The 115,343-nt window shown below is 54.3% G+C and carries 84 protein-coding genes, 1 tRNA gene and 1 pseudogene (1 of these 86 running past the window's edge); 42 read left to right on the top strand and 44 right to left on the bottom strand.

Going from position 1 to position 115,343, the window contains the following annotated elements:
• From AC23NW_RS21180 to AC23NW_RS21105, 16 genes are all read right to left on the bottom strand, one after another.
• On the bottom strand, positions 1–2,740 hold the 5' portion of the coding sequence (locus AC23NW_RS21180) for a family 78 glycoside hydrolase catalytic domain (protein WP_487451840.1). It extends 20 nt beyond the left edge of the window; the window shows 2,740 of its 2,760 coding nt (coding positions 1–2,740); its start codon is at positions 2,738–2,740; the stop codon falls past the left edge of the window.
• A 47-nt stretch (positions 2,741–2,787) separates the two neighbouring features.
• Entirely contained in the window at positions 2,788–4,953 is a 2,166-nt protein-coding gene (locus AC23NW_RS21175) for an alpha-L-rhamnosidase-related protein (protein ID WP_487451839.1), read from the bottom strand.
• 174 nt (positions 4,954–5,127) lie between these two features.
• On the bottom strand, positions 5,128–6,015 hold the full coding sequence (locus tag AC23NW_RS21170) for a sugar phosphate isomerase/epimerase family protein (protein WP_487451837.1): 888 nt from the start codon (positions 6,013–6,015) through the stop codon (positions 5,128–5,130).
• Between the two features lie 104 nt (positions 6,016–6,119).
• On the bottom strand, positions 6,120–9,071 hold the full coding sequence (locus tag AC23NW_RS21165; RefSeq protein WP_487451835.1) for a sodium:solute symporter family transporter: 2,952 nt from the start codon (positions 9,069–9,071) through the stop codon (positions 6,120–6,122).
• A 15-nt stretch (positions 9,072–9,086) separates the two neighbouring features.
• A complete protein-coding gene (locus tag AC23NW_RS21160) occupies positions 9,087–10,232 on the bottom strand; it encodes a four-carbon acid sugar kinase family protein (protein WP_487451833.1) in 1,146 nt (381 codons plus the stop codon).
• Positions 10,233–10,312: 80 nt separating this feature from the next.
• Positions 10,313–11,341, bottom strand: coding sequence for a 4-hydroxythreonine-4-phosphate dehydrogenase PdxA (gene pdxA, locus AC23NW_RS21155; protein ID WP_487451832.1), 1,029 nt, complete (start codon positions 11,339–11,341; stop codon positions 10,313–10,315).
• Positions 11,342–11,478: 137 nt separating this feature from the next.
• Positions 11,479–12,387, bottom strand: coding sequence for a dihydrodipicolinate synthase family protein (locus AC23NW_RS21150; protein WP_487451831.1), 909 nt, complete (start codon positions 12,385–12,387; stop codon positions 11,479–11,481).
• Between the two features lie 8 nt (positions 12,388–12,395).
• Positions 12,396–13,544: an iron-containing alcohol dehydrogenase gene (locus tag AC23NW_RS21145; RefSeq protein ID WP_487451829.1), complete on the bottom strand. Its 1,149-nt coding sequence runs from the start codon at positions 13,542–13,544 to the stop codon at positions 12,396–12,398.
• A gap of 3 nt (positions 13,545–13,547) precedes the next feature.
• The gene (locus AC23NW_RS21140; RefSeq protein WP_487451828.1) at positions 13,548–14,687 is read right to left on the bottom strand and encodes a sialidase family protein; all 1,140 of its coding nucleotides are present in this window, start codon (positions 14,685–14,687) and stop codon (positions 13,548–13,550) included.
• Between the two features lie 13 nt (positions 14,688–14,700).
• Complete coding sequence (locus tag AC23NW_RS21135) at positions 14,701–17,460, bottom strand: glycoside hydrolase family 78 protein (RefSeq protein ID WP_487451826.1); 2,760 nt, start codon at positions 17,458–17,460, stop codon at positions 14,701–14,703.
• 5 nt (positions 17,461–17,465) lie between these two features.
• The gene (locus tag AC23NW_RS21130) at positions 17,466–18,899 is read right to left on the bottom strand and encodes a sialate O-acetylesterase (protein WP_487451824.1); all 1,434 of its coding nucleotides are present in this window, start codon (positions 18,897–18,899) and stop codon (positions 17,466–17,468) included.
• 75 nt (positions 18,900–18,974) lie between these two features.
• The gene (locus AC23NW_RS21125) at positions 18,975–20,813 is read right to left on the bottom strand and encodes a six-hairpin glycosidase (RefSeq protein WP_487451823.1); all 1,839 of its coding nucleotides are present in this window, start codon (positions 20,811–20,813) and stop codon (positions 18,975–18,977) included.
• A 162-nt stretch (positions 20,814–20,975) separates the two neighbouring features.
• Entirely contained in the window at positions 20,976–21,887 is a 912-nt protein-coding gene (locus AC23NW_RS21120) for a glycoside hydrolase family 43 protein (RefSeq protein WP_487451821.1), read from the bottom strand.
• Positions 21,884–23,272, bottom strand: a complete 1,389-nt coding sequence (locus AC23NW_RS21115; protein WP_487451820.1) for a glycoside hydrolase family 140 protein — start codon at positions 23,270–23,272, stop codon at positions 21,884–21,886. Before AC23NW_RS21115 ends, AC23NW_RS21120 begins: the two co-directional genes overlap by 4 nt.
• 6 nt (positions 23,273–23,278) lie before the next feature.
• Positions 23,279–26,407, bottom strand: coding sequence for a DUF6298 domain-containing protein (locus AC23NW_RS21110; RefSeq protein WP_487451818.1), 3,129 nt, complete (start codon positions 26,405–26,407; stop codon positions 23,279–23,281).
• A 153-nt stretch (positions 26,408–26,560) separates the two neighbouring features.
• The gene (locus AC23NW_RS21105) at positions 26,561–28,204 is read right to left on the bottom strand and encodes a pectate lyase family protein (RefSeq protein WP_487451817.1); all 1,644 of its coding nucleotides are present in this window, start codon (positions 28,202–28,204) and stop codon (positions 26,561–26,563) included.
• A 264-nt stretch (positions 28,205–28,468) separates the two neighbouring features.
• Between AC23NW_RS21105 and AC23NW_RS21100 the strand changes: the two genes are divergently transcribed.
• The 3 genes from AC23NW_RS21100 to AC23NW_RS21090 all read left to right on the top strand — a co-directional run bounded on the left by AC23NW_RS21100 (position 28,469) and on the right by AC23NW_RS21090 (position 34,331).
• Positions 28,469–29,899 (top strand): alpha-L-fucosidase, encoded by a 1,431-nt coding sequence (locus AC23NW_RS21100; RefSeq protein WP_487451815.1) that lies wholly within the window; start codon positions 28,469–28,471, stop codon positions 29,897–29,899.
• Positions 29,874–31,535: a hypothetical protein gene (locus AC23NW_RS21095; protein WP_487451814.1), complete on the top strand. Its 1,662-nt coding sequence runs from the start codon at positions 29,874–29,876 to the stop codon at positions 31,533–31,535. Before AC23NW_RS21100 ends, AC23NW_RS21095 begins: the two co-directional genes overlap by 26 nt.
• Positions 31,536–31,619: 84 nt before the next feature.
• The gene (locus tag AC23NW_RS21090) at positions 31,620–34,331 is read left to right on the top strand and encodes an alpha-d-galacturonidase (RefSeq protein WP_487451813.1); all 2,712 of its coding nucleotides are present in this window, start codon (positions 31,620–31,622) and stop codon (positions 34,329–34,331) included.
• 94 nt (positions 34,332–34,425) lie between these two features.
• Here AC23NW_RS21090 and AC23NW_RS21085 read toward each other — a convergent pair whose 3' ends face one another.
• From AC23NW_RS21085 to AC23NW_RS21075, 3 genes are all read right to left on the bottom strand, one after another.
• On the bottom strand, positions 34,426–36,537 hold the full coding sequence (locus tag AC23NW_RS21085) for a VWA domain-containing protein (protein WP_487451811.1): 2,112 nt from the start codon (positions 36,535–36,537) through the stop codon (positions 34,426–34,428).
• Positions 36,538–36,674: 137 nt separating this feature from the next.
• On the bottom strand, positions 36,675–37,421 hold the full coding sequence (fabG, locus tag AC23NW_RS21080; protein ID WP_293833453.1) for a 3-oxoacyl-[acyl-carrier-protein] reductase: 747 nt from the start codon (positions 37,419–37,421) through the stop codon (positions 36,675–36,677).
• A 127-nt stretch (positions 37,422–37,548) separates the two neighbouring features.
• Positions 37,549–38,631, bottom strand: a complete 1,083-nt coding sequence (locus tag AC23NW_RS21075) for a hypothetical protein (protein WP_487451810.1) — start codon at positions 38,629–38,631, stop codon at positions 37,549–37,551.
• Positions 38,632–38,927: 296 nt separating this feature from the next.
• Between AC23NW_RS21075 and AC23NW_RS21070 the strand changes: the two genes are divergently transcribed.
• Positions 38,928–39,851, top strand: a complete 924-nt coding sequence (locus AC23NW_RS21070; protein ID WP_071503781.1) for an aspartate carbamoyltransferase catalytic subunit — start codon at positions 38,928–38,930, stop codon at positions 39,849–39,851.
• A 24-nt stretch (positions 39,852–39,875) separates the two neighbouring features.
• The gene (locus AC23NW_RS21065) at positions 39,876–40,343 is read left to right on the top strand and encodes a DinB family protein (RefSeq protein ID WP_487451808.1); all 468 of its coding nucleotides are present in this window, start codon (positions 39,876–39,878) and stop codon (positions 40,341–40,343) included.
• 164 nt (positions 40,344–40,507) lie between these two features.
• Here AC23NW_RS21065 and AC23NW_RS21060 read toward each other — a convergent pair whose 3' ends face one another.
• Entirely contained in the window at positions 40,508–42,289 is a 1,782-nt protein-coding gene (locus tag AC23NW_RS21060; RefSeq protein ID WP_487451807.1) for an ABC transporter ATP-binding protein, read from the bottom strand.
• A gap of 176 nt (positions 42,290–42,465) precedes the next feature.
• Positions 42,466–43,110: a hypothetical protein gene (locus tag AC23NW_RS21055; protein WP_487451806.1), complete on the bottom strand. Its 645-nt coding sequence runs from the start codon at positions 43,108–43,110 to the stop codon at positions 42,466–42,468.
• 165 nt (positions 43,111–43,275) lie between these two features.
• On the opposite strand from AC23NW_RS21055, the gene nusB reads away from it, so the two are divergent.
• The 11 genes and pseudogenes from nusB (at position 43,276) to AC23NW_RS21000 (ending at position 52,195) form a co-directional block, all read left to right on the top strand.
• Entirely contained in the window at positions 43,276–44,412 is a 1,137-nt protein-coding gene (gene nusB / locus AC23NW_RS21050; protein ID WP_293833515.1) for a transcription antitermination factor NusB, read from the top strand.
• 77 nt (positions 44,413–44,489) lie between these two features.
• Entirely contained in the window at positions 44,490–44,792 is a 303-nt protein-coding gene (locus tag AC23NW_RS21045; RefSeq protein WP_293833466.1) for a YtxH domain-containing protein, read from the top strand.
• Positions 44,793–44,879: 87 nt separating this feature from the next.
• Complete coding sequence (locus AC23NW_RS21040; RefSeq protein WP_487451805.1) at positions 44,880–45,338, top strand: DUF1573 domain-containing protein; 459 nt, start codon at positions 44,880–44,882, stop codon at positions 45,336–45,338.
• 46 nt (positions 45,339–45,384) lie between these two features.
• The gene (gene yajC, locus AC23NW_RS21035) at positions 45,385–45,693 is read left to right on the top strand and encodes a preprotein translocase subunit YajC (RefSeq protein WP_293833469.1); all 309 of its coding nucleotides are present in this window, start codon (positions 45,385–45,387) and stop codon (positions 45,691–45,693) included.
• 99 nt (positions 45,694–45,792) lie between these two features.
• Entirely contained in the window at positions 45,793–46,485 is a 693-nt protein-coding gene (locus tag AC23NW_RS21030) for a YbbR-like domain-containing protein (RefSeq protein WP_293833471.1), read from the top strand.
• Between the two features lie 6 nt (positions 46,486–46,491).
• Positions 46,492–47,103, top strand: coding sequence for a dephospho-CoA kinase (coaE, locus tag AC23NW_RS21025; RefSeq protein ID WP_487451802.1), 612 nt, complete (start codon positions 46,492–46,494; stop codon positions 47,101–47,103).
• A gap of 93 nt (positions 47,104–47,196) precedes the next feature.
• A pseudogene (locus tag AC23NW_RS21020) lies at positions 47,197–48,857 on the top strand (amidase).
• A 151-nt stretch (positions 48,858–49,008) separates the two neighbouring features.
• On the top strand, positions 49,009–49,416 hold the full coding sequence (yiaA, locus tag AC23NW_RS21015) for an inner membrane protein YiaA (RefSeq protein WP_293833477.1): 408 nt from the start codon (positions 49,009–49,011) through the stop codon (positions 49,414–49,416).
• An 8-nt stretch (positions 49,417–49,424) separates the two neighbouring features.
• The gene (locus AC23NW_RS21010; protein WP_487451800.1) at positions 49,425–49,925 is read left to right on the top strand and encodes a DUF1648 domain-containing protein; all 501 of its coding nucleotides are present in this window, start codon (positions 49,425–49,427) and stop codon (positions 49,923–49,925) included.
• A gap of 38 nt (positions 49,926–49,963) precedes the next feature.
• The gene (locus AC23NW_RS21005) at positions 49,964–50,815 is read left to right on the top strand and encodes an alpha/beta hydrolase (RefSeq protein ID WP_487451799.1); all 852 of its coding nucleotides are present in this window, start codon (positions 49,964–49,966) and stop codon (positions 50,813–50,815) included.
• Between the two features lie 6 nt (positions 50,816–50,821).
• A complete protein-coding gene (locus tag AC23NW_RS21000) occupies positions 50,822–52,195 on the top strand; it encodes an alpha-L-fucosidase (RefSeq protein ID WP_487451798.1) in 1,374 nt (457 codons plus the stop codon).
• 66 nt (positions 52,196–52,261) lie between these two features.
• On the opposite strand, the gene AC23NW_RS20995 is transcribed toward AC23NW_RS21000, so the two are convergent.
• The 8 genes from AC23NW_RS20995 to AC23NW_RS20960 form a co-directional block, all read right to left on the bottom strand.
• Entirely contained in the window at positions 52,262–54,211 is a 1,950-nt protein-coding gene (locus AC23NW_RS20995; protein ID WP_487451797.1) for a heparinase II/III domain-containing protein, read from the bottom strand.
• A 13-nt stretch (positions 54,212–54,224) separates the two neighbouring features.
• Positions 54,225–56,939, bottom strand: coding sequence for an endo-acting ulvan lysase-like protein (locus AC23NW_RS20990; protein ID WP_487451796.1), 2,715 nt, complete (start codon positions 56,937–56,939; stop codon positions 54,225–54,227).
• Between the two features lie 104 nt (positions 56,940–57,043).
• Positions 57,044–58,030, bottom strand: coding sequence for a DUF4466 family protein (locus AC23NW_RS20985; protein ID WP_487451795.1), 987 nt, complete (start codon positions 58,028–58,030; stop codon positions 57,044–57,046).
• A gap of 11 nt (positions 58,031–58,041) precedes the next feature.
• Positions 58,042–58,437 (bottom strand): hypothetical protein, encoded by a 396-nt coding sequence (locus tag AC23NW_RS20980; RefSeq protein ID WP_293833490.1) that lies wholly within the window; start codon positions 58,435–58,437, stop codon positions 58,042–58,044.
• A 32-nt stretch (positions 58,438–58,469) separates the two neighbouring features.
• Entirely contained in the window at positions 58,470–60,221 is a 1,752-nt protein-coding gene (locus AC23NW_RS20975; RefSeq protein ID WP_487451794.1) for a RagB/SusD family nutrient uptake outer membrane protein, read from the bottom strand.
• A gap of 13 nt (positions 60,222–60,234) precedes the next feature.
• The gene (locus AC23NW_RS20970) at positions 60,235–63,702 is read right to left on the bottom strand and encodes a SusC/RagA family TonB-linked outer membrane protein (RefSeq protein ID WP_487451793.1); all 3,468 of its coding nucleotides are present in this window, start codon (positions 63,700–63,702) and stop codon (positions 60,235–60,237) included.
• Positions 63,703–63,713: 11 nt separating this feature from the next.
• The gene (locus AC23NW_RS20965) at positions 63,714–64,757 is read right to left on the bottom strand and encodes a FecR family protein (protein ID WP_487451792.1); all 1,044 of its coding nucleotides are present in this window, start codon (positions 64,755–64,757) and stop codon (positions 63,714–63,716) included.
• Positions 64,758–64,945: 188 nt separating this feature from the next.
• The gene (locus AC23NW_RS20960) at positions 64,946–65,419 is read right to left on the bottom strand and encodes a hypothetical protein (RefSeq protein WP_487451791.1); all 474 of its coding nucleotides are present in this window, start codon (positions 65,417–65,419) and stop codon (positions 64,946–64,948) included.
• Between the two features lie 357 nt (positions 65,420–65,776).
• On the opposite strand from AC23NW_RS20960, the gene AC23NW_RS20955 reads away from it, so the two are divergent.
• Entirely contained in the window at positions 65,777–66,502 is a 726-nt protein-coding gene (locus tag AC23NW_RS20955; RefSeq protein WP_487451789.1) for a 3-keto-disaccharide hydrolase, read from the top strand.
• Positions 66,503–66,737: 235 nt separating this feature from the next.
• Entirely contained in the window at positions 66,738–68,231 is a 1,494-nt protein-coding gene (locus tag AC23NW_RS20950; RefSeq protein ID WP_487451787.1) for a helix-turn-helix domain-containing protein, read from the top strand.
• On the opposite strand, the gene AC23NW_RS20945 is transcribed toward AC23NW_RS20950, so the two are convergent.
• Positions 68,200–70,668 carry a hypothetical protein gene (locus AC23NW_RS20945; protein ID WP_487451786.1) on the bottom strand — a complete coding sequence of 823 codons (2,469 nt, stop codon included), beginning with the start codon at positions 70,666–70,668 and terminating at the stop codon, positions 68,200–68,202. The genes AC23NW_RS20950 and AC23NW_RS20945 overlap by 32 nt on opposite strands.
• 295 nt (positions 70,669–70,963) lie before the next feature.
• On the opposite strand from AC23NW_RS20945, the gene AC23NW_RS20940 reads away from it, so the two are divergent.
• From AC23NW_RS20940 to AC23NW_RS20915, 6 genes are all read left to right on the top strand, one after another.
• The gene (locus AC23NW_RS20940) at positions 70,964–71,098 is read left to right on the top strand and encodes a hypothetical protein (RefSeq protein WP_487451784.1); all 135 of its coding nucleotides are present in this window, start codon (positions 70,964–70,966) and stop codon (positions 71,096–71,098) included.
• A 45-nt stretch (positions 71,099–71,143) separates the two neighbouring features.
• Complete coding sequence (locus AC23NW_RS20935; RefSeq protein WP_293833506.1) at positions 71,144–71,281, top strand: hypothetical protein; 138 nt, start codon at positions 71,144–71,146, stop codon at positions 71,279–71,281.
• 47 nt (positions 71,282–71,328) lie between these two features.
• Positions 71,329–71,466 (top strand): hypothetical protein, encoded by a 138-nt coding sequence (locus AC23NW_RS20930; protein ID WP_293833507.1) that lies wholly within the window; start codon positions 71,329–71,331, stop codon positions 71,464–71,466.
• Between the two features lie 45 nt (positions 71,467–71,511).
• Positions 71,512–71,646: a hypothetical protein gene (locus AC23NW_RS20925; RefSeq protein ID WP_487451783.1), complete on the top strand. Its 135-nt coding sequence runs from the start codon at positions 71,512–71,514 to the stop codon at positions 71,644–71,646.
• A 47-nt stretch (positions 71,647–71,693) separates the two neighbouring features.
• A complete protein-coding gene (locus AC23NW_RS20920) occupies positions 71,694–71,828 on the top strand; it encodes a hypothetical protein (protein WP_487451781.1) in 135 nt (44 codons plus the stop codon).
• Positions 71,829–72,185: 357 nt separating this feature from the next.
• The gene (locus AC23NW_RS20915) at positions 72,186–74,765 is read left to right on the top strand and encodes a CHAT domain-containing protein (protein ID WP_487451779.1); all 2,580 of its coding nucleotides are present in this window, start codon (positions 72,186–72,188) and stop codon (positions 74,763–74,765) included.
• Here the strand turns inward: AC23NW_RS20915 and AC23NW_RS20910 are convergent.
• Positions 74,740–75,450: an anti-sigma factor gene (locus AC23NW_RS20910; protein WP_487451778.1), complete on the bottom strand. Its 711-nt coding sequence runs from the start codon at positions 75,448–75,450 to the stop codon at positions 74,740–74,742. The genes AC23NW_RS20915 and AC23NW_RS20910 overlap by 26 nt on opposite strands.
• Positions 75,434–76,030, bottom strand: a complete 597-nt coding sequence (locus AC23NW_RS20905) for an RNA polymerase sigma factor (protein WP_487451776.1) — start codon at positions 76,028–76,030, stop codon at positions 75,434–75,436. The genes AC23NW_RS20910 and AC23NW_RS20905 overlap by 17 nt, the downstream gene beginning before the upstream one ends.
• A gap of 138 nt (positions 76,031–76,168) precedes the next feature.
• On the opposite strand from AC23NW_RS20905, the gene AC23NW_RS20900 reads away from it, so the two are divergent.
• Complete coding sequence (locus AC23NW_RS20900; protein WP_487451775.1) at positions 76,169–77,128, top strand: helix-turn-helix transcriptional regulator; 960 nt, start codon at positions 76,169–76,171, stop codon at positions 77,126–77,128.
• Positions 77,129–77,180: 52 nt separating this feature from the next.
• Here the strand turns inward: AC23NW_RS20900 and AC23NW_RS20895 are convergent, their stop codons facing one another.
• The gene (locus AC23NW_RS20895; protein ID WP_487451774.1) at positions 77,181–78,407 is read right to left on the bottom strand and encodes an acyl-CoA dehydrogenase family protein; all 1,227 of its coding nucleotides are present in this window, start codon (positions 78,405–78,407) and stop codon (positions 77,181–77,183) included.
• Positions 78,408–78,532: 125 nt separating this feature from the next.
• On the opposite strand from AC23NW_RS20895, the gene AC23NW_RS20890 reads away from it, so the two are divergent.
• From AC23NW_RS20890 to AC23NW_RS20880, 3 genes are all read left to right on the top strand, one after another.
• Positions 78,533–80,140: an NAD(P)/FAD-dependent oxidoreductase gene (locus tag AC23NW_RS20890; RefSeq protein WP_487451773.1), complete on the top strand. Its 1,608-nt coding sequence runs from the start codon at positions 78,533–78,535 to the stop codon at positions 80,138–80,140.
• A 48-nt stretch (positions 80,141–80,188) separates the two neighbouring features.
• Positions 80,189–80,791 carry an RNA polymerase sigma factor gene (locus AC23NW_RS20885; protein WP_487451771.1) on the top strand — a complete coding sequence of 201 codons (603 nt, stop codon included), beginning with the start codon at positions 80,189–80,191 and terminating at the stop codon, positions 80,789–80,791.
• 127 nt (positions 80,792–80,918) lie between these two features.
• Complete coding sequence (locus AC23NW_RS20880; RefSeq protein WP_293843697.1) at positions 80,919–81,494, top strand: hypothetical protein; 576 nt, start codon at positions 80,919–80,921, stop codon at positions 81,492–81,494.
• Positions 81,495–81,579: 85 nt separating this feature from the next.
• Here the strand turns inward: AC23NW_RS20880 and AC23NW_RS20875 are convergent, their stop codons facing one another.
• The gene (locus tag AC23NW_RS20875; RefSeq protein WP_487451769.1) at positions 81,580–82,512 is read right to left on the bottom strand and encodes a M20/M25/M40 family metallo-hydrolase; all 933 of its coding nucleotides are present in this window, start codon (positions 82,510–82,512) and stop codon (positions 81,580–81,582) included.
• 166 nt (positions 82,513–82,678) lie between these two features.
• On the opposite strand from AC23NW_RS20875, the gene AC23NW_RS20870 reads away from it, so the two are divergent.
• Both AC23NW_RS20870 and AC23NW_RS20865 read left to right on the top strand, forming a co-directional pair.
• A complete protein-coding gene (locus tag AC23NW_RS20870) occupies positions 82,679–82,837 on the top strand; it encodes a chryseobasin-related MNIO class RiPP peptide (RefSeq protein ID WP_177225839.1) in 159 nt (52 codons plus the stop codon).
• A gap of 12 nt (positions 82,838–82,849) precedes the next feature.
• The gene (locus AC23NW_RS20865) at positions 82,850–83,992 is read left to right on the top strand and encodes a multinuclear nonheme iron-dependent oxidase (RefSeq protein WP_487451767.1); all 1,143 of its coding nucleotides are present in this window, start codon (positions 82,850–82,852) and stop codon (positions 83,990–83,992) included.
• A 115-nt stretch (positions 83,993–84,107) separates the two neighbouring features.
• Here AC23NW_RS20865 and AC23NW_RS20860 read toward each other — a convergent pair.
• Positions 84,108–84,194 (bottom strand) — tRNA-Ser (locus AC23NW_RS20860).
• 333 nt (positions 84,195–84,527) lie between these two features.
• Between AC23NW_RS20860 and AC23NW_RS20855 the strand changes: the two genes are divergently transcribed.
• From AC23NW_RS20855 to AC23NW_RS20805, 11 genes are all read left to right on the top strand, one after another.
• A complete protein-coding gene (locus AC23NW_RS20855) occupies positions 84,528–85,139 on the top strand; it encodes an RNA polymerase sigma factor (protein ID WP_487451765.1) in 612 nt (203 codons plus the stop codon).
• Positions 85,140–85,402: 263 nt separating this feature from the next.
• Positions 85,403–86,503, top strand: a complete 1,101-nt coding sequence (locus tag AC23NW_RS20850; protein ID WP_487451763.1) for a FecR domain-containing protein — start codon at positions 85,403–85,405, stop codon at positions 86,501–86,503.
• 158 nt (positions 86,504–86,661) lie between these two features.
• Complete coding sequence (locus AC23NW_RS20845) at positions 86,662–90,117, top strand: TonB-dependent receptor (protein ID WP_487451761.1); 3,456 nt, start codon at positions 86,662–86,664, stop codon at positions 90,115–90,117.
• A 6-nt stretch (positions 90,118–90,123) separates the two neighbouring features.
• The gene (locus AC23NW_RS20840; protein WP_487451759.1) at positions 90,124–91,626 is read left to right on the top strand and encodes a RagB/SusD family nutrient uptake outer membrane protein; all 1,503 of its coding nucleotides are present in this window, start codon (positions 90,124–90,126) and stop codon (positions 91,624–91,626) included.
• Between the two features lie 37 nt (positions 91,627–91,663).
• Positions 91,664–92,734, top strand: a complete 1,071-nt coding sequence (locus AC23NW_RS20835) for a LamG domain-containing protein (RefSeq protein ID WP_293841862.1) — start codon at positions 91,664–91,666, stop codon at positions 92,732–92,734.
• A 96-nt stretch (positions 92,735–92,830) separates the two neighbouring features.
• Positions 92,831–94,126 (top strand): extracellular solute-binding protein, encoded by a 1,296-nt coding sequence (locus AC23NW_RS20830; protein ID WP_487451757.1) that lies wholly within the window; start codon positions 92,831–92,833, stop codon positions 94,124–94,126.
• A gap of 71 nt (positions 94,127–94,197) precedes the next feature.
• A complete protein-coding gene (locus AC23NW_RS20825) occupies positions 94,198–95,049 on the top strand; it encodes a carbohydrate ABC transporter permease (protein ID WP_293841867.1) in 852 nt (283 codons plus the stop codon).
• Between the two features lie 6 nt (positions 95,050–95,055).
• The gene (locus AC23NW_RS20820) at positions 95,056–95,865 is read left to right on the top strand and encodes a carbohydrate ABC transporter permease (RefSeq protein WP_293841870.1); all 810 of its coding nucleotides are present in this window, start codon (positions 95,056–95,058) and stop codon (positions 95,863–95,865) included.
• Between the two features lie 4 nt (positions 95,866–95,869).
• On the top strand, positions 95,870–97,312 hold the full coding sequence (locus AC23NW_RS20815) for a glycoside hydrolase family 130 protein (protein ID WP_487451755.1): 1,443 nt from the start codon (positions 95,870–95,872) through the stop codon (positions 97,310–97,312).
• 138 nt (positions 97,313–97,450) lie between these two features.
• Complete coding sequence (locus tag AC23NW_RS20810; protein ID WP_487451754.1) at positions 97,451–98,620, top strand: hypothetical protein; 1,170 nt, start codon at positions 97,451–97,453, stop codon at positions 98,618–98,620.
• Positions 98,621–98,728: 108 nt separating this feature from the next.
• Positions 98,729–99,832, top strand: a complete 1,104-nt coding sequence (locus AC23NW_RS20805; RefSeq protein ID WP_487451753.1) for an ABC transporter ATP-binding protein — start codon at positions 98,729–98,731, stop codon at positions 99,830–99,832.
• 72 nt (positions 99,833–99,904) lie between these two features.
• Here AC23NW_RS20805 and AC23NW_RS20800 read toward each other — a convergent pair whose 3' ends face one another.
• The 4 genes from AC23NW_RS20800 to AC23NW_RS20785 all read right to left on the bottom strand — a co-directional run bounded on the left by AC23NW_RS20800 (position 99,905) and on the right by AC23NW_RS20785 (position 104,204).
• Entirely contained in the window at positions 99,905–100,312 is a 408-nt protein-coding gene (locus tag AC23NW_RS20800; protein ID WP_487451752.1) for an HNH endonuclease, read from the bottom strand.
• Complete coding sequence (locus AC23NW_RS20795; RefSeq protein ID WP_071503727.1) at positions 100,309–100,548, bottom strand: hypothetical protein; 240 nt, start codon at positions 100,546–100,548, stop codon at positions 100,309–100,311. The genes AC23NW_RS20800 and AC23NW_RS20795 overlap by 4 nt, the downstream gene beginning before the upstream one ends.
• A 114-nt stretch (positions 100,549–100,662) precedes the next feature.
• Positions 100,663–101,769, bottom strand: a complete 1,107-nt coding sequence (locus AC23NW_RS20790; RefSeq protein WP_487451910.1) for an asparaginase — start codon at positions 101,767–101,769, stop codon at positions 100,663–100,665.
• Positions 101,770–101,906: 137 nt separating this feature from the next.
• Positions 101,907–104,204, bottom strand: a complete 2,298-nt coding sequence (locus AC23NW_RS20785) for a DUF5703 domain-containing protein (RefSeq protein WP_487451750.1) — start codon at positions 104,202–104,204, stop codon at positions 101,907–101,909.
• Positions 104,205–104,284: 80 nt separating this feature from the next.
• On the opposite strand from AC23NW_RS20785, the gene AC23NW_RS20780 reads away from it, so the two are divergent.
• Positions 104,285–106,096: an SGNH/GDSL hydrolase family protein gene (locus AC23NW_RS20780; protein WP_487451748.1), complete on the top strand. Its 1,812-nt coding sequence runs from the start codon at positions 104,285–104,287 to the stop codon at positions 106,094–106,096.
• Positions 106,097–106,133: 37 nt separating this feature from the next.
• Here the strand turns inward: AC23NW_RS20780 and AC23NW_RS20775 are convergent, their stop codons facing one another.
• From AC23NW_RS20775 to AC23NW_RS20755, 5 genes are all read right to left on the bottom strand, one after another.
• Positions 106,134–107,861: a RagB/SusD family nutrient uptake outer membrane protein gene (locus AC23NW_RS20775; protein WP_293841556.1), complete on the bottom strand. Its 1,728-nt coding sequence runs from the start codon at positions 107,859–107,861 to the stop codon at positions 106,134–106,136.
• Positions 107,862–107,882: 21 nt separating this feature from the next.
• On the bottom strand, positions 107,883–111,164 hold the full coding sequence (locus AC23NW_RS20770) for a SusC/RagA family TonB-linked outer membrane protein (RefSeq protein ID WP_293841559.1): 3,282 nt from the start codon (positions 111,162–111,164) through the stop codon (positions 107,883–107,885).
• A gap of 203 nt (positions 111,165–111,367) precedes the next feature.
• Positions 111,368–112,462, bottom strand: a complete 1,095-nt coding sequence (locus AC23NW_RS20765) for a FecR family protein (protein ID WP_487451746.1) — start codon at positions 112,460–112,462, stop codon at positions 111,368–111,370.
• Between the two features lie 55 nt (positions 112,463–112,517).
• On the bottom strand, positions 112,518–113,090 hold the full coding sequence (locus AC23NW_RS20760) for an RNA polymerase sigma factor (protein WP_487451744.1): 573 nt from the start codon (positions 113,088–113,090) through the stop codon (positions 112,518–112,520).
• 280 nt (positions 113,091–113,370) lie between these two features.
• Positions 113,371–115,137: a S8 family peptidase gene (locus AC23NW_RS20755; RefSeq protein ID WP_487451743.1), complete on the bottom strand. Its 1,767-nt coding sequence runs from the start codon at positions 115,135–115,137 to the stop codon at positions 113,371–113,373.
• Positions 115,138–115,343 lie beyond the last annotated feature (206 nt).

The raw sequence follows: 115,343 nt of genomic DNA, 5'->3' as shown, positions 1-115,343 counted from the left end.
TCCGGAACCGGTACGTCCCTGACCCGATCCGGACCTGTGCACGGCCATTGGCGTGGCTGACCGGCTTGACGACCCGGCCACCCTCCCGTACCGGACTGCTGCCGTCGGCGGGCAGATAGACCGTGGCCGTCGTATTGGGCGGAATCTCAACCGTCAGGTCGAAGGTGGTGCCGGTGCGTTGCCAGGCGCACTGAATCCGGCCGTACGGTGATTCGTAGGACGCCTGCGCGTGCATCACATCGCCCACCGGCTGCGGATAAATCACCGTCCGCTTAAAGGCGACTGACGTTTCTTCCTGTTTGATCCCGACCAGTCCGGCGTAGAACCACTCCATCAGGTGGCCCAACATAAAGTGGTTGTTGGATACCGTCGGCAGGGCCTGCCACGATTCCGTCAGCGCGGTGGCGCCTTTCGCCAGCTGGTAGCCGTAGCCCGGCACATCCGAGCGGTTATTCATCGCATAGATCACGTCTGAACGGCCCGCGTTTTCGAGCGCCCGCAGCAGGTAGCGATACCCGATGTCTCCGGCCGTCAGGCTGTTGTTCCGGCTCCGGATGTCGGCAACCAGATTATCCACGACCGCCGCTTCGTACTGCGGCTCAACCAGCTTCATAAACAGTGCCATAGCGTTGGCTGTCTGGCTGTTGGTGGCGTATTGTTTGGTTTCCCGGTTAAAAAACGCGTTGTTGAATGCCTTGCGCACCTCCACCGCCAGTGACCGGTATTGCCGGGCATCGCCGGCTTTCCCCAAAAATGTCGCAATCTGCTCCATAATGGTCAGATCGTAGTAGTAGATGGCCGTACCGGTAACGCCCATCGGTGTCAGCTGTGAGACGCCCGGTGGTTTAGGCCCCAGATCATACCAGTCGCCCAGGCCCTGCGACAGGATGTGGTTGGTGGCCTTAGTTCCCAGGTAGGCGATGTAGCGCTGCATCATCGGGTAGCTGTCGGCCAGTTCTTTTGTCTCGCCGAACCACTGATACAGGTACCACGGCACGATGATGGCGCTGCTCCCCCACTCCGGCGAATCGCGGAAAATACCGCCTCCCCAATCAAATCTGACGTATTCCGGTGCAATTTCCGGAATCAGTCCGTCGGGCAGCTGCGATGTACGCATGTCGTGCACAGCCTTTTTGAGCAGACTGGCAATGTCGTACTGATACCGCACCGAAGCGCCGACCAGATGCAGTTCTTCCAGCCAGCCGAGTTTTTCGCGGTGCGGGCAATCGGTAAACACACTGACCATATTGCTCTTAATGGCCCAGTCAATCAGCGTATTTGTGCGGTTGAACAGGTCGTTTGAACTGGAGAAATCACCGATGCGGGCGGCGGCATTCCGGATGTGTAAACTCCTGATATTGATCAATTCGGGTTGACTCGCCGGATTGACGGGACTCATATGCACCTGCGCGTACCGGAACCCGTAGTACGTAAACTGCGGACGCCATGTCTCAACTCCCGCGCCTTTCAGCACGTAGGTAAAAATAAACGGACTGCCGCTTGCCTTCTGATTAACCGATCCGTCGGCTTTGCGTAATTCGGCCGGATAGATGCGCACCGTATCCCCGCGATGCCCCCGCACCGACAACTCGATAATCCCCGAGGCATTCTGCCCGAAATCAACCACCTGATCACCGGCAGGAAGTTTCTGACTGCTTTTCGGACTAAACGTTTCGGCCACCGTCAACGGCTCCTGACTCTGAGCAATAAGCGACGGCGGGCCATCGGTCAGCAGCACCGGCCGCCAGTGGGTGTCGGTAAAACCAGTCTGGTCCCAGCCAGGCTGCGCCCGCGTAGCGTCGTAATCTTCGCCGCCGTAAATGCTTGAAAAGGTGATTGGCGACGGAGCGGTTTTCCAGGAACCATCGCTCAGGACATCGGCCGTTGTACCGTCCTGGTACGTGATGGCCAGCCGGCAGATCATTTTCGGGTAACCGAACATCACCTTCAGCTTGCGGTAGCGGCCCTTGACCGGCGGCACGTAGTAAAAGCCGTTGCCCAACATCACACCCAGCACATTTTCGCCCGATTTCAGTTGATTTGTCAGGTCAAAGGCAACGTACTGGGCCTCTTTATCGTATTTGGTCCAGCCCGCATCCATGAAGTGGTCGCCCACTTTGCTGCCGTTCAGGTGCAGATCGAAATGCCCTAAACCGGCCATAAACAGAGTCGCCTGCCGGATGGGCTTATCAACGGCCACCACCTTACGGAACATCGGCAACACGTTCCCGCCCGTTACGATGTCCTTTTTGCCGTCGGTCGGCAACGGATTGACCAGCGAATCGGGCAGTTTTTCGTACGCAATCCAGCGTGCCTGCTGCCAGTCCGACGGCTGCAACAGGCCCATCTGCCAGCTGTTCACCGCACTCCAAACCGATTTATTGTGCCGGTTATCCCGGACGTTGACTTTCCAGTAGTAGCGTTTGGCCGCAACCAGCGTTTTTCCGCCATACGGGACCTGAATGGAGGCATCAGACCGTTGTTCGCCCGAGTCCCAGCAATTGCCGGTATTAGTCCGCAACGCTTCCGGCGAGTCGGCCACCAGAATCCGGTAGGTGGTTTGCGTCACGTTACGGCCATCGCTCCGGAGCTGCCAGCTCAGGGATGGTTTCTGCGTCTGCACACCCACCGGATTAATGCGGTATTCGCACCGCAACGCCGTGACCTGCACCGGCTGCGCTCCCGCCGTCAGCATGCCGAACGTACCTGCAATCAGCCAGAAAAATCGGTTAACCCACATTCGTTTTTATCCTTGTTCTATCGTTTCGGAGCTGCGAAACATCGCTTTTACAGCTGATACGTCACGACATAATGTTTGCCTTTTTCGACCGTCAGCTCGTACATGCCGCTGCCGGTAGCCCGTACCTCCCCCTGGCGGCAGACGGGTTTAGTTTTGCTACGGAACCGCAGCGTTCCTGTACCGGCATTTGTGCCGATTACGCTGATCTCTTTAGTACTGCATGTCAGCGTCACCTCGCCATCGGGCGTAGGCACCTTTCCTTCCATCCACTGCAAGCCGCCTAATGTTGGTTCAATCAGGTAGGTAGCATAAGCCGGTGCGGTTGGTTTCACACCCAGGTAATACTTGCCCAGCAGGTAAATCGGACTGGCACCCCACGCATGGCACAGGCTCTTGCCGAACTCTCGGCCATACATCGCATAGTGTTCCGCCCCTTTTTTGGTTGGGTTGTATTCTTCCCAGAATGTCGTCGCACCCAGTTTCAGCATGCCGCCCCAATAGGCTTTCATTTCGTTCAGTACATACGACTGCTCACCCATCGCACAGAGCGCTTCCAGTTCGTAAAAACGCATGTAAGGTGTCGTGATTTTCTGGATGTTATTGTTTAGCAACACGTTCTGCTTCACCCCCTGCTTCTGCGCTTCGGTAAAGTAGTTGAAGAAAATACCGAACATGTTGGCGTAGCGGGTCACGTTCTCCGTCGGTACGCCATCCACGCGGCTGTGCACCAGCGCCTGTTTCTGCTCATTCCAGTAATTGGCAAACAGTTTGGCTTTCACATCAGCGGCCAGCTTGCTGTACATGGCCGCGTTCGGGGCGTCGTTGGCAACCTGCGCACATAACGCCATCGTTTCCAGACTGCGGGCAAACAGCAGCTGCTCAAAACTCACCTCGCCTTTTTTGCTCAGCCCTTCGGCCCAGTCGATAAATACCCAGTCGCCGGCCAGGCCTTCGAGGAGGCCGTTTTTGTTGCGGCGGCCGAGGCAGTAATTCATCAGGCTCTGCATCCGGGGATAAAACTGTTTAATAAACGCCTTGTCGCCCGTGTGCTGGTAGTAGTCGTAAATGCCGATGAACCAGTAGAGCGTGTAGTCCATGATGGTGTTGATGTGGCTCGTCACCGGATCTTTGCCCCGCAGCGCCAGCAGCGTCCGCGTCACCGACGGCGAATCAAACATCAGGTAGTAGTTCATCAGGTAACTCTGGTTGGCATCGCCCGACCAGATCCAGCGGTCACGTTTGATGCCGTCGATGAAAAACTCGCGGGTGTTCAGGTGCAGGGTATACGTGGCGACGTCGTAGATTTTGTTGATTTCCTCATCGGAACACCGGAAGCTGCCCCGGTCCGCCACCGGCAGGTACTCGTACAGCATCGACACCGAGTCGATGGAGACGCTGCCGTCGACCTGCACATTCACATACCGAAAGGCCTTGGTCAGTTCCATCACCGAGTCCTGTTTCGCCGACTGACTGATTTCCAGATGATCCAGCGTTTCGCAGGTCGCTGTTGTGCGGGCTTCTTCGGCCGATTCGCCGTAATAAATATCGACATTGCCCTTTCCCGTCAGCCCGTGCAGTTTAACCTGACCAAAGGTCTCTTTACCGAAGTCCAGGAAAAACGACTTGCCTGTCCGGGTGGTTTTCACGGCCGGTTGCGGCTTCGTCGCCAGCCGGAATGTCGACGGCGGGGTATTGATGTCGTCAAAATTCCACGAGCCGGCCAGCAACCACGTTGTCCCCGACTGATCAGATGCCTTGCCGGTCTCGTCGATCCACTCCTTGTCCTCAAACGTCACCAGCCACGTATCGTCCGACACCACGTTTTTACCCTTCACGTAGATGGCCGGCACACGGTCCTGGCAGAACACTTTCAGGCTCACTTTATGCTTACCGGCGGGCACACGAATCCGCTTCGGAAAGCCCGGATACGCCTTACCGTCGATTTTGACATTGTATTTCCCCTCAACGGCAAGCGCCACGTCTTCGGCTTCGGCCAGGTCAAAATCCTTGTGAAAGTCGATGAGATTGTAGTGGCTGTCGAGTTTCCAAAACGGGGGCAGAAACGTGCCGCGTTCAGTCCGGCGATTCTGCATGTTGTTGCCGAGCCATACTTCGAAATCGCCGGGATACCAGATCCAGGTCGCCCGCTTCTGTGCCAACGCCGGAGCCAGCAGGTACAAGGCCATAAAGCCGGTCAGGAGGTATTTTTTCATATTAGGTTTTAGGATTAACTGAGGATATATATACCGGCTACTTTCCGGGCTTCCGGCCATCAGGCAAAAACACGTTGATTTTCAGTATTTTACCATACCACATAGCCACATAAGGAAACAAAGATTTTTTATTCTTATGTGCTCTATGTGTCTATGTGGTATGACAATGGCATTTCAGGATTGAAAAACCGATTTCATGTAGGCGGTATTAGCCCCGAAATTCTTTTTCACATTGCGGGGATCGCTGGCATCGCGGGACCGTTCGATGACCAGCCAGCCCTTCCAGCCCATGTCATCAAGCACTTGTTTCACCTTCGGCATGTCGAGGCGGGTGTTGTTCTGAAGCCAGACCCCGTCATCGTCGGTACAGTGAATCTGGCAAATCCGTTTACGGCCCAGAATCCGGAGTTCGTCGTACAGGTCCCGGCCCGATTTCAGCGGATTCGAGAAGTTGAAATAAATCTGAATGTGTTTCGAGCCGATTTCTTTCAGCAGTTCAACCTCGCCCCGGGCATCCAGCGCCGTTTCGATCCCGACAGTTACGCCCGCCTTCTTCGCCATTTTCCCGACCACTTTCAGCCGCTCGACAATGGCCGGCCGCAGTTCCGGATTTTTCACCAGATCGCCCTGCACCCCCAGCGGCAGAAACGCCACCTTGACGCCCATCGCCTGCATGGTGTCGAAGCAATCCTGAATCATCCGCTGGTACGTCGGGCGGGTTGCAAACGACTGGGCATAAAAACCCGTCATACCGATTGAGCAGATAGCCAGATTCAGTTCACGGGCCTTGTCCAGAAACTGCTGCCGGATTTCCGGCTTTGCCAGCTGGTTGTCAAAAGTATCCCGGTTGCCCAGCCCGCCCATGTCCAGTTCCAGCCCGTCGGCTCCGATTTCTGCCGTTAGCGGCAGCGCACCCAGCTTCTGCCGTTTCAGAATCATTACATCTACCACCGCAATCCGGTAGCGCGGCGACTTTTGGGCCCAAAGCGCAGTAGGGTTCAGCGACAGCACAGCAGCAAAAGCAGCGCTGCGGGATATAAATCCGCGACGGGTCAGGTTCATATATAATTGATTATCAAACTACTATACACAACACAGAAGTACAGAAAAAACAGATATTCAGCATCTTATGTGGTCTATGTGCCTATGTGGTAAACCTGTTTATGCTACTTCCCGACCTGCTTTTCAAGATCCGCAAACGAGTGAATGGCGTTGGCCGGCAACTGCCCGCCTTTCGGCCCGAAAACATACATGGCCGGAAACGGCTCAATGGTCACCGCCGACTCATCAATTTTCCCGTCCGGATGTTGGACCGCTTTCAGGTCAAGATGCAGGTGACGGGCCAGAAACGAATACATCGCTGCCCGCTTGTTGACGCCATAATCGTGGCCTTCCTGCGGGAAATGGGCGTTTTCGAGCGCGTTGGTCTGGCCGTAAAAGCCATAGGTCCGTTGCAGAAACGGGAATTCGGTGTCGGGTACATGCTGCGTCCAGTCTTTGCCGTCGCTGATGACCAGCTGCGGACGCGGGGCCGCCATGGCCGCAATCTCCGCGTTGTTGGTACCGCCCTCACACAGGTGCACACCCATCCCGCTCTCGCACGGACAGCCGCCGCTGTGGTACGACGACAGCATAGCCACCGGCACACTCACCGCAATCCGGTCTTCGATAGCTGTCATGAGCATCGTCTGACTGCCACCGCCCGAGGCCCCGCTGATGGCCACCCGCTTCGGATCGGCGTTTTTCTGCGTCAGCAACCAGTCCAGAATCCGCATGCCGTTCAGGATCTGCATTGTCTGGGCCAGGCTCCGGCGGTGGTCTTCGCCTTGAAACTGGAGGGCCGATTCGCCCCAGGCAAAGAGGTCGTAGCTGAACGCCATAGCGCCCATCCGCGCCAGCGTGGCGCACCGGTACTGGCAATCGGACCGGTAGCGGCCGTCGCCGAAATGCCCGTCGGGGCTCAGCACCACGGGCATCGGCCGGCTGGTATTCAGCGGCTTGTACAGCGACCCGCACACATAGACGCCCGGCACGGTTTCGATCGCTACGTTTTCGACCGTATACCCTGCATACTGCCGTTTATTCGTGATGATGGGCTGACTGTTTGGTTTGGCGGGCATCTGATCCAGCTTCAGCGATGCCCGCAGGCAGGTTTTCAGCGCCGCTTTACGGGCCTCCCAACCCGCCCGGTCGCGGTAAAGCGAAGCGAGGTAGTCGAGCTGGAGTTTACCCTCTTCGGGTGTTTTCAGGTGGTATTGGTAAGCCTGTAATTTGTATTTCCCTTCGCCTTCTTTAGCAACGGTAATGTCCTGGGATGCAAAGACCGCTTGCAGGGTTTTATCTACATCGGGCCGGAACCGCCAGCCCGCGTAGGTCACGTACCGGTCTTTCACCAGCTCTTCGGGGTAGCGGATTTTGATGGCATACCGCTTTTCCAGCTGCGTAATGACGGTCTTCATCGGTTGCCGGAAGGCATCATCGGCCGTTTGTGCGGAAGCAGACAGGCCCGTGCCGGCCACCAGCAGCACCACCATCGCCTTCACGCGGGTTGAAGCCGCATGTGCCGCTTCGGCTTTTTTTCCGTTCCGCCAGCCCCGATACAACAGGTTTTCGTCAAGGTCCGGTTTCGGGAAAAACAGACTGGCCACATAACCGACCCCTACGACAACCAGATGGCTATACACGCCCAGCATCAGCTTGTGGTGCGAAAAGTTATACGCACCCAGGTCGAGCAGCAGTTTTTTATTGTCTCCGTAGCCGATTTCGGTGGAGGTCAGAAAGGCATAGGACGTGAACAGGATACAGACCAGAATGGCGATGTTAACGCCCTGCCAGTTAGCGCGCGGGCTGAAAATGCCCAGCAGGAAAATACCGACGATACCACCCGAGAAAATGGCGTACAGCGTAAAGACAATGCCCAGAACACCTTCATTACCCGCATTCAGGTAGATGGCCCCGATGCCGATGGCAATCAGCCCCGACACCACCACAATCAGCTTACTGACCCTCAGATAGGTCTTGTCAGGCGCGTTAGGGCGCAGTTTTTTGTAGAAATCTTCGAGGCCCACGGCGGCCAGCGAGTTCAGATCGGCGCTGAGGCTACAGATGGCGGCCGAAATCATGGCGGCCAGAATAAACCCGATTACCCCTTTCGGGAAATGAGTCATGATGAAATACGGGAAGACGGCATCGGGACGCATGGCTTCCGGCAACGGGTGCTGACGGTAATAAACAAACAGCGCCGTGCCGATAAACATAAACAGGCTCCAGACCGGCACCGTCAGTGAGATACCGAGAATCGACGCACGGATGGCCGCTTTATCGGTCTTTGCCGTCAGATACCGCTGCACCACTGTCTGGTCGGTTCCGTATTTCTGAATGGCATAAAACGCCCCGTTGATGACCATGACAATGAACGTCAGCTGCGTAAAATCCATGTCATACGGGCCGAACCCTGCCCTGCCGTTGGCGGAGGCCACATCCAGAATTTCGGGCAACCCGCCGTCTACCGAAAAAATCAGCACGGCCACGCACAGGATGCCGCTGGCAAAGAGCATAAAGCCCTGAAAAACATCCAGCCAGATCACCGCCTCAATCCCTCCCAGCAGGTTTACGGCAATGATGATGAGTCCGACAATAACAATGACGTAGAACGTATCGGCTCCGGTCATGCGGGTCAGTGCCACGGCCAGCAGGAAAAAGACCGTTCCCATGCCCGAAAACTGCCGGAGCACAAAGGCGATGGAACTGTAATACCGTGCTACGGCCCCGAACCGCTTTTCAAAATATTCGTAGGTACTGAGGCCGATTACCTTACGGTAGAGCGGCACAATAAACCAGATCGTACCGAGCAGCACAACGGGCACCATCAGCCCCTGCACCAGCAGAATCCAGTTGTTGGCATACCCCTCGCTCGGGTAACCCAGAAACGTAACACTGCTGATCAGGGTAGCCAGCAGCGACATGCCGATGGCCCAGGCCGGCACACGCCCTTTGGCCGCGAAATAGTTCTCGGTCGTTTGCTGGTTACGGGCATATCGTAAGCCGAAAAACAGGTTAATCAGCAGCACAATGCCGATGATCAGGTAATCAAGTACGCTCAGGGTCTGGGTTGACATGCGTTCAGAAACAAATCAAAAAGTCCAAAGGGTTTCGGGCCATGCATAACTGCCCGGCTTCATGGTAATGTGTACGGCAGGCCGCTCAATGGCCTGCATCCGGATCACGCCCGGGCCAAGCTCCTGCACCGGTGTCAGCCGCTGAATGCCGAGTTGCCGGAGGATCGCCGAGGCCGTTGAGCCGCCTTCGATGACCAGTTCCGGCACCGGTGTTTTGGCAAGTACCTGTGCCACGGCCTTTGCCATGCATTCGCGGAGGTGCAGGGCGTCAAACGTCTCCTGCTCATCGGGACGGATGGCCATGATCACCGGCTTCTGCAACAGCATATCCGCCGCCACCAGCGATGTCCAGGCCTGCAGTTCCTCCTCACTGAAGCGGTCAGCCCGCATCAGCCCGACAGGCATGTAACGCACGGTATGGCCTTTGTCAGCAGCATCTTTCACCAGGGCGACACTCTTGCCAAAAGCCGTCCCTGATACATACAGGACCGTTTCCGGAAATATAAATGGCTCCGGTACAGCCTGTTTCTGCAAGCCGCGGGCGTCGAGCAGGGCGGTAAAGAAACCAGCCGCGCCACCAAGAAATGTTTCCGGCCCGACGGTCTGTGCCCAGACGGCCAGATCGCTGACCGACGCGGCTTCGCCGATGGCAATGCCCTGCTCCGGCAGCGGACTACCGGTCGGGCGGATAAACACCTTCGTACGGTCGGCCCGCAGGCGGGTCAGTACGTCGGAGTGCCAGACTGGAAACTCAGGGTCCTGCGCAAAATGCGTCCCGGCAATCGGGACACCGTTGACGTAATAGATACCGCCCGTCAGCGTTCGGCCAAGGGCCGGGTTAGCCGAAACCAGCAAGGCGTTCGGTGTGCCCACGACCTCCATCTGGGCAAACACCTCCGCCAGCACATGGCCCCGCATCACGGAATCCATTTTTTTATAGAGCAGGGACGGCTTCAGGGCCTTTACCGCCTGCGTTGCCGCGGTCATCTGCGCCACAGCCTCCGGTTCGGCCACCGACCGTGCATCGGTCGATACCACCAGCAAATCAGCGGTTGACGCCGGATCGGCAGTCATCGCCAGTTCGACCCGCAGGCCATAGGTCATACCGATACCCGCCAGCTCAGCCGCCCCCGTTAAGTCATCAGCAATTACGGATAGCATAGTTGTATTATGTAAAACGGAATGATATTCCGTTTGCAAACATATATCTCTCCGCGCCTTAAACGGAATATCATTCCGTTTTACCTGTTTTTCGCCAGCTTCACGGCGGATTCGATGGCCAGGAGCATGGCGTCGGGGCTGGCGACACCCTTGCCGGCAATTTCGAAGGCCGTTCCGTGATCGACCGAGGTACGGATAATCGGCAGCCCCATCGTGATGTTCACGCCCTTCACGCTGTCCATCTGCTGTTTGGCGGCATTCCACTTGAAGCCGGTCAGTTTGAACGGAATATGGCCCTGGTCGTGATACATCGCCACAATACCGCCGTAGTAGCCGGTAGCGGCTTTTGAGAACAGCGTGTCGGCCGGTACGGGGCCATCGACATCGTATCCACGGCGGCGGGCTTCTTCAACGGCGGGCAGTATTTCCTGATCGTCTTCGGTACCAAACAGGCCTGAGTCGCCCGCATGCGGGTTCAGACCGGCTACCCCGATTTTCAGATTTTCTTCGCCCAGCGAAATCAGCCCGTTCTGTAGCAGGTCGATTACTTCCAGAATCCGGTCTTTTTTTACCAGATCACACGCCTGCCGCAGCGAGACGTGGGTCGAAACGTGAATGACCTTCATCTGCTCCTCAACCAGCAGCATGCCATACTTTTTGGTGTTGGTATAGTGGGCATAAATCTCGGTATGACCCGCAAAATGATGGCCCGCCTCGTTGATTGATTTTTTGTTGATCGGGCCGGTTACGGTGGCATCTACCTCGTTGGCCAGTGCCAGTTCGATCACCGTTTTTACGGCCGCAAACGCTGCTTCACCGGCCATGGCCGAAATCTCGCCGAACCGTAGCTGACTCAGGTCAACATTGTTCAGGTCATAGACATCGACCGTTCCCGGCGTAAACAGGGCATCACGCACCTGCGTCACGGGATGAATGCGGACGGCAAGGCCCAGCCGCTGTGCAATGTCGGTAAACACACCGGCATCACCGACCAGAATCGGGTTGCAGCTGTCGTAAACCGCCGGATCAAGCAGGGCTTTTATCGCAATTTCGGGGCCGATGCTGGCAGGATCGCCCATCGTTATGCCCACGATTGGTTTTGTTGTCATATTTTTTTCGGACGACCACATGGGGTCAGGTTTGGGCGACCACACGGGATCAGGTTTGGGCGACCACACGGGGTCGCCCGTACGGGGTTGCCCCCCTCTCCTTATTTTAAGGGGAGGGGTCGGGGGTGGGGTTTATGTTAAACGTTCTCTTTAACCAATAATTCTTCCAGCCCTGCGATTAACGCGGCGGCTTCTTTGGTTGACATCGGCTGTAAGGGCGGCATAACGTGCGGCTGGCAGAGGTTGTGCTCCTGCATCAGTACTTTCAAGGACCACAATGATTCGCCCAGGGTCCGGCCGCTCTGGTACAGGCTGCCAAACAGATCCGACTGGTGCTGACACGAGTAGGCCCGTTCGTGATCACCCACGGCAATGGCTTTCTGCATTTCCTGATAAATCGATGGGAACAGGTTGCCGGTGCTTGGTACCAGCCCGTCGCTGCCGTTGATCAGCGCATAGGCCGACTTAGCGGCCCAGCCCAGAAAATGACTGAAATCAGGCCGGTTGGCCCATAGCTTCAGCGACCGGTCCAGCCGTTCCAGGCTACGCTCCGAGTCTTTGGTGCCCACAATATTCGGGTGGTAGCTCAGCTCATCCAGCACCTCCAGCGGAATCGACATGTGGGTAGTGGCGGTGATGTTGTAAATAATCATCGGCCCCTTCACCTTGTCGGCCAGCTGCTCGAAGTAACGCTGCATCTGGCTTTCCGGGAGTGTATAATACGACGGCAGTGTAGCGGCTACCACATCGACTCCGGCGTCAAAACTTTCATGCGCAAACGCCACGGACTCCTCCAGGCAATTGGACGAAATGCCGGCGTACAGCACCGTCCCGGCCGGTTTTACCCGCGCGGCCGTCCGGATGTATTCCCGCTTCAGGTCGTTCGGTAACGAGGCCGCTTCGCCCGTTGTACCCAGGATAAACGGCATGGCTTCGTGGCGGTACAGATTCGCCATAATTTTTTCGACGCCCGCCTTATCCAGCGTATGGGTTTCGGTCAGCGGGGTAACCATGGGAACAATGACGCCCCGGTATTTCTTTTTCATAGTCATCTTCAGTAGGCGGCCTCGTATATGGTTATGGCATCGGCGAGGGTAATCTCCCGCGGATTATTCTTCAGCAATCGGGTAATTTTCAGGGCATCTCCGGCCATGTCCGGGATCGCCTCATGCGGAATACCAACCTCACTCAGCCGCGCCGGAATGCCGCACGCCTGATTGAGTTCCCGTATTTTAGCAATCCCGCGCTGAGCGGTCTCCCCGTCAGTTTCTCCCTGCTCACAGCCGAGAGCCAGCGCGACCTGCGCGTAACGGGCCGGAGCCGCCGGGGCATTAAACGCCATGACATACGGCAGCAACAAGGCATTGGATAAGCCATGCGGCAGATGAAACAAGCTTCCCAGCGGATATGCCAGCGCGTGCACACCGGCCGTATTGACCGGTCCCAGACAGAAACCACCCAGCAGACTGCCCATCGCAACCTGCGAACGGGCTTCCTCGTCTGATCCGTTGGTCACCGCCTGCACCAGATGTGCGGCGATCAGGCGCATGCCCTCAAACGCATAGAGGTCGATCAGCGGCTGAGCGAACTTGTTAGTGTAGGCCTCCAGACAATGCGTCAGGGCATCCATACCGGTAGCTGCCGTGATGGCCGGGGGAACGCTCAGGGTCAGCAACGGATCGACATAGACCCGATCCGGCACCAGAAACGGGCTGATGATCCCTTTTTTCTGGTTGTCCGTCTCATCGACCAGAATCGCATTCGGCGACACCTCACTGCCCGTGCCCGAGGTGGCCGGCACGCAGATCAGCGTCCGGCTGCGGCCTGCCAACAAGCCGATACCTACGTACTCAGCCAGCGTTTGGGCATTGCCCAGCTGCGCCGCAACCAGCTTGGCCACGTCGAGTACACTGCCGCCCCCGATGCCCAGCACCACCTCCGGGTCGAAGGGTTCGGCTACGGCCATCAGCGCACGGAAATCGGCGAAGGTCGGCTCCTGCACAATGCTGGTATCGGTCTGCACCGTAATACCCGCTGCCGTAAGCTGCGCGATCAGTGGTGCCAGCTGGCCCAGCAACGGGCTGATGGTTACGATGAACACCTTTTTTTTGCCCAGACCGGCCAGATCACCGGCCAATTGGGAAAGCGTGCCGTTCCCGAAAACCAGCTTACCGGGAAAATGTATGTGTAATGCCTGCGTCATGCGTCAGTCTTTTGTAATTTCTCCGGCTACGGGTGGCGAATAGCCGTCCAGTGCAGGCCAGATACCGTTTTCAATCGTTTTGGTTTTCAGCTTCTTTGGATTCACGACCGCGTGTTTGATCTTCTGCCGCCGCCAGGTATAAATGACATGCACCATCCCGTCTTTGGTCTGAATCACCGACGGATACGAATACTGACTGATCGGTGAATCTTCCAGAATCAGCGCCGCTTTCCACGTCTTGCCGTCGTCCGAGACGGAGAGGTTCAGCGGGGTACGCGGTCCTTTCGCCAGGGTGCCGGGGGGCAGCACGTGGTTATAGACCAGCACCTGCCGCCCGTCGCGGAGCGTCACTGCGTCCGTACCCGAATTGTTGTTCGGCAGGTTGGTTTTAGCCAGGGCCGACCAGGTTTCGCCGTTATCCGACGACCATGCTTCGAGCAACGCCCGGTCGCGGCTGCGGGCCAGTATCTGTAGTTTGCCGTTTTTATGTACCAGGACACTTGGCTGGATACCATTCAGGGTTTTGCCGTCGTTAATCGGCCCGACCTTGCGCCACGTCTTGCCGAAATCCGGCGTTATCTCAAAGTGAATCTTCCAGCCATCGCCTTCCGTGCTTGTCGGGCAAATCAGGTTACCGTTTGCCAGCAGAACCGGCTTATTTTTGACGGGCCCGATAAAGCCATCCGGCAAGGGGTTGGCCGCCGACCAGGTTTTCCCGCCGTCTGCCGACGTTTTCAGCCAGCCTTTCCACTTCGACGGACTCGGGCCGATTTTGTAAAACAGCATCAGCTCGCCCCCCGGAATCTGGTACAGTACCGGATTCCAGCACGCATACCGTAGTGTGTCGTTGACAATGCCGTTGGCTACGTTTTGCGGCGCACCCCACGCCCCGTTTTCGTACCGGCTGACCCAGATACAGACATCCGGATTGCGTTCTTTAGTACCGCCAAACCAGGCGGCTGCCAGGCCGTTGGGGGTTTCGGCAATCGTGGCCGCGTGGCTTTCCGGAAACGGCGGGTTCTCCACTACAAACTCGTCCTTTATCAGCCCCGTTTGCCATTTGGCCAGCTGTGCCTGACTCAGATGCCCGATACTCAGGCAAACCAACAGGGGCAGCAGTGCTTTTATTCCATTCAGTTTCATATGCATCATTCGTTTACAGGCTGCTCCTGAACGTATACGTTCCCGACCCCACCTCAAAAACAACCCGTCCGGCCTCGGTTTTTACCAGTTTTATCCCCGCTGCCGAAGCAGCCTTCTTACCGCCTTCCAGCACACGGCCCGCTTCCTGCGCCGGTATATGCACCAGGGCTTTGGTATTGGCCGGTATCGTTATGTTCCAGCTGAAAGTGTTTTTCTCCCGCTTCCAGTCCGACACAATCTGCCCGTATGGCGAGCGATACGACGCGTTGACGGCATTCAGCCCCGCCGGTAGTTCTGGCTTCATGACAATCGTTTTAAACGCCGGTGCATCCGGAGCCGACTGAATCCCTGCCAGGTGCTCGTAGTACCACACCAGCAGGTCGCCCAGGAGCATAATGTGATTACCGGAGTTCATTTCAGGATTGGCCGTGTCGCCGTTCCAGAGTTCCCAGATGGTGGTAGCCCCGTGATCGGCCATGTATCCCCAGCTCGGGTAGCCGCGGTTGGTGGCAATCCGGTAGGCAATATCCGTGCGGCCGTTATCGGTCAGGCCACGCATCAGCCATTGGGTACCGATGACGCCGGTGCTGATATGGCCTTTGTTTTCGTTCAGAATCTTATCGGTAATACACGCCATTACCTGCGGCTTTGCCGTTTCCGGCACAATACCGAATGCCAGCGGCAACAGGTTGGCCGTAACGGTATTGTTGCCGTACTGACCCGCTGTCTGGTTCAGAAAGCGCTGGTTGAACGCCGTTTTCATGGTGGCGGCGGTGCCGGAAAACGCTTCGGCATCGGCCGGTACATCCAGCAGCCGGGCAAACCGCTCCATCGTTTGCAGCAGGTGAATGTATGTCGCTGAAGCCAGCAGTGCCCCTTCGGTAATCCGGGCCGGATCCTTCGCATGAATCAGTTCCTTCGCTTCCGGCGGCACGCACCAGTCGCCGTATTTGTCTTTGGTCACCAGGCCATTTTCAGTATAGCGGTCGGCCATGTACAGCATCCACTTTTTCATCGACGGATAATGTTTCCTGACCGTTTCGAGGTCGCCAAACTGCCGGTAAAGCATGTCGGCTACGTTCAGGTAGGTGCCTGGCCAGGTCACGTTATCACCGTAATAACGCCAGAACGCCGGTGCCACATCGGGAATACTGCCATCGGCTTTCTGCGACTGCGCAATATCATCGAGCCACTTGGCATATAGCCGGCTGTTGTCGAACAGGAAGCTTTCGCCGTAAGCGCCGGTACTGCGGTCGCCCAGCCACGGCTGGCGTTCGTTCCGCTGCGGACAGTCAACGGGCATACCCTTGTAGTTGCTCAGGATACCCCAGTACGCATTCCGGTGAATCTGATCCAGCGTCGGGTCTGAACTGGTGAATGTGCCGATGGTAGCCATGTCGTCGTAGACCACCCGCCCGTCGAAGTCGTTCAGGGTCGGGGTGCCCGGATAACCGGTAATCTCAGCGTACCGGAAGCCGTGGTAGATGAACGTCGGCTCCCACGATTCGGCGCCCCCGCCTTTAAGGGTATACAGGTCTGTTACTTTGGCGTCGCGCAGGTTCCGGACGTAGAGTTCGCCGCCCGGTTGCAGGGTTTCCGCGAACCGCAGTTTCACCTGCGTGCCGCGCGGCCCCGTTACCCGCATCCGCAGCCAGCCCGCCATATTCTGGCCCATATCGAGGATGTAGCGTCCGTCGGGCAGGCGGGTCAGCCCCACCGGCCGGATGGTCTGCATCACCTTCATGTTGGGGTTCATCTGGGCTTCGTACTGTCCGCCCGGCTCCTGCACAAGTTCGGCCTTCAGCCAGTTTTTATCGTCGAAACCGGCGGTGGTCCAGCCCGTCAGCTCTTTGGTAGCATCGTATTCCTCACCGTCGTATTCGTTATTGGTCCGGATCGGGCCTTCGGCCGTAACTCTCCATGACTCGTCGGTCGTGACCACCTCCCGACTGCCGTCGGCATAGGTAATATCCAGATTCAGCAGCAGCTTCGGATAACCGAACGTCTTGATTTTGTAAGGTTTATAATTCTGCCGCATGGCATAATACCGCCCGTTACCCAGTACAGTTCCGATGGCATTTGCGCCGTTTCGCAGTAGTTTTGTTACGTCAAAGGCGTTGTACTTAACCCCCTGCGTGTAATCGGTCGGGCCGGGGGCCAGCACCTGATCGCCGACTTTCTGTCCGTTCAGATACAGTTCGTATAGCCCCAGCCCGATGATATAAGCCGTTGCCTGACTGATTTCTTTTTTCGCAGTAAACTCCTTGCGGAAATACCGGGCCGACAACCGGGCAAAGGTCTTTTCATCGTCCCACGCAAAGGCACGGTCCAGCCCGATCCAGCGGCCTTTCCATTCTACATAATGCAGGATACCCATACTCCAGTAAGCCGGTTCGCTCCAGCTGGTTTCGCCCTGGTTTGTCCAGACTTTTACCTTCCAGAAACAGCGCGTCCGGCTTTTCAGCGCCTTACCGGCATACCCCATATGCAGGCTCTGTGCGGTATTCAGTTTGCCCGAATCCCATAAATCGCCCTGATTGGCCGCCAGCTTTTCCGGACTCGACGCAACCAGCACCTGACAGGCCGTCTGCACAATCCCGCGGCCCGTGCCGGTAATGGTCCAGCTCAACCGTGGCCGCAGCGCATCAATGCCTTCCGGATTGGTCAGCAGTTCGCACCGCAGCTCCCCCGCCGATACGCCGGCATCCGACGCCCCGACGGTTGTCAGCCAGCACCCCATCAGGGTAATCAGAAAAAGACACGCTCGTTTCATGTTCGTTAGTTCAATGTCCTGGCCAAGGGATTATCTGTCCGGAACGGTCGGGCCGGTAAGCCTTCCTTATTGATTAAATTCGGTTGTGCCGCTTCGTCCCAGCCGAAGCGCACCGCGACCGGTTTACGCACTGCCTCAGCCCTGACCACCACCGTATTGCCGTCGATGGTTACCTGCGCCGGATGAAAGACGCCGTCTTTACCGGCCACTACAAACCCCGTCAGCGGTTGTCCGTCCCGGCTGACCAGGCCCGTGCCCTGGTTGTCAAACGTCAGCACGGCCGCCTGACCTTTGCGTTTCATCTGCCGGAAAGTTGGTCCCGAAGCAACTATCTCCGTGAGGCCGTAGGTTTTATTCAGCGCCACCAGCGCCAGCCGCCGGCCGATTTCCCACTTGTAGGACGGGTGAATGTCCGTCAGGTCGTCGGCCAGATCTGTCGTGACGATCATGCCCGTGTTGGGCAGTTGCAGCACCAGTTCCTGTGCCTCGCGGAAGGCAGGCAGCGTTTCTCTGGTCAGTACCACTTTATTCCCCTTCGACTCCGAGTACATAAACGGAGCGATTGAGACATAGTAGACCGGTAATCCGGTGTCCTGCCAGGCAGTTCGCCAGCTGGTAATCAGTGCTTTCATTTTTTTGGCATAGGTCGTTGTTTCGTTCAGGAAACAGTTCGACTCGCCTTGGTACCAGAGAAATCCCGCCACTCCGAACGGCACCAGCGGCCGGATCATGGGCTCATAAAACTTACCCGGTTCCCCTTCCAGCTTCTGGTTTGCGAAAAAAGGTTCGGCACGGAACCCCTCTTCCGGAATCCACGGCTCAATCCGGCTCCCCGGCACAGCCGACGAAATCACGCCGACGGGCACCTGCAACCGTTTTTGCAGTTCTTTGGCAAAGAAGTAGGCGGGTGCCGAAAACGACCGCAACGCCGAGTCGCGGGCAACGCTCCAGCCACGGTGCAGCGAGTCGGGTTTGATCAGCTCCTTGCGGTTCACCAGAAAAATGCGGATGTCCGGATTGCTGGCAACCTCCAGTTCATCGACCGGATTCGGGCCATCGACCACCGGCCGCTTCACCTTGCTGTTTTTCCGCATCGTAAACTCCATGTTCGACTGTCCCGAACACAGCCATACCTCTCCAACAAGAATGTTTTCCAGCCGGATGGTATTGGTCCCGCTGATCACCATGGCAGCCGGTACGTTCGACGCTCTCAGCGGCTGCAACACCACCTGCCAACGACCCTGTGCATCGGCCGTTGTTTCGGGCCGCTGACCGGCAAACTGCACCGACACCCGTTCACCGGCGGTGGCCTTGCCCCAGATCGTCAGCGGCTTGTTCCGTTGCAGAACCATGTTATGCCCCAGAATACGCGGCAACACCACAGCCCCTTCCACGCGGGCCGATGCTAACAGGTTCAGTATGAGGAGGAATCGGATCATATCATTTGTAACACGGAATGATATTCCGTGCTGCGTTTATTTTAAAACCGCTATGGAACGGAATACCATTCCGTTCTACATATTTGTCGAAAATCGTTTAATCACATACACCGCTTCGGGGTCCTGATCACCGGCATTGGGCAGATCGTAGGCCTGGTCGGTCGGCGTGTCGGCATCCGGGAAACGGCGCACACCGCCGGTCCGGAACACCACGCGGCGGAACGATGCTACCGGCGCAAAAAACAGCCGGGTACCTTTGGCCTGACCGTTCACCGAGATTGTAAACATGCGTTTAGCCCGGTCCAGCTCCACGCGGACATCGTAGGCCTTACCCGCTTCGTATTTCTGAATCCCCGAGTCACGGTAGCCAACTTTGGCCTTAAAGGTGCTGTCGGCATCGAACATCAGCCGGACGGCGGGGGTCCCTTTTTCGTCCTGAAACTCAATCTGTAATGTACCCTTGTCGGCTTGCTGCGGCACCACCGTAAACGCCACCGTCAGCTTTTTCGACTCCGGAATCACGCGTTCGGCCTTTGCATACTCGAACTTATCCTTGTCACGAAGTACGAGCGCTTTGCTGCCGTCGGACTGTTTTTCGATCTTTACCGTTGCCTGTAACGGGCTGTAAATATTCCAGTTAGTCAGTTCTTTGCCGGCAGGCAGCTGGTTGAAGTCTTCATTGGCGTGCGTCGTCACAACATCCGAAACGGGCACCGGAATTTTTGACACCCAGATATCTTCCTTGTTCATGCTGTAGGTCACCCACAGGTTGCCGTCGGGCGGCGTGCCGTTGCCTTCTTCAATGCCGCGCACGTATTGCGGGCCGTATGATTTGTACGCGCCTCCGTAGCGCATGGGCGAGATTTCGCCGTTTACGAGCAGCAGATTCGTGTAATTCAGACCGTCGGTGCTGGTCGATAACGCCAGTGGCCAGCGGAACTCCGACGGATTATAGACCGTCACATAGCGACCGTCGGCTGTGCGCTGCCCCCAGATTTTGGCATTGCTATTCACAAAGCCGGGCGCCCGCAGCGGACCATAGGCCCATGTTTTGCCGTTGTCGCTACTGATCGAGGTCAGGGCATGTTTCCACAAACCGACTACCCGGCCATCGGGCAAATGGTAGTAGCTGAATGCCTTTACTTCTTTTTTGAGCGGAATAAGCGGGTCGTTGCGGTCGGCTTCTTCTACCCACTGCTGCATCATCAGCGGGTTGGCCAGCAGTTCGTTGCAGGCCTCCACAAAGCCTTTATCCTTCGATGTTGTATAGAACGGGTACGCCGATTTGCCGGCATCCCAGGACGAATTGTGGCGGATGAAATAAATCGGGCCAATGCTGCCATCGGCGTAAATTTCGCGGACCACGCGGCCAATGCCGTTACCGTCGTTCGGGTCGTCTTTCGGGCCCATGACAATCCCGTAGAATGCCAGCGTCAGCAGGCGCTTATTTTTTGCCACGAAAAAGCCCATCCGCTGGTGCATGACCGCATCCAGTTTATTGGCCACTTCCGGCCGCCCCGCTTTTTTGAAGCCATCGGGCAGGCGGTAGACGGGGAAAATAATGGCCGGTTTGGTCCAGGTATAGCCGTCCTTCGAGGTCATCAGCAGGGTCTGCCCCGGCGGCACGTGCTCGCCTACCGGATTGCTCAGGTACTGGAGGTAATAGGTGTTATTCCAGTAGGCCAGCATGGGCGCGTGGTTGTAGGTCCAGTTGTTGCCCCCTGCCCACTCCGGATGTTCGCGGTTGGCGCGGAACACCTGTACGGTATGTACCCCGACAACCGGACTCAACTGGCCATGGTGGTAATCCACGTTTGACAGCGTGGTGCCGGTATACCGAACCGTATCCTGGGCCCAAAGCTGCGGACCGCAGAACAACAGGAACAGGCAGAGTATGTCTATGTATTTTTTCATGTTTTTATCTACTGTTAAGTAGTGCCTCAGGAACAACTGATTTCATACCACATAGGCACATAGGGCACATAAGCGATTGAAAATCTTTGTTTTTCTATGTGACTATATGGTATATGTATTTTGAGCAACAAGAATATAACCAACTAACCAACAGTCACTTAATTAACTATCCCCTTTTAACAACCTCGTCAGTAAACGTCTTTTTACCCGCAAAATGGTCCCGTGCTTGTGGCCTTCGGGAACACTGATACGGGCCGATGCATCGGTGAACGTTTTAAAATCGGTGGTGCTGACTGCACCGTATTTTTTGTCCTGATACGAATCGAAATAAATCAGCCATTCCTTACCGGTGTTGACCACCGACGGCCCTTCGGTGAACTTCTTCGTGAAGGCCTCCGAGACACCGGTATAGGGACCGGTCGCCTGCGTACTGAAAGCCACTTTGATGTTCCGGTTCGGGCGCGTGTTGTCTTTCAGCACCAGCACATAATCGTCTGCCTTCCGTTTGGTAATCACCGCATCAATCACGCTGAAGCCGGGATCGAGAAAGAGCTTTGCCGGCGAAAACGTCCTGAAATCAGTCGTCGTCGTGTAATACATCCGGTGGTTATTCAGCTCATCTTCAATGCCTTTTTCAAAGCGATACGGCACCGTTGAGGCCCAGATAATGATAAACTGACGGGTAACCTCGTCATAAAACAGTTCCGGAGCCCAGACATTGACCGTTGTGGCTTCATGCTCCATCACCGGCAGAAACCGCTGTTCCGACCAATGAATGAGATCAGTTGAGCTGGCATAGCCAAAGCCCTTGTCGCCCTTCCAGCTGCTGGTCCAGACAAGGTGGAACGTACCGTCCGGCCCCTGCACCATAGACGGATCCCGCATCACCTTCTGCTGTCCGACGGCCGGTTTCAGCAACGTGCGGTTCAGGTCTGTCCAGTGATACCCGTCGTTACTGTACAGCATCCGCAGCCCTTCATTGGCCGGTTCGTGAAACGACGTAAACAGGTACGCTTTCGGCGAACAGGCCCCGCAGAGCAACGCTCCGATCAGTATTACCGCGAGTCCTTTCATTTAGCTTCCAGAATAAGTACCCAGTCATTGCCGTTGGCCGGCTCACCAGGCGGATTAAACGATTGAACACCCGTGTTCGGCACGGCGCCGATGGCCGTGGTTTTACCGGTACGCGGATCAAACCACGACGCGGTCAGGGTTTTGCCGGGCAGTTTGCCCATGTTCAGTTCCATGTTCCGGCCGGTGTAGGTGTATACCAGCGCATACGTTGCACCACGGCTGGCCACCAGTCGGTTATACCGCTCACCTTGTTTTGCAATCAGCTCCTGCGCCGGTACGCGGTCGAAAAACGATTTCGACAGCAGCAGGTTTTTCAGGTAGATCATCTGACCGGCCCCTTCGGCATCCAGAGCGGGGCGCCAAAGGGTTTTGGCCCCGAAGTCGCCGATTTTGTCAGCGTCCTTATGCATCTGCATCACCGAGTTGTGGCCATAGGTGTAGCCAAACCCGCCGGCCAGCACCGACCAATACGCATACCGGCGTACATCAGCGGCTGTCCAGCGCGTTTGCCCGAAATCATGCAGCCCGTACGGAATATCTTCGTATGACGGCTCGGCGTCCACAGTCGGCTTTGTCGGTTTCAGCGACAGGTCATACTGCATATGCCGCCAGTTATCTTCGCCATAATGTACCTTATCGGTTGATACGGTGTCCTGCGCATAGCTCTTGTGGCCCGACTGCACCATGTTGAAATCCAGCCACGGCTCGTTGTGGAACCACTCGGTCGAGGAGGCGCGGCCGCGCGGGTGGAACGTAATCAGGTGATTCGGGTCTACACGGTTGATGGTTTCGCCGATCAGGTTCCAGGTCGCCAGCGAGTCGGCACCGCGTACATCGCCGCCGTTCAGCCAGATGATATTCGACCGGTTTTTATACCGGTTCGCAATAAACGCGGCATAGGTCTTTGCCTGTTGCCGGCTCACATGCCCCGACTTAACATTGGCCCCCCAAACCGGTACCAGCGCCATGTAAATGCCTTTTTGGGCAGCCTTGTCGATCACAAAATCCATGTGATCCCAGTAATCATACTCCGTTGCATTGGCAGGAGAACTACCTTTGGTCACTCGTGGTGTTGCCACGTTCTGATTGATCAGGGCCGAATCTCCGTACGCGTTCTGTACTTTCAGCGTGTGCAGCACCATGACCTGCACCACATTAAAGCCTTTTTGCCGGCGGTTTTCGAGATACGTCTCTGCCTCCTGCCGGTCTAATTTTGACAACAGCAACCAGCCGGTATCACCCAGCCAGAAAAAGGGTTTCCCGTCGGCCGTTTGCAGAAAACGGCCGTTTGCCGACACCTTCAGCGGCTTTAGCTGTGCCCGGCTCACGGACACGCAAAGGGCTGATAGCAGCAGGATAACCAGTATTTTTTTTGTTGTATGCATCACGTATTACAGCTCTTTTATCTTCTTCAGCCAGATCACCCCCTCGCCGGCCACCGTCACCGGACCGCCGCCTTTGACGGTTTCGGGCAATGTGGTTAGGGCTCCGGTTTTCGGATGAATGCGTTTGACGGCATAGGTACCTGGCATACCTGCTAAATTCAGGGTTACGGCCCCGGCCGTTTCGGTGTAAACCACCAGCCCGGTCTTTTCATGGCCCATCGCCCAAAGGTTCGCCGGTTGATCGGGAAGCGTCAGCGGCTTCATGGCAGCAACCTCAGCGGCAAACAACCCGTCGGCAACCGGAGGAATGTTCGGTAGCGACCCGCCCGCCAGTAACACCGCCCAGCCCATGCTGTCGAAACTATCACCCGAATAGGTCACGGCCTTGCCCGGAAACTGCATCCGGTAGTCGCGCACGGCACGGTATACCTGCTCAAATGAGGTCTTCTTCGGCGGGGTCAGCCGGGCGTGCTGCCGGGGTGCCAGGTTCTGCCCGCCGGCCGGTGCATAGGCGGTCCCATTGGCCTGATAATGCCAGTACCGGATGTCGATCAGGTCAATAACGGCGGCCCGTCTGGCGTCGGCCAGAATGGCATCCTGCACATCTTTGGTCGTGCTGAGACCGATGGTGACCTGCTTACCGGTTTCCCGCTCCCACTCCTGAATGGTATCCAGCCAGAACTGCACAAACGACAGCGGGCCCGTATACTCGGCACTAATCAGCTGAATGACACCGGTATTGCCGATAAAATTAGTCAGGCACTGCCGGATGTAGGCCTTGTGCAGAGCGCGACGTACGGGATGGGTAACGTCGTAAAACTGTTCCGCCATGAAAATGCGCTTGTCACCCGCATACGGCACCGGTTCCGGAAAACCGGTATTATTGATGTTGTTGGCGGGCCGCCACGGGAAATCGGCGTAGTGGGCACCAGCCTCAATGATGTTATGCTGGAAATAGTTTTCGTGCATCAGCACCAGCCCCTTCTGATCGGCCAGATCGGCGAACTGCTTCAGCCGTCCCCAATACCATTTATTGTAGCGCGTCAGGTCGTACTTGCTCAGGCCGTCCCAGGCGGTTTCGCGGCCGCTGCGGGCAAAGGGCAGTTCGTAGAACGGCGCCCAGACCTCGCCATCCATCCGCCGGATCCGCTCATGATCGTCGCGGCGGCGCTCATACCATAAGCCGTAATTATGGTCAATCACGGTTGTGTTCGTCAGCTTCATGGAATCGGTCATGGCTTCCAGATCGTCGGTGAGGCCGCGACCAGTCATGCCCGGCACAAAGCGGGTAATGTGCGGTTTGGCACCCGCCAGCCCGTGCGGACGGGCACTGCCATTCCACCACGGCACTTCCTGGCGGCGACCGGTCAGCAGGGCATTGCTCCGTACCAGTACCCCCTGCCGGATCTGCATACCACCCGCCAGCACCGGAGCCGGTGAGGCCGGTACGCCGATAGCATCAATCGTTTTGGCCGGCGATTCAACCGGAATCGGCTGACGCACCGAGGCTGCGTCGATAAAGGCGGCGAGTGTCGGAGCGGGGTTAACCGCCTGTCTGGTCAGCGCGGCGGCCACCTCAATTTTGGGACTGCTCGATGCTTCTGATTCGACCGGCAGCAGGATGGTGCGGGCCGCAACGCCCTCACCGAGCCGTTCCCGGAGCTGGGCATAATACAGGCTCCGCGGCTGAATGTGTTCGTTGGACATGTCCCAGTAGCCGTCGCCGCTGAACTGCGCCCAGGTGCCAAACGCCCAGTTTTGCGCGGTTGGCGGCCGGAAGCACTCCACCCGTGCCGCACTGCACTGCCAGAAGACACTGTTGGCCACGGCCCAGCCTGCCCCCTGCCCGTCCTGCCCGAGGTTGGCAAACCGCAGGGCATGGCCGTCGATGGTAACGATGTCGAACAGGACGCCCGATGCCCAGCTGTCGATACCGCCGCTGAAGCTGTATGGCAGATGCGATTCGCACTGCACAAAGGCATTCGGACCGGTGGCGCAGTAGCCCACCGCAAAATCATGGTAGCCCGATTCAGCATACAGACGCTGGCAGAGCACCTGCTGCCCTTTTACGTAAAACGTATTCCGGCGCTCATTGCCGATTTCCGACACCGGCGCCAGCGACTGACAGTCTTCTACCGTAATCCGGCGGGCTGTCTCCTGAATGTTCACCGCCGAACCGGCAAAGTGCGCAAAAACGACCTGCCGCACCCACGCATCCTGCACGTTTTCAAGCGTGATGGCCGTCCACCGGTGCTCTTCGTCTTTCGGCTGCATTTTATCAATGGTCGATTCCAGCCGGAGGTTTTCAATGCCCGCCTGCTGAATCCGGCCCTTCCAGTGATATTTTGCGATAGTCCCACCCCCATAGGCCGAGTCCAGGGCAGTTGTCAGGGGTGCGTCCAGTGTCAATTCAGTACCCTGCACAGCCACAACGGTACGGTCCCAGAACAGATCGCGCTGACCGGGTTTCCAGCCAAGGGCCGTTACGCCCCCGCCAAAATGGTCAGTACCAATCACCTGAATCCACTCTTTGGTGGATGGCCGCTGAATCCTGACCGGATCGCCGGCGGCAAACACCTGTCCGGCAGGCACCTGAACGGTACGGGCATTAACCGGCACATAGGCACTGGCTATCCGCACCGGCGGTTCGGTACGGCGGTCCGGTTTACCTGAAATGGACACCAGGCTTTCGCGCGAGATACCGGTGCCGAGCAGCGTTGTTGCCTTGATGCCTGACCCACGTAATACCACTCCCGAAGCGGTAATCCGCAGGCTACCGGCTACGTCGAACACGCCCTTACCGAGCAAAACTGCTCCCCGGAAGCCATCGGATCCGACGGGCAGCGTCGCTACGTAGTCCAGGGCCGCCTGAATCCGGCGCGTGGCATCACCTTTCTGAGCGGGTACCACGACGCGGATGGCCGCTGTCGGAATTGCCCGTTCACCGGCCTGATAACCGGCATACGAAAAGTCCGGAATGCGGTTTCCGCGTTCATCAGGTGCATAGGTCAACTGCCCGTCCCGCGCGGCGGCTACAGGTGGTACCGGCACGGGCTTCTTTCCCTGCGCCTCCACAGAAGCAGGCAACAGCAGCGAACCGGCAACAAGTCCTGTCAGGAATCTGACCTTATTCATAATAATGGTTAACTAAAAGGCACTAACACTGACAAACCAGGCTGAAGTCGTGTTTGAAAATTGACTTACCATATAGCGACACAGGATACATAAGCGATTATAAATCTTTGTTCTTCTATGTGGCTATGTGGTAATAAACCTGCTTACCTCCAGCTACTTCGCCGGTTTTACCTGAGCGACCGGCACTACGCTGTTCAGGTATACCTCGATATTGGTATAGCCGTCCTTGCCCCGCACCTTACCGGCATCCGACGCATCCTTCGGGTTCAGGCCGTTTTTCGATTCCCAGCTGTCGGGCATGCCGTCGCTGTCGGAATCCACGTGCGGGGTCCCTTTGTATTCAGGGTAACCGCCTACCTGGCTAATGTCAGTGATGATGCCGTTTTTGTACGAATCAATCGGCAGGCGACGGTGTTTGAACTGCGTTTCCGGCAGTTTTACGTTCGGGAGATAGGTGATTTTTCCCGTGCGCACCTGCTCGACAATCCGCGTATCTACCGGATCACGTTTCGGCAGGGTGGCACCGGCATTGGCCAGCACGTAGCCAAAAGCGTCTTTCGTCGGTAAAATGGTAATCGCCGGCATCGGCAGCGGCTCTTTCCAGTAAATCTGATCCTTGTACTTCCCTGCGTTGGCCAAGTCTTCTACCTGCACACCACCGTCCCAGTTATCTTTCGTCACGCGCTCATTGCCTTCCACAATGTTGCCGTTCACATAGGCGCGGCCGAAGGTCAGGTAACCCAGTTTGCTGCGTCCCGACTCAGGTTTCAGAATCCGGTAAGCAAGGGGGCTGGTCGTTGGCGTTTGCGGCCCCGGCTTGAAGTAGTTATTGATAATATTGTACATTGCCCGGTAGTCGCCGCCATCCACAGACCGGTGCACCCAGTTAAAGATGACGTTGTTGGCAAAGTTGAAAATACCGTTCCAGCCGATCGACGGATTCCGGCCTGCGTTGTCGGCCCAGAGGTTCCGCATGAACGTACAGTTCTCACCGCCCAGCGTACTGCCGAACGCGTGGTTCCAGGTATCAAGGGCTTCCGAGAAAATTGAGTTCTGAATGGTGATGTTTACCGTACCCAGCTTATCTTCCAGCGTCTTGCCGGTACTGTCATTGTACATATGGCGGTACATCGACATGTTCTCGTCGAGCCCCCAGCTGGCCGACACGTGATCGATCATGATGTTGCCGATCGGGTTACCGCCAATCGAGTCATCGCGGCGGCCGACAAACGTCTCGCCCCGGCGGAAGCGCATGAAGCGGATAATCACGTCGTGGGTATTGATCCAGACCGATTCACCCGCCACGCAGACACCGTCGCCGGGTGCCGTCTGACCGGCAATAGTAATGTATGGCGCCCTGATAATCAGCGGGCTTTTCAGGCGGATAATCCCCGCCACGTTGAATACGACAAACCGCGCACCGCCCTGTTCGCAGGCATCACGCAGGGTTCCCGGTCCGCTGTCTTCGAGGCTGGTAACCACGTATACTTTACCCCCGCGGCCACCGAACGAATAGGCTCCGCCGCCTTCAGCGCCCGGAAACGCCGGGATAGGAGCCTGCGGTAAATCGACCGGACGAGCCGCCCAGGGAATATATGGTTTGCCTTCCCGGGCCTCCTTCTGAATAACCGGCCATGCCTTTTGCCAGGCAAGGTCCGACTGGCGGCGGGCTTCGTCCAGCAGCGCGTCACTCGCCTTCTGAACATCAGGCGGAATGGTCGGATACTGTGCCTTCGCAAGCTGCGGAAGGGTACCCGTCAGAACGGCCAGGAGAATAGGGACCAAACGTTTTTTCATGTCAGTTTTGTAGTAAGATTGGCTATCGGTTTATCGCTCGAACCAGGTCACGTCAGCCAATGATAGTTGTTGTTTTTTCTGCGTTATTGTACAACGGCCGAAAAGGGCAAACGATCAGAACGTATAATGAACTCAAAATAAGGCTAAAAAAAAGGGTAATATCTATATCATTTTTTCGACAGATTGTATGATATTATCAATCCCCTCCCGGGCTATTTTAATCCACCCTACCTTTAATGCATAATCGCTTTTTTCAGATCAATTATGCGCGTAAAACCCATCGTTGCGGCTATCCTTTCCGTCTTTGTTTGTCAGGTTACGCACGGGCAAACGGTACCAAAACCGTATGAGCCGACCTGGCAATCGCTCGGAAAACATACCGGTGTCCCTGAATGGATACGGGACGCTAAATTCGGAATTTATTGTCATTGGGGTGTCTATGCGGTGCCTGCCTATAATAATGAACACTACATCCAGCACATGCACAATGAAGCCGATTATGCCAAGCTGGGTACGCACAAACGCCACGTGGCCATCTATGGCCCGCTGACCAAATTCGGCTACCACGACTTTATCCCGATGTTTAAAGGCGAACGCTTCAACGCCGACGAATGGGCCGAACTGTTTCAGAAAGGCGGGGCACGTTTTGCCGGACCGGTCGCCGAACACCACGACGGTTTCTCGATGTGGGCCAGTAAACTGACGCCGTTCAACGCCAAAGACATGGGGCCGCACCGCGATGTGGTCGGTGAACTGGCCGTTGCGATCCGCAAGCGTAACATGAAGTTTTTCACCTCGCTGCACCACGAGCTGAACTATACCAACGTCAAGCTCAAACCGGGCTGGGCGGGGGCCGATCCGAAGTACGCCAAACTGTATGGTTCACCCATGAAAAAAGAGGCGTGGGACAAAATGTGGCTAGATAAATGCAACGAGCTGGTCGATAAGTACCACCCTGATATTATTTACCACGATGCCTGGCTGGAACAGGTGCCGGTCAAAAACATACAGACCTACCTCGCCCATTATTTTAACGAAGCCGCCGCCCGCAAACAGGATGTGATCGTGACCTACAAAGGCGAGGATATTCCGAAAGGCATCGGCATGGAAGACCACGAAAACACCAATCCCGACCGCATCATCGAAACGCCTTGGCTCTGCGATTACTCAATCGGCACCGGTTTTTCGTTCTCATGGGGCTATACCGACGGCATGGAAATCCGCACGGCCGAAGACATTGTCCGGAAAATCGTGGAGGTGGTCAGCAAAAACGGGCAGTTGCTGCTGAACCTGTCCCCGAAAGCCGACGGCACGTTCCCCGAAGACCAGAAGCAGGTTGTCTACAAAATCGGGCGGTGGATGTGGTCGTTCGGCGAATCGGTCTACGAGACGCGGCCGTTCAGCGTTTACGGCGAAAAAACGGCCGGGGGCCAGCAGATTTACTATACCCGCAAGGGCAAAACCGTTTACGCCATCGCCATGGAATGGCCGGGCGCCGGTCAGTCGCTGTCGCTGAAAGCGATTACGCCCGCCAGTCTGGGCGGTCGCCTGAAAGCGGTGAACGTTCTGGGCCTCAAAAACCTGGAACCCTGCACCACCAGCCTGACCGATACCGGCCTCACGATTACCATTCCTCCGAAAACCCGAACCCCTTCTGATATTGCTGCGTATGTTTTCCGTATTGAAACCGAATAGCTGCCGGATCCTGTTGGCAGGGCTGCTGCTGTGGTCGGTGCAGGTGATCGGCCAGGAAACGCCTGTCCGCTGGCAGGAAGCGCCGTTTACGGTCGTTTCGCCAACGGCCAAAACGTTTAAAACTGCCGAAATGGGCCACGTTTTCCGTGGTCAGCGAAACTGTCTGGTCCGTATTCCGGCCGAACTTACGGGGCTGACCGGTGTGCAGATGTCCAAAACCGGCGACACCCAACCGCTTACGATTCAGGTATCCCAACCGGTTCAGGTGCTGATTGGTCTGTTCCGCGACTCGACGCGGCAGACGCAACCCGCCACCTTACTGAACCGGCAACCGGTGCTGACCAACGGGGTGACCGTTACGGGCATGCCGCGCGTCGATGTGTATGCCCTCCCCTACGGCCGCGGCAGGCAGGTCATTCAGCCAACGGGCGAGCCGTTTCTTGTGCTGGGCGTTATCAAAGGCAACCAGACGCTGAGCCCCCGCGACGCCGGGTATCCCGACGGCCGGTTGTGGGAGCCTTATATTGTCGAAGGCTTTTCGGACGAAGAGCCCCTGTTTGAGATCATTGGCGGCCCCGACACACCGGTCGTCGCCAACGGAATGCCCGGCACCGAAGGCATTCAGGGCGGGTTTGAGGGCGGGGCCTGCGTTAAACTCGGCAATACCTACCACATGTTCCCGACCGAGCGGGCCGGTGAGCAAGGCATGCCGGCGTACTATGACCGGATCAAAACCCGCATCGGCCACTGGACCAGCACCGACGCCATTCACTGGACCCGCCAATCGACCATTTACCAGGCAAGCGGCGTGTATGCCATTACCGACGACGATAACCCGATCAATGACCGCCGTGGTGCCATCTGGTCGTATATGCCGGTATTCAACGAAAAAACAAACCGCTGGAATGGCTTCTATCTGGCCTATACCTGCCACAAAACCATTCACCCGAACCACTCGTTCGGCCGCATCTGGCGGTGTGAGTCGGTGAAGGAGGGCATGGACGGCATCGGTGGCCCCTACCGCGATCTGGGCATTGTGATGGAGCCCGGCCTCGACTCCCAGCTGTGGGAAGGCCGTCAGGGCGTTGATTCGTTTTTCCCGTATAAAGTCGGCGATAAATGGCTGTGTCTCTACGGCGGGGCGTTTCCGTGGGCGAAATGGGCGGATTACCCCGACAAGCCGAAACAGGGCTGGCTCATCGGTCTGGCGCAGTCGAACACGCTCGAAGGCCCGTGGGTCCGGATGGATACCACCATCAACCCGGTCCGGTCGATGCACCCGTGGTTTATCGAAAACCCGCTCATCAGCCGCTTGCCCAACGGCCTGTACATTGCCATGTTCGACGGTGGTCCCGACGACTGGGGGCTTCATCTGCCCAACATGTTCGGCTATTCGCTGTCACAGGATGGCATCCACTGGACCGAAGCGCATTACTTTCCGATTCATACGAAGGTGAAGAAATGGTGGGACATCATGCGGACACCGCTCTGCCTGATCCCCGAAGGCAACGACGAGTTCACGGTTGTGTATGCCGCCATCGACAAAAAACAGCGGTACCACCCGATGGGCATGGTCCGCGTCAAACTCAACACCCGCATAGCCGACGCGAAACTGAAGCAGCTGAGTAAAAAGTAGCACGGAATGCTATTCCGTGCCTGCGCCGATTATACGGGTGGTAATTAATAACACGGAATAGCATTCCGTGCTACATGTAGACATATGCGATACAACATACAACACTGGTTATCAGCATGGGTGATTACCATGCTCTTCGGGGCGGCGGCCCTTGCCGAAAACGTGCGGATTGTGCTGCCGGCTAATCCGCATGCACGGATCCGGTTCGGGGCCGAACGCCTCCGGAAAGCACTCGAACAAACCGGCTACACGGTCAGTACCGGTACGGGACCCGCCAATGGCAAAACCATTCTGTTGGGGCTGCTTTCCGACAAACCGGTCGCGCAGGCCTTCCCTGCCCCCGCCCCGACGCCGGGCAAGGAAGGGTTTGTGGTGCAGCCGACTCCGCAAGGCTTCGTCATCGGCGGGGCCGACCCGTCGGGAACGCTGTACGGCTGTCTGGCCCTGGCCGGTGAGATTACCGCGCGAAAGGCCTGGCCGACCAACTGGCGGAAGGCCGATCAGCCCGAAATGGTCCTGCGCGGGGCCTGCATCGGCGTCCAGAAAACGACCTATCTGCCGGGACGGAATGTATACGAATACCCGTATACCCCCGAAAACTTTCCGTGGTTCTACGACAAGGCCCTCTGGCTCCGCTACCTGGATATGCTGGCCGACAACCGGATGAATTCGCTGTATCTCTGGAATGGTCACCCCTTTGCATCGCTGGTGCGGCTCAATGACTATCCCTACGCCGTGGAGGTCGACGATGCCACGTTCAAAAAAAATGAGGAGATGTTCCGTTTCCTGACCGAAGAGGCCGACAAGCGGGGTATCTGGGTAATTCAGATGTTTTACAACATCATCGTCTCGAAGCCGTTTGCCGAAAAACACAACCTGAAAACCCAGGATCGCAAACGCCCGATTATTCCGGTCATCGCCGATTATACCCGCAAGTCGATTGCGGCGTTTGTCGAAAAATACCCGAATGTGGGCCTGCTGATTGCCCTCGGCGAAGCCATGGAAGGCGATGAGATGGACGTGGAGTGGTTTACCAAAACCATTATTCCGGGCGTAAAAGACGGCTTGAAAGCGCTCGGCAAAACCGACGAGCCACCGATTGTACTGCGCGGCCACGACACCAACCCGCAGCTGGTGATGAAAGCCGCCCTGCCGCTCTACAAAAACCTGTACACCGAAAACAAATACAACGGCGAGGCCCTGACCACCTACACGCCGCGCGGGCCGTGGGCAGAAATGCACCGCGACCTCAGCCGCCTCGGCTCAACCCACATCGACAATGTGCATATTCTGGCCAATCTGGAGCCATTTCGCTACGGGTCGGCCGATTTTATCCAGAAAAGTGTGCAGGCGATGCATGCCATTCACGGGGCAAACGGGCTGCACCTCTACCCCGAAGCCTCGTACTGGGACTGGCCTTATACGGCCGACAAAGTAACGCCCCGGCAACTGCAAATCGACCGCGACTGGGTCTGGTACGAAGCATGGGGCCGCTACGCATGGAACTGCCACCGCAACCGTACCGACGAAGTGGCCTACTGGTCGGCCAGGCTGGACGGGATGTATGGTACCCGGAATCACGGTCAGGACATTCTGGAGGCCTATGAGCAGGCGGGGGAAATTGCGCCCAAGCTGCTGCGCCGCTTCGGCATTACGAACGGCAACCGGCAGACGCTCACGCTGGGTATGTTTGTGAGTCAGCTGGTGAATCCCTACAAATACCGCGTCTGGTCCGACCTCTATACCTCCGACGGCCCCGAGGGCGAAATGCTCATTGAATGGGCCGAAAAAGAATGGAAGAAACAGCCGCATACCGGCGAAACTCCGCCGCAGATTGTCGATGAGGTAGTGCGGCACGGCAAACTGGCCGTCGAAGCGATTGACCGCGCCGCGCCGTTTGTCCGGCAAAACAAAGCCGACTTTGACCGCGTACGTAACGACATGTACTGCTACCAGGCACTGGCCGATTTTTATGCCGAAAAGGTTAAAGCCGCCACGCTGGTGCTGCGTTACCACTATTCGCAGGATATTCAGGATCTGGAAAAAGCCGTACCGCATCTGGAGCAAAGTCTGGTCCATTTCCGGAAGCTGGCCGACCTGACCCGCGATACCTATCTGTATGCCAACAGCATGCAGACGCAGCAACGGCGGGTGCCGATTGGCGGCAACGACGGTACCAACAAAACGTGGTTGGAATTGCTGCCGCACTATCAGGCGGAGCTGGCGACATTTAAAAAGAATCTGGCAAAACTCAAGGCTTCACCGGCCACGACTACTAATTCGCTGGCCAGCACAGCTCTGCCCAAAGCCGCTGTGACGCTGACCGGTGAGACCTATAGCCTGACCAATAACCAACTACCGTTTACGGATAAACTGAATGCTATTCAGGCCGTTAGTCCGGCGCTGCAAACGCTGAGCGGGGTTCGTTATGCCATGAAGACCCAGACAGAGACGCCAACGGTTGTGCGCTTCAGCACGAAACAGCCGGTGCAGCTGCTGGTTGGCTTTTTTAAATCAACCGATAAGACTACTTATTTGCCCGAACCGAATCTGGAGACCGATGCCAGTGCCAATGATTACGGGCAGGCGGAGGTTAAAATCGCCAATGCGCTGGTGGTTGCCGATATGCCGCCGGTACAGGTACATGCCTACACGTTTCCGGCGGGGGACCATGCGCTGACGCTGGGCAAGGGCGCGTGTCTGGTTCTCGGCTTTGTCGACGGTATCCATGCCATCACGCCCTTTGACGCCGGTCTGGCTTCGCGCAAAGGAGCCGACTGGTTGTTTGAGGAGTAGATGTTAACATTTCGGGTCAACTTCCTGGAAGTTCAGAACCGCCAGGCGGCCCTGTTCCTGGAAGTTGACCCGATTATTCCCGGTTTGCTACCAATCAATACCCGCCGAAGTACTTGCGTGCGCCCCACTCGGCGGCAGCAAGGCCAAGGACCATAAAGAACAGCCACCGCCAGTTGATGAGTTCATCCAGTTCTTCGGTGCTTGTCAGACGGGCCGGACTCTTCTTCGATACAATGTCTTTTACCATGTTCTGTACCGATGCCGAGTTATAGAACCGGCCACCGGTTTGCTGGGCGAGTTGCCGCAACATGGCATGATCAGCCGTGGTATTCATGGCTTCGAGCTGCAGGTCGCGCACAATAAACTGCCCTGACGACAGCTCGGCTTTGTTGTTGATCGTTACGCTTGCCTTATAGCGGTAAGCTCCCTGCGGCAACCGGCTGATTTCAAACCGGCTGTTGTCCTGGGTCGGCGTGTAGGTGTAATCGCGCGTGATGCCGCCTTCGTCCGTGATTTCCAGCGTTACCAGCTTGTCATACAGCCGCTCATAAATATCGTTGTAGAGCTCGGTTTCAAACACCACTTTTTCGCCGACATAAAACTCATTCCGGATTGGATATACCCGCAGTTTACGGCGGTCTTCCTTCACCGAAATCAGCTGAATGACTTTTTGCAGCAGCTCATCGACGACCTCCTGTTTTTCGGTCAGGGCGTATTCTTCCAGCCGCCACTGCCAGATGCCTTCACCGGCCAGTACGGCGGCCTTGCGGGTACCCGTTACGTTCAGTGCCAGCAACGGCTTGTTGGTTGCCACGGTCCCGACCTGTTGCCACAAGACCACTTCGGTGCCCGGCAACAGCTTGTATTCGCCGTAGGGAGCGGTCATCGGCGGGAATTTACCCAGGATGTCCAGCCGCTCCGGATCAATGTTGATTTGCTTAAACGTCGAATTCAGCCGCGCCGTCACCTTGTCGCCCTGCCCTGCCTGCGCATTGATCTGCATCACCGGATTGGAGGTGTTGAACGGTCCGATGGCCGACTGATTACCCAGTACGAACAGCACCGGCGTCGTATTCTGGGCCAGCAACCGCTGCATGACGGCCGTACCAGCACCGGCATTGTCCGGAATCTGGTGCAGAATGATCAGATCGTATGTTTTTTCAACGCTCAACGGACCGTCGGCGCTCGTCAGAATCCGGACATCCAGTTCGTAATTCTGGTTTTTCTCGATGATCGCCCGCAACGCTTTCACGTCCGGATGCGGAGTTGCCGCCAGCAGCAATACTTTTTCACGGCCGTCGATCACATCCAGATACACATCCTGACGGTTGTTTTTAAGGCTGAATTCGCCCGCCTGCGGAATGATTTCGACAGTATAATGCTGCACCCCTTTCTGGGTGGCTGTCGTTTTAAAGGATACCTGACTGAAGGTTTCGTTCTGCGCAAAACTAACCGGCTGGCGACCCAGCTCACGGCCACCCTGTTTCAGGACTACCGTTGCCGACCGTCCCTGAAAACCGAAGCTGGTAATTTCGGCCTGAATCGGAAACTCATTGCCCAGATACGCGATCCGGTTGGCAATGATTCCTTTGAGTTGAATGTCTTTTTTGGGAATTGTATCGCCCAGCCCCACCGCATGAACGGCGAACGGATACTGCCCGAAGGTAGGCGATAAGCCCTGATTGAAAATACCGTCGGTGACCAGCACCACATCGGTTAAATGGCGGCCCTCGTAGTCAGAACGAATGTCGGACAGCAGGCCGGAAAGATTGGTTGTCCGTTGCGTGAAGGGAATCTGGGTCAGGTCGGCATCGGTAATGGTATCGCCGAACGTCCGGACCGCCACATCCAGCCCCTCGTCGGCCAGCTCCTGCCGCAGTTGCTGTAGATTGGTCAGGGCCTTATTGAGGGCGGGCCGGCCCGCCGCCGCCACCGACTCGGAATTGTCGACGGCTAACACCACCTTTGGTTTTTCGGTCAGCGACCGGACATTCCGTACCAGCGGGTTGAGGAACAGAAAGCACAGCAGGCTTACGACCAGAAACCGCAGGGCCGTCAGGGCATAGCGCACGCGGTTATCCCATTGACTGACGCTCCCGGCAGATGCCTGGTTGGGCAAGGGCTGATACATGGCCGCGGCATAGATCGCACCTACAGCAAGGCAGGCCAGTATCCACCACGGTGACGTTTGAAAGATGATGTTCATAAAAGGTTGTATTGGCTTGGGAGCGTGAGGCGGAGGGCAGAGAGCGTAGGGCGTAGGGCTTAGTGCGGGGAGTCAGCAGACCCAACACCCTGCACTAAGCCCTATACTCCATACCCCATGCTCCCTGCCCGTTGCCATTAAGTAAGCATTCCGCCATCGACCTGCAATACCTGTCCGGTAATGTACCGCGACAAGTCTGAGGCGAGGAAAACGCAGGCATCAGCCACCTCTTCGGGTTGCCCGCCACGTTTCATCGGAATCGACTGTTTCCATTCCTCAACGGCTTTCTCGTTGATTTCGCCGGTCATTTCGGTTTCGATAAAGCCCGGTGCAATGGCATTTGAGCGAATGTTCCGCGAACCCAGTTCCAGCGCCACCGACTTGGTAAAGCCGATGATGCCTGCTTTGGAAGCGGCATAGTTCGCCTGTCCGGCGTTTCCGCGCAGACCGACTACCGATGTCAGGTTAATGATTGACCCCGACTTCGCTTTCATCATCGGTTTGATGGCGGCTTTAGTCAGGTTAAATACCGACTTCAGATTAACGTTAATAACGGTGTCCCATTGTTCTTCCGACATCCGCATTAACAATCCGTCGCGCGTAATACCCGCATTGTTGACCACAACATCAACCTTGCCAAAGTCAGCAACCACCTGCGAAATGAGGTCTTCGGCGGCTGTATAGTCCGACGCATCGGACCGATAGCCTTTCACCCGGCCACCAAACGCACTCAGTTCAGCTTCGAGGGCCTGTCCTTTTTCTACACTCGACAGGTAAGTAAATGCCACATCTGCTCCTTCCTGAGCATACCGTGTGGCGATAGCCCGGCCGATTCCCCGTGAGGCTCCGGTAATTAACGCAACTTTTCCTTTCAGTAAATCCATCTTGTTGTACCACAGAACAGCATTCTGTGTTATTAACCACATAACTCATCACAGTCTAGCGTTCTGTGATGCATAGAAGGCCAAAAATAGCGGATTAACGGGGATTGGACAAACGGCTTAGCGCGTGTTACCGAAATACATAGCGCAAAGCGAACTGGTTACCGAGAGAAGCTGAGGCGTATGGTGAAACTGTTTCAGTAATATTTCCGAGACGGCTGTAATCTACACCAACTCTGGCTAGTGAGGTTTCAAGAATAAACCGATTCCCTAACATGTAGGCAAGGCCAAACTGACCATTAAGGCCAAACGTATTTCCTTGTGTATTTATTAGCTTCGACCAGCTGGCTGAAATCCGGTGAAAAGGTGTAAGCCGGCTGGTCAGCCAATACGTTTGCACATACGGTATAACTGAAATCCCGGTTGACCGACTGACAGACTGGTTATTACCTGTTGTTTTTCGTCCGGTATGTTGATAACCTGCCTCTATACCCAGTACCGTTCGTTCGCGAATAAACGTCCCCGCCGACGCACTGATAGTATATACTTCAGGTTCATAGGTAGTATTCTGAGTTCCTTCAAGGAATGTGTTACTAACCGAAAATTGTCCGCCAAGTAGCCATCCACCTTTCTGCGTCTGACTAACCTGCGTCTGATTATCAGGGCTGGCAGCATGGTCGCCTGTCCGATAAATAAACCCGGCCCGAAGCTGTCCGAAGGAGACCGGAAAAGCAGTTGTGGATGTTTTAAGCTCCAGCGCCAGATGCTTTGTGACAAAATAATTCAGCCCTGCTTCAAACGTGGGTGAAATGCCGAAACCAAACATTCTGTTTCCTGAAAAGGTGTAATCCTTAGCCGGAAACTCTTTTTCTCTACTATAAAATCCACTCACGGAGACACCAATGCCCCCTCCGACAAAAAGCTGTATGTTGTTCAGCCCCCAGTAACGCCTTACGAATGGATTTAACGAAGCACTATATGACAAATATCGTGTTCCCGATTCATAGTTGTTCTGGCCGTCTACAGCGGAGACAATTTTACTTGAGCCTGGCGATAAGCCAAGTGTCATATTGATGCCGGTCAGCCAGTTGTTTTGCCTGAATTTCCCTACAGTCAGCTGCACTGTTGATGCAGTAAAGCTGTTGTTGTTTTTTACATCCGTATTCAGGATACGAGAATACATGCTGGCCACAGAAATTGATCCGCCATACAATCGTTCGCCGGGCTGAATCTGGGCAAAAAGTGTGGAGGTCAGTGTGGCAAGGCAGGCGGTAAGGAATTGTGCTTTCATTGGAGTGTTGTGTTATTGTGAATATTGACCCAAAGAAAACTTTATCGCCGAATAAGACAAAAAATAAGTATTTAATAATTGTTAACAGGATACATATTGGGTAGCTACAGCAATCCGGCTCACCTGGATAATTACAGGGGCTTACTGAACAATATCACCATTCGCTGTCAGAAAAGGTAAATCCGGTTATCTTTGCCCAATTTTTGTGCGTACTCCTCATGGCTGATTCATTAAGCGTTCGACACCTGCTGGGCATTAAAGACCTCAACGAGAATGACATTAATCTGATTCTCGACACGGCTAAGGAATTTAAGGAAGTCATCAACCGGCCGATCAAAAAGGTCCCCTCGCTGCGTGACATTACGATTGCCAACGTTTTTTTCGAAAACTCTACCCGTACCCGTCTTTCGTTTGAACTCGCCGAAAAACGACTGTCGGCCGATGTCGTGAATTTTTCGGCGTCGGGCAGTTCGGTGAAAAAGGGCGAAACCCTGCTCGATACGGTAAACAACATCCTGGCTATGAAAGTCGATATGATTGTCATGCGCCACAGCAGTCCCGGTGCCCCGCACTACCTGTCCGGCCGGATTCCGGCTAACGTGGTGAATGCCGGCGACGGTACGCACGAACACCCGACCCAGGCCCTGCTCGACTCGTTCTCAATCCGCGAAAAACTGGGCGATCTGGCCGGTAAACGCGTGGCGATCATCGGCGATATTACCCATTCACGGGTGGCACTTTCCAATATTTTCTGCCTGCAGAAGCAAGGTGCCGAGGTTATGGTCTGCGGCCCGACAACGCTCATCCCGAAATACATGAGTGAACTGGGCATTAAAATCAGCCACGATGTGCGGGAGGCCCTGAACTGGTGCGATGTGGCCAACGTGCTCCGGATTCAGCTCGAACGCCAGCAGATCAAGTATTTCCCGTCGCTGCGCGAATATTCGATGTACTACGGGATCAGCAAAAAGATGCTGGACGACCTCGACCGCCCGATTGTGCTGATGCACCCCGGCCCGATTAACCGTGGCGTGGAACTAACCTCCGACGCTGCCGACTCGCATCACAGCATTATCCTCGATCAGGTCGAAAACGGAGTTGCCGTTCGCATGGCGGTGTTGTATCTGCTGGCACAGATGTAGGTGACTACTTTTTACTAAAACAATATGCTCCAGGACCTTGCCCGTTTATTTGACCGCGATCTGCAGCGGCTCTATCAGGAAATTGACGCCTACCCGACAACAGACGCCATCTGGAAAGTCGTCAATGGCATTGCAAATTCGGCGGGGAACCTGACCCTGCACCTGCATGGTAATCTGCATGAATTCATTGGCCGTCAGCTCGGACACATCCCGTTTGAGCGCGACCGCCCCCGCGAGTTCAGTGCCACCGGCCTGGAAAAGAGTGAGTTGCTGGATATGATCCGGGCGACAAAGGAAACAGTAAGCAAAGCACTGCTGAGCCTGCCGGACAGTGACTTAACTAAAACCTACCCGAGTGAGATCTTCGGCTACAGCATGAGCGTGCAGTTCTTTCTCATTCACCTCAACGGCCACCTGAATTACCACCTCGGTCAGATTGACTATCACCGCCGTATACTGACCAGCAACGGAGCCATCTCACTCGCCCAATGAGACTATGATTTACATGATTAAAGGATTACTGTGATTAGTGGGTTGCCTGTAATCCTTCCTGTTTCGCTCAATTCATAAAAAAAGACAGGATTACATGATTAACAGGATCGCCGATAAACCATCCTGTTAATCATGTAATCCTGTCAGCATACCTTTTCAGCCCCCTATACTTCTTCAGCCTGTAGCTGTTTGTCGTACAGCTCGCGGTAGGTGCCGTTGCGGGCCATCAACTCGTCGTGCGTACCGGTTTCGATGATGTTGCCGTCGTCCAGCACAATAATCTGATCAGCCAGCTTTGCCGACGACACCCGATGCGAAATAATCACCGACGTACGGTCGGCCATAATCCGCTTCAGGTTATTGAGAATAATGTTTTCGGTATTGGTATCAACCGCCGACAGGCAGTCGTCCAGAATCAGAATTTTCGGATCACGGGCAATGGCGCGGGCAATACTCAGGCGCTGCTTCTGACCACCCGACAAGGTAATGCCCCGTTCACCGATCCGCGTTTCGAAGCCTTCCGGAAAGTCCACGATGTTCTGATACAAATCGGCATCCCGGACGGCCTGATCAATGCGCTCCTGCGACATTTCCGGCACCCCGAAACGAACGTTGTTGCTGATCGAATCCGAGAACAGAAAGACATCCTGCGGCACATAGCCGATCTGCCCGCGCAGGATTGGCAGGCCGTATTCTTCCACCGGCACATCATCAATCCGGATCATTCCCGATGTCGGATCATACATGCGGGTCAGCAGGTTCGCAATTGTACTTTTCCCTGAACCAGTTGTTCCGAGGATAGCCACACTTTCGCCCGCACGGACGTTCATCGTAAAATCTTTTAAGGCCACAATCCCCGAATCCGGATAAGTAAACCGGACATGCTCAAAGGTAATTTTGCCCTGAATATCGCGGCTCAGATTTTTCGTCGACACGATTTCTGTTTTTACATCCAGAAACTCATTAATGCGCTGCTGCGACGCGGCAGCCCGCTGCGTCTGACTCATGGTCCAGCCAAGGGCCATCACCGGCCAGGTCAGCATGTTTACGTACAGGATAAACTCCGTGATGTTGCCTGGTGTCAGCCGGCCCGAAATCACTTCCTGCCCGCCGATATAAATAACCAGCACGTTACTGAGGCCAATCAGCAGCACTGTCATCGGCTGCCAGAGTGCATCTACCAGTGTGAGACGCAGCGACTTAGCCCGATACTCGTTGGTTTCATGCTCAAATTTTTCGGTCGAGTTTTTCTCCTGTACAAACGACTTCAGGACCCGGATTCCGGAGAAAGCTTCCTGCACAAAGGTTGACATCCGCGACAGACTCCGCTGTATTTCTTCGGAACGCCGGATCACGATGTTCTCGACCAGATAAATCCCGATGGACAACACCGGCAGCGGCAGCAGTACAAAAAACGTCAGCCGCATGTTGATGCTCACCATATAACCGATTACCAGCGCAAACAGCACAATCAGGTTCATGCCATACATCAGGCTAGGGCCGACATACATCCGGACTTTGCTGACGTCCTCCGAAATACGGGCCATGAGGTCGCCGGTGTTATGTTTGCGGTAGAAGCTCAGCGGCAGCGTCTGGTAGTGATCGTAAATCTCGTTTTTGAGGTCGTATTCGATGTGGCGCGACATCACAATCAACGTTTGTCGCACCAGAAACAGGAAAAAGCCTTTCAGTAAAGCCAGCGCCAGAATCAGCAGCCCGTACAGCAAAATACTGAATGCGAACATACTATAAATCGATTCCTGTAGTGACGTACCGGCATAGAGGTAATAAATGTCCAGCGTTTCGCGCACCAGATCAAGGGCATACCGCACCAGCTGGGCCGGATAAATTCCGAACAGGTTGGATATAATCGTAAAGAGAGTCCCCCAAATCAGATACCATTTATACTTGACGAGATACTTATTGAGGTAAAGAAGTGCTTTCACGGGAATCAACGGGGCTTGCTACTCCGAACCTAACAGCAATCCGGCCGATTTCGTTTCAATCACCAAGTGAGTGATTGAGTCATTGAGTGATTGAGCGAAAGTCCCCCACTACCATTCAACATCTAGTATCTAGTATCCAGCATCAAGTATTTAACATCCAGTATCCAGCATCAGGTTCATCCCCGGAACGCTTTGGCGCTGGCGAGGGCGGCGAGGGCAACCCAGGCCATGCCGATCACGCCGGTGCCGAGCAGGATGGCGCTGATGGCCCAGGCCTTGCCACTGTATTGTTCTCTGTTCTTCTGGATTTTCGTCAGGCCGGCCACACCGATCAGGGCCGACAGCAGGGGTAATGTGGTGACAACGACCCAGATCCAGCCGCCGGGTGTCGAAAGCGTTGACGCCAGATACGACACCGCACTGCCTGCAAATGCACCGTGGGCCAGCACCGGTGTCCGGCGTTTCCCGGTCATTACCGGCTTTTCGCGGACATACCCGGTTTCGACCGGCGACAATAAACCGGTTTGCTGAAGCCACACCTTGCGGGGTTTTTGGGTGCTGTGATCAGGGTTTTGCAAATGACGGGCGGCGGGCTGAATCACCAGCGACGGAGCGGGTGGCACGACAACAGAATCAGGGCGGACGGTACTCAGGGCGACGGGTGACAAGGGTTGAACCGGGGCCGGTTCGGGTTCAGGGACGGTGTTCCGGGCAAATGTGTGGGGCTGGCTCTGCAACAAGGCATAGCCGGCCGGACGACATGCAGACACTAAACCGAGCAGCACAAATACGGCCACGGTCGTCCAACGACAGCAAAACATAAGGAAAGGTGTTACGTTAGGATTAATCAAAGATGGTTTCGTTGGGAAAACTACTGAAAAAGCACTACTTTTGCAACGGATTTTCCGAATGTTCTTTTTCTTATTGGTAGAGTAAATAGATTTATAGGCGGGATGTTAAACCGACGATTGCTCCGAATAAAAGTAATGCAGGCCCTGTATGCGCTTCGCCAGGCCGATATATCAAATCAACAACTTGCACTGGATGGTATTTCCGAGTTATTTCAGCCCGATCTGAACTCGATGATTCCACAAGACCGCAAACAACTGGAAGGTAACCGCCAGCTGGCTTCAGCGCTCTTCGAAGAAGCCATTAAAGCCAATCAGCCCGCCAAAGACGACGACGCGTCGCAGAAAATTCTTAAAGCGGCCAATGACGGGTATTTATTCTACCAGAATCGCTCCAAAAAAGATCGCCAGCACCTCTCCCAAATGATGGTCGACGAGGTTCAGGGCATCTACGATGATTATATCCGTGTTTTAACGTTAATGAACGAACTGGCCCGCCAGTCGCAGATCGACCGTGAACGTGTTCACCGCGATCCGGATGAGGTGCCGTTTCCGTTTGAGTCCAATCTGGCCGATAACGTCATTATTAAAGCCCTGACCGACTTCCGGCCGCTGGAGAATGAAGCGCTGCGCCGCAGCATTTCGTGGGCCGACGATATTGGCTTTGTCCGGAAAGCATACCGTGAAGTACTGAAAACCGATGACACCTACCGTGCCTACTGCGAACAGATTTCGCACACGCCCGACGAAGACCAGCAACTGGTGCAGTACCTGCTGCGTTCACTCATTTTTAAAGGTGATCTGATCCGTAACTACCTCGCCGAAATTGACCTGAGCTGGGCCGAAAACAGCGACGTGGTGCGCAGCTTAGCCATCAAAACGCTTAAATCCGTACAAAGTGCTACCGGTCTGGCCCTCGAACCCCTGACCGACGACTGGGACGAAGATTACTTCTTCATGACCACACTCTACCAGCGTTCGCTTGATAACAACGGCGAATACGAAGGTTTGCTGGCCGAACAACTCCAGAACTGGGATTTACAGCGGGTGGCTCAACTTGATATGATTATCCTTAAACTGGCTGTTTGTGAAATGCTTAACTTCCCCGGCATTCCGGTTAAGGTAACAATTAACGAATATATTGAGCTGGCAAAAGCGTACAGTACGCCCAAAAGCGGTAAGTTTGTGAACGGAATTTTAGACAATCTTTCGACGAAACTGACAAACACCGGCAAACTGCGTAAGAGTGGCCGGGGACTGTTGGATAACAAGTAATTGATTGATCGGAAATTAGCCATTCCTTTGCCCGCAGGGTATTAAGGACCGTTTTCGACCATAAACCAGCTAAAGTTATGAGCCGCACAAGCCGCGATTTATTATTTTTCCTGACCGGCGCTGCTACGGGTGCCGTACTAGGGTTGTTGTACGCTCCCGAAAAAGGAGAAGTCACACGGGATAAACTGTCGTACCGGTTATCAAAATACCGGAACCAGCTGGAGTCACTGATCACCGATTTGCTGAACTCAGCTGAACTTCCGGAAAATTTCCAGAAAAGCGAAGGCCAGCGCGTGGTAAACGATGCCCGCGAAAAGGCAGAGAAACTGCTGGAAGACGTTGACCGGCTGATGGCACAAATCAAAAAGCAAAACAGCTAATGAGGTAACCGAAACCGGTTTTCCCGACGCATTATGCAGAGCGGAAGCCGGTTTTGTTCCTGCGTTTTCACCGAAAATGTCTGGTACATGAAACAACCACTTATCGCATTGCTGGTCATCGGGCTTTGCTGGGGCCAGCTGGCCTGCGACAACCGCAAGCAGAGCGAATCGGCAAGTACGGTGGCTTCGGACAAAATGCCTAAAATCACCTTCAAGGAGAAAGGCATTCATGATTTCGGCAATATTACCGAAGGCGATACCATCGAGCATAAATTCCTGTTTACTAATACCGGCGCTTACCCGCTGATTATTAACAACATCACGGCATCCTGCGGGTGTACGACGCCTGAATGGCCGCGTGAACCCATCGAGCCTGGTGAAGAATCGTTCGTTAAGGTCCGGTTTAACAGCCGGAATAAAGAAGGTGAACAGGGCAAAACCGTGACCATCTTCGCCAACACCGAACCGGCTATGACCGACCTCCAGTTCAGGGTTTATGTCGATAAGCCGAATGCCGCCGGAAACGATACAACACAATCAAAATAGCTTGTTTCATGCCATTTACCGGCATGAAACCTGAAACCAAAACGTCATGCAATCAATCCTTTTACAGGCACAGTCAAACCAGATGATTTACCAGGTCCTTCTTTGGGTCGGTATTGCTGGTGTGATGTACTTCTTTATGATCCGGCCGCAGCAGAAAAAGCAAAAAGATCAGCGGTCTTTTGTCGATAACCTCAAAAAGGGCGACAGCGTGGTAACCATCGGCGGTTTACACGGCAAAATTTCATCCGTTGAGGGTTCGACGGTGACCATCGAAGTTGACAAAGGGATAAAACTCACCTTTGAGAAAAACTCTATTTCGCGCGAGGCTACGGTCAAGACGCCTGAAACGAAATAACGTTTCTGCTGACAGTCCGGCCGGCGCCGGCACAATATGCACCGGCCGGACTGTATTTTCCTGCAGCCCCCTTCTTCGCAGCACGCAAACTTTCATCCAGTGACTCCATCTGCCCAGTCAAAATCATTTCAGCCGGCTAAACTCATTTTATGCCTGCTGGCTGCTTCGTTATTCTGGCTACTGAATGCGCTTAACAAAACGGGCTATTCCCGCAATGTGAAATACCCGATTCAGTTTGTTTACGACGATTCGCTTTATATCCCGACCGCTCCCCTGCCCCAAACCATTACGCTGAACCTTGTCGGCAGCGGCTGGTATCTGTTCGGTCAGGCCTTTCTGCCTTTTCAGAATGAGCCGATCAAGTATGTGGTCAATAACCCGCTCCGGGCCAAAAGTATCAATACGTCCGTACTGGCAGAAGCCCTCGATGAGCAAGCCAAAAACCTGCGCGTAAACTACATTGTCGCCGATACCTTTGAACTGGGTTTCGACCGGAGGACGATCAAAACGATTCACCTCGTTGCCGACAGTCTGCACCTGAACATGGCTCCCCGCCATGTCGTAACGAGTCTGATCAACATTACGCCGAATACACTGACCGTCGAAGGCCCGGCCAAACTCCTCCGCGGGGTTTCTGATACGCTGGTTGTCCGGATTCCGGGCCAGCGGATTTCCCAGAATTACGACGAAGAGCTATCGATCAACCATTTCAAGCATCCGCTGCTGAAGGTGAGCACCGAAAAAGTGTTCGTTAGTTTTGAAGTCGGTGAACTGCTGTCAGTCCAGCCTTAACCTTGTATGAGCACGCACTCTCCGCTTCAGATCGGCATTACGGGTGGCATCGGATCGGGTAAAAGCCTGGTCTGCCGTATTTTTCAGGCCTTCGGGGTACCGGTTTACGCCGCCGACGACCGGGCTAAATGGCTTACCCAACACGACCCGATTCTGAAAGCCGATATCATCCGGTTGCTCGGCACAGACGCCTATGATCAGCAAGGGAACTACAACCGTGCGTTTGTGGCCTCCCGCGTTTTTCATGATCCGGAACTACTGCACCAGCTGAACAACCTGATTCACCCCCGCGTCTATGCCGATACCCTGACCTGGGTGCAGCAGCAACACTACCCGTATGTGATTAAGGAAGCGGCACTCATGAAGGCCGCCGGCGATCATAATACCCTCGACAAGGTAATTGTGGTACATGCCCCGGAAAACATCCGCATCGACCGCATCCGCCTCCGCGATCCGCACCGCTCCGAAGCCGAAATCCGGAACATCATTGCCCGCCAGATCAGCGATGAGGAACGCTTCCGGATCGCCGATTATGTTATCGACAACGACGAAGCCCGGCTGCTGCTGCCCCAGCTTGCTACCCTGCACCAGACGCTGCTGGCATTAGCCCAATCATAAGCCAGCCGGGGCATTTCTCCCGTTCATCGATGCGGCTTGCAACTGTCAGCCTGCTGTTTTATATTTTGAGGTGAATTACATCAACCTAACTAAATGAAACGCAAACTTCTACCTGTTGCAGCCTGCATCCTGAGCTTTACGGCGGGCGCCTTCATCGCAAATGACGACCCGAAAAAACCAGTCACGGCCGACCTCGCCGAAGCTGCCTCGCGGGTCTTCGGACTTGATTTTTCGCCGGCTGAGCGCGACTCGATGCTCGACAACCTGAACGATCAGCGCAACGACTTCGAGACCATCCGGAAAGTCTCCCTGACCAACGATGTTGCACCGGCGATCTACTTCAATCCGCAGCCGGCCGGTTTTAGACTGCCGGCAGGGCCATCTTCCTTCAAGTCATCGCCGGCCGGTACCGTTACGCTGCCCGCCAACCGCGACGAACTGGCCTTTTATACCGTTGCACAGCTGGGTGAGCTGATCCGGACCAAAAAAATCAGCTCCGAAGAACTGACGACCTTTTATCTGGAGCGGCTCAAAAAATACAACCCGCAGCTGCTTTGCGTCGTAACACTGACTGAAGATCTGGCCCTGACCCAGGCGCGCCGGGCCGATGCTGAGCTGAAGGCCGGCAAATACCGTGGTCCGCTGCATGGCATTCCGTATGGCGCCAGGATCTGCTGGCGAAGAAAGGCTATAAAACGACCTGGGGCTCCGTGCCGTTCAAGGATCAGGTGCTCGACCTCGACGCTACCGTGATTCAGAAACTCGAACAGGCCGGTGCCGTGTTGTGCGCCAAGCTGTCGATGGGTGAGTTGGCTATGGGCGATGTCTGGTTTGGTGGCATGACCCGCAACCCGTGGGATACGAAAACCGGTTCCAGCGGCTCGTCAGCGGGTTCGGGTTCGTCGGTATCGGCCGGTCTGCTGCCGTTTGCCATTGGTACCGAAACGCTCGGATCTATTGTGTCGCCATCGACCGTAAACGGCATTACGGGCCTGCGTCCGACATTCGGCCGCGTAAGCCGCCACGGTGCCATGGCCCTAAGCTGGACAATGGACAAAATCGGCCCGATGGCCCGCACCGTCGAAGATTGTGCCCTGGTGTTCAATGCTATTTACGGGCCTGATGGTCAGGACCAGACCGTGGTCTCGGCGCCGTTCCGGTATGCCCCCCTGCCTTCGCTCAAAGGCATGAAAATCGGCTATGTCAAAAAAGGATTTGAAAGCCGGTATGGTGGCCGCGCCAATGACTCACTCTCACTCAGTGTCCTGCGTAAACTGGGTGCTGAACTCGTTCCGATCGACCTGCCTGACTTCCGCTACGGCGCACTGACGATGATTATCGGCATTGAAGGGGCTGCCGGTTTTGACGAACTGACCCGCCTCAACAAAGACGATCAGATGGTGCGTCAGGGGAAAAACGCCTGGCCGAACGAATTCCGGTCGTCGCGGCTGATCCCGGCGGTCGAATATATTCAGGCCAACCGGATCCGGACAAAGCTCATCAACGACATGCATCAGGTGTTGCAGAAGGCCGGCGTAGACGTCTATGTATCACCAGCCTATGCAGGCGGCAACCTGACACTGACCAACCTGACGGGGAATCCGTGCGTGGTGTTGCCAAACGGCTTTAATCAGCGCGGCCTGCCGACGAGCATTACCTTTATGGGACAGCTTTACGAAGAAGGCAAAGTACTGGCCGTAGCCAAAGCCTATCAGGACGCTACGGAATGGCACAAAAAGCATCCGAAACTATAAGTACACCCATTTTACCGGCGAGGCGGTCCCTGTTCTCTGACAGGGGCCGCCTCGTTGCCATTTTATAAATAATGGTTTGACAATCACCGGGCATCTGATACATTTGAGCAACTGACTATCTGAAACCGCAACCTTTTAGCAACGACCAACAATGGCTCAGAAAACATCCAGTGCATTTATTGCTGCCTCATGGGTAGCCCTCGGGGTCGGCATGGCCGGCTTCCTCATCGGTCTGTGGCGGGCCGAGATGCTGCTCAACGAAAAAGGATATTATTTTGCCGTGCTGATGCTCGGATTATTTGCCGTTGTCTCACTGCAGAAAAGTGTCCGCGACCGGCTGGAAGGCATTCCGGTAACCGATCTGTATTACGGCATCTGCTGGTTTGCCACCATTCTGTCAATTGTACTGCTGATTGTCGGCCTCTGGAATGCCACGATTCTGCCGAGCGAAAAGGGGTATTATGCCTTTGCGTTTATGCTGGCGCTTTTCGGGGCGATTGCCGTACAAAAAAATACCCGCGACAGTCAGGAGGCCGGTAAGGGCACACCGTCTGCGTAATAGAAATAATGGAGAACCAGCGCCCCAGACTCAGGATTGACCTCACACCTGCTGACAAACTAGTTGAAGCTGCTGGCTGGCTTATGCTGGCCGGTATCTGGCTGCTTGTGCTGCTCTCATACGCCGATCTCCCCGACAGGATTCCGACGCATTTTAATCTCGCCGGTAAAGCTGACGGATTCGGTAAAAAAGCAGCGATTATCCTGCTGCCGGCTATTGCCACGGTGCTGTTTGCCGGCATGACGGTCGTTAACCGGTTCCCGCATGCCTTTAATTTCGGGGTTCCGGTAACGCCGGAAAATGCTCGCTTTCAGTACACCAACGCCACCCGGATGATGCGCTGGATCAAACTTGGCCTACTGATCCTGTTTGGTTTTCTGACCGTTGAAACCATCGGACACGCTACCGGAAAAACAGACGGGTTAGGCAGCTGGTTTCTTCCGGTGATGCTGCTTATTCAGTTTGTCCCGATGACGTTCTTTCTGGTGAAATCCTTTCGCGGGAAATAGTATCTTCACATCATTTCTCTACCTTACACACGCATCTTATGCACAAACACCTGCGCGTTCTCCTTTTCTGTTTACTCTCAATACCGGCTTTTGCCCAGAAACCATCATCCAAAGTACCGCTGGCAATCGGTGTTGTCGACGCCATCCAGTCGAAGGTGCTGGGCGAACAGCGGGTGCTGAATATTTATCTGCCCGACGGATATTCCGCACAGGATACGACAAAATACGCAGTGATTTACCTGCTCGACGGTTCGATCGACGAAGACTTTATTCACGTGGCCGGGCTGGTTCAGTTTAATACGTTTCCATGGATCAGCCGCATTCCCAAATCCATCGTGGTTGGTATTGCCAGCGTTGACCGCCGCCGCGATTTTACCTACCCGACCACCATCGAATCGGACCGGCAACGCAACAAAACCGCTGGTCAGTCGGCGAAGTTTATGGCATTTATCGAATCAGAACTACAGCCTTACATTGAAAAAGAATACCGCGTTTCGGGGAGCAAAACCCTGATCGGACAATCGCTGGGTGGCTTGCTGGCAACGGAAATTCTGTTGAAAAAGCCGGCGCTGTTTAACAAATACATCATTATCAGCCCGAGCCTGTGGTGGGATAACGGTTCGTTACTGAAGCAGGATTCACCGGTACTGCAAGCCGGTTTTACGCAGCCAACCGCCATCTACATCGGCGTCGGCAAGGAAGGACTGACGCCGGGCGATCATCCGCGGGTGATGGAAGTCGACGCCAATCTGCTGGCCGACAAACTCAAGGCGGGCAAAAACGCCAACGTGTCGGTGTACTTCGATTACCTGCCACAGGAAGACCACGCTACCATCGGCCATCAGGCAGTTTCCAACGCATTCAGGATGCTGTATCCTGCTTCTAAATAACCCGTTATGATTCGCGCAGGTTTACTTATCAGTAGTTTTCTTCTCACACTAACCAGTGTTCTGGCTCAACCGTATAGCGCAGACTGGGCCTCGCTCGACAAACGGCCCGTTCCCGGCTGGTTTAAAGACGCCAAATTCGGCATATTCATCCATTGGGGACTATATTCAGTACCAGCCTGGGCCACCAAGTCAAACGCCGATGGCTTCGGCAGCGGCTATTCGGAGTGGTACTGGCAACGGCTTTTTGCGAAAAACCTGAAAATCCATCCTGAGTTTGTCGCTTTTCACGAGAAAAACTACGGCCATACGTTTCATTATCAGGAATTTGCCGCTCAGTTTAAGGCCGAGCTGTTTAATCCTGATCAGTGGGCTACCGTCTTTAAACAGTCAGGAGCAAAATACATTGTGCTGACCTCAAAGCATCATGAAGGCTTTACGCTCTGGCCAAACCAGCAAGCCTGGAACTGGAATGCACAGGACACAGGCCCGCACCGCGACCTTGCCGGTGACCTGGCAAAAGCCGTCCGGGAAAAGGGGCTTCGCATGGGTTATTATTACTCCCTGTTTGAGTGGTTTAACCCGCAGTATAAAACCAATGTGGAAGGGTATGTGCGGGAGCGTATGATTCCGCAGATTAAGGACCTGGTCACCCGCTACCAGCCTGATATTCTCTGGACCGACGGCGAATGGGACCATCCGGCCAAAACGTGGCACAGCGAAGAAATTCTGGCATGGCTTTACAATGAATCGCCGTCGCGCAACAGCATTGTGGTCAATGACCGCTGGGGCAACGATACCAAGGGTAAACACGGCAGCTTCTACACCTCGGAATACGGACAGGGCGAGCAGTCGGATAACCACCCGTGGGAAGAGTGTCGGGGCATCGGCGAATCGTTCGGCTACAACCGCAATGAAGACCTGGCGGATTACCAGACCAGTGCCGCTCTCATTCATCAACTGGTCTCAACAGTATCGCGCGGGGGTAACTTTCTGCTCAACATAGGCCCGACCGCCGACGGACGCATTCCGGTAATCATGCAGCAGCGGCTGAAAGACATCGGTGACTGGCTCACTGTCAACGGAGAAGCCATCTATGGTACCGAGCGCTGGCAGCAGGCCCCGGCGTCGTCAACGGCGAAAGACGCTGCTGTGCGCTACACCCGCAAAGGCAACGACCTGTATGCCATCTGCCTGACCTGGCCCGATCAACTGGTGATTCCGGGCGTGAAAGCCGGTGCAGTCGTGTCGATGCCGGGTTTTAAGGGCGTCATCAAGGCTACATCAACCGCAGCCGGCCTCCGTATAAACGCTCCGGCTGTTACACCGGCGACTATCCCCTGCCAGCATGCCTGGGTATTTAAGATTCAGAAGGCGCTGTAGTCTCAAACTCCCCGAAACAGGGCCGCCTGGCGGTTCTGAACTTTCGGGGAGTTGCGCCGAAAAGGATTATTTCGCCGCCGATACCGTAAACGACAGTTTATCAGCTGTTTGTAGTTTAAGTACGGTAAAATTAATGCGGTAAATGGTGTCACCCCATTTCGCTTTAATACCGCCGTCTTCCATCGCCTCCAGCTTTACCTTCTCTACCGTCGGTTCCATACGTCCGGCATCATAGCTGATTACAAAATCTTTCGTCTCACCGCCTTTTGGGGCATAATGAATCACCAGTTCGCCAGGCTTGCGGACCTCCGCCGGATAAACGGTCATCAGGTGCTGCGTCATTGATTCTGCCCGTTGCAGGCTGATGACATCGGTAATCTGTACGTTCTTTGCACGGTTCAGGCGTATTGTACGCCGGTAGGTATTCACACCCGCTTCAGCCGGGTAAGCACCGGCAATGTCGAGCGAAAACTGCGCAAAGGCCGGTCCCTGCTGACAAGCCACATTTGCCGCCTTAAACGCTGCGCCCGGCGGCTGGGTCTTACCGTTAATCGTCGGCAGATTGTGGTAGTCCGAACAGTTATACCAGATTTCATACCGCTTGTCGCTGAAGGTTTTACGGGTATAGGTTCCGCGACCAACATCAATCAGCAGCGGCAATCCATTGTAATACACCACATAGTTGCCGATATCGTTATGGTTGTGACTTTCGTCGTTATTACCACCCTTTGCTGCCACATAAAATCCATCGGTAGTGCCCTCTTTGTCGCGGGCGGCCATCACTTCCAGCTCCGGTAACCAGACATCTTTGGGTAAAGGCAATCCTTTTGCGGCTGCCTTAAACTCGTCCTGCATAAAGAGCGAATAGAAATGCCGGAAAAAATGGAAATGGCCAAGGTTACTGTCTTCCGCTTTCCGGTAGTATGCCCCGAAACGCATCATATCCGGATCATTAATGTCTTTGCCGTACCGGTAAATCATGGTAGCAGCCATGCCTGGTTGCGGATCAGCATCGGCAAAGTTCATGAAGTATTTTTCGTTGATCTGGGCGCGGTAAATGTACTTGCCCATGTTCCGGAATTTTTCATCCTGATACACATACTGAAAGGCATTGTTGCTGGCCAGATTCAACATCGCAATGTTGTCGTACAGCGAGGCCGCAGCGGCTCCCCAGTAGCTGGGTCCTTCGTCGCAGCCACCGTCTTTCGGATACGGATTCAGAAACTCGTCGAGCACATCCAGCAGTTTCGCCACGGCTTCAGCGCGTTTGGTATCGTCCCGTTCGAGCAGTAAAACCGAATTCAGCCAGTTGGAGCAAATCCACGGATTCCAGTTGTTCGGCCGACGTCCGTCCTTGTTGTAGCCCATCCAGCCGTGGTGCTGCGTCATCAGCGGTTTAAAAATCCGGTTGTTTGTCTCGTAGTAAATCCGCTTCCGGATTTGCGGCGAGACAGCATCCAGCTTATCACCCAGATAATAATCAACCCACGCCAGATAGGTCGCTGTCTCGGCCGCGAACAGGTCCACAAAAGGCTTCGACACATCCATCAGCCCGCCATATTGTTTGCCCCTCGGCAGGTGCGCCGGAACACCCCAGAACGACTCCTCGCAGATCGACCACACGCCATTGATAATCGGATCGATAAACCGGCCCTTGTTCTCGTGAATTTCAGCCAGTAACAGCAGACCAAGTACATCGCGCTTCTGAAAACTAACCGTCTGGTATTCGTCGCGGTCGCCGGTGCGCTCAATCAGGAGTGATTTTGTGGCCGGAATATAAGGCCAGGCATAGTTCAGATACGACTCTGCTTTGGCAACGATTGCCTGCATCATCGCCGGGTCGGCTTTCGCCCAGCCCGCCCTGTCTTCGCGTTTCGGGAAAGGCGTCCAGCCTGCCTGCGGAATCAGCGCCTGTTGCAGTTGCTCTTTCGTGAATTTACCGCTCAGCAGATCAGCGGGTTGTTGGGCAAAGGCGGTTGCAGCCAGCAACCAGCAAAGCAGGAAGAGTTTTTTCATAGCGTTTTGTCAGTTAATCAATTAGGATCAGGCCATCGGTGACCGCGGGAACGGTAAATGATACAGCACCCACTTCGTTTCTGCGGATAGGTAATGCCGTTTGCTTACCGGCCACCGTCAACACGGCTTTACGACCCGCCGGAATACTGACCGTTGTTGCCTGCCGGCAGGTTATCCGCAGCCGTTTCCCGTCAACGGTCAGGTTTGCCGAACCGGCCGCCGTGCCGGTTTTCAGTGTGTACCCCTGATATTGAATCATACTCCCTTCACCGAGATACAAATACGAAAGCCCGTCACCACTCAAACCTACCACCCCGAAATAGCCCTGGAAACCGGTGTTGGTCGTTTTGTGCTGCTTCTCTGCACCGGTCGCCTGCAAAACGAGCTGACGGCTGCCGTTCCGGTTCGCGACCGAAAAGGCGGTAAACTCTCCCGGATTATCACCAGGTAACCGCGTTAAGGCCGTTACCGATCCGGCTCCGGTAAACGGCTCGTAAACGGCCACAAACGGCCGGTTCCAGGCTTCGCCGATTTGCCGCATAACCAGCACCGGCACCGGTTTCTGCTGATACGCGGCCTCAGCGGTCCCGGCGCGGGGAGCCTGGGCGACGTACATGGTCCGGCCTTCTTCCGGCAGCGTGTGCACCTGCATAAATGTGGGGATACCTGCCGTAAGGCTGAAGACGGCACTGCTTACCGGGCTATTGCCAACCGGTGTTTTTACCGCCGTAAAATGCCGTAAGCCCGGCGGGTCATTGGCATCGGTTGCCATTGGCATACTGGCCGCTTCAACCGGCAGCGGTTTCCGGTCTGCGCCCAGCAGCTGCACGGCATCCCCTACGTTGTGGTACAGGTACTCGTTGCTGCGGGCATTGTCGGACCGGTAAATATCCACGTAGTAGCCGGTTTCCGGCGAGGTCCGGATAATGGCCAAAGTGCGCTGCTGCCCCGTTCCGGTCGACTTATCAGTATAACGGGTATCCGTAAACGAGCATTCCGCCGAAACCGCCTCCTGTCCGGCGCGCGGCTCCATGGCCATTAGTTTTATTTCGCCCATGTTCTTGGTACCGCCGCCGCCTCTGAAATACGGAACAGACGCCGAACGGCCATCTGCCACCACCGTGTTGTGGGCCGCCCACTGGGCATAATAGCCCGTATGCATCGGATCTTCGTAACTGGGTCCGTTACCCGGATCAATACCCATCACCCGCCCTGCGCCATAGAACTCAACCGACATACCATTGGCGTGGTTATGGTTATAACTGGCCCCCTGCACCACATACATTAGTCCGGTTCCGGTATTGGTTCCGTTACGCTGCAGGTAGCATTTAGCAAAATCAAGCTCGCCGCTGCGGGGCCACTGGTACTGTTGCCCGGCGGCTTCCGGAATACGGGGTAAAAAGCACAGCAGGCCCATATAACCCGATTCGCTCCGGTCGTATCCCTGTTTTTTCTGCACAACCTCCATCGCCGCCAGCAGCGATGGCAGCATGGGACTGTTGTACTTCCGGGCCATGGCCACCCCGATTTCCAGACACTCTGCACTTTGTGTTGGCCGGCCGGTATCACCGAATGACGACACCGTGTAATTCGGAAACGCGTATTTGAGCATCACATACGAAGCCTGAAACAGAGCCGGATACTGCTGAAATACCGGGATACCGCCGTTTTCGAGCGCCATACCGGCAATAAGCAGGCTGCTGACCGGAAAATTGTGATAGCCGCCGGGCTCTTTCCAGTGGCCATCCGGCGTAAACCATTTTTCCATGGCCGTAGGCAACGACAGTTGGCCGCAATTACCGGCAATAGTATCCCGGCGCGTCATAAAGTCGAGGTAGTACTGCTGTTGCTGCCGGTTTTCGAGCGACAAGGCTGAAAAAACCAGCACCGGTGTTTCAGCGGCAAACCAGTTGTTATTCCAGAGTCCGCGAAACGCCATAGTGTGTGCAAAGCGGTCGAATACCGGTTCGTAATAACTTGTTTCATACCGCTCGCGGCGCAGGTAATCGTACAGAAAATCATAGGCCAGCAGCATGGGTTCGTAGCTACCGTCGCCGAGTGTTTGAATGGACAAATAGCCCGTCCGGCACGGCCCTTCTATCGGATACTGCTGTGCGGCCCCGCGCGCCCACTGATTAAGAACATCAGCGGCAAACCGCGCGTAGGCAGGCTTATCGGTCAGCCAATAGGCAATGGACGCCTCAAGCACCAGTTGGTTGATGCTGCCGTTAATGACCTCGACCATATGTTGCGGATCAACGACGGCCCACGTTTTGCCAGGCCCCGTACTCTGGAGCCGCATGGTCATTGAGGTGTCGTTAGGGATTAACTCGTCGATACGGGGTGTCCGGAACCGGTAGCCGTCTCTGGCAATTGGCGGGCGTTTGTGCGGAGACACCCGTACGGTAGGTACGGGGGCATCACCTGCGTAGCGGACAAGGGCTGTTCCATCGGCATCCGAATAAAAACGGGTGTAGCGTTTACCAGGCACACGGTTCATCAGGTACCGGCTCAATATCCAGTCGGGGTCAGTTTGATGGCGGTCCACGTAGGGATCAACGTGTTTGAGCAGCTCGTCAAACGCTTTTTGAGCCCAGGGCTGCGTCCTGATTTTTTCCAGAACGGCAGTTTTATCCCCTGCCCTGACCAGAATATGCGGATGAGGTGTTTGCGCAGCGGCGGTCAGAAAAAACGGACAGGTAACCAGAAAGAGAAGGAAACGAAGCATGGTACATCAATAAACAATGTAAAATGAGTAATGTAAAATGCAGGCAGCCGGACAGGCTGCTCACGATTCATTTTACATTACTCATTCAGAATCCGGTTAAATCGCTACTTTACCTTCAGCCGCTTCATGCTGACGGTCATTGTCTTGGCTGTATTATTCACGGCATTGACGAAGATATAGGCGGTATAGGTACCATCGGCCGAAGTCACAAAAGCCCCCTGGTCAGCAGCGAGTCCGTAGGCATAATCAGCAGCATTGGTAAACGTCGTTTTCTCCAGATCAATGTCGTCGATGTACGAGTCGAAGCCACTGCCCCGCAGCTGTGCATCGCGGATATCTACCCGTTTGTCCAGCTTCGTGGCTGCTTTTGTCCAGGCCGCCGGTAAATTCAGGTCAGTGATGTACGACTTATTCGCCAGTGACACCATCGCGTGCCCGAAGGCGTACGTCGAAATCGTCGGCCGGTAGATGTACACGAAGTCAATCTTACCCGACAGGTTCCCCTGCTCAACTTCTTCCTTCGTGTAGGCTTTCATGTCGGCAATGGAGAAATACGCCTTTTTCGCATCCTCCAGCACAATTGACCGCACCATATCCATTTTGCTGACCTGATAGCCGGGCGTGGTAAAGGTCACTTCCTTACCAGCCGATGAGGTACCACTGAATTTGATGCTGACCACCTGTCCACGGGCGGCTTCCGGCACACTATAGAAATAGCGCAGCGTAACGGCTTTATTACTCACATCCAGAATCTTAGCCGTGGATAACACGCCGTTTGTAACGGTATCGGTCGCCGTCTGCAAAGGTTTATCGACACCCGTTGCGCGGTCGGTATACCACGAAAATCCGCTGAAGCCGGTTCCGGTGGCCCCCGCAATCGACGCCTCGGCCTTTACGTTCTGCAACGTCCCGTCGTTGGCACCGATGGCGTAGGCAAACTCAACGCGGGTACCGATCACAGCCGGCCCGGTGGTTTTCTTGAGTAAATCGTTTTTCAGCGGCTGCAACACATCGACCGTTGTCTTTTCGCAGGCAGCCAGCCCCAGACAGCTCATGACTGCCACGGCCAGGTATGTTAAGTTTTTGTTCATGGCCAGGTCAGTTATTTCTGTACGGTTACAGTGATGGTGTATTGCTTACGGATTTTCCGGTTACCGGACACAACGGTGTACAGCATCGGCTGCGAGAAATCAACCCAGACACCCATTTTAGGCTCCACGGTTGCATCAGTTACTACGCTTGAATACGGTTTTACCCGCGTCATATTTGTACCAAACTTTGCTACAGCCGTGATGGTCTGGGCAAGGGTATCAATCTGAGTCGTGCCGCTCACCAGTACGGTACGGTTATCAGACCCCAGGAGATCAAAGAAGCTCATGTAACACTGCGAACGGCCCGTAATGAGCAGTCCCGCATCGTCGACCGGTTCTTTGGTGCAACCACCGAACACCAGCAGTCCGGCAATGGCAAAAACGATATAGATAATTCCTTTTTTCATGATGTAAAATGCGTTGTCGGCTAATGAGATGACTATAACCAGGCCGTATTCTGAATAATTTTCGGATTTACTTCGATCTCGCCGGTCGGAATCCGGAAAATATAAAAGCGTTGGTAGTTGCGTTCCGGCGCATTGACAAACTCGTCGCGTACCCGTACGCCACGGCTGTCGAACAGCACCTGACCACCCGGCATCGGCCAGATTTCTTCGGCTTTTTTCCAGCGGCGGATGTCAAAGAAGCGGTGTCCTTCGCCAACCAGCTCAACGATCCGTTCCTGCTCAATTGCCTTGAAGAAATCCGCCTTTGTGGCAAATTTAGCCTGAGCGAGCGCCGGAAGATTGCCCCGGCGGCGGATACGGTTCAGGAGCGTGAACAACTCAGCGGTCGGTCCGTTATTCACTTCGTTTACCGCCTCGGCATACATCAGCCATACATCCGGCAAACGCATCATGTAGAAATCCTGCGGTCCGTCGCTCCGGCCGATGCCACCGGTTTGCCGTACCCATTTCCGGAAAATATAGCCTGCCGGAGCACCGTCATAGTTAATGAACTGCACCCCGTCGCGGCTGCCGAACCGGAACGGAATACTGTCGAGTACATTCAGACCGTCGGTCGAAAGAGCTACCATTTTCTGACCATCCCACAGCATCGTGGCCCGCATCCGGTAGTCACGGCCGGTGTAAGAGTTCGGGTTGCTCGAGCTGTTGGCTCCGTTAACGTTTGAATTCAGGACGAGCGGAGTCGCAAAATCACCGGTCGACACCATTTGATAGCGGTTGGCCAGGCGGAACGTCGGCGCTACCCAGCACTGGGCATTTCCGGTGTTCCGGGTGCCGAAGTCACGCATCATTTCTTCGCCCTGTCCTAACTGAGGCCCGCCGAATTGTACCGAGAAGATAATTTCCGGATCGTACTCGTTGAAGTATTGAAACAGGTAGAAGTAGTTCGGGTCGTTGGCCGGTCCCGGCTCACCCCCACGGAACAACGAAATATTTTTGTCGATGATCTTTTTGAACTCGGCAGCAGCAGCGGTGTAGGCGGCCGTCGCGTCACTACCTTTGCCTTCGTTTTTCATCCAGCTGGCCCAGTACAGGTTTACCTTGCCGGCAAATCCCCAGGCGGCATATTTCGACGCACGGCCGAGGTTATCGCCCGTATACTTTTCCGGCAGCACGTTGGCGGCAAAGCTCAGGTCGGCCAGGATAGAGTCCTTAACGGCGGCTTTCGGCGTACGGCTCAGTGAATACGCTTCGTCGTTTCCGTTCAGGCGGCGGCCGAAATACGGCACATCACCCCAGAAGTCGATTAGCCGGAAATAGGCCAGCGCCCGCAGAAAACGGGTTTCCCCGACAAGCCGCGCAACGAGGTCTTTTTCGGTCTGCGTTTTCAGGCTGGGTTGCAGCTTACTGATGTTTTCCAGTACATAGTTGGCCCGGTTAACGATCCGGTAGCAGTTCGTCCAGTGAAAATCGAAGCTGCTGCCCAGCGCACTAGGGCTAAAGGAACCCAGGTTATTACTCGTGCCCCGCGTATGCACAAACTCACCGGCGCCGTCAAAATAATAGTCCCGGCCAAAGGTGGTACGGGCCGCATCGTATACCCCGTTTACAGCAAAAACAGCGTCGTCGGTGGTTTTCCAGAACAAGTCGGCCGACAGCTCGGTGGTAGGTACTTGATCAAGCAGGTCTTTTGTACAGCCTGCCAGCAACAGGGTTCCGGCCATCAGCAGGCTCAGACCACGCAGCAGAAAGGTGTTACTCAATGATGTATGTATCAGTTTCATAGTTTTGAGGCGATTAAAGGCCAATGTTCAGACCAAACGAGTAGGTTTTGAGCAGCGGGAAAATATCATCGTTATTAGTGCCTCCCGTAAATGTGCTTTTCTCCGGATCCACGCCACGGTATTTGGTCAGGGTAAACAGATTTTCAGAAGTCGCATATACCCGTACTTTACTCATCCCGAATATTTTCGAATACCGTGCCGGTACGTTATAGCCAAACTGAATGTTTTTCAGACGCAGATAACTGAAGTCGTCCAGCCAGAATGTGGATTCGGCCTGATTGTTGCCACCCGATCCGCTGACCAGACGCGGCATTGACGCGGAGCGGTTATCGAGTGTCCAGGTATCATACCAAAGAAAATCATTGAACGCATTCCGCGTTGACGGAATATTTACCTGGTTAAACGGCTCCAGCCAGAAATCACGGCGACCGGTAGCGGCCTGGAACAGGAAACTGACATCAAAGCCTTTCCAGTTGGCAAACAGGTTCAGGCCATAGATCATCAGCGGCTGGTCGCGGTTAAACTGCGGCATAGCCTTGCGGTCTTCGTTGTTGATCTGCCCGTCGCCGTTAACGTCTTCATACAGCACATCACCCGGCGCGAAGTACTGCCCGTGGAACGGTGCGTTGGCAATATCTTCCCAGCTCTGGGCAATGCCTTTTGACTGAAGCGTGTAGGTAAAGTGGTACGGCATGTTCAGATACACCCAGTCCTTGCCCAGGAACTGGTTCCACTTCAGAAGCCGGTTTTTATTGTACGACACGTTCAGGTTGGCCCCGACGTTGATCCCCTGAATCCGCGAGCGGTACCCCAGATTTACTTCGATACCACGGTTGCGCATTTCGCCGATATTCAGACGGGGGGCGCTGTAGCCCGCCAGCAGGGTCGACAGCGACGACGGCCGGATCATGCCTTTAGTATACTTCTGATACGCATCAATTTCGGCCGTCAGCTTACCCCCGAAAAAGCCAAGGTCCAGACCAAAGTTGGTTACGTTGGTTTGCTCCCATGAAAAGTCTTCGTTGATGATTTTGCTCGCGCTAAAGCCCTTGGCAATTTTGCCGTTCAGGATGTAGTTGGTCAGCGAGAAAATATCCCGCTGCTCATAACGGCCAACCCCGGAGTTGTTACCCAGCTTACCCAGCGACGCCCGCAGTTTCCCCGACGAGAGAATGGTCGTATTCAGGCTCTGCCAGAACGGCTCTTCGGTAAACCGCCAGCCTAGCGACGCCGACGGGAAGAAACCAAACTGGTAGCCCGGCAGGAACTTCGACGACCCATCGTAACGGGCGTTGGCTTCGAAGAGGTATTTGTCTTTCACAACATAGTTTAACCGGCCAATTACTGACCGCAACCCCTCAGCATCCGACCCACCGCCCGTACCCTGAATGTTGGTCAGGGCAGCGTTAATCTCCGTCAGGTTCGGGTAAATCCGGTCATTACGACTCGCAAACATGTTCCGCGCAAACCAGTACTCTTCATTATAGGCCGCCAGTACATTCAGCTGATGGCCTGGGAAAATTTCCTTGTCATACGTAATACGTCCCTGAAGCAGTGTTTTATACCCCTGAACAGTTGAGTTATTAATTCCGGCACTCGGTGCAACCAGCGTCCGGGCCAATGCATCGGTCTGGAAATTCCATTCGTCAGTCGGATCGGAAAAACTCTTCTGAAACTGATTATAATAGCGCAGGCTGTAATCGCCCCGCACCTTCAGGCCGGGCAGTGCCTCCCACTCGCCGTACAAGGTTCCATTGAATTCCTGCCGATCCATGAGGTTATGGTTTACGCTCATCATAGACAGCATATTCCGCGCGAAGGCATCTTCCCCGTAGGCCATGATGCCGCCGTATTTGCCCGATACCGGATCATAGGGTGTAATGCCAGCCACCGCACTCCGGATATCATATCCGTCCGTACCTTCATAGTTAATCAGACCATCCTGCCGGGCAAACTCCTGCTTCGACCACTGTCCGTCAATCCGTGTTCCGACTTTAACGTTATCACGGATCTTATAATCAAGGTTAAAGCGCATGTTATACCGCTTGTAATTGTGGTTGATCAGGATACCCAGCTCATCATACAAACCGGCCGACAAGTAGAAATTAGCCTTATCGCTGCTGCCCGCCGCCGACAGGTTGTGGGTCTGCACACGACCGTGGTCGCGCAGGATAACGTCCCACCAGTTGGTGTTCGGGTAACGCAGCGGATCAACCATACTTTTCGACATCCATTCTTCTACCGTACCATAGCGGTAGGTGGTCGAGGAGTTACCGGCGGCCGACGCCCGCAGGTGCATCGTCAGCGAACGGGCATAGTCGTCGAAGTAGTTGTAGAAGTTTGTCGGCTGCGACATCCCGTATGTGCCGGTGTAATTGATACTGGCCTTCTGGGATTTAGCGCCGGTTTTGGTGGTAATCAGGATAACCCCGTTAGCCGCCCGCGACCCATAGACCGACGCCGACGCGGCATCTTTCAGCACCGAAATTGTTTCAACGTCGTTGATGTCGATCCGGTTGATGTCCACGTCGGGCATACCGTCCACAACGATCAGCGGCCCGGCGTTATTTACCGTACCAACACCCCGGATCAGCAGGTTAGCGCCGTTGCGGCCGGCCATCCCGCTGTTTTGCTGCACCGTCAGACCCGGCACGAGCCCCGACAAACCCGACGATACGTTGGACAATGTACGGCCGGAAATTTTATCGTCAATGTTTACCGAGGCAACAGAACCCGTCAGGTTTACCTTTTTCTGGGTACCATAGCCCACAACAACTACCTCGCTCAGTGCCTTTACGTCGGCTTTGAGCGAGATACTGATGGCGGTCTGATTGCCAACGGCGACTTCCTGCGGAAAGTACCCGACAAACGAAAATACCAGTACGGCTCCCGACGACGGCACCGACAAGGTATATTTGCCCTGTCCATCGGTGGTTGTACCACGCACAGCCCCTTTGACGACTACATTGACACCCGGCAGCGGCTGGTTATTATCGGCATCCTTTACCACACCGGAGATCGTAATATCGGCAGTGGCCACTTCTTTTTCAGACGCAGCAACCGATGATGGTTCCGGCAAGCCGTTCACACTGCCCGTTTTCGGAGCAACACTGTCAATGGCTTTGGTCCGGCGGCGAATGACATACGCTTTGTCATCAATTGCCTGACATTGCAGGTCATAGGCTTGTAACATATCGTTCAGCTTGCGGTCGAGCTGCCCTTTGAATTCACTCACCTGTACCGGTTCAACCAGTACATCACGTACCAGACCGGCCTTGTAATTGAACCGGACATTATAAGCCGATTCGAGACGGGACAGGAGCGTCCGCAGGCTGGTCCGGGCAGCAGCCGGTGCATTCCCTGTCTGCCGTGTCGCCGGTTGACTAGCCGATGCCAGAATCTGGGCCGATGCCCCCGAGACTGCCCCCGTCACTAATAAGCCAAATACACTGAGGCGAATTTTACGTAAGGATTTTTTCATAGATCTGCATGTTAAGGAACTTCTGTATTGTTGGTAAAATAGACACGCTGGCCGTCTTTAACAGCCTGCATATCAAAGGTTTTTGATATAATCAAAAGTGATTTCTCAAGGTCATTAACCGGCAGTTCGCCCGTAAATTGCTGATCGGCAAAAGCGTCGCCCTCGAGAATAAGCGACACCCCATAAATCTCACTGAACCGGCGGGCGAGTTCAGTCATACCGGCATCATTAAAAATGAGGAGATTACGTTTCCAGGCATTCACCTGACGGCTCTGAGCGGCCGGAATGGTTTTAATAACGGCATTGTTCTTCTGTTGCCCCCCGTATTCGACAAACTGCCCGGGCCGCATCAGCACCGGCGGTTCATGTCCGCGGCGGTCAAGTTCGACGCGGCCCTCATCGAGCAATACCTGTGTTTTCTGCGGCCGGGTGTAGATATTGAAGCGCGTACCCAGTACCGTTACATCAACGCGGTGGGTATGCACCGTAAATTTCCGGTAAGTATGGCCATCACCGGCGGGCTGCTTCCGGACCGTAAAATAAGCCTCCCCGTTCAGCCAGACTTCGCGTTTAGTCTGCCATGCAAAACGCGACGGCAGGTTCAGCGTACTGTTGGCATTCAGCGTCACCAGTGAGCCATCGTAGAGTTTAACATCTTTCAGCTCACCATAACCGGTGTGAATGGTCTGGGCCATCAGGTAAAAGCGGACTGCCCAGGCACAGGCAATCAGCAGGGCTGTTACCGAAGTGGCCACCTGCCAGGTACGCCGGCTAAGCCACCCGGGCACGCGGCCGGTATCAGCGGGAGCAGCCTGCTGTACGCGGCTGAAAAGACGGTCAACATATTCTTCGGAGAACGATGTCCATGACGAAGCCATGCCCAGACCAATCAGCCGGGCCTGCATAAAGGAGCCTTCCAGATGCGGGTGCGTCCGGACTAGTCCCTGCCAGTAAGCGTTCATTTCGGGTGTGGGATTGGCCAGCCATTCCTTAAACAGCAGGTCGGCCAGAAAATCTTCCGTCTGGAAGTGAATGTAATCTTGATAGGACTTCATTTAGGTTCAGTTCTATCAGGATAGTGTAGCACAACCGCGGATTTGTAGTATAAATCAGAGAAAAATTTTCACAAGTCCACTAAAAAAGACGTTTAAGCAGCTGTTTGTCAGGCAGATATTTTTAAACAAAAAAAGCGATCTCTGCCTGGACAGGGATCGCTTCTCACAGAAATTACAGGGCTGACAGACTATTCAGCAGCTTCTACAACCTTCTTTTTACGGCCACGCGGTTTACCGGTATATTCCGGCTTCGGAGCCTGATCTTCAATCTGGAGTTCGAAGCCGTTTGTATCACCATATTCAAACGGTTTAACCGTAAAGGTGAACTTTGACTTTGAAAAGTCTACACCATTATTCTGAAGAATCAACGCAAGCGGAATACAGTATCCACGGCCTGTTTGCTCCATTTTGAATGTATCAGAACCACCTTCAGCAACAGGAATTAAATACAGCGATTTAATTTTGCGCTTTCCGGCCTGGGTAGCAATTTTGAATGATGCTGTTTCCGGGTTCACATCTAACTGCTCAACAGTTTTTGACGGAAACACCAATTTCCCAAAAGCAGAAATTGTTCCGGTCAGCTCAACTTCTTTTGCTTCTTTTTTAGGACTTGGTTTGCTGTTCTCTTCTACAGAAAAAAAGCGAAGTTCTTTTTCTTTCATTGTTAGTGACGGCTTTATGTTAAATAAGCTTTAGTCTTTCAGCTACAAAAATGCTAACATTTTTTGTAGTTCAATACATTTATTTACTAATCTAGTTTATGGTACTCCTGTTTTTTTCGTTTTTACTATTTTTTTTCAGTCTTATACACGCTAACTATTTTTTCAATCTACGTATATACCCTGAACTTTTATTCCGGTTCTGTCCCGGATAAGCAGGTAACCTGTATTTCTTAGATTAACGCATAAATAAACAGGCTCTTACATGATAGTTCATACATAATCCTGAAAAAAATGTTATTAATTGAGTGAGAATCGTTAAAGATTTTGCTTTAGCTCCTAGATATACTCTCCTCTATTATGACCAGAACCATACCCTTATTTTTTGCAAATCTGCTCTTCTCAATAGCAGTTAATGCACAATCAATCAATACATTAAGCAGCTCAGAAAAGAAAGACGGATGGATTTTACTTTTTAACGGAAAAGACAAAACCGGATGGCATTCGTACGGAAAAAAGGAAACGGGTTCTGCCTGGATTATTGACGGGAATGCCCTGAAACTTAACGTTCCCAACCGCGCAGGCAACAAAGCGGTTAATGGGGGTGATATCGTAACGGATGCTGTTTTTTCCGGCAATTTTGAATTTAAAGCTGATTGGAAAGTCAGCAGACTGGCCAATAGCGGAATCTTTTTTTTCGTTACAGAAAATGCTGATAATGTAAATATGCATGATACAGGTCTTGAGTTACAAGTCCTCGATGACGCCATCTATGAAGGGGCCAAAGAGAACACACACAGGGCCGGTGATTTTTTTGGTGTTGCAAATGCCCGGCTCAGAGAAGTGAATCCGGCCGGTGAGTGGAATCAGGTACATGTGGTTTTGCAAAACAATAAGCTGACCGTAAAAATGAACGGCTTTACTATTCAGGAACATGACCTCAGCAGCGACGACTGGAAGAACCGGATTGCCAATAGCGGTCTGAAAAATGCGCCTGTCAGTAAACGGCAATTTAAGGGCCGGATCGGACTTCAGGACTGGGGCAGCACAGTATGGTATCGTAATATAAAACTGCGCCCGCTTTAACATTATTTGTTTAAGAATACGTAAACATTTTAACTGTTTTGTTAAACACTTTGTTTTGTTTTCCGGCATATGTTACCGGGTTTATTTTTCAGTTTGCGTATTTTGACTCATGTCTGCGTGTGCCTGATTAACAGACATTTTCCTTTTCCGGTGTTTAAGATGTACAAAAAGTAGCGATATAGATGTGTATCTTTGTCAGACCAGATACTGGTATGACAATTTTAATCGTGATTCTGTGAGCCTTCCCACCGATCATATCCGACTACTATTTGGTCTGAAGCTTCGTCAGCTGCGTATCGACAAAGGCATTTCCGTCAGCGAACTGGCGCAAAAAGCCGGCTTGTCGATCTCCTATATTACTGAAATTGAGAAAGGACGTAAATATCCGAAAGCGGATAAAATAGCGGCCCTTGCGAATGCCATGCAGGTCGATTATGACAGCATGGTTTCGCTGAAACTCAGCAAAAAACTCGAACCGATCTCCGACTTGCTGAAGTCGAAGTTTCTGACCGAAATACCGCTGGAGCTGTTCGGCATTGATCCGGCCGACTTACTAGAGCTTCTGGCCGAAGCACCCGCTAAAGTCAGTGCCATGATCCGTACATTCATGGACATTGCCCTCAGCTATAACATGAGTGTTGAGCGGCTGTATTTAGCGATGCTGCGTTCGTACCAGGAACTGCACGATAACCATTTCGAAGATATGGAGTCGGATGCTGACCGGTTCCTGGCCGAGTTCGACGCGGCTGGCACCGGCATCTCGGAAGCCCTGTTGATCAACCTGCTTAAGACACGATACGAAGTTAAGATTCAGACATTTAATCCGTCAGCCTTACCTGAACTGGCATCGCTTCGTTCTGTATACCGCCCCGAGACGAAAACGCTCCATATGAACGAAAACCTCTCGGTTGAACAGCGGTTGTTTGTTCTCGCGCGTGAAATCGGTTTCCTCTATCTGGGACTGAAAAACCGTCCGCAGACCTATTCGTATGTAGAGGCAGATTCGTTCGAGCAGATCCTGAACAACTACAAGGCCTCCTATTTCGCGGGGGCCATTCTGATCCGGCGCGACACGCTCGTCCGGCGCCTGAACGAGCTGTTTTCCAGTACGGTCTGGAATGAAGATACCCTGCTGACAATCATCAAGGATTTCCGCTCGACTCCGGAGCGTTTCTTTTACCGGCTCAGCAATGTACTGCCCAAATATTTCGGGATTGATCAGCTGTTTTTCTACCGCTTTAATCATACCGCCGGACAAACAAATTTTCACCTGACGAAGGAAATGCACCTGTCACGAACAAAGGGGCCGCGCGGCATTGTCGACGGGCATTTCTGCCGCCGCTGGGTAGCCCTCACGATTCTGGAAGAGCTGTCGGCCGTTCAGGAACAAAAGCAATTCGACGGGGCGCTTTGCCGGGCGCAGGTGTCAACATACGCCGATTCGGGGCAGGCCTATCTGATTATCTCGGTGGCTCATCCTTACCAGTTGCGGTTACAGCCGGGAGCGGCCCGCCAGAACATGAGCGTTTCGATGTGTTTTGCGGTAAATGATACCCTGCGGTCGAAAGTCAACTTTCTGAATGACCCCAACCTTTCGCATCGTGAGGTGAATGAAGCCTGCGAGCGGTGCGGCATTTTTGATTGCCGCGAGCGGGTGGCGGCACCAGTCATTTTACAGAAAAAACGCCGGATGGAGGCTATGAAACAAGTGGTGGCGAAGTTAGGCTAGTATTTGTCCGGATGTAAGGCCAAAGGCTTTCGGCCAGTTCGGTAATACCGGAGACATCGTGTTCGTATTCTTCCGGAACCACCATCTCCCGCCACTTTTTAACGGCACCGATGAGCAATTTCCGGTCTTCGAGTAAGCCAATAAGCTCTTTTTCAAGCTCATCCAGCTGTTTTGCCGGTATATGCAGTTTCAGCAGTTCGTTTCGTAATGCCTTTTTCTGTTCGGGCGAATGAATGGCATAACCGGCAAACAGTTCAGCCCCGAACCCGTGCCGGCAAGACTCCTTGAGGTATTCCTTAATCCGGAGAATCTGCTCCCTGAACTGATACAGCTGATGCGGATGCTGCAGCGTCCGTTTCTTGTGTATTTCTTTTTTGAATTGCCCCCGCAACTGGTTCATCAGAAAGCAGGCAGCGTAAAAACTTACGCGGCGGCATTCGTCCTTCCGTGGCCGGAAAGCCCGGTTAGGCGTACGGGGCAGGCGGATCAGGCGATACATCTGTCCCATCAGAAAACTAAGCCCTCCCAGAAGTTTCCTGTCATAATGGTCAAAATCAAACTCATTATTGTCCGGATGCCCTTCATCCAGATGGCGCACAAACTCCTCCTGTACCATGCTAATGTCTAGTTGCCGGTACTCGGCATCATCGGCGCGGTGCAGAATAACGGCCATCGCTTCGGTACGGCGGTTATCCAGCCGCGCCATCACTCCAAACAGGTGCTGAATATCACTCCGGTGTCTGATTTTTGACGAAGCAAAGTTCAACGAAAACAGCATGGTACCAAGGGCGCTGTTGTGTTCACCCGGCTCCAGCTGGATCTGAAGATAGCTCATTTGCCGGTGTAATTCCGCGCGGCCACTGAAATGTTCATTCGCCCGGGCAAACGTCAGCTGCCCGTCAGCCTGAATGTGCAGCACATACCGGTAGATTTTATACATATCTTCTTCGCCCTGCCGGTCACAGACATAACAATCGTAATACCCCTTAAACCGGGCAATTCCCTGCTCGTTCAGTGGATCGTCGGTATCGACAACGATATCTTTCAGAAAACTATCAGTCAATGAACGGTTCAGCTCTGCTTCGTGATTACCGCTCAGAAAGCGGTAATAATCAGCAAAATAGCCATTACGGTGAAAGTCCCTCACCGGCAATGTGCCCACAACCGCCTTCGGGTTTTCTTCCAGAATCAACCGACCGGTCGTCGGAACCGATAATCCCTTGTTTAGCCCGGAATAGATACCCAGCAGGCACTTCCGCTGATTAAGCCGTTCGGGTCTGGTATACAGCAGATACCGTATCCGGTAGGCCTGAATCCCGGGCAGATAGTCAAGCTCCAGCCACAGTACATCTTCAGTATACCGCACAACCCCGGTCATCACGCTGACATTGTCGGGGTCACCATACAGGCATACCACCTCACCGGATGGCCGGATATCGATAGTGTTACAGATAATCTGATGTTTTCCACGCTCCGGATGCACAAAATACGTCTGGTAGATTCCGGTCAGGTTCTGTAGCCGGCGGACATCCCGCGCGCCGGGCAGTTCGGCCAGTGACTGAAACTCGCCCGGGGCCACTTCCAGCCGCTGGTGTGTCAGAAAGTACTGAATTTCAACGGGTGGCTGCTTTGCTTCCTGTTTATAGGCATCCAGTTCAAGCATTGCCTCGGCATGGGTCTCATACCGCACCAGTACGACAACACCGGCCATGGTATCGCCGGTCCGCCGCTGGCTGCCGCTGGCGATACCGAGTATAATCAGTTGCTGGTCATGAAAGGTGTTCAGCGATAACTGCAGGAAATTTGGCACGCGCGCTGCCTCGGACCCCTCTGCTGCTTCCTGTCCGTTGCGCATCCGGATATGTACCTGGTTGTTTGAGAGCTGGCTTTCCGTTGCCGTAAACACATCATCTTCATAGGGTAAATCACTGAAAATCAACCTTGCTGACTCCCAGTCATTGCCTTCCCGTGTCAATAGTCCGTAGCTGATGGCTTCCTGTGTATCCTGTTGCCGCCAGAAATAAAGCAGGTAATACCGCCTTCCGTCTTTGGGCAGCTCGCAGCGGTGAATAATATCGTCGCCGTTGTAAAACAGCAGCATGCCCCGCTCCGAGCGAATGTCAAACCGGCACAAGGCCGCATAATGGCTGATAAAATAAAGGGCCAGTGTGATCTGTTTAGGCCGGATATACTTCCGGTCCGGCTGGGGATCACCCTTGATGCGGATTACCTCATTCAGATATGTAGTTGAGAAACCGTCATGTACATAATCCGGTGTCGCCAGATTATCACGGATTATTGTCCAGCTATCACGCTTGTTTGTCTGCGGATTCCGCGACGCTTCCTGAAAAATCCGCAGCCCCTCGGCAAACTGAAAACGCAGTGTATGAAGATTATATACCTCACTGGATTCATCCGGTAGTAAGCAGTTTTCCAACAGTTTCCGTACACGTATCAAGCGCTCCTCCAAAGTTTCTCCGGTCAAACTTTGCTCTGTTTTTTTCGACGGCTTCAGTGTCTTTGGATTAGCAGAAAAAGGCATACAATAATGCTGAAAGGAATTACTGTCTTTAGGGAAAAAGCAAGTTAGGGATTATTGGAAGTTTTTGGAAAAAATTAAGCTAATGAGACCCTGTAAACTTGCATAAGAATTCGGAAGGGCATTAACAAAAACAGATTAAAATATATGCCCTGCATGAACTGATATAAAACCATAAAACAAATAAATAACCATGAAAAAATTACTCGTACTCCTGTTTTTAGTTGCTGCTACTTCTGCTTGCGAACAAACACAAACCTCTGTTGATCCGGTCACTAATGAAGCCAGCGGCGATACCAGTCATATCGGTGGAGGACGTCCCCGCTAATCCCTTTTCTTTCACAATATAAACTCATTTCAACGCAATAACCCCATGAAAAAAATATTCGTACTCCTGCTTCTGGTTGCTGCCACTGTTTCAGCCTGCGAACAAACACAAACCTCTGTTGACCCGGTAACCAACGAAGCCAGCGGTGACACCAGTCATATCGGCGGCGGACGTCCCCGCTAATCTCCTGTCAATCAAACTACAAACTTTTTTTTTAAACAAATATAAACATGAAAAAGACATTCGTATTCCTGCTTCTGATTGCTGCCACTGTTTCAGCCTGCGAACAAACACAAACCTCTGTTGACCCGGTAACCAATGAAGCCAGCGGCGACACTAGTCATATCGGCGGCGGACGTCCGCGTTAATCCCTTTTCTGGCTACATAATTAAACACATAAACACAAAAAAATCATGAAAAAATTACTCGTACTCCTCTTCCTGGTTGCTGCTGCTACAGCGTGCGAACAAACACAAACCTCTGTTGATCCGGTCACTGTAGAGTCGCCCGGCGATACCAGCCATATCGGCGGCGGACGCCCTCGTTAATACATGTATTTCACAGATTTAAAGCTAGTTAAAACGCATCAAACCACATGAAAAAAGTACTCATCCTCATGCTCCTTGTCGCTGCTGCCTCAGCCTGCGAACAAAACCAGTCTCAACCTGAACCCCTCTCTGTTGAAGTTGCCGGCGATACCAGCCATATCGGCGGCGGACGCCCTCGTTAATCCCCCTGAAAGTATGTACACCAAAGATTACCGTATTACTGCAAATAAGCCATAACTTTGTTATGACGGTTATGGCTTATTTGTTAGGTGAGTGTTGGTCGAGTGTGTATGACTGCTTTTATTAAAAAAATATCTCTGCTCCTGTTATGTAGTTTGATTTTATGCATCTGCCGCGCAGAATCGCCGGAGCGCAGACAAATTAGACTAGCCATCAGCAGTGCCTCGGAGCTTTATATTAAACAGCAATATGCGGAGAATTTAAAGGTTAACCATCAGCTGCTTACACAGGCAGAGAGGATTCAGGCGTATGATTTGTGCGTACTGATTTGTACAAATATTGCGGCCACCTATACAGATATGGCCCAGTATAACAACTCGCTGGAAATGACCAGGCGCTCGTGGCACTATTATCAGCTGATGCCCAACAAAACGGCAGCCGCGCGTTTTGGTATCCTGTCTGCTTTCGGCATTTATCATCAATCCGGCTGGCAGCTCGATTCAGCCCAGCATTATTTTAAACAAAGTGCTGAATTACTCGAAAAGCAACGCACCCTTTACAAGGAAATACCTATTTATGTTCAGGATTATTATATTAATTATGCTTACTTAAATTACCAGATGATGGCTTACGCAGAAGCCATAAATTTAAGCAAGCAGGCACTGCAAATCGTACCGAAAGTTTCCAAAAATAATTTACAAATTGCCGGGCTGCACAATACGCTCGGAAAATGCTACCGGGAAATAAAAAACTTTGCCGTTGCAGACTCCTTTTTCCTTAAGGCTATTGAGGTCTACAAAGGCTACCCTCTTTATCAGGCGATTGTTTATTGTAATCTGGCCGAGGGCCAGTTACGGCAACAGCAAATGGGTCCGGCAGAAGAAAGTATTGATAGAGCCAGACAGCTTTATGACCTGTCGCGGCAACAGTCCGGCGGGCCACCGGACATGGATCTGGAAGTCCGGCTGCTCGAAAACGCCTCCGAACTCTACTGGCAGAAAAAACAATTGCCGGCCGCACTGGCAGCCAGCAAACAGCTGATTACCTTTTCGAAAAAATTAAACCCGGCCCTATCGCATCAGCGTGTTGAAGCATACTGCCGGTTAAGTGAAATTTATAAGCAGCAAAAACTCTGGGCCGACGCCGAACGTATGGCGGCCCTGGCAATCCGCGAAGCGTATGGCCTCAAGAATTCAGACCAGTCCGGACTAACGCCTTACCTGCCCCAGGCCTATCTGAAAGCCTTACTCAATGAGGCTCACCTGTTACTGGCCATGCCGATGCAGGACAAATTCCTGCGGTTTGAAAACAGCAAAACGGCCTTATCTAATTATGAAAATGCCATTCGTATCACAGCCTCGCTGCGCCGGTCAACATCCCTGTCTGAATCAAAGAATTTTCTGAGCACCTTTACAGCCGAGCTTCTGGAACCGGCCTTCATGCTTTGTTATGAGCTTTCACAGCAGGCGCCCCAACCTGAAGAATATTGCCAGCGCGCGCTTGATCTGCTGGAATTATCACGGAATGCGTTGCTGACCGACGCGCAGACCGAACAGCAACTTGCCCGTTATTACCTGCCGAAAGCCACCTTCAACCAGCTGATGGCGATCAAAAAGCAGTTGAGCCTGCTGATTCTGCTCCGCGAAAAAGACCGTGACCCGTATGCGCAACAGCAGATTTCGGGAAAAATCCAGACACTGGAATCGCGGCTTGTCAATTTTCAGGCTCAGACCGAACGGCAGTTTCCGCAATATGCCAGCGCCCGCCGCGAACTGAATGAACGGTCTCTGACGTCATTACAACAGAAAATCGGCCCGACCGAAAGTGTAATCAGCCAGGTTTTACTGCCCAAAGGGCTGTTACTGATTGGTTGCTCGCGGAAAAGAGCTACGCTCAAATTTGTGCCGGTCGAACGCAACCGGCTGATCGGGCTTGTCAGTAAGTTCAAGGCCGAAATCAGCCGGGACCCGGGCGTAGTCGGCAGCTATAACCCGGCTTTTGCCCGTCAGTTGTACACGTATCTGATTAAGCCGCTGGAAGCCGAAATGCTGGCCGGCTCTAATAGCCTGACCATTCTGCCGCCCCCTGAACTGATGATTCCCTTTGAAGCCCTTGAAGGGAAGCCCGGGGAATACCTGATTGAACGATACAATATTGGTTACCTGTTTAATCTGTTCGCTCTCTTTACGAACGAATTGCCGGAGCAGCACATGTCGGTACGGCCACTTGTAATTGCACCCTTCACTGATTCCGGCCATATGATAGCAAACCGGCGCGGCGGCCCTGTTTTACAGACGTTACCTGCGTCCCGCCGTGAAATTGATATTTTCGGAGGAGATGCCTTACAGAATGAAGACGCGACCAAGAAGCAGTTTCTGGAACAGGCACCTAATGCCAACCTGATTGTTTGCGTAACGCATACGGTACCGGAAGCGGGTGAAACGGCGCTTGCGTTCTGGCCCGGCGAAACCGACTATTTACTATATCCTTCTGAAATTCAGCACACAGACTTGCGTCAAAGCCGGCTGGTGGTATTATCGGCCTGTGAAACCGAACGGGGCGAAGCCCTTGCGGGTGACGGTATACAGACGCTGGGCCGCTCGTTTACCTGGGCTGGGGCCAAAGCGGTAACCTGCTCTCTTTTCCCGCTTAACGATTCCGTGCAGGCGCGTCTGGGCAATGCCTTTTACCGTAAACTGTCTGACCGGCAGACGATCCGCGAAACATTGCGGGAAGCAAAGCTGGATTTTCTCCGCTCGGATGAAGCGCATCAATCCGGGCGGCATCCGTTCTTCTGGGCTGGTGTTATTGTCTTTGGGGGCAGTCAACCGTTTAAGAGTGCAACCTCCCAAAATTATTGGCCGCTGCTGGGTGCACTGGTATCGGTGGTACTGGTGGTCGGCTGGTTATCGGTTAAGAAAAAAGATCAGCCCACATAAGCTGCGCCTTTAACCGCAACTGACTCATAAAACTGCTCTGGAAGTGTGGCTTGGCCAGGTTGTTATACAGGTTAAAATAATGCCGCGCTTCCTCCACTTTTCCTAATTTCAGGTAGGCATGCGACAGGTTCCACCACGTACATTCCTTTAAATAATCACTGACATTGGCGCCTGCTGTCTGCTTATAATACGGGATAGCTTCTTCATAATCACCATTGACGAACAGTTCGTTGGCCAGTATAAAGTTGTTGAGCGCCGCCCGTTCGTCCGGCCGTAAGCCGTCAGGTGTGGTTTCAAGCGCAAGGCGATGAACCTTCGGGCTGATGTCTGCATTCGCCAGATCAACCGTATTTAAGGTGAGGAAAGCGCCGTTTGCCAACAAAACAACGGCCGCGATGGAGGCAGCCTTTACCCAGAAGCGGTTACCAAGACCGATCCGGCGCACAGGAACCGTTGTTTTGTCAGCGACAGCCTGTTCGAGATCCAGGCGTTTTACTACCTGCCGGGCCAACAGGGCCAGCTCGGCCTCTTCGATGTGGACTTTCGTTTGTTTCATGGCGTGAACAAGATCCCGAAAACCAGTATCTTCGATCATACGAAGCTCAATGGTCCGGCATTCATCTTCGGACAGGTGACCGTCCAGATAACGGTCAATTTTTTCAAGTAACTCAACCGGGTAATTCATATGCTTTCAGCAATTCTGCCAATTGTAAACGATAACGATAATAACGCTGTTTGGCTGCTACCTCCGAGATGCCAAGAATCTCCCCTATCTCACGATGGGTCCGCTTTTCGTAATGGTACATTCGTATAAACTCCTGACCATCTTTGTCGAGCCGGCTCATAGCCCATTTAAAGACTCGTTCCTGCTCACGGTCGATTATTGCGGCATCGGCCTCTGGAGGATTATCGTCGGTCAGAACAAAGTAATGGCTGTCACGCTGTAATCGGCGCAATTCACTCTCCCGAAACCTGAAATACCTAAGTCTGCTTATCTTCCACAGGTATGTCTTTACATCTACATTGTCTTGCAGCGTAAACATACCACGCCATACATTCTCTAAAAACGCAACAATTACCTCCTGGAATAAGTCATCACAAAACGCCTGGTCAAATAAAAGTAAATCCCGTTGAGTATCGGAACGTACGAAACTTGTAACGTATCCTTTGTAACGGTACAAAAAGGTCACGGCTCGCTCCACTTCAGCGGGCTGTTTGGAGCGAATGGCCTTGACTAACTCTTGATCCGTCATCGGATGGTGCATGAATACAGCGGAAAACTAATTCTTTTTATCCCTTAATAAGGCTCGGTACCAAAAGGTAACACGGAATTCAAAAAAAAATTAAAAATAATGGATAATGCCCCTTTTTGAGTAGAATTGTATTCCGAAAACGACAACCTCATGAACCGTATTGACCGCCTGACTGCTATTCTGATTCACTTACAGACAAAGCGTGTTGTGAAAGCCCAGGAACTGGCTAACCGGTTCAATATCAGCCTCAGAACAGTTTACCGGGATGTGCGTGCCCTCGAGGAAGCGGGCGTTCCGATCGGTGCAGAAGCCGGAATCGGGTACTTTCTGGAGGGATACCAACTTCCGCCCGTAATGTTTACAAAATCTGAGGCATCGGCCCTGCTGTTCGGCGCAAAATTCATTGAGCGATGGGCTGACGCCTCTGTTAAACAGGAATTTGAATCAGCACTCTATAAAATTAAGGCCGTTCTCAAACGACCGGACCAGGAGCATCTCGACGACCTCGAAGCATCGGTCAACGTACATAAGCCCAAAACAGCTCCCGATTATACCGACGGTTTCCTGACTGATATTCAGCAGGCAATCACCCGGCGGCAGGTGCTGCGGTTTGTTTATTTTTCCTTTTATTCCGATCAGACGATTACCCGCGAGGCAGAACCCGTCGGTCTGTTCCATTATGGCCAGGCCTGGCACCTGATTGCCTTCTGCCGCCTCCGGAATGATTACCGTGATTTCCGCGTAGACCGGATTACCGACATGACCCTCACCGGCGAACAGTTCTCCCGCAAAGAGCGCCTGTCGCTCGAAGAATACCTGAACCGCCCGAACGATCAACCGGCCACCTACGAAGTTACCCTGCTTATCCACAAACGGGTCAAGCGGTTTGTACACGAGACCAAACATTTCTGGGGACTCCATTCAGAAGAAGACGACGGCGAGTACATCCGGATGTGTTTCCGGACCTGTCAGCCGAAAGGACTTGCGCGCTGGCTTCTTTCCTATGGCGATGCCGTTCAGATCGAGTACCCCGATTCGTTTAAGTACCTCGTTCAGGAAATTGTGGAAGACCTGCACAGCCATTACCTGAAATCTGAAGTGGTTTTGTAGAAACAAGACCTGCCTTGTCTCTACAAAACAATATTACACCCTTGTTGCTTTGCTAGCCCTTAAACGCCGGAATGCCCGTAATATCGGCCCCCATGATCAGCAGGTGAATATCATGCGTCCCCTCATAGGTTACCACTGATTCGAGGTTCATGAGATGGCGCATAACCGGGAAATCGCCGGTAATCCCCATCCCGCCCAGCATCTGCCGCGACTCACGGGCAACGCGCAGCGCCAGTGCCACATTATCCCGTTTGGCCATCGAAATCTGGGCGGTCGTGGCCCGTCCTTCATTCTTGAGTACACCCAGCCGCCAGCAAACCAGCTGCGCCTTGGTAATATCGGTCAGCATTTCGGCCAGTTTTTTCTGCATAAGCTGAAATGCGGCAATCGGTTTATTGAACTGAATCCGCTCCAGCGCATACCGCCGGGCGGTTTCGTAGCAATCCATCGCCGCACCGACCGCTCCCCAGGCAATGCCGTAGCGCGCCTGATCGAGGCACTGCAACGGGCTCTTCAGACCCAAGGTTTCGGGCAGCATATTCTCTTTAGGAACCCGTACATCCTGAAACACCAGTTCGCCGGTAACACTCGCCCGCAGCGACCATTTTTTATGAATTTCCGGCGTTGAAAAGCCTTCCATGCCGCGCTCCACGATCAGGCCACGGATTTTTCCCTGGTCGTTTTTGGCCCAGACAATGGCTATGTCGGCAATGGGCGCGTTGGTGATCCACATCTTTGCCCCGTTCAGGATATAGGCAGAACTGGTTTCGGTAAAACTGGTTTCCATCCCGCCCGGATCAGAGCCGTGACCGGGCTCGGTCAGGCCGAAGCAGCCAACCAGTTCGCCGCTGGCCAATCCCGGCAGGTATTTCTTTTTCTGTTCTTCGGTACCAAAGCGCCAGATCGGATACATGACCAGCGAGCTCTGAACCGACACACACGAGCGCATGCCCGAATCGCCCCGTTCAATTTCCTGCATCATGAGGCCGTACGAAATCGAATCAAGCCCTCCCCCGCCGTATTCGACCGGAATCGTAGGGCCGAACGCCCCGATCTGGCCAAACTTTTTGATAATCTGGGTTGGAAACTCCGCCCGCTCGGCGCACTCTTCAATGATCGGACTAATCTCACGGCGGACGAAATCGCGGATCGACGAACGAACCAGTAAGTGTTCGGACGAGAAGAGATCATCAATCTGGTAAAAATCAGGTGCGTCAACCGGACTTGTTTTAGCCGGGTTAGCCGGCTGCCGGTTCGTTGTTGTTGATGCTGGTTGCATAGGTTTCAGGAGAACCGTTTCCGGTTCAGTTATGTACGTAATGAACTCCCCACAGCATGTGCTTGTTAGCGGAATATGGCCTAAATTTGCCAAAAAAGTTGAGGATAACTACCTCACATTCGTCTATGATACACGCTTTCTCCCTCACCCTGGACCCTCAACAGGCTCTTGATGAGGCTGCTTTCCGTGCCTGCGCACTAGCTCATCTCCGTTTGCCGGACACCGCCGATGTTGTTGTTCGCAAGAAACGCCAGTCAATCGACGCGCGCGGGCGGCAGGTCCGCATTCACGTTGACACCGAAGTCTATACCGGCGAAGTTCCGCCACCGCTGATAAACTACCAAAAAAGTTATCCTGATGTTCGTCAGGCCCCGCAGGCCATTGTGGTCGGTGCGGGACCGGCCGGGTTGTTTGCCGCCCTCCGCCTGCTCGATTTCGGGATCAAACCCGTCGTTATCGAACGGGGCAGTGATGTGCGCAAACGCCGCCGCGATCTGGCCGCGATCAATAAAGACCATACGGTTAACCCCGAATCGAACTATTGCTTTGGCGAAGGCGGGGCCGGTACCTATTCCGATGGCAAGCTCTATACGCGGGCCACAAAGCGCGGCGACGTCCGGCGGATTCTGGAGATTCTGGTCGCCCACGGTGCCACGGATCAGATTCTGGTGGATGCCCACCCACACATCGGTACCAACAAGCTGCCGAACGTTGTGGCTGATCTGCGGCAGACTATTCTGGATGCCGGCGGCGAGATCGTTTTCGATACCAAAGTAACTGATCTTATTCTCGAAGGCGATGAAATGCGGGGTGTGGTAGCCGTTGATCTGGAAAAAGGCACAACCCGCGAGATTACCGGCCTCGGCGTTATTCTGGCAACCGGTCACTCGGCCCGTGATATATTCCACCTCCTCCACCGGAAAGGCATCACCATCGAAGCCAAGCCGTTTGCGATGGGTGTCCGGATTGAACACCAGCAAACCCTCATCGACTCGCTGCAATACCACTGCGCCGACCGTGGCGACTATCTCCCGGCGGCCTCGTACAGCCTTGTTACCCAAACCCGCTTTGGCGGCGTAGAGCGCGGCGTGTTTTCGTTCTGCATGTGTCCCGGCGGCTTTATTGTCCCGGCCGCTACAGCCCCCGGCGAGCTGGTCGTCAACGGTATGTCACCTTCGCGCCGTGACTCGAAATTTGCCAACTCGGGTTTGGTCGTATCCATCACCGATGCGGACCTGAAACCCTATGCCGAACACGGTCCGCTGGCGGGACTGATGCTGCAGCAAGCCGTTGAGCAACGGGCGTGGCGTATGGGCGGTGGTTCGGAAACAAAAACGTCACAGGTGGCACCGGCCCAGCGCATTGCCGACTTTGTGAACGGCCGCGTTTCCGGCAGCCTGTTGCCGACCTCCTACCAGCCCGGTTTGCTGAGCGCCGACATGAGCGATGTGCTGCCCGACCACATAGCCCGGCCACTCCGTGACGGGCTGCGTGACTTCGGTAAGAAAATGCGCGGGTACCTGTCCAACGACGGCCAGATTATCGGTGTCGAAAGCCGTACGTCGTCGCCGGTCCGGATTCCGCGCCATCGCGATACGTGTGAGCACGTACAGATCCGCCGGCTGTTTCCGTGTGGAGAAGGGGCCGGGTATGCCGGTGGCATCGTGTCGGCGGCTATGGACGGCGAACGCTGCGCCGAGCAACTCGCATCGCTCTACCGAAACGTGTCCTGACAGATACATCATTCAGTATAAACACAGGGCTTCTGCCTTTTTAGCCATATGGCAGTACCTGGCTTCAACGACGAACAACAACTTTGGCGGCAATTTCAGCGCGGTGATGAACAGGCGTTTCGTGAGCTGTATCAGGCTCACGTCCGGCATCTGCTGAATTACGGCCTCCGGCTAAGCGGTTCGTTATCAGTTGTTGAAGACTGCATTCAGGATCTGTTTGCGGAATTGTGGCAATACCGCAAAACCCTTATGCAACCGGCTTCTATACGCTTTTACCTGCTTAAGGGACTCCGGAACCGGCTCAACGCCCGGTACCGCAAGGATATTCCGTATGCTTCGGGTTGGGATACCGACCCGGAGCTGCCTTTTCCCGTTGAGCCTTCGACTGAACAGCGGCTTATCGAGCTGGATATGGACAACGAGTTGCAGGAACGGGTGCGGCGGGCTATGGCCTCGCTGTCGCCGCGGCAACGCGAAATCCTGTACCTGCGTTATTTTAATGACCTGACCTACGAACAAATCTGCGACGTAACGGGTATCAATTACCAGACGGCCCGCTCTCAGGTTTATCAGGCACTCAAAACACTGCGCGGCGAAATGAAAACCAACTGGCCGGCTCTCATCAGTGTAGTAGTCTGGCAATTCTCCTGAACGCTGATAATCATCACCAATAAAATCAATTCAATATCCGGATAGTACCACTCACTCAGTTTGTTTAGCAACCGGACGGGAAAAATCGTTAAGGAGAAAACTTTCCCTGTTAACGATTTCCCCCAATATGAACACCTTAAAACATAAATCCGCGCTGACTACGGCTGATTTTGGACGCTGGCCCAAGGTCAGAGTACGCACCAGCCACGCTACTAACCCTGATCTGGATCAGAAATACGGTACGCTGAGCTGTGTTCTGTTCCATCAGGAAGGGCTTAATATTTACATCGATGGTCTGGTTGTGCCCTGGTATTTCCGGCCGGAGCAGATCACACCTTTATTGCGCCCTGCCTATGCCCTCACCGATGAGGAAGCACGGCAGGTGTTTACCCTGGCCTTTGGCCATACGCCGGCCGATCCGGTTTCGGTCATCGCACAGGGCAGCGACGGGGTGGCAGTTTGCAGCGGGTTTGACAGTGTGATTATTACACCCGACGACTTCCGGATCACCAGCATTGCCAATCCGGTTGATGGCATGACTGTACCGAAGCGGGTTAGTGCGGCGCGGGTCTATCAGTTTCTCGACGGTTGCGGCATCGACACAATGGGCTATCTCTCGCAGGGCCTCGCCATGCCACTCGACGAAGCCAAAGCCACCAGCCCCAAAGAACCCTTCGTCACCATCGAACGCATCGCAGCCTGAATGCTACAAAGGCGCTGAGAACCCGGACAGCACGACGTTTCTTCGTGCGCCTTCGTTTCTTTGCGCCTTCGTGGTTTGACAGGTACTACTGTACCGACGTGAAAACCAGTTTCGGGTGTTTCAGGGCGTTATCGATCAGCCGGATACCTAGTTCCAGAATTGCGGTTTCGGCCTTAACGTCGATCTTTTCCGCATCGTCGGTAGGCGTGTGGTAATCCGGATGGCCGCCGGTATGGAAGAACAGGACCGGAATTTTCTTTGCATAAAACGCCGCATTATCGGAGCCACCGTTGCCGGCCCGGTCGGTAAAGAATTTGATCGGTGCCGTAACATCCTTAAAAATCGCAGGCCAGGCATCAGCCGTCCCATACCCGCCGATGCCGATGCCCCGCTCCGGATTATAGCGGCCGATCATGTCCATACATAACATGAAATCCATTTTTTCCAGTGGCAGCGTCGGGTTTTGCAGGAAATAACGGGAACCCTGTAAGCCTAACTCCTCGGCTCCATAAGCCATAAACAGGAAGTTGTACGGCTCTTTCTCCTTATTCTGGCTGTAATGACGGGCCAGCTCGAGCATACCGGCCACGCCGGATGCATTATCGTCGGCCCCGTTATGGATCTGTCCTTCCGAGCCTTTGGCCAGCGAACTACCCTGCCGCCCCTCGCCAAGGTGGTCATAATGCGCACCGATGACAATGGTATAGTCAGCCTGATTGTCCAGAAAGCCAATCACATTACGGGCTTCCCGCAGGCTGTCCGGAACAACGATCCGGCGAACTTTAGCCGTAAATGACTGGTAATAACCATCGGTTCCCAGCGGGGCCAGACCGTATTTTTTAAACTGCTTCGCCACGTAGGCAGCGGCCTTTGCATTTTCGGGACTACCGGTACCACGGCCTTTCATCTTGTCAGACGCCAGGAAGGCAATATGCTTCGTGATCCGCTTAGGGTCTGGCATTTGTGCATACGCAGTAGCCGAACAGAGCAATAAAGCGGCGAAAAGCTTGTTTTTCATTGGAGAGAAATCAGGATTTGTAAAAGTCGAGGCGCAAAGGTAACGACACCGCCCAGAACCGGCAACACCAAAAATTCTCCTCTGATTTGGCCATTGCCTTCCAACGCTTTACCGGCCAAAGTACTCTATTGTCACGAACAGTATACATTCCCCTGTTTGGTGACGCATGAAAATTCCGAAAACCTTACTTCAGACCATTGCGGTGGCCGTGGCGGTAACAACCGTCAGTGCATCCTGCAACCTTGATATCGTGAAGCCCAAAAAGGACAAAGCCGAAAAAGAGAAAAAAATGCCGTACGACTGCCCTGGCTGCGGCTTAGGTTAATTCTGACGCGCTATGGCAATTTATCCGGCACTGGCCTGCAATCTGGACCAACACCTGTTGCAGGCCGGTTTACCCCTCTTTGCGGCCGAACAGGTTGCGGCCCTGGAATGGTCGTTCGATAGTTTGTATGCACAGCCCGGACTACCTGACTGGTTCGATGAACTGTTGCAGACCTACGCGCAGGCTGGCCGGCTGGTCGGGCACGGCGTTTTCTTTTCCATTTTTGCGGGCCGCTGGCGACCGGAGCAGCAAACCTGGCTCAGTCAGCTGGCCGACCGCGCCCGCCGCTATCGCTTTGATCATGTCACGGAGCATTTCGGGTTCATGACCGGTGCCAGTTTCCACGCCGGTGCGCCCATGAGTGTGCCGCTCAACACAACCACCCTGCGCATCGGTCAGGACCGGCTGCAACGCATCCAACAAGCCGCCGGCTGCGCCGTTGGCCTTGAGAATCTGGCCCTTGCCTATTCACTGGATGATGTGAAGCGGCAGGGCGATTTCCTGCATCAGCTGCTGTCACCCGTGGATGGCCTGTTGATTATGGACCTGCACAACCTCTACTGCCAGAGCCATAATTTCGGCGTTGACTGGCGTGAGCTGCTGGCGCTGTATCCGCTTGACCGCGTGCGCGAAATCCACCTGTCGGGCGGTAGCTGGGAAGATTCCGTAAGCGAGCCGGGCCGGACTATCCGCCGCGACACCCACGACGAGTCGGTACCCGGCCGGTTATTCGACTGGCTGCCGGTGGCCATTGACCAGTGCCCGAACCTGAAGTATGTAGTGCTGGAACAGCTCGGTCGCGGACTGCTTACCGATGCGGCCCGACTGCAGTACCAGGCAGACTTCACACGCATTGCCGGTTGTGTAGCGGCCCACCCGCGCGCCTCAGCCGTATCCTCTGAGCGGCTTTTCCGGCCGGAAGCGCTGCTACCACCAGCCGTACATCCCCTCGAAGACGAGACCCTCGCGCGGCAACAGCAGCACCTTACCACCATTCTGGAAACCGCCCCTACCCCGCACGAAGCCCGGCAACTGCTCGACGCTTCACCCCTTGCCCACAGCGACTGGGGCATTGAGCGCTGGCAACCCGCCATGCTCGAAACCGCCTTAAGGATTGCGCAGAAGTGGAAGAATGGGTTTCAGAAGAGTAAATAACCTATGTGTAAGCTCTCCTTACAGGAGAATGTAATTGACAAGAGCATAAGGAATACTCTCATTTCTGCCCTTTAAGCAATGCTGAAGTTTACTTTTTCACTTAACAGGAAAATTGCAGAGAGGAAGAGATTCGAACTCTCGATACGGTTTCCCGCATACACACTTTCCAGGCGTGCTCCTTCAACCACTCGGACACCTCTCTGTATATCCATACTGAACATCAATTGCTTGTTTATCCAGTATGGATGATTTTCCTATGTAAAAGGCCCCCATTTTTGGCCCTGCATCCTCTGATTGCTCAGCGAATGGGGCGCAAAATAACAGACTATTCCCTGAAAATCAAAGAGAATATACCACCACCCTTGCAATTATCGACCCTAAACCGCTCAAAACCCGCCTTTTAAGTAAACACTTCCGGCGTTCCGGATAATAATTTATTTCACACGCATACAAAACCTACCCTTTTTTAGTTATAGCTTTAACACTATTCCTTCAATTTATTGCAGTATAGCAGCACGACCTACGATTACTACCCATGGTAACGCTTGACAACTCTTTTTCGGACACTGATCATGAGCACTGGGACGGTATCCGTTCGGGCGATAAATCAGCGCTCGAGGCGTTGGCAACCCGCTATTATCGTCCTCTGTTTCACTATAGTACAAAATTTACGGCGAATCACGCCCATATCGAAGACTGCCTCCAGGACCTATTTCTGACCATCTGGGAAAAGCAACAGGCCCTGCCATCGGTCCGGTCGGTTAAAGCGTATTTGTTTACGGCCATCCGCCATAACATTCTGCATCGCACCCAGCGCGACAGCCTGTTTCGTCCGCTCAACGAGACCGACGATGCGGAGGCTCCTGATATCAGCCCCGAACGGCTGTTGCTGCGTCACGAAGATGACATGGTGCAGCAGCAGCAACTCAAAAAATCACTCGACCAGCTCCCGCAACGCCAGCGTGAAGCCATTTACCTCCGCTATTTTGAGGATTTGTCGTACGAGGAGATTGCCCACGTCATGGGCCTGAACCGGCAGGTGGTCGCCAATTATCTGCAACACGCGTTGCAGACTCTCCGCAAACATTATCAGAAGATTGTCTTCACCGGCCTGCTCGTCCTGCTGACCTGGTACTGGCTTAGCTAGCGGGCTGGTCATACTTCACCAAAAAGCACAACATACTGATTATGAATCACAAAAATTACCACATAACCACATGGGGCACATAAGCATACAATCTATATTTTCTATGTGACTATGTGGTAAACACATATGGATACGTCTCTCCTTTTATCCATTGTCTTTTGCGCCGTCAAATTTTTTCAAAAAATTTCACCACAGCAAGATTACTTTTTCTTTTCCCGATACTCATCGCTATACCAACGGTATGAAACAAGAACAATAAAGCGGTGACGCCACAGGAATTAATCGATAACGAATCATTCAGGCGATGGGTATTTAACCCCGTCGGTGAGGCCGCAGAAGCTGACCGGTTGTACTGGGAAGACCTGCTGGCAGCACACCCGGAATATGAAGCCAGCGCCGAACTTGCCCGGGAGTTTCTGCTCTCCGCACGCGGCGACTTACCGGCCCTGTCCGATCAGCTGGTTTCGGGTAATATCCGGAAACTGATGGAGCAGGTCAGCGATGAACGGGTAGCTCTATACGAAACGCCGGTCTTGCCGCTGGTGCGTCGCCCGTGGCGATGGATGGCGGTGGCGGCCAGTGTGGCCGTATTGCTGCTGGCCGGTGTCTGGGCCAAACGCCATTGGATGACGCCGGATTCGGTCTATGAAGCCTTCAGGGAACAGGCTCCGGCAACCGTAACGGAGATCGCCAATGCCGGTACTACCCCACGGCTGGTCCGATTACCCGACGGCAGTCTGGTGAAGTTGCAGCGAGGGGCCCGTATCAGCTTTCCGGCTACGTTCGACGCTGACCGGCGGGAGGTATACCTGAGCGGCACGGCCTTTTTTGAGGTGGTCAAAAATCCGGCGCAGCCTTTTTTGGTCTACGCTAACCAGCTGACCACGCGCGTTGTAGGCACCAGTTTTACCATTTATGCCCCTGCACTCGGGCAGACCACACGCGTCGTTGTCCGGACGGGCAAGGTGGCGGTGTATCCGGTGCAGCCGGCCAAACCAGCTACCCCGCCGGCAGCGCATACGGTGATGCTGACCGCCAATGAGCAGGCAACTTACCGCGAGGGAGCACCCGAAGCCGAAAAGTCGGCGGTTGACGCCCGCATGACGGTAACGCCTGAAGCACTGGCGAACCGCTTCACCTTCCGGCGAACACCTTTACCGGCGGTGTTTACAACCATCGAACAGGTATACGGCATCAAACTGCTGTATAACGCCGCCGATTTTACGCACTGTACGCTGACCACACGGCTCGAAAACGAATCTCTGTTCGAAAAGCTTGATGTGATCACGGCCAGTACGGGGGCTACGTACGAACTGACGCCCGACGGCAGTATTCGCATTGTACCGGGTCAGGGTTGCCAGTAGGCGCTCCGGCTATACTATATCAGTCCAGTTTACTCAACATGATGCAACACTCTTTTACTCAACACCCGTTGGGCACCCGTATGCCTTTCCGGCAAGCGTTGGCCTTTTGGCAAACGGTGGGTGACCGGATCCATTCACGTTTTCCGTTGACTCAGCTTATGCGACTTTCTCTGGTATACGCCTGTCTGCTGTTGGGCTGCATGGGCAGTTTGCTGGCCAATCCGGTTAAGGGGCAGAACGTGCTCCGCCGTACCCTGAGCCTGACCATTGCGAATCAACCTATTGAAAACGTCCTCTCACAGGTCGAAAAGGCGGCGAACGTCACGTTTTCGTACAGCTACGAACTGATTCAGGGCAGCCGCCGGGTTAGCCTGAATGTCCGGAACGAACGGCTGGATAATGTGCTCAATTCGCTGCTGGGGCCGGTAAACGTGGGCTACGAAGTCGTTAACAGCCGGCTGATTGTATTGCGCCGTGCGCCAAAAGGTATGGCCGCCACTCCCTCTGAATCGGCGGCTGTCCGCCCGGAGCTAATCCCGCTGGAGTCGACCGGACCCGCAGCCATCGACAAACAAGTAGCGGGACAAGTGACGGACGAAAAAGGACAGGCGATCCCGGGCGTTAACGTGATCATCAAAGGGTCAACAGCCGGCAGTACCACCGACGGTGACGGCCGCTACCGCCTGAGTGTGCCCGACGACGGCGCCGTTCTGCAGTTCTCGTTTATAGGGTACGTTACCAAAGAAGAGATCGTCGGAAACCGCACGCAGATTAATGTTACGCTGGCAGAAGACAACAAAACACTGAGCGAAGTGGTCGTTGTCGGCTATGGTACGCAGAAGAAAGCCGACCTCACCGGTGCCGTATCGACCATTTCGGGCAAAGACATTAACCTGCTGCCGGTGGGCGGTGTCGATCAGGCCTTGCAGGGCAAAGCCGCCGGTGTTCGGGTAACACAGTCGTCGGGTGCACCGGGCGAGGGCGTTGCCGTCCGGATTCGCGGCGTGGGCACCATCAATGACAACAGCCCGCTGTTTATCATCGACGGCGTACCGACCAAAGATGCGTTCAGTGTCCTGAACCCAAACGATATTGAAAGTATTTCGGTACTGAAAGATGCCTCGTCGTCAGCTATTTACGGTGCACGGGCGGCCAACGGGGTTATCGTGGTGACGACCAAACGCGGCAAAACCGGTGCCCCGCGTATCTCGTTTAATTCGTACACCGGTATTCAGCAGCACGGCCGGCTGATTCCGATGGCCAACACGGCCGAGTACGTGTCGATTTTTAATGAATCGGTGGTGAATGACAACGTGGGCGTTGAAAACCCGAGCCTGCAACGCCGCCCGATTCCGACGGGTACGCAACTCCCCGATACGGATTGGCAGCGCGCCATTTTCCGCACGGCTCCGATCCAGAATTACCAGCTGTCGATCAGCGGCGGTTCAGAAAAATCGCGCTACCTGATTTCGGGTAACTACTTTGACCAGCAGGGAATTATTCTGAATTCGGGCTACAAGCGGTATGCGCTCCGCACGAGTCTGGACACCGATATCGGCAAAGGCCCCAACGGCAGCGGCCGCTTTAAGATCGGGACGAATCTGAACCTGAACTATGGGATCCGCAACATCGTGGGCAGTTCGGGCGACGGCTACGGCGGCAACGGTGGAAGCATCGTGCGCTATGCCCTGTTCCGTTCACCGGCCATCGCCATTTACGACCAGAACGGCAATTACACCGACCTGCCCGCCAGCCCTGCCCTCTTCGGCGACGGCTACAACCCCGTCGGACTGGCCCAGAAACAGGACAACACCGAAACCCAGTACCGGGCTTTCGGTAATCTCTATGCCGAATGGCAGATTGCCAGATTCCTGCGCTTCCGGAGTGATGGCGGCCTCGACATGAACATCCTGAACCGCAAGATTTTCAACGAGAACTGGGGGACTAACAACCGGATCAACAGCCCGGCGTCGCTCGTAAACCAGGTGGGGCTGCTCAGCAACCTGAACTGGAACAACACCCTGAATTACAACCGTATATTCAACGAGCGGCACGATTTGGCGGTGCTGGTAGGTACCGAAGCCATCAAGAACATCAACCGCGTTATCGGCGGCTCCGACCGCAACTATATTGATCAGGTCGCCAACCTGCGGTATCTCGGCCGCGGTATTGATCCGACCGGCAAAACCAGCTTTGAGGGCGATTCGCGGTGGGCGCTGTTTTCGCTGTTCGGCCGCGTAAATTACATCTACAACAACCGCTATCTGTTCACGGCCAACATCCGCCGCGACGGCTCATCGCGTTTTGCCCCGCAGAACCGCTACGGTACGTTTTTCTCGGGTTCACTCGGCTGGAACATCGATCAGGAGGCCTTTTTTAAACCACTGGCCGGTACCGTTTCGCTGCTGAAGCTGCGGGCCAGCATTGGTCAGCTCGGTAACCAGGACATCGGTAATTACCCGTTTGCGTCGATTGTCGGCAGTGGCTACAACTATCCGCTGGGCGACCCGCAGCAAACCAATCCGGGCTACGCCATCGTCAGCCGCGGCAATACCAACGTGAAGTGGGAATCCTCGACCCAGAGCGACATCGGGCTGGAAACCGCTTTTCTGAATAACCGCTTACAGCTCACGGCCGATTATTTTATCAAGGTAACATCGGACATGCTGATTCCGGTGCCGGGGCCGAAATCGGGCGGGGCCGCCGGAGCGCCGTATGTCAATGCGGGCCGCGTGCAGAACAAAGGACTGGAACTCGACCTGACCTACCGCGACAAAAAAGGTGCGTTTACCTACGACATTACCGCCAACGCCTCGTTCATCAAAAACAAAGTACTGTCGCTCAGCGACGGGCGGCCGATTCCGGGCGGACGGATTGACAACGGGGTGTTTGCCACGCTGACTGAGCCGGGCTATCCGATTGGTTCGTTCTACCTGTTGCAGCAGGAAGGCATTTTCCAGAGCGATGCCGAGATTTTCACCAGCGCGTTTCAGGGCAACACCATCCGTCCCGGCGACGTGAAGTTTAAAGACATCAACAACGACGGCCGGATCGACGAAAAAGACCGCTCACACGTCGGCAGCCCCATTCCGACGCTGCTGTATGGCCTGACGGCGAACCTGCAATGGAAAGGATTTGACCTGTCGGCGTTCTTCCAGGGGGTATCGGGCAACAAAATCTATTACCAGGTCGCTACCGACGTTGAAGGGTTTTACCGTGCGTTCAACATCACCCAACGCGTCGTGGATGACCACTGGACCGGTCCGGGTACGAGCAACACGCAGCCACGGGTATCGTGGAAAGGAGCCGCCAACAACAAGCAGCCATCGACGCGTTTTCTGGAAGACGGGGCTTATACCCGCCTGAAAAACCTCCAGATCGGCTATACGCTGCCGCAAAAACTGGCCCGCAAAATTGCCGCCGGCAGCGCCCGTGTGTATATCAGCGGCCAGAACCTGCTGACGTTCACCAGATATCCGGGCCTTGATCCGGAAATGCAGACCAGCGACAACGTCAACAACGAACAGTTCCGGGGTGATGTCGCGGTTGGTATCGACTGGGGCACCTACCCTGCTGCGCGCACGTACACCATCGGGCTTAACCTTAACTTCTAGCAACGTATGAATCGCTTTCACGCATTTTCTATCATGACGCTGCTGCTGGTGTCGGTCAGTAGCTGCTCCGATTTTCTGAATGAGCAGGTCCGGGGCGATTATCCGGAGTCGGCGTTTTTCCAGACCGAAGCCCAGGCCACGCTGGCGATCAATGCGGCCTACACCCCGCTGGCCTTTTTCACCGACCGCAACCGCCTGTGGGTGTTCGGCGACGTGGCATCCGACGATGCGGCCAAAGGCGGTGATCCCGGCGATCAGGCCGATATCGGGCTGGTCGATGAGTTCCAGATCTACCCCAACAACGGCGTGATCGAATCGCAGTGGGGTGAACTCTACGAGGGCATCAGCCGCTGCAACAACGTCATTCAGAAGGTACCGGCGGTCAACATGGCCGACGCCAACAAAAACCGGATTCTGGGCGAGGCCCGTTTTCTGCGGGCGCTATACTACTTCTATCTGGTCAATATCTACGGGCCGGTGCCGGTTGTGCTGGAGCCCAAAAACCCGAACGAACTACAGATTGAGCAGTCGCCGGTCGATTACATCTACACGCAGGTGATTGAAGCTGATTTACAGGAGGCGATCAAAAACCTGCCGGCGGTGCATTCGGGCGCCAACGTCGGGCGGGCAACCAAAGGAGCCGCAACGGCGCTGCTGGCAAAAGCCTATCTCTACGAGAAAAAATGGCAGCAGGCAGCCGAAACGGCCGCGCAGGTACAGACAATCGGGCTGTATGAACTGCTGCCGGTCTACAGCCAGAACTTCGACCAGGCGCACAAAAACAACAAGGAAGCAATCTTCTCGGTCCAGCACCTGACGGGACAGGTACCGTTTACCGGCAACCGCCTGAACCAGTGGTTTGCGCCACGGGCCAACGAAAACGGCTATTTCTTCAACGTACCGACCCAGCGCTTTGTCGATGAGTTCGAAAAGACCAGTGCCGGTGTGGCCGACCCGCGGCTCGACTATACGGTGGCCCGCAGCGGCAAACCGTGGATCGACGGGACACCGTATGACCCGACCTGGTCGCCGACGGGCTACCTGAACAAAAAGCATGTGCAACCGCTGTCGGAAGTACCCCGGAGCACCAAAGCCGACGGCAACCTCAACTACGTGGTCATCCGGTACGCTGATGTACTGCTGTGGCAGGCCGAAGCCCTGAACGAGCTGGGCCGCTCTGCCGAAGCCCTCACCTACCTGAATCTGGTCCGGAAACGGGCCCGTGAAAGCTACCGGTACGATACGAACCTGAGCACAACCGGCACTGCACCAACCGGCCTGCTGCCCGACGTGACCAATGCCACCCAGGCGACGCTCCGGACACTGATTTATCACGAACGCCGCGTGGAGCTTGGTTTCGAGTTTCACCGCTACTTCGACCTGATGCGCTGGGGTAAGGATATTGCCCAGGCCGCCCTCAGCGACAAGCCGTCTTTCAAGTACGAAACAACCCGTTATTTCCCGATTCCGCAGAGCGAACGGGACACGAATAAAAAGCTTAAATTCTGATTAGTAATCGTTTAACTTAATGTCAAATACGCGTTTTATGAAAAACAACACATTTTCTGCAAGCAAGTTGCTTTGGGGTATCGTCGCCTTTATGATGGTCATGGTGTTTACGCAAAGCTGTAAAAAAGACGATGGCCCGACAGTAGCGCCCGTGGATAAAAGCAAACTGAAAGCCCGCCTCGACAGTGCCAATGCCTCGTACAACGCCGCCGTTGAAGGTACAGCCGTCGGCCGTTACGAAACCGGTTCGAAAACGACGTTTAAGACTGCCATCGATGCTGCCACAACCGTTAACAGCGACCAGAGTGCTACGCAGACAGCGGTCAACAACGCTTACGTAAACCTCGGTCAGGCGTACACAACGTTTGAAAGCAAAAAGGTACAGGAAATTGCACCGAGCAACCTGGTGCTGTATCTGAAGATGGACGGTAACGCCAACGATGCGTCGGGCAAAGGCTTCAACGGTACGCTGAAGCAGGGCCATGCCGGCTGGGGCGCGGGTACGGTGACACCGACGAAAGACCGGTTCGGAGCCGACAGCAAAGCCTATCACTTCGAAAAAGGCGGCAATATCGAAATTCCGTACAACGCCTCCCTGAACCCTGCCAAAGAACTGAGCATCAGCCTCTGGGTCAAAATGGACTCGTCGCGGGCCAGCAACTACCTCGTGTCGCTGAACCGCTGGAACGGCTACAAGTTCCAGTTGCAGGAAGCCAACAAAACGTTCTTTACCGTAAAAACGACAACCGGTATCTTCAACGATAAGGATGCCGAAACCGTTACGCTCGATAAAGGTAAGTGGTATCACGTAGCCGTTACGTACAAATCCGGCGAAATGAACTTTTACATCGACGGTACACTGATAAAAAGCTGGACCGACAAAACCGGCGACCCTGCTTCGGTGAAAAGCACGATCAACATGACGATTGGTCAGGATTTGCCGACCAGTCTGTATAACAACATAGAAGCCAACGATGCCGACGGCAACAACTTTAACCGGCCGTGGGGTGGCTATTTCACCGGCGACATGGACGACCTGCGCATTTACAACGTTGTCCTGAGCAGCACACAGATCAAGTCGGTATACACGGCTGAGAAGGGGAATTAATTTTTGAATGAATAATGGATAATGAACAATGAATAATGGCCCGACGGCCTTCATCCTCATTGCTCATTATTCATTATTCATTTTACATTGTTCATTATGATGAAGTGGCTGATTGGTTTCATTGTGCTGGCGGTGGCCGGGAGTTGTTCGCAGAACGAGGGCAACCGGCCGATGGTGTTCTGGTGTTCCAACAACGCGGGCGAAATCGCCTTTGCGAAGGAGTTTACCGAACGCTGGCAGCGCACCCGCACCGACAAGCCGCTCCGGTTTCAGCCGATTCCGGAAGGGCAGTCGAGCGAGGAAATCATTCTGGCTTCGGTGGTTGGCAAAACAACGCCGGACATCTACGCAAACATGTGGCAGGGCAGTGTGGAGATGTATGCGAAAGCCCACGTACTGATACCGCTGGATACGCTGAAGGGCTTCATGGACTTTATCCGGAGTCGTTGCGACAGCAGTGTTATCCGCGAAATCACGTCGGCCGACGGGCATATCTATCAGGTGCCCTGGAAAGTAAATCCGATTATGACGCTGAGCAACCGGCATGCCCTGAACAGCCTCCGGGGTATCCGGCCTCCCTTCAGCTATACCAGCTTTCTGGAAGCCGGGCGGCAGTTTAAACAGGACAACAACGGCGACGGCTACACCGACCGATGGCTGGGCTATACCGAAGTAAAAGCCATCTGGTACCAGCGGCTGTTCAATTTTTACCCGCTTTACCTGGCTGCCTCCAACGGCGCCCCGCTCATTGTCAACAACCGGGCGGCCTTCAACAACCGCTATGCGGTGGAGGTATTCCGGTTTCTGCAAAACCTTTACAAAAACGACTATTTCTCCCGCGAACGGCTGTCGGCCACCCGCGACCCCTTCATCGACGAACGCATCGCCACCCAGTTTTCGGGGCCGTGGCAGGTGTCGTACCTCGAAAAATTCAAGAAGCCCGGCTTCGAATACGACTTCTGGCCGATGCCGGTTCCCGCAGCCCTTGCTTCCGGCAACAACCCGATCTATACCTATGGCGATCCCAAAAACATTGTTTTGTTCAACACCTGCCGCGACCCGCAGGCCGCGTGGGAGTTTGTCCGTACCCTGGTCGACAATCATGGCGACCTGCGGCTGATGGAACTGACGGGACAGTTTCCGCGCCGGAAGCAGCTGGACACCGACCCGTATTTTGCCCCGTATTTCAGCCGGAATCCGCGGACCCAACCCTTTGCCCGGCAGGTACGCTACATCAAAGGCGTCGACAACTGCGCGGTCATCGTGGAAGTATTCGACATTATCTCACAGGAATACGAAGCCTGTGTCATCTATAACCGTAAAACGCCCGAAGCCGCCATCCGCGACGCCGCCAACGCCGTGAATGTGCTGCTCGAAAATAATGATGATTGAGTGATTGAGTGATTACTAGCAGCAGCCACTCAATCGCTCATTCGCTCAATCACGCAATTGCTCAACAGACTATGAAAAAGCTCCTTCCCTATTGGCTGGTGGCGCCGTATGTGGTGCATATGCTGGTGTTTGTGGCGTTTCCGGTGGTGTTTTCGGTCGTGCTGACCTTTCACCGATGGAATATCATATCGCCGATGGAGTTTATCGGCCCCGATAATTACGTCCGGCTGTTTAAAGACCGGCTGTTCTGGCAGGCGCTGTTTAATACGTTCCGGTTTCTGCTGGTACACATACCCCTGCAGATCGGTATCGCCCTCGGGCTGGCCGAACTCCTGAACCGTACCCTGCGCGGGGCTTCGTTTTTCCGGGCGGCGTTTTTTCTGCCCGTTATTGTGTCGGGCGTGGTCGTAACGATTTTGTGGCAGCAGCTGCTGAGCTTCAACTCCGGTATGCTCAACCGGCTGATTGCCGGCATCGGGCTACCGCGCGTGGCCTGGCTCGACGATCCGGCGGTGGCCATGTATTCCATCGCCATCATGGCGACCTGGAAAAACGTCGGGCTCTATGTCATTCTGTTTCTGGTGGGCCTGCAAACGGTACCGCCGCAGTACTACGAAGCCGCTGACCTTGAAGGAGCGACCAGCTGGCAGAAATTCCGGTACATTACCCTGCCCATGATTAACCCGACCATTTTTACGGTGGTAGTACTATCGACCATCGGCGGGTTTTCGCTGTTCATTGAGCCGTATATCATGACCGAAGGCGGACCACTCAACAGCACCCTCTCGGCAGTGATGTACATCTACCAGCAGGCGTTTCAATACTACCACATGGGCTATTCAGCCACGCTGGGCTTCTTTTTCGCCCTGCTGATTCTGGCCGTTGTTGCCATTCAGAAACGATACGTCGAACAGGAAATTTAACGAATTATGTCAACCTTTCTGCGCTATTTCCTGCTTATGCTGGCTGCGGCATCGTTCATTTATCCGTTTGTCTGGATGCTGAGCGCCTCCCTGTCATCGGAGAGCGAGCTCGGCAACCTGACGCTCTGGCCGGTCGGCTTCACGTGGGCAAACTATGTCACGGTTTTTTCTAAGATTCCGCTGGGACGGGCCTTTGTCAACAGCGTTCTGGTGGCCGTGACCACAACCGGACTGGTACTCATATCCGGTGCTATGACGGGCTACGCGCTGGCACGGCTACAGTTCCGGGGGCGGAATCTGATTTTTTACGTCATCATTTTCACGATGACGCTGCCGTTCCAGATCACCCTCATCCCGAACTACATCACGATGGTAAAGCTGGGCTGGGTGGATACCTATTTCGCGCTCATTGTACCGTTTATGCTCAATTCCCTGTCGATTCTGCTGTTCCGGCAAGCGTTTACGGGCCTGCCGCAGGCCCTGATCGACGCCGCCCGGCTGGATGGCTGCGGGGAGCTGCGGATTATTTTCCAGATTCTGTTCCCGAACATCCTGCCAACGGTCCTGACCATTACGATCCTGACGTTCATGGGCTTGTGGAACGAAGCCTTGTGGCCGCTCATCGTCATCCGCGACGAACCAACCATGACCATGCCCCAGCTTGTCACCCTGTTCTCGGTCGGTGGCCGCGCCGACGGGCAGCTGACGGTCAAGATTGCGGCGGCGGTTATGCTGGCCATTCCGATTATTGTTTTGTACCTGTTTTTCCAGCGACACTTTATCCGAAGCATGGCCTCATCGGGCCTGAAAGATTAACGATATGCAGATTACGCGCACGGCCATACGGTTTACGGCCAACCCCGAACGGGTGATTTTACGCTACCTCAGCCTGCAAGGTCCCCACCGGGTGCCCCACATTGCCGAACGGATCGACCGCCTGAGCGAGCCGGAAGCGGAATCGCTGCTGGCGGAGACACGAACCCTGTTTGCCGACCGGCACCGGCACCTCGACAATGCGTTCCGGCAACACCTCGCCGAAGCTTCACAGCGGCATTCGCTGCCGGAGCACTGGTCAGAGACCCGCCGGCTGCTGCTTGGGGCCTGTATGACGATGGAGTATTCAACGCAGGCGGCGGCGCTCTTTAACCCGTCGATTGTGCGGCACCCCGATCAGTCGGGACTGCCGGAGGGTACTATACGCTTTATCATGAGCCTGCGGGCCACGGGCGAAAGCCACATTTCGTCGGTTGAATTCCGGACCGGTTTACTGACGGCCGACGGGCAGATACAGCTCGACGACCTGACGCCCTACGCGACCCGATCGGCCAAAAACTGGCAGAAGGCATATACCAAAGACTTTGTGCGGGAACGGCTCCGGTACTTTCTCCATACGTCGGAAAACGTACTGGACGAACTGCCGGATACGTTTACGGCCCCCGAAGCGGCCCGGATCCTGACCAACCTCCCCGATTCGGGCGGGCACAGCCGCTTTTATGAATCGCAGAAAGCGCTGCTGGAGATTCTGGACACCAACTATGACCTTGTCTGCGAACCGGACGTACCACTGACCGAGCGGGTCATTTTTCCGAACGCCAAGGGCGAAAGCAAAGGTATGGAGGACGTGCGGTTTGTGCAGTTTACCCATGAAGACGGCACCACCTGCTACTACAGCACCTACACGGCCTACGACGGCGAAACGATCAAGTGCCAGCTGATGGAAACCACCGATTTCGTCGAATTCCGCGTCCGGACCATGTACGGTGACGGTATTCAGGACAAAGGCATGGCGCTGTTTCCCGAAAAGATCGGCGGCCGGTATGTGATGCTGAGCCGGCAAGGCGGCGAGTATATCAACATCATGTTTTCGCAGGACCTGCACGTCTGGGATAGCTGGCAAACCCTGGCCAAACCCGAATTTGGCTGGGAAACCGTGCAGCTCGGCAATTGTGGCTCACCGATTAAAACGGAGCAGGGTTGGCTGGTACTCACGCATGGCGTCGGACCGCTGCGCCGCTATGCCATCGGGGTAATCCTTCTTGATTTACAGGACCCGACCAGGGTGATCGGGCGATTAGCGAAACCGCTTATCGAACCGCTCGAATCCGAACGCGAAGGCTACGTCCCGAACGTGGTCTATACCTGTGGCTGGCTTCAGCACAACGACCAGCTGATTATCCCGTATGCAATGTCTGACTCGGCCTGTGGTATCATTACCCTGTCAGTGCAGGAACTGCTGGACGAGTTTCACCAAAAGAATATGTAACTTAAATCCAAAATGACTCAACGTACGTTAGTATATCTGTGTTTTGCAGCCGTCCAGTTCGGGCTGCTTTCCTTCGCCTGCAAAAAAGACCCGGTTTCTTCCAATTACTCTACGGGCCGTTTTGTCACCATTTCACACTTGCAACACCTTTATAAAAGTGTTAAATTACCGGTTGGCCCTGAAGTAGGTACTGTCGCCATATATAGTAATGCTCCTAACTATGACCTCATAACTGATGAGGATGAGGGCTTTACGTGTATAGATGATGTCGCACGGGCAGGGCTGTTCATGTTACGTGAGCCTGACCTCACGACAAGTACACTTAAGCAGACACAGCTCCGGCAAATGACCGAATTTGTGCTGCAGCTCCAGTCGACGGAAGGCTATTACTATAACTTTCTGTGGCCTGATCTTTCCATTAACAAAACGTTTCAGACCAGCGTTAACCAGCCTAACTGGTGGTCGTGGCGGGCATTCTGGCTCCTGAGCGAAGCCTACCCCTATTTCCAGAAAACCGATCCTGCCATGGCCACCCGCATTCAGCAGGCTAACCAGCGGCTGGTAACAGTAATGGTGCGCGACTTCGCCAGCCGTCCGCAGGAAATGAATTTCGTTAAAGGTATTAAAGTTCCGAAATGGCTGCCGTTTGGTTCGGGTACCGACCAGGCTGCCATTATGCTGCTCAGCCTGTCGAACTACTATAAGCAAACGCCCGATGCGCAGGTGCTGAAACTGATGGAATTACTGGGCGAGGGCATTGTCCTGATGCAGTTCGGCGATGCGACGCATTTCCCGTACGGGGCCATCATGAGTTTTGAGAATACCTGGCACGCCTACGGCAGTGACCAGTCCTACGCCCTGCTGAAAGTGGGCAAGGCGCTTAACAAGCCAACGTGGATTGCGGCCGCCAAAAAGGAAATTGACAATTTCTATCCTTATCTGCTCAAACAGGGCTTACTCGAATCGCTGGAGATTCATGATCCGGGCAACGGCCTTCAGGGCCTCAAATCGTCGCGGTTTGCACAGATTGCCTACGGTGTCCGGCCGATGGTGTGGGCCGCCCTCGAGGCCTACGACCAGACTCAGGACCCGAAATATACTGACCTGGCCACCGAACTCATGGGCTGGTTTCTGGGTAAGAACGTGGCCGGCATAAAAATGTACGACACCGAATCAGGCCGCTGTTTCGACGGCATCTCATCGACCACGGAAGTCAACCGCAACTCCGGTGCCGAATCGACCATCGAAGCGCTCTGGGCCTTCCAGCGCGCCGAACAATACCCCGCCGTCGTCGGGAAGCTAAAGTAATTACTATTGAGTGATTGAGCGAATTGCGATTGAGTGAACATGGAGTCCCTCATCAAGCCACCGGAATGGCCGCTCAATCACTCATTCGCTCAATCACTCAATACGATTATGTCTCGCGTTAAACTGGATCATATAGCGAAAGCGTACGGGAACGGACCGCGGGTTATCCGCGACGTAAATCTGGACATTCAGGATAAGGAGTTTGTGGTGCTGGTCGGGCCGTCGGGCTGCGGCAAGTCGACACTGCTCAGGATGATTGCCGGGCTGGAAGAAATTTCGGACGGAAACCTGTTTATCGGCGACCGGCGGGTGAACGATGTGCCACCCAACGAGCGCGACATTGCGATGGTGTTCCAGAACTATGCGCTCTATCCCCACATGACGGTCTACGAAAACATGGCCTTCGGGCTGAAGCTCCGCAACATGCCCAAAGCGGATATCAGGGAGCGCGTCACTGCCGCTGCCCGGCTGCTCGAAATCGAAAACCTCCTCGACCGCAAGCCGAAGGATATGTCGGGCGGGCAGCGGCAGCGCGTGGCCATCGGCCGGGCCATTGTCCGGAACCCGCAGGTTTTTTTGTTTGATGAGCCACTGAGCAACCTCGACGCCAAACTCCGGGGACAGATGCGGATTGAACTACAGAAGCTCCACCGCGATCTGCAGGTAACGATGATTTACGTCACCCACGACCAGATCGAGGCCATGACGCTCGGCAACCGGATTGTGGTGCTGCGGAACGGCGATGTGCAGCAGTTCGACACGCCCATCAACCTCTACAATCAGCCGGTCAATCGTTTTGTGGCGGGCTTTATCGGCACACCGCCCATGAACTTTCTGCAAGGGCGAATTGCTTCCTCCGGTCCCCTTCTGTTCCGGAGCGATCACGATACGGTAGTTTTTGACCTCAGCCAGACAGTGCATGCCCCTGTGCTGGCACCATATCGGGGTAAAGCGGTCACGCTGGGCATCCGTGCCGAGCACATGAGCCCGGTCCCGGTCACCGGCCGGTCAATGCCCGAGCTCACGGTACAGGCAGATGCCGTTGAGCACACCGGCAACGAGGCGCTGACGTATTTTCATCTGGATAATCACCGGCTGGTGGCCCGTCTGCCCGCCGACCTGCCGCTAACGTTCGGCCAGTCGTTCCGGTTGTTCTGGGATCTGGATAAATGCCATTTTTTTGATGCGGAAACGGAGCTGGCAATCCGGTAGCTTCCCGCCCGATTAACTTAACTCCCCGAGGGTTCAAAACCCTCGGGGAGTTAGAATACGGAGGCAGGCTCATCAGGGGTAAAAACCTAATTCGGCAAGTTGTTGCCTGAAGATCAATCGTTCTACATCATTGAATTTGAAAATACGGACGGTGGCTATTCCAATATCGGTTACACCGTGAATGGCACTTTCTTCCAGTATGAAGTGACTGTTCCAGTCGCCTTTCCTTGGATTGAAGAACCGGACAATTGTGTCGTTGTCAAGAAAAGTCGCTATGTCCGTGCCTTTAAAATAGTTGCAGTCAGGACAGCAATAGGCCAGATTGGATAATTCATTGGTACCTCCATGCTTTATGCTTCGGATGTGCTCAATATGGAAGGCATAAAAAGAAAGGTATTCCGGTAGTAAGCAGTATTCACATCGGTACTTTGCCCGCAGTGCTATTTTCTTTTTTATAGCAACTGATAAGCTACGGCTCATGCGTTGAGAAGTGTTAACGCTCTGGCTTTTGCAAGGCCAATAATCCGGTTAATGATGAGGTATTGCTCCAGTTCGTGCCGGTCTTCTTCTGAGAGAAGTGCTTCTTTTTGTCTTTCTAACAAATAATCGAGCCGGTCCTGATTCGCCTGAGAGGGCTTGAACTGAACAACTTTTTCCGGATTCATGCCCGCAATAAATGTCGAAATTTCATCAAAAACAGATGGTTTTCTCAGCATGGCTAACACTATATTGATCTAAACAAATATACGCTTCTGCGCAGCAACATACAAGCCGGCTGAACCTTCCTGGAAGTTCAAAACTTCCAGGAAGGTTCAGCCGACAATCAACTCTTACAAACTCATTTCCCCGCTGAATGGTGTGGCCAGTTGCTGACGGATGCGGTCGAGGCGGGCCTGCTGCTGGCGGCGGGATTCGATCCGGTCATCGTCGCCGGCTTCGGGTACGTTTTCGCCAAGAACCACCATCAGTTTCGTAATTGCGGCTTCGGTGGTCATGTCGGCCCCGCTGACGACGCCGATCTGCTGGAGCAGCTTACTGGTCTGGTACTGCCCCTGCGTCACCCGTCCGCCTTCACACTGCGACACGTTAAACAGCACAATGCCACGGTCACTGGCGTTTTTCAATGCCTCGAGAAACCAGCTGTAGGTCGGTGCATTACCGGCTCCGAACGTTTCGAGGACCACCCCTTTCAGCCCCGGAATAGTCAGAATCGCCTCCACAACCGGTTGCGTGATACCCGGAAACAGTTTCAGGATCGTCACGTTGGCATCCAGTTGCGTCCGGATGCTGAACGGTCCGGCAACCTCACCCGACATAATAAAAGGGGTGTTGTATTCAATCTGCACACCGGCCAGGGCCAGCCGCGGGTAATTCTCCGAATGAAAGGCATTGAAGTGCACACTCTCCTGCTTCGTAGCCCGGTTGCCGCGCAGCAGCTGCGAGTTGAAATAAACGCAGACTTCCGGCACAATCGGTTTGCCGTCGCGCTTAGCCGCCGCAATCTCCAGGGCGGTAATGAAGTTTTCACGGGCGTCGCTGCGGGCCACCCCGATCGGCAGCTGCGCACCGGTCAGGATCACCGGCTTGGCCAGATTAACCAGCATAAAACTCAGCGCCGACGCCGTGTAAGCCATCGTATCCGTTCCGTGCAGGATCACAAAGCTGTCGAACTGCACGTAGTTTTTCTGAATAATCTGCGCCAGTTCAATCCAGTTGGCCGGTTTCATATTCGACGAGTCGATGATGTCGCGCAGGGTAATGAGCGTCATGTCGAAGTCGAGCCGGTGCAGTTCGGGTACCTGATCGAGGACCCGTTCAACGTTAAACGGAATGAGTTGACCGGTTTTCCGTTCGTAGACCATACCCAGCGTACCGCCGGTGTAAATGACCAGAACCGATACGCGGGATGTTGCGGATGAAGTGGACGGGCTGGCCATCGTTTCCGACGTAGCATTGTCGGCCAGCGCCACCCGCGGATTTATGTGAACAGTTTGATAAGACATTATCAGGTTAGCTAATCGGCCCGAAAGATAGCAACTTTCGGGCGGGGGATTGCCCTTTTCCGTCGATTTCTCTACCGGGCTACCGGTAAAACAACGTCCGCCTTCCGGCTTTCCGGACTGATAATCAGGCGCTCCAGCTTTCCGTTCACGACCGTACCTTCGATGGTTGTCTGGTAGGGTGCATGCAGTTTAAAGCGGGCATTCCAGCGGTCCGGCCAGGCCGGTAAGAGGTAGATTTTCCGGCCGTCGACCTGCATCAGCATCTCCTGCAAGCCGATCATCGCCGAACCGCCCCAGTTGTGGTCGGGTGTCCAGTCGAAGCCGGGGCCCCAGAACGCGGGGAAGCGGTGAGGGCCGTCGGCAAACTTCCGGCGGGTGAGGTCGGCGGCTTCGTCAGTCAGGCCAAGGCGGGCGGCAAAGATGTTGTGCTGCCGCCAGCCAACGTGGCTGCGGTACTTCACCACCAGCGTATCGTACTGCCAGGTGTTGCGGGCAACCTCCAGATCCGGCTTTCCGACGCCGTACAGTCCCCACGGATAGACCGGATAGAGTTGCGGCGCTTCCGTGTTCTGAATGCGGGCCCAGGCCACGGCCGGTGCCAGCGTTTTATGACCACCATCGAGGTACTGCACCGGCACCGGCGGAACCCGTTTCAGCATCGTCGCCCATTTGTCGCGCTGCGCCTCCGGCAAATAACCGGCGGGCAGTTCCAGCATCCGGCCCAGAATTACCCGCAGGGCCGAAATAACGGTCGTAGAGTTGTAGGTCATTTTGTAGGTCTCGGCGGCCGAACTCGGGTAAAAGACATACTGCCCCTTTTCGTCAAATGCTTTCGTTCCCCGCTGTTTGGCCAGCAACTGATAATGTTCATCAAAAAATGTCAGGCAGCTTTCGATAAACGGTACATACGAGCGGATGTCACGGCCCTCGTAGCGCTCTGTTTCGAGCATCATCAGGCAAAATTCAAATACCGTATCCCACTCATATTCCAGCCAGGCGTTGTATTCCATGCCGGGGTCGTAGCCTTCCGGGCGCTTGACGCCATACTCCATGATATTGGGCAGACCGAAGTTTTCGAGCTGCTCGGTAAAGCAGGCGCCGTTGTGTTTCCAGTAGAGCTGACTGCGTAATTCGGCGTTACGCTGCGAGCGGAGGTAAAAGTCAAACTGGGGTTTCAGCATGTCGAAATCGCCCGATTTCAGCATCGGGTGATAGACCAGCCGCTGGTTCTGGGCCGTCATGGTACCGCCGCCCCACAGCCGGAAATCCGGTGTGTGGGCATACAGTTTGTTGGCAAACACAGGATCAACCGTAAACAGCCCGCCGTTGAATTTAGTGGGCCATTTGCCATAGGCGTTGCAGCCGAGCATGTACCGGAACAGCTGATAATTCCGCGAAACGGTGCTGTCAGGGCCGTCGATCAGGATGTAGCTCCGGTTCCAGAACTGCGCCCACCAATCGTGGGTTTTGGCCAGCGCTGTCTTCCGCGTGGCTGCTGCTTCCTGCCGGATTTTCGCTAGCCCCGCCGTCCATGCGTCCAGGGTAGGTGTCTGGTCAACATGGAGTACCACGTCGATCTGCTGCGTTCGTACCGGTGTCTTGCTCACGAGCACCCACGACCGGTAGCGGGTATTCATATACGTTCCGGTATCGGTACCCGCCGGTTTCATGCTGGGCGCCACCAGCACCCCACCGAATGTATTGTCCGTAATCGGGTCAAACAGCTGGTCTTTGACGGCAGCCATGCCCTGCATCCGCACCGTATACGCCATGACGTTTTCGCGGTCGGCACGGTTGCGGTGGTAAAACCGGATCTCATTTCCGGAAACCGCCACGTCATCCTTGTAGGTAATCACATCAAACTTCGGCGACACTTTATAGGAGTTTCCGCGCAGTTCGGTGCCTTTGACCAGATGGTCGTCAAACCGCCATGATTCATACATGGCCGTCACCGTTACGGGCTTAGCACTTTCCAGTTCGACATGCACCACCGGCCGGAACACATCGACCCACAGGTGCAGCCGCGTTTTACCCCCCGAAATCACCACATCCCCTTTTGCCAGCCGCAGCTCCTGCCGGAAGCCACTGCCACTGAACGGATTAGAACTGAGTCGAAGCCGCACGCGTCCAGACTTCAGCATGGCATTATTTTCGTCGAACGTGCCGCTGCGGGCCATGTAAAACAGCACATCGCCGTTTTCAACCCAGACATTCAGACCAATATCGCCCCCGCCACACGGCATGGATTCACTGGCATCCCGCCCGGGCGTTGTCCAGACGACATTGTAGCTATCGGGCAGCGGCGTCTGAGCCAGACAGGCAGGCAGCAACAACAGGCAGAAACAAATCGTCGAAAGGAAGTAGGACATGGTGGCTAGCTGGTTTTGTAGAAAAGTCAAAATAACGGCATAATTGCCAATCGAACCCGAATTTATCCGCTGATTTACCGATGAACGTTCGTTATCTCTTCGTCCTGTGCCTGTTGTACAGCACGATTACCCTCGCCCAGACACCCGCCAAACTGATCTGGTGGAATCCGAAGCAGTCCGACATCAATACCCTGGAAGGGCAAGGCTGGCCGGCCGGTGTGCAGGCCCCGTATGACCGCTTACCGGCCGAAGCCGAAAAAACGGTTCCGAAAGCCGTCTGGAACCTGTCGCGGCACTCGGCCGGGATGATGATCCGGTTCCGGGCCAGCACCGACCAGATTGTGGTGCGGTATCAGGTGAAGGGCAATCAGTCTATGCCGCACATGCCGGCAACGGGCGTAAGCGGTGTCGATTTGTATGCCGGTAACAGCGACGGTGACTGGTTGTGGTGCATGGGAAAATATACGTTCGGGGATACCATTCAGTACCGGTTTACGGGGCTGACACCCAACGATACCTACCACCAGAAAGGGCGCGAATACCGGCTGTACCTGCCGTTATACACCGCCGTTCAGTGGCTGGAGATCGGCGTACCTGAAGGCGTAACCCTCACGCCCCTGCCGGTGCGGATGGACCCGCCCATTGTGATTTACGGTACGTCGATTGCCCACGGAGCCTGTGCCTCACGGCCGGGCATGGCGTGGACCTCTATTCTGGGCCGCAAGCTCGACCGGCCGGTCATTAACCTGGGTTTTTCCGGCAACGGCCGCATGGAAAAGGAAGTGGTTGATTTTCTGCCGCAACTGAATGCCCGGCTGTTTGTGCTGGATTGCCTGCCAAACCTGGTCAGCATGGTTAATACCGACGCGGCCGAGGTGCATAACCGTATTCTGAACACCGTCCGTACCATCCGCCAGAAGCATCCGGCAACGCCGATTCTGCTGACCGATCATGCCGGGTATACCGACGGCGAGATGATTGCCTCACGCAAAAAACTGTACATGGATGCCAACGAGATACAGAGCCGGGCCTACGCCCAGCTAAAAAGTGAAGGTGTGCTGAACCTGTACACGCTGCCCATTTCGGCCATTAATCTGGATAATGATGCGATGGTTGATGGTACCCACCCGACCGACCTCGGCATGGTGCAGTATGCTGATGCCTACGAGCGTGTGATCCGGCAGATACTGAAGGAGCCCACTGGTACGTTGTCGACCACCCGTCCGCGCACGCAGTACCGCGACGCCCGGATTTACGACTGGGAGGCCCGCCACCGCGATATCCTGACGATGAACAAAACCAACCCGCCGCGCATTGCCTATATCGGCAACTCGATCACCCATTTCTGGGGCGGCGAACCCAAAAGCCCCCGCGCCGACGGAGTGGATTCGTGGCAGGCCGTGCTGGATCCGCTGGGTGTTAAGAATCTGGGGTACGGCTGGGATCGTATCGAAAACGTACTCTGGCGGGTGTATCACGGCGAACTCGACGGCTACCCGCTTCAGCAGGCGGTGCTGATGATCGGCACGAATAACCTGCATCTGAACACGAACGATGAGATTGTGGCGGGCTTGAAGCAACTGGTTGACGCCATTCAGGTGCGGCAGCCGCAGGCCGATATCCTGCTGGTCGGTATTCTGCCGCGCCGTAACGAAGAAGGCCGTCTCGTGCAGTTGAACAGCCAGATTGCCCGGCTGGCAGGCAGCGTTAATGCCACCTTCGCCCAACCGGGAACGGTGTTTCTGAAACCAGACGGCAAAATTGACGAGAGCCTGTTTTCCGACGGCCTCCATCCGAATGCCGAAGGCTACCGGCGGCTGGCTCAGGCATTAAAACCGTATCTGAAGCCCATGCCGGCACCGGTGGTTACGCCGGCCAAGCGCAAGAAATAATGTAAAACGGGCCGGACGATCGTCCGGCCCGTTTTGACTAATACCCCGGATTTTGCTTTAACTGCGGGGACACGTTCAGTACATTCTGACCAATCGGGAAGATCGCCGTGTGGTCATCGGCATCCGGTTGTTTGTCCCACCATCTGCCGGTGTTGAACACGCCCCAGCGGATCAGATCGGTCCGGCGGCGGCCTTCAACCAGGAATTCACGGCCCCATTCATCCAGCATCTCCTGATCGGTCAGCTGGCTGCCGTCGGTTTTGTACAGACTTGGCGAACCGGCCGGATAATTCCGCGTCCGGACTGTGTTCAGCAGCACGGCAGCCCCTGCCTTATCACCCGCCCGGTATTTGCACTCGGCCAGCGAATAGTAGATTTCAGCCAGCCGGATTTCGGCGTAGGCCGACGAGATTTTATTCGCATCGCTGCTCGGGTAATACGGATATTTCACCGGTGTAATGCCTGAGTTCTGATCAGCGTTGTTCATGTTCGACGTCTTGTCCGCAATTTTTGTTCCCGGTTTAGCCGCCAGGAACATACCTACCTGATCGCGGAAGAAAAGCGGATATGGTCCTTTCGTCGAACGCACCGTATCCTGTTTTCCACTTGCATTGATGTAAGGCAGATACCCTTTCAGGAACATACCCTCCCGCTTGCTGTTGCCCAGGTTTTTATACGTTTTCAGCCGCAGATCGTCCGGATATTTCTGAAACTTCACGAACGGTTTACCCAGCGCGAAGCTATATTCGGTGCTGTCGACATCGCGGCCTGGCTGTAGCGCATATTTCGGGTTGGCGGTACCGAAATCGGTAAAGCCGAAGTAGAAGGTTGCATTTACCGGCAACATCCAGAAATACATACCACCGTCATATTGCCAGTGCGTCAGCCCAAAGCTGCCAGGGAATCCGAAGAGTGTTTCGCCTGAGGTCGGGTTGGTGTAATCAAAGGGGGCGTCCCAACGGTTTTCCAGCGCATAGGTGCCGTATTTACCCCCCAGAATATCGTTACAGACAGTCGTACAATCGGCGAAGTGATCGGTACCGGTATACACTTTGGCATTCAGGTACAGCCGCACCAGCAAGGCCGCCGCGCCACCCTGCGTCCACCGTCCGACGGCATTCGCGCCCAGGCTCTGGCGGGTCGGCAGTTTCGGAATCGACTCCTTAATCTCTTTCTCAATAAAGTTAAACGCTTCCTGCGGCGGCACCTGCGAACCACCCTGCGTCTCGCCTTTTACCTTTGTAACGATCACAATATTGCGGTAAAAATCCAGCAGGCGGAGGTTAAGCCATGCCCGCAAAACCCGCACTTCGGCAATCATACCATCCAGCTCGGCCTGCGTCATATCGAACCGAGTAGGGTCCGTAATGCCCTGCAAATCTTCGAGCGTGTTGGTCGCCAGCGTTACCCCGCCGTAAAGCGCGTTCCAGGCATCGCTGGTGTAGCCGTCGTTTGGTGTCCAGGTATGGTAATGCACCCGCTGAAACTGCCCGCCGTCGAACCAGTCGCCCTGGCGGTTCGGGGTCATCAGTTCGTCGGAGCTGTTTTCCTGCAACATAAACGTAGAGCCGCCCTGAATGGTCCAGTAGCTGTGCTCAAACGGACGCAGGAAATCCCGGATAACGTCTTCTTTCTTCTGGAGAAAGTTGTCGGAAACAATCCGGTCAGATAGTACTTCGTCAAGGTTAGTACAGCCACCTGTTGCCATGAGAAGCATGGAGACGGCCGCTGTTCGTATGGTATTCGTAAGGTTAATCCGTTTCATGTGTCAAGTTTGGTCCTGTGGTTAGAAAGTGACCTGTAGGCCTAATAAGTACTGCGTTGTCGACGGGAAATAGCTCAGTGAGCTATTGATCCCCGGATATAACCCGTTGACCTGCACCAGATCCGGATCGCCGCCGGTATATTTGGTGAAAGTTTTCAGGTTACGGGTCGAGGCATAAATCCGCACCGAACGCATAAACTTACTTGTAACCGGCTGGGTGTAGCTCAGGTTAATGTTGTCAATTTTGACAAAACTGCCGGGCTCCAGGAAATAATCCGACAGCGACGAATAAGTAGCCGGGCTTTTCAGCTTCGCATATTTTCCGCCGTCGTAGGCCGACGACAGGGTGTTGGCATTCTGCTGGGTAGCCGGTGTGCCGAGGTAGAACGCATAGGTATTGAAGATTTTATACCCGAACGTACCCCGCAGGAATACCGTCAGATCCCATTTCTTGTAGTGGAGCGAGTTGGTCAGACCAGCCGTAAACTTCGGCAGACCATTGCCGACAAACTGCTTATCGTCGTTCGATGCCTTGTTAGCCACGATAACGTCGCCCGCCTTGTTATACACCAGCAGGTTACCCGACTCGTCAACCCCGGCCGACCGGAGCATATAGAAGCTACCGATCCGGGTGCCTTCCTGCAGACGCTGTGCGTTGCCCGGGCTACCCGGTGCCGGCATCCCGACGACATCCACGAACTTCTGCCCTTTGAACGCCTCATTCGAGAAGGAAACGAACTTGTTGTCGTTCGTTGCACCGGCAAAGGTGATGTTATACGAGAAATTGTTCTTCGCCACTACCGCCGCATTCAGCTGAATTTCCAGACCAGAGTTTTTCATGGTGCCGACATTGGCAAACGTCGAGCCCTGAATGTTCGGCGGATTTGGTACAGCATACGATCCCAGGAGATCTTTATTGGTGCGGATATAGTAGTTCAGACTACCCGACAACCGGCTGTTTTTCAGGATGTCAAAGTCCAGACCAATGTTGAAGTTGATCGCTTTTTCCCAGCGCAGGTTGTAGTTTGTATTCTGGCTCGGGCCCCATACCTGATACGACGTACCGTTGTAGAGGTAATAGCCATAGCCCGAATAGGTATCGAGCGACAGGTAATTGCCGAAATCCTGGTTACCGGTCACCCCGTAGTCAGCCCGCAGTTTCAGTTCGTTCAGCCACGGGAACGCGCTGGCAAACTTCTCCTGCGTAACGCGCCAGCCTACCGATGCGGCCGGGAAGTTACCCCATTTGTTGTCGTACCCGAATTTCGACGAGCCTTCACGCCGCAAGCTGGCCGAGAGGTAGTATTTCTGGTCAAAATCATAGTTCACCCGGCCGAAGAACGCGGCCAGCTTGGAGTTGTTCCGGTACGACCCGACGTTGTTCACGCCCTGCTGCAGGTTCCAGAGACCAGTGCCCAGGTTATTGTAGGTCAGTACATCCGACGGGAAGTTTTCATTGGCCGCATTGAAACCCGACGACTTAAAGTACTGGTACGAATAACCACCCAGCAGTTTCAGCGAGTGCTTCTGCACGTCGAGGAAGTAATTGCCCGTCCATTCAAAGCTTTTCTGATCGTTTTCGTCAAGCGACTGCGAGGCCGTATTCCGCTTCGAGCCGTTTACCACCGTCGTCAGCGTTGACGGCGTAAAGTTCTGATTGCGGAACGATGAGCTTACCTCACCAATGGTAATCATCGTCGAGAGGTTCTCCAGCAGGTTCAGTTTAAACGACCCGTTAATATCCAGATACTTAACTTCCTGACCTGATTTCACCAGCTTCGCCCGTTCGACAGGGTTGTTGGCAAAAAAGCCGCTGGTGATGTAGGCATATTTACCCGACTGATCATACAGTGACTGAGTCGGATTCAGGGTCAACGCATAGTTAAATCCGCTGTAATCGGCCAGGCTCGTTTTGGTATACCGCGGAGCCGCGCTGAACGTAATGTTATACAGGTTGTTGGCCGATGTATGGTTGATATTCACCCGGCCACCGTATTCTTCCTTGGCCGAACGCAGGTCAACACCATTGGCATTCCGGTAATCCACCGACGAAAAGTAGTTGGTTTTACCGCTGCCACCCGAAAACTGCAGCGTGTGTTTCTGCGAAAACGTCGGATTCCGGCTCACCACTTTCATCCAGTCGGTGTTGCCGCCCAGATCAACACCGCGTTTGTTGGCCAGAAACTCGTCTTTCGACAGCACCGACAGCTTGTTGGCGATGTAATCAAACGCGCCGTAGCCGTCGTAGAAAATGCGGGAGTCAGAACCGCCTTTTTTAGTGGTGATCACAATCACCCCGTTGCTGCCGCGGGTACCATAAATAGCCGAGGCCGCGCCGCCTTTCAGGACGTCAATCGACTCAATTTCGTTCTGGTTAATGTTGTCCAGGTTACCGCCCGGTACGCCGTTAATGACGAACAAAGGCCCTAAACCGGCACTCCGCGACGATACACCCCGCAGCTGAATGCTCGGTGTTGAGTTAGGATCACCGGCGGCGGTATTGGTCACCGACAAACCGGCTACTTTACCCTGAATGGCCATCAGCGGGCTGTTGCTGGCTACACGCAGCAGATCAGCCGACGACAGGTGCGTAACAGCGCTCGTTACTTCCTTACGGTTCAGCGAGCCGTAGCCCACAACCACTACTTCATTGATCGATTTTACGTCCGTGACCAGCTGCACCGATACGGTACTTTGATTGGTCACGGCTACCTCCTTCGATACAAAACCGACAAAGCTGAATACCAGCGTCTGCGGACCATCCGGAATCGACAGCCGGTACGTGCCGGTTTCGTCGGTTACGGCACCCCGCGTCAGGCCTTTCAGCACCACACTGACGCCTGGCAGCTTTTCGCCTTTTTCGTCGGTAACTACGCCGGTAACGGTGCGGTCCAGCGGCACATCCACCGGTTCTTCCACCTCACCCAGCTGAATGGTAATCGGAGCCTCGGCCGTACGGGCCAGAATAATCTGCTCACCGGCTACACTATAACTAACCTTTGACGGGCTCAACAGCTTTTCCAGCACTTGTTTCAGCGTACTGTTCTGCACCCGCATCGATACCAGCATGCGCGCCGGTACCACCTGCGGACTGTAGGAAAAGCGGACATTGGCCGCTTTTTCAATGGCCCGTAAAACATTTTTCACGTTTTCATTTTGAATTGTTAGGCTCAACCGGCGGTTAAGCACTTCCTGCGCAGAGGCATCTCCGGCCCGCGACACACCAACGAAGAGCAGGGCGGTCAGGCATTGAAGCACCGTAAGCTGTAGACACCTTACGAGGCGGGCATTCACTTTTTTCATAGGGTTTATCACGTATGCAGTTAAGAAATTGGCCTGATATAGACTACTTATTCTGTCGAACCTATATCAGTATAGATAAATAGTGGTATCCGGACAGCCAGCTGGTACTGCCTCACGGGTGAGCATCAGACAACGGATTCACGTTAGTTGCTCATCTCCATAACAAATTGATTAATTAGCGCTTTTCTGATAGAAGCAAGCTATTACCGACAGTCTCCGCCGTTGATAATAACCTGTCCGTCAATAATTTCGTAAGTAGCTCCGATTGTCGCACAGACAATGGTCAGCTTTTGCTTAAAGGTTTCATTGGTCATCGTTGAGTTTAACTGACAATTTTCAAGTGCTTCCTTATTATAGTGGATATCAATTCCATAGGCTTCTTTTATATCCCTCAGTACCTGGCTGATCGGCGTATCGTTGTAGACAAACAAAGGCGTTTTCCTGCGGACATACGGGTTTACGACAATCGCCGGTGTATCGACCAGCCGCTTGTCAAACTGCGCCGTTTCGTTATTAAAGACTACCTGCTGGTTCGGCAGCAGCATAACCCCCTTAGACTGGTCCGGCGACGAAGCCGATCTGTTCCGATAGACTGATACCTGTCCCGACTGAACCTGTACTTTCACTTGTTTTTCCCGGAAAAAGGCCCGCACGGTAAACCGCGTGCCGATTACCCTTGTCACGACATCATCGGCATGGACAAAAAAGGGTTTGCTGTTGTCTTTGGTGACCGAAAACGTAGCTTCTCCCGACAGATAGACAGTGCGGTTTTTATGGCCGAAATCGGCCGGGTAGGTTAGCCGGCTGTCGGGAGCAAGCAAGACCTCCGAGTTATCGGGTAGCCGGATCGCCTGAACGGTATGGGACGCATTGGTCGTTTCAGACGGGGTTCCGGTCAGCGCCGTTACCTGCCGGTCATACGGTGTACTATGGTCAGTTGCTGATTTCCACCAGTATCCTCCGCCCAATGCCAGCGCCACCGATGCGGCAGCAGCCCAGCGCAACCAGCCAACCCGGCGTTCGCGGACAGTCGAACGGGCATTTGTTTCCTGAATCCGGAGCAGTAACCGGCGGATGGTTTCTTCGGGCAGGTCTGTCTGTGCATACGTATCTAACCCGAGACGGACGGCCTCCACCAGCTCAACGGCCTGCTGATAAACAGGATGACGGTGCGGGTACTGCCGGAGCCAGCCTTCCCAGAACTGCGTAGAAGCACGCGCAGGTGACAACTGATGCATTACAAAAGCATCGTCTGTCAGGAAATCGGCGGCAGAATAGGTCTCGTAGTTTTGCTCCACAGGCATCGGTATTTGTCAGTAGATAACGAATAGTGGAAAACGTACTCACTAAAACCTAAAAAAATGTAAAAAAAGTTAAAAACAGTGTGATGATCCAGCTGCGCAGTTTCTCTACTGCCCTGAAAACAAGGTTCTTTGCCGATTGCTCATTAACGTGCATGATTTCGCCGATCTGGTTGTAGTTCATGTTTTCCACAAAGCGGAGTTTAAGGGCTTCCTGCTGGCGCGGCGGCAATTGTTCGATGAGGCGCTGGATACGCTGCTGGCGGGTGGTGGCGGCCTCCAGCTCTTCCAGAATTTCCAGATCATTAGGTTCTGCCCACAGTGCATCATAATCCACTTCTTCCAGCGGGCGTTTCGGGTGTTCCTTCCGCTCAAGCAGGTGCATGATGCGGTTTTTCAGGGCTCTGAGCAGGTAATGGCGGATGTTATCGGGCGTGGTCAGCCGGGCGCGTTTGGCCCACAATTCGGTAAAAACATCATGGACACAGTCGAGGACAAAGGCTTCGGAAGCAGCGACCAGGCTCATGCCGTAACGGTACATTGCCCGTACATGAAGCTGGTAAAGCCGGGTATATGCGTTTTCGTCGCCCTCCTGAAATGCCTGCCAAAGTTCCTGTTCGTTCATGTATCTGGTATGCTGCCCGAATCCGGTTTCACGCCACCGGTCTTGCGGGTATAACCCCAACCGCACCGGAATCGATCACTAAAAAGAGTGGTCTTTTCGGTTTTTATACTTTCCATGTGATCAAAAAACAGGCTTTGATGTTGTATATAACTGGTTTACAGACCCCGTGACTAAAGCCGCTGTGTGGGTATGATGCACGTTACTCCACGGCCTGAAGGCCGGAAACACAAAAAACGCGTACCGTAAGACGATACGCGTTTCTGAGCAAAGGGGTTATGTACTATAACCGTGGCTGGCTGTAGCGTATCGCTTCGAAAGCGTTCAGCATACCATAGCCGATTTTGTTGTGCCGGTTATTACTGTGGCTACAGAAGTTTTTGACATGCGTCATGATCTGCTCATCCGTCAGCGTCGGGTATTTCGACCAGACCGCCGTCACCATCCCCGCCATCATGGCTGTGGCCGACGATGAGCCGCCAAAGCTGATCGGATCCGTAACGGCACTGTTCTTTAATGTCAGCATATTGCGGGCCGATCCCGTATTTTTCTGGTTAACCACCCCGAAGTCAACCGATGAGTGGTAGAAACACGACGTACAGGTGGTAATGGTGCCGTACTGCGAAAACGGCTTTGGATTATTGTTGAAGTCCAGTTGCCGCTTTACGCCGGTTACGGCATAGACCGCGTCATTCATCGACGCCGGAAACACAACCTGATGCCGTACATCCAGAAACTGCAGGTAATCCGGCAGGGCCTCCATCGTACTACCCACAACGCCCCCAATTGTTCCTGCCGCGCAGAAAATCACTTTCTTGTTGTATTTCGCGAGCATCACTCCGTCACGGATAGCATTTACGGCCAGACTATAACTGCTTCCATTCGAAGCCGGCATAATCACGGTTCCCATCGACATACTGATCACATCGACCGTTGTGCGGGCGAGCCCTGAGAATGCATCGGCGACACCTCTGTATTCTGCGGGCTGTGTAAATACCACATCGTGCGCAGCCTTTACCGATACCATATTGGCCTGCCAGGCAGCACCTGCTACTTTGTCTTCCAGAAACGGTGCCGTACCGATTGCCGATGTGGCCGTTCCGTGCCCGCAAACATCTTCCGGCGAAACGATTCCCCCGCGGCCATCCGGCAACGTACTGAAACTGGCCGAGAATCGGTTCGGTGATCCGCCGTTATCAAAATCAGCGTTCAGCATCGGCTGGGACGATGACAGGCCGGTATCAATATACGCGACAGTAAACCGTTTGTTGCTCCCGCTGCGGGCCAGACCGGTGGCACCGAAAAACCAGGCCGCTGGCAGACCATGATCAGACAGCTGCCAGGAAACTTTGGCCGCCGGCAACGTTGGCAACGGCGAGTAATACGAGTAATCCCGATCCCGCTGCAGGTTATGGACCGGCGCATCATCGCTGCAGCCAAACGGATTATACCCCGTACTTTTTGTTTCATTCTGAGATCCGCGTATGGCATCCGAGGGAATATATACCGGTTCCATGTACCGGATCAGGCCCGTTTCACGCAGCTTCTGAATGGTCGAAAACTCTGTTACCCGAATGTCGAAATTCGGCATCTCCTTACTGGCATACACGAGGATGTCGTTCGGATTCTGTAACTTTTTGTCAAACTTCCGCTCCTCCTCAAACGCAACCGACAGCAGTTTTTCCCGTATGGCCAGCCAGTCCTTACCGGCGCTTTGGTTCAGATCCCAGGTATAGTCGCCTTTAATGGTCGGCAGCTTATAGCCAATCATCAGTATCTGAGACTTGTCTCCGTACTTCAGACCAGCGTAAATCATTTCATCATCGGCAAACCGCCAGTCAAATTCATTATTGTTTTTAAGGGCGATGGCCAGCATCCGCTCTTCCAGTTCTTTCTTCGACATGGACGCCGTACGGAGATCAAGCAGTGCAGGGTCTCCCGCTTTCAGGGTAGTGTCGACCTGCGGACGAAGCAGATCCTGTTCTTTACAGGAGGTAATGACCGACAGCAGCAGTGAGGCTGCCAGGAGTTGCGTATAGTATCGTTTCATGAGGTCAGATTTTAGATAGCCAAAACTACCTCCGCCACCTGAATCTGATCCGCCCAAACCCACGAAGCGCGGTCAAGGTCACTCAAACTGTCGGTCTGGCTTTATAAAGTTTTTCAGCAGCCGGTCATAAAAAAACATGAGTCATCCCGAATTTTGATTCCATAAGTGAGTGAAAGCAATTCGGATTCGATAAAGCGGTGCTGAGG

The sequence above is a fragment of the Arsenicibacter sp. R0_47 genome (genome assembly GCF_057652235.1).
This window is presented reverse-complemented; position numbering and strand designations above follow the sequence as displayed.

Coding starts and splice junctions, on each gene's coding strand:
- AC23NW_RS21175 (WP_487451839.1), bottom strand. CDS start 4,953: ATGAAAAAATACCTCCTGACCGGCTTTATGGCCTTGTACCTGCTGGCT.
- AC23NW_RS21170 (WP_487451837.1), bottom strand. CDS start 6,015: ATGAACCTGACCCGTCGCGGATTTATATCCCGCAGCGCTGCTTTTGCT.
- AC23NW_RS21165 (WP_487451835.1), bottom strand. CDS start 9,071: ATGTCAACCCAGACCCTGAGCGTACTTGATTACCTGATCATCGGCATT.
- AC23NW_RS21160 (WP_487451833.1), bottom strand. CDS start 10,232: ATGCTATCCGTAATTGCTGATGACTTAACGGGGGCGGCTGAGCTGGCG.
- pdxA (WP_487451832.1), bottom strand. CDS start 11,341: ATGACAACAAAACCAATCGTGGGCATAACGATGGGCGATCCTGCCAGC.
- AC23NW_RS21150 (WP_487451831.1), bottom strand. CDS start 12,387: ATGAAAAAGAAATACCGGGGCGTCATTGTTCCCATGGTTACCCCGCTG.
- AC23NW_RS21145 (WP_487451829.1), bottom strand. CDS start 13,544: ATGACGCAGGCATTACACATACATTTTCCCGGTAAGCTGGTTTTCGGG.
- AC23NW_RS21140 (WP_487451828.1), bottom strand. CDS start 14,687: ATGAAACTGAATGGAATAAAAGCACTGCTGCCCCTGTTGGTTTGCCTG.
- AC23NW_RS21135 (WP_487451826.1), bottom strand. CDS start 17,460: ATGAAACGAGCGTGTCTTTTTCTGATTACCCTGATGGGGTGCTGGCTG.
- AC23NW_RS21130 (WP_487451824.1), bottom strand. CDS start 18,899: ATGATCCGATTCCTCCTCATACTGAACCTGTTAGCATCGGCCCGCGTG.
- AC23NW_RS21125 (WP_487451823.1), bottom strand. CDS start 20,813: ATGAAAAAATACATAGACATACTCTGCCTGTTCCTGTTGTTCTGCGGT.
- AC23NW_RS21120 (WP_487451821.1), bottom strand. CDS start 21,887: ATGAAAGGACTCGCGGTAATACTGATCGGAGCGTTGCTCTGCGGGGCC.
- AC23NW_RS21115 (WP_487451820.1), bottom strand. CDS start 23,272: ATGCATACAACAAAAAAAATACTGGTTATCCTGCTGCTATCAGCCCTT.
- AC23NW_RS21110 (WP_487451818.1), bottom strand. CDS start 26,407: ATGAATAAGGTCAGATTCCTGACAGGACTTGTTGCCGGTTCGCTGCTG.
- AC23NW_RS21105 (WP_487451817.1), bottom strand. CDS start 28,204: ATGAAAAAACGTTTGGTCCCTATTCTCCTGGCCGTTCTGACGGGTACC.
- AC23NW_RS21100 (WP_487451815.1), top strand. CDS start 28,469: ATGCGCGTAAAACCCATCGTTGCGGCTATCCTTTCCGTCTTTGTTTGT.
- AC23NW_RS21095 (WP_487451814.1), top strand. CDS start 29,874: ATGTTTTCCGTATTGAAACCGAATAGCTGCCGGATCCTGTTGGCAGGG.
- AC23NW_RS21090 (WP_487451813.1), top strand. CDS start 31,620: ATGCGATACAACATACAACACTGGTTATCAGCATGGGTGATTACCATG.
- AC23NW_RS21085 (WP_487451811.1), bottom strand. CDS start 36,537: ATGAACATCATCTTTCAAACGTCACCGTGGTGGATACTGGCCTGCCTT.
- fabG (WP_293833453.1), bottom strand. CDS start 37,421: ATGGATTTACTGAAAGGAAAAGTTGCGTTAATTACCGGAGCCTCACGG.
- AC23NW_RS21070 (WP_071503781.1), top strand. CDS start 38,928: ATGGCTGATTCATTAAGCGTTCGACACCTGCTGGGCATTAAAGACCTC.
- AC23NW_RS21065 (WP_487451808.1), top strand. CDS start 39,876: ATGCTCCAGGACCTTGCCCGTTTATTTGACCGCGATCTGCAGCGGCTC.
- AC23NW_RS21055 (WP_487451806.1), bottom strand. CDS start 43,110: ATGTTTTGCTGTCGTTGGACGACCGTGGCCGTATTTGTGCTGCTCGGT.
- nusB (WP_293833515.1), top strand. CDS start 43,276: ATGCAGGCCCTGTATGCGCTTCGCCAGGCCGATATATCAAATCAACAA.
- AC23NW_RS21045 (WP_293833466.1), top strand. CDS start 44,490: ATGAGCCGCACAAGCCGCGATTTATTATTTTTCCTGACCGGCGCTGCT.
- AC23NW_RS21040 (WP_487451805.1), top strand. CDS start 44,880: ATGAAACAACCACTTATCGCATTGCTGGTCATCGGGCTTTGCTGGGGC.
- yajC (WP_293833469.1), top strand. CDS start 45,385: ATGCAATCAATCCTTTTACAGGCACAGTCAAACCAGATGATTTACCAG.
- coaE (WP_487451802.1), top strand. CDS start 46,492: ATGAGCACGCACTCTCCGCTTCAGATCGGCATTACGGGTGGCATCGGA.
- yiaA (WP_293833477.1), top strand. CDS start 49,009: ATGGCTCAGAAAACATCCAGTGCATTTATTGCTGCCTCATGGGTAGCC.
- AC23NW_RS21010 (WP_487451800.1), top strand. CDS start 49,425: ATGGAGAACCAGCGCCCCAGACTCAGGATTGACCTCACACCTGCTGAC.
- AC23NW_RS21005 (WP_487451799.1), top strand. CDS start 49,964: ATGCACAAACACCTGCGCGTTCTCCTTTTCTGTTTACTCTCAATACCG.
- AC23NW_RS21000 (WP_487451798.1), top strand. CDS start 50,822: ATGATTCGCGCAGGTTTACTTATCAGTAGTTTTCTTCTCACACTAACC.
- AC23NW_RS20995 (WP_487451797.1), bottom strand. CDS start 54,211: ATGAAAAAACTCTTCCTGCTTTGCTGGTTGCTGGCTGCAACCGCCTTT.
- AC23NW_RS20990 (WP_487451796.1), bottom strand. CDS start 56,939: ATGCTTCGTTTCCTTCTCTTTCTGGTTACCTGTCCGTTTTTTCTGACC.
- AC23NW_RS20985 (WP_487451795.1), bottom strand. CDS start 58,030: ATGAACAAAAACTTAACATACCTGGCCGTGGCAGTCATGAGCTGTCTG.
- AC23NW_RS20980 (WP_293833490.1), bottom strand. CDS start 58,437: ATGAAAAAAGGAATTATCTATATCGTTTTTGCCATTGCCGGACTGCTG.
- AC23NW_RS20975 (WP_487451794.1), bottom strand. CDS start 60,221: ATGAAACTGATACATACATCATTGAGTAACACCTTTCTGCTGCGTGGT.
- AC23NW_RS20970 (WP_487451793.1), bottom strand. CDS start 63,702: ATGAAAAAATCCTTACGTAAAATTCGCCTCAGTGTATTTGGCTTATTA.
- AC23NW_RS20965 (WP_487451792.1), bottom strand. CDS start 64,757: ATGAAGTCCTATCAAGATTACATTCACTTCCAGACGGAAGATTTTCTG.
- AC23NW_RS20960 (WP_487451791.1), bottom strand. CDS start 65,419: ATGAAAGAAAAAGAACTTCGCTTTTTTTCTGTAGAAGAGAACAGCAAA.
- AC23NW_RS20955 (WP_487451789.1), top strand. CDS start 65,777: ATGACCAGAACCATACCCTTATTTTTTGCAAATCTGCTCTTCTCAATA.
- AC23NW_RS20940 (WP_487451784.1), top strand. CDS start 70,964: ATGAAAAAATTACTCGTACTCCTGTTTTTAGTTGCTGCTACTTCTGCT.
- AC23NW_RS20935 (WP_293833506.1), top strand. CDS start 71,144: ATGAAAAAAATATTCGTACTCCTGCTTCTGGTTGCTGCCACTGTTTCA.
- AC23NW_RS20930 (WP_293833507.1), top strand. CDS start 71,329: ATGAAAAAGACATTCGTATTCCTGCTTCTGATTGCTGCCACTGTTTCA.
- AC23NW_RS20925 (WP_487451783.1), top strand. CDS start 71,512: ATGAAAAAATTACTCGTACTCCTCTTCCTGGTTGCTGCTGCTACAGCG.
- AC23NW_RS20920 (WP_487451781.1), top strand. CDS start 71,694: ATGAAAAAAGTACTCATCCTCATGCTCCTTGTCGCTGCTGCCTCAGCC.
- AC23NW_RS20915 (WP_487451779.1), top strand. CDS start 72,186: ATGGCCCAGTATAACAACTCGCTGGAAATGACCAGGCGCTCGTGGCAC.
- AC23NW_RS20910 (WP_487451778.1), bottom strand. CDS start 75,450: ATGAATTACCCGGTTGAGTTACTTGAAAAAATTGACCGTTATCTGGAC.
- AC23NW_RS20905 (WP_487451776.1), bottom strand. CDS start 76,030: ATGCACCATCCGATGACGGATCAAGAGTTAGTCAAGGCCATTCGCTCC.
- AC23NW_RS20900 (WP_487451775.1), top strand. CDS start 76,169: ATGAACCGTATTGACCGCCTGACTGCTATTCTGATTCACTTACAGACA.
- AC23NW_RS20895 (WP_487451774.1), bottom strand. CDS start 78,407: ATGCAACCAGCATCAACAACAACGAACCGGCAGCCGGCTAACCCGGCT.
- AC23NW_RS20890 (WP_487451773.1), top strand. CDS start 78,533: ATGATACACGCTTTCTCCCTCACCCTGGACCCTCAACAGGCTCTTGAT.
- AC23NW_RS20885 (WP_487451771.1), top strand. CDS start 80,189: ATGGCAGTACCTGGCTTCAACGACGAACAACAACTTTGGCGGCAATTT.
- AC23NW_RS20880 (WP_293843697.1), top strand. CDS start 80,919: ATGAACACCTTAAAACATAAATCCGCGCTGACTACGGCTGATTTTGGA.
- AC23NW_RS20875 (WP_487451769.1), bottom strand. CDS start 82,512: ATGAAAAACAAGCTTTTCGCCGCTTTATTGCTCTGTTCGGCTACTGCG.
- AC23NW_RS20870 (WP_177225839.1), top strand. CDS start 82,679: ATGAAAATTCCGAAAACCTTACTTCAGACCATTGCGGTGGCCGTGGCG.
- AC23NW_RS20865 (WP_487451767.1), top strand. CDS start 82,850: ATGGCAATTTATCCGGCACTGGCCTGCAATCTGGACCAACACCTGTTG.
- AC23NW_RS20855 (WP_487451765.1), top strand. CDS start 84,528: ATGGTAACGCTTGACAACTCTTTTTCGGACACTGATCATGAGCACTGG.
- AC23NW_RS20845 (WP_487451761.1), top strand. CDS start 86,662: ATGCGACTTTCTCTGGTATACGCCTGTCTGCTGTTGGGCTGCATGGGC.
- AC23NW_RS20840 (WP_487451759.1), top strand. CDS start 90,124: ATGAATCGCTTTCACGCATTTTCTATCATGACGCTGCTGCTGGTGTCG.
- AC23NW_RS20835 (WP_293841862.1), top strand. CDS start 91,664: ATGAAAAACAACACATTTTCTGCAAGCAAGTTGCTTTGGGGTATCGTC.
- AC23NW_RS20830 (WP_487451757.1), top strand. CDS start 92,831: ATGATGAAGTGGCTGATTGGTTTCATTGTGCTGGCGGTGGCCGGGAGT.
- AC23NW_RS20825 (WP_293841867.1), top strand. CDS start 94,198: ATGAAAAAGCTCCTTCCCTATTGGCTGGTGGCGCCGTATGTGGTGCAT.
- AC23NW_RS20820 (WP_293841870.1), top strand. CDS start 95,056: ATGTCAACCTTTCTGCGCTATTTCCTGCTTATGCTGGCTGCGGCATCG.
- AC23NW_RS20815 (WP_487451755.1), top strand. CDS start 95,870: ATGCAGATTACGCGCACGGCCATACGGTTTACGGCCAACCCCGAACGG.
- AC23NW_RS20805 (WP_487451753.1), top strand. CDS start 98,729: ATGTCTCGCGTTAAACTGGATCATATAGCGAAAGCGTACGGGAACGGA.
- AC23NW_RS20800 (WP_487451752.1), bottom strand. CDS start 100,312: ATGAGCCGTAGCTTATCAGTTGCTATAAAAAAGAAAATAGCACTGCGG.
- AC23NW_RS20795 (WP_071503727.1), bottom strand. CDS start 100,548: ATGCTGAGAAAACCATCTGTTTTTGATGAAATTTCGACATTTATTGCG.
- AC23NW_RS20790 (WP_487451910.1), bottom strand. CDS start 101,769: ATGGCCAGCCCGTCCACTTCATCCGCAACATCCCGCGTATCGGTTCTG.
- AC23NW_RS20785 (WP_487451750.1), bottom strand. CDS start 104,204: ATGTCCTACTTCCTTTCGACGATTTGTTTCTGCCTGTTGTTGCTGCCT.
- AC23NW_RS20780 (WP_487451748.1), top strand. CDS start 104,285: ATGAACGTTCGTTATCTCTTCGTCCTGTGCCTGTTGTACAGCACGATT.
- AC23NW_RS20775 (WP_293841556.1), bottom strand. CDS start 107,861: ATGAAACGGATTAACCTTACGAATACCATACGAACAGCGGCCGTCTCC.
- AC23NW_RS20770 (WP_293841559.1), bottom strand. CDS start 111,164: ATGAAAAAAGTGAATGCCCGCCTCGTAAGGTGTCTACAGCTTACGGTG.
- AC23NW_RS20760 (WP_487451744.1), bottom strand. CDS start 113,090: ATGAACGAACAGGAACTTTGGCAGGCATTTCAGGAGGGCGACGAAAAC.
- AC23NW_RS20755 (WP_487451743.1), bottom strand. CDS start 115,137: ATGAAACGATACTATACGCAACTCCTGGCAGCCTCACTGCTGCTGTCG.